89 protein-coding genes, 3 tRNA genes and 1 pseudogene (1 of these 93 running past the window's edge) are annotated in these 115343 nt (G+C 59.2%); 58 read left to right on the forward strand and 35 right to left on the reverse strand.

Annotated features, from left to right (window positions below; all coding sequences use genetic code 11):
* A partial coding sequence (locus BWR59_RS32660; protein ID WP_218191281.1) for a hypothetical protein occupies positions 1–226 on the forward strand: 226 nt, incomplete at its 5' end.
* A 597-nt stretch (positions 227–823) separates the two neighbouring features.
* Here the strand turns inward: BWR59_RS32660 and BWR59_RS26455 are convergent.
* Positions 824–2677: a sigma-54-dependent Fis family transcriptional regulator gene (locus BWR59_RS26455; protein WP_081568652.1), complete on the reverse strand. Its 1854-nt coding sequence runs from the start codon at positions 2675–2677 to the stop codon at positions 824–826.
* 354 nt (positions 2678–3031) lie between these two features.
* Between BWR59_RS26455 and BWR59_RS26460 the strand changes: the two genes are divergently transcribed.
* From BWR59_RS26460 to BWR59_RS26485, 6 genes are all read left to right on the forward strand, one after another.
* Complete coding sequence (locus BWR59_RS26460) at positions 3032–4126, forward strand: ABC transporter ATP-binding protein (RefSeq protein WP_081568653.1); 1095 nt, start codon at positions 3032–3034, stop codon at positions 4124–4126.
* On the forward strand, positions 4126–5256 hold the full coding sequence (locus BWR59_RS26465; RefSeq protein WP_081568654.1) for an ABC transporter ATP-binding protein: 1131 nt from the start codon (positions 4126–4128) through the stop codon (positions 5254–5256). The genes BWR59_RS26460 and BWR59_RS26465 overlap by 1 nt, the downstream gene beginning before the upstream one ends.
* Positions 5249–6115, forward strand: a complete 867-nt coding sequence (locus tag BWR59_RS26470) for a sugar ABC transporter permease (protein ID WP_081568655.1) — start codon at positions 5249–5251, stop codon at positions 6113–6115. The genes BWR59_RS26465 and BWR59_RS26470 overlap by 8 nt, the downstream gene beginning before the upstream one ends.
* 10 nt (positions 6116–6125) lie before the next feature.
* The gene (locus BWR59_RS26475) at positions 6126–6944 is read left to right on the forward strand and encodes a carbohydrate ABC transporter permease (protein ID WP_081568656.1); all 819 of its coding nucleotides are present in this window, start codon (positions 6126–6128) and stop codon (positions 6942–6944) included.
* A gap of 11 nt (positions 6945–6955) precedes the next feature.
* Positions 6956–7228 (forward strand): DUF2160 domain-containing protein, encoded by a 273-nt coding sequence (locus BWR59_RS26480; protein ID WP_081568657.1) that lies wholly within the window; start codon positions 6956–6958, stop codon positions 7226–7228.
* Between the two features lie 84 nt (positions 7229–7312).
* Positions 7313–9118, forward strand: coding sequence for an ABC transporter substrate-binding protein (locus BWR59_RS26485; protein WP_081568658.1), 1806 nt, complete (start codon positions 7313–7315; stop codon positions 9116–9118).
* A gap of 821 nt (positions 9119–9939) precedes the next feature.
* On the opposite strand, the gene folD is transcribed toward BWR59_RS26485, so the two are convergent.
* Positions 9940–10794, reverse strand: a complete 855-nt coding sequence (gene folD / locus BWR59_RS26490) for a bifunctional methylenetetrahydrofolate dehydrogenase/methenyltetrahydrofolate cyclohydrolase FolD (protein WP_081568659.1) — start codon at positions 10792–10794, stop codon at positions 9940–9942.
* A 309-nt stretch (positions 10795–11103) separates the two neighbouring features.
* Between folD and BWR59_RS26495 the strand changes: the two genes are divergently transcribed.
* From BWR59_RS26495 to BWR59_RS26535, 9 genes are all read left to right on the forward strand, one after another.
* Positions 11104–11180: transfer RNA gene (locus BWR59_RS26495), tRNA-Arg, on the forward strand.
* Between the two features lie 61 nt (positions 11181–11241).
* Positions 11242–11317 (forward strand) — tRNA-His (locus BWR59_RS26500).
* A gap of 56 nt (positions 11318–11373) precedes the next feature.
* Positions 11374–11458, forward strand: a tRNA-Leu gene (locus BWR59_RS26505).
* 373 nt (positions 11459–11831) lie between these two features.
* Positions 11832–13142, forward strand: coding sequence for a trigger factor (gene tig / locus BWR59_RS26510; protein WP_081568660.1), 1311 nt, complete (start codon positions 11832–11834; stop codon positions 13140–13142).
* A gap of 90 nt (positions 13143–13232) precedes the next feature.
* Entirely contained in the window at positions 13233–13874 is a 642-nt protein-coding gene (clpP, locus tag BWR59_RS26515) for an ATP-dependent Clp endopeptidase proteolytic subunit ClpP (RefSeq protein WP_081568661.1), read from the forward strand.
* A gap of 115 nt (positions 13875–13989) precedes the next feature.
* Entirely contained in the window at positions 13990–15273 is a 1284-nt protein-coding gene (gene clpX, locus BWR59_RS26520) for an ATP-dependent Clp protease ATP-binding subunit ClpX (protein WP_081568662.1), read from the forward strand.
* 182 nt (positions 15274–15455) lie between these two features.
* Positions 15456–17852 (forward strand): endopeptidase La, encoded by a 2397-nt coding sequence (gene lon, locus BWR59_RS26525; protein ID WP_074759351.1) that lies wholly within the window; start codon positions 15456–15458, stop codon positions 17850–17852.
* 139 nt (positions 17853–17991) lie between these two features.
* Entirely contained in the window at positions 17992–18264 is a 273-nt protein-coding gene (locus BWR59_RS26530; protein WP_003183171.1) for an HU family DNA-binding protein, read from the forward strand.
* Positions 18265–18516: 252 nt separating this feature from the next.
* The gene (locus BWR59_RS26535; protein WP_081568663.1) at positions 18517–20391 is read left to right on the forward strand and encodes a SurA N-terminal domain-containing protein; all 1875 of its coding nucleotides are present in this window, start codon (positions 18517–18519) and stop codon (positions 20389–20391) included.
* Positions 20392–21098: 707 nt separating this feature from the next.
* On the opposite strand, the gene fabI is transcribed toward BWR59_RS26535, so the two are convergent.
* The 8 genes and pseudogenes from fabI to gloB form a co-directional block, all read right to left on the reverse strand.
* Positions 21099–21893, reverse strand: a complete 795-nt coding sequence (gene fabI / locus BWR59_RS26540) for an enoyl-ACP reductase FabI (RefSeq protein ID WP_081568664.1) — start codon at positions 21891–21893, stop codon at positions 21099–21101.
* 18 nt (positions 21894–21911) lie between these two features.
* Positions 21912–23522: an ABC transporter ATP-binding protein gene (locus BWR59_RS26545; protein WP_081568665.1), complete on the reverse strand. Its 1611-nt coding sequence runs from the start codon at positions 23520–23522 to the stop codon at positions 21912–21914.
* Between the two features lies 1 nt (position 23523).
* Positions 23524–24543: an ABC transporter permease gene (locus BWR59_RS26550; protein WP_081568666.1), complete on the reverse strand. Its 1020-nt coding sequence runs from the start codon at positions 24541–24543 to the stop codon at positions 23524–23526.
* A 1-nt stretch (position 24544) separates the two neighbouring features.
* The gene (locus BWR59_RS26555) at positions 24545–25618 is read right to left on the reverse strand and encodes a microcin C ABC transporter permease YejB (protein ID WP_081568667.1); all 1074 of its coding nucleotides are present in this window, start codon (positions 25616–25618) and stop codon (positions 24545–24547) included.
* 1 nt (position 25619) lies between these two features.
* Complete coding sequence (locus tag BWR59_RS26560; protein WP_081568668.1) at positions 25620–27500, reverse strand: extracellular solute-binding protein; 1881 nt, start codon at positions 27498–27500, stop codon at positions 25620–25622.
* Complete coding sequence (locus BWR59_RS26565; protein WP_081568775.1) at positions 27497–29326, reverse strand: extracellular solute-binding protein; 1830 nt, start codon at positions 29324–29326, stop codon at positions 27497–27499. The genes BWR59_RS26560 and BWR59_RS26565 overlap by 4 nt, the downstream gene beginning before the upstream one ends.
* Positions 29327–29494: 168 nt before the next feature.
* A pseudogene (locus BWR59_RS26570) lies at positions 29495–31072 on the reverse strand (LysM peptidoglycan-binding domain-containing protein); the annotation flags it as partial.
* Positions 31073–31171: 99 nt separating this feature from the next.
* On the reverse strand, positions 31172–31951 hold the full coding sequence (gene gloB / locus BWR59_RS26575) for a hydroxyacylglutathione hydrolase (RefSeq protein WP_081568669.1): 780 nt from the start codon (positions 31949–31951) through the stop codon (positions 31172–31174).
* Positions 31952–32048: 97 nt separating this feature from the next.
* Between gloB and BWR59_RS26580 the strand changes: the two genes are divergently transcribed.
* The 4 genes from BWR59_RS26580 to BWR59_RS26595 all read left to right on the forward strand — a co-directional run bounded on the left by BWR59_RS26580 (position 32049) and on the right by BWR59_RS26595 (position 34785).
* Positions 32049–32807: a methyltransferase domain-containing protein gene (locus tag BWR59_RS26580; protein ID WP_081568670.1), complete on the forward strand. Its 759-nt coding sequence runs from the start codon at positions 32049–32051 to the stop codon at positions 32805–32807.
* A gap of 44 nt (positions 32808–32851) precedes the next feature.
* Positions 32852–33304 (forward strand): ribonuclease HI, encoded by a 453-nt coding sequence (rnhA, locus tag BWR59_RS26585; protein ID WP_074759157.1) that lies wholly within the window; start codon positions 32852–32854, stop codon positions 33302–33304.
* 105 nt (positions 33305–33409) lie between these two features.
* Positions 33410–34171 carry a DNA polymerase III subunit epsilon gene (dnaQ, locus tag BWR59_RS26590; protein ID WP_081568671.1) on the forward strand — a complete coding sequence of 254 codons (762 nt, stop codon included), beginning with the start codon at positions 33410–33412 and terminating at the stop codon, positions 34169–34171.
* Between the two features lie 47 nt (positions 34172–34218).
* Positions 34219–34785: a GNAT family N-acetyltransferase gene (locus tag BWR59_RS26595; RefSeq protein WP_081568776.1), complete on the forward strand. Its 567-nt coding sequence runs from the start codon at positions 34219–34221 to the stop codon at positions 34783–34785.
* On the opposite strand, the gene BWR59_RS26600 is transcribed toward BWR59_RS26595, so the two are convergent.
* Complete coding sequence (locus tag BWR59_RS26600; protein ID WP_081568672.1) at positions 34778–34990, reverse strand: hypothetical protein; 213 nt, start codon at positions 34988–34990, stop codon at positions 34778–34780. The two genes, BWR59_RS26595 and BWR59_RS26600, sit on opposite strands and share 8 nt — an antisense overlap.
* Positions 34991–35305: 315 nt before the next feature.
* Between BWR59_RS26600 and BWR59_RS26605 the strand changes: the two genes are divergently transcribed.
* Positions 35306–35869, forward strand: a complete 564-nt coding sequence (locus tag BWR59_RS26605) for an NAD(P)H-dependent oxidoreductase (protein ID WP_081568673.1) — start codon at positions 35306–35308, stop codon at positions 35867–35869.
* Between the two features lie 165 nt (positions 35870–36034).
* Here the strand turns inward: BWR59_RS26605 and phnX are convergent, their stop codons facing one another.
* Positions 36035–36862: a phosphonoacetaldehyde hydrolase gene (gene phnX, locus BWR59_RS26610; RefSeq protein WP_081568674.1), complete on the reverse strand. Its 828-nt coding sequence runs from the start codon at positions 36860–36862 to the stop codon at positions 36035–36037.
* Positions 36863–36928: 66 nt separating this feature from the next.
* On the reverse strand, positions 36929–38038 hold the full coding sequence (locus tag BWR59_RS26615) for a 2-aminoethylphosphonate--pyruvate transaminase (protein ID WP_081568675.1): 1110 nt from the start codon (positions 38036–38038) through the stop codon (positions 36929–36931).
* A gap of 113 nt (positions 38039–38151) precedes the next feature.
* Between BWR59_RS26615 and BWR59_RS26620 the strand changes: the two genes are divergently transcribed.
* Positions 38152–39009 carry a LysR substrate-binding domain-containing protein gene (locus tag BWR59_RS26620; RefSeq protein ID WP_081568676.1) on the forward strand — a complete coding sequence of 286 codons (858 nt, stop codon included), beginning with the start codon at positions 38152–38154 and terminating at the stop codon, positions 39007–39009.
* Between the two features lie 17 nt (positions 39010–39026).
* Here BWR59_RS26620 and BWR59_RS26625 read toward each other — a convergent pair whose 3' ends face one another.
* A complete protein-coding gene (locus BWR59_RS26625) occupies positions 39027–39902 on the reverse strand; it encodes a LysR substrate-binding domain-containing protein (RefSeq protein ID WP_081568677.1) in 876 nt (291 codons plus the stop codon).
* 292 nt (positions 39903–40194) lie between these two features.
* On the opposite strand from BWR59_RS26625, the gene BWR59_RS26630 reads away from it, so the two are divergent.
* The 5 genes from BWR59_RS26630 (at position 40195) to BWR59_RS26650 (ending at position 57931) form a co-directional block, all read left to right on the forward strand.
* The gene (locus BWR59_RS26630) at positions 40195–41514 is read left to right on the forward strand and encodes an MFS transporter (RefSeq protein ID WP_081568678.1); all 1320 of its coding nucleotides are present in this window, start codon (positions 40195–40197) and stop codon (positions 41512–41514) included.
* Positions 41515–41687: 173 nt separating this feature from the next.
* Complete coding sequence (locus BWR59_RS26635; RefSeq protein WP_081568679.1) at positions 41688–46994, forward strand: DUF6543 domain-containing protein; 5307 nt, start codon at positions 41688–41690, stop codon at positions 46992–46994.
* Between the two features lie 147 nt (positions 46995–47141).
* A complete protein-coding gene (locus BWR59_RS26640) occupies positions 47142–50306 on the forward strand; it encodes a DUF6543 domain-containing protein (protein WP_081568680.1) in 3165 nt (1054 codons plus the stop codon).
* Positions 50307–50358: 52 nt separating this feature from the next.
* On the forward strand, positions 50359–52461 hold the full coding sequence (locus BWR59_RS26645; RefSeq protein ID WP_143490959.1) for a DUF6543 domain-containing protein: 2103 nt from the start codon (positions 50359–50361) through the stop codon (positions 52459–52461).
* A gap of 169 nt (positions 52462–52630) precedes the next feature.
* Entirely contained in the window at positions 52631–57931 is a 5301-nt protein-coding gene (locus tag BWR59_RS26650) for a DUF6543 domain-containing protein (protein ID WP_081568682.1), read from the forward strand.
* A 21-nt stretch (positions 57932–57952) separates the two neighbouring features.
* Here BWR59_RS26650 and BWR59_RS26655 read toward each other — a convergent pair whose 3' ends face one another.
* The 5 genes from BWR59_RS26655 to BWR59_RS33165 all read right to left on the reverse strand — a co-directional run bounded on the left by BWR59_RS26655 (position 57953) and on the right by BWR59_RS33165 (position 64199).
* Positions 57953–59104 (reverse strand): acyl-CoA dehydrogenase family protein, encoded by a 1152-nt coding sequence (locus BWR59_RS26655; RefSeq protein WP_081568683.1) that lies wholly within the window; start codon positions 59102–59104, stop codon positions 57953–57955.
* A gap of 3 nt (positions 59105–59107) precedes the next feature.
* Entirely contained in the window at positions 59108–60205 is a 1098-nt protein-coding gene (locus BWR59_RS26660; RefSeq protein WP_081568684.1) for an enoyl-CoA hydratase/isomerase family protein, read from the reverse strand.
* Between the two features lie 174 nt (positions 60206–60379).
* Positions 60380–60958: a TetR/AcrR family transcriptional regulator gene (locus BWR59_RS26665; protein ID WP_081568685.1), complete on the reverse strand. Its 579-nt coding sequence runs from the start codon at positions 60956–60958 to the stop codon at positions 60380–60382.
* A 205-nt stretch (positions 60959–61163) separates the two neighbouring features.
* Positions 61164–63311, reverse strand: a complete 2148-nt coding sequence (gene egtB / locus BWR59_RS26670; RefSeq protein ID WP_081568686.1) for an ergothioneine biosynthesis protein EgtB — start codon at positions 63309–63311, stop codon at positions 61164–61166.
* Between the two features lie 159 nt (positions 63312–63470).
* The gene (locus BWR59_RS33165) at positions 63471–64199 is read right to left on the reverse strand and encodes a DUF427 domain-containing protein (protein WP_343287007.1); all 729 of its coding nucleotides are present in this window, start codon (positions 64197–64199) and stop codon (positions 63471–63473) included.
* Between BWR59_RS33165 and BWR59_RS26685 the strand changes: the two genes are divergently transcribed.
* From BWR59_RS26685 to BWR59_RS26705, 5 genes are all read left to right on the forward strand, one after another.
* The gene (locus BWR59_RS26685; protein ID WP_081568689.1) at positions 64198–65370 is read left to right on the forward strand and encodes an XdhC/CoxI family protein; all 1173 of its coding nucleotides are present in this window, start codon (positions 64198–64200) and stop codon (positions 65368–65370) included. The two genes, BWR59_RS33165 and BWR59_RS26685, sit on opposite strands and share 2 nt — an antisense overlap.
* 231 nt (positions 65371–65601) lie before the next feature.
* On the forward strand, positions 65602–67281 hold the full coding sequence (locus tag BWR59_RS26690; protein ID WP_081568690.1) for an MFS transporter: 1680 nt from the start codon (positions 65602–65604) through the stop codon (positions 67279–67281).
* 92 nt (positions 67282–67373) lie between these two features.
* Positions 67374–68483, forward strand: a complete 1110-nt coding sequence (locus BWR59_RS26695) for an HlyD family secretion protein (RefSeq protein ID WP_230982097.1) — start codon at positions 67374–67376, stop codon at positions 68481–68483.
* A gap of 252 nt (positions 68484–68735) precedes the next feature.
* A complete protein-coding gene (locus BWR59_RS26700) occupies positions 68736–68996 on the forward strand; it encodes a DUF2790 domain-containing protein (protein ID WP_081568692.1) in 261 nt (86 codons plus the stop codon).
* An 81-nt stretch (positions 68997–69077) separates the two neighbouring features.
* Positions 69078–70289, forward strand: coding sequence for a cytochrome c biogenesis protein DipZ (locus BWR59_RS26705; RefSeq protein WP_081568693.1), 1212 nt, complete (start codon positions 69078–69080; stop codon positions 70287–70289).
* 21 nt (positions 70290–70310) lie between these two features.
* Here the strand turns inward: BWR59_RS26705 and BWR59_RS26710 are convergent, their stop codons facing one another.
* On the reverse strand, positions 70311–70853 hold the full coding sequence (locus BWR59_RS26710) for a cytochrome b (protein ID WP_081568694.1): 543 nt from the start codon (positions 70851–70853) through the stop codon (positions 70311–70313).
* Between the two features lie 571 nt (positions 70854–71424).
* Between BWR59_RS26710 and BWR59_RS26715 the strand changes: the two genes are divergently transcribed.
* The 9 genes from BWR59_RS26715 to BWR59_RS26755 all read left to right on the forward strand — a co-directional run bounded on the left by BWR59_RS26715 (position 71425) and on the right by BWR59_RS26755 (position 79098).
* Positions 71425–71754 (forward strand): hypothetical protein, encoded by a 330-nt coding sequence (locus BWR59_RS26715; protein WP_081568695.1) that lies wholly within the window; start codon positions 71425–71427, stop codon positions 71752–71754.
* Positions 71751–72503, forward strand: a complete 753-nt coding sequence (locus BWR59_RS26720) for an SDR family oxidoreductase (protein WP_081568696.1) — start codon at positions 71751–71753, stop codon at positions 72501–72503. Before BWR59_RS26715 ends, BWR59_RS26720 begins: the two co-directional genes overlap by 4 nt.
* A gap of 33 nt (positions 72504–72536) precedes the next feature.
* A complete protein-coding gene (locus tag BWR59_RS26725; RefSeq protein ID WP_081568697.1) occupies positions 72537–73724 on the forward strand; it encodes a hypothetical protein in 1188 nt (395 codons plus the stop codon).
* Positions 73684–74466 (forward strand): class I SAM-dependent methyltransferase, encoded by a 783-nt coding sequence (locus BWR59_RS26730; protein ID WP_081568698.1) that lies wholly within the window; start codon positions 73684–73686, stop codon positions 74464–74466. The genes BWR59_RS26725 and BWR59_RS26730 overlap by 41 nt, the downstream gene beginning before the upstream one ends.
* Positions 74467–74824: 358 nt before the next feature.
* Entirely contained in the window at positions 74825–75052 is a 228-nt protein-coding gene (locus BWR59_RS26735; protein WP_081568699.1) for a hypothetical protein, read from the forward strand.
* A 107-nt stretch (positions 75053–75159) separates the two neighbouring features.
* Entirely contained in the window at positions 75160–76077 is a 918-nt protein-coding gene (locus tag BWR59_RS26740; protein WP_081568700.1) for a DUF72 domain-containing protein, read from the forward strand.
* A 77-nt stretch (positions 76078–76154) separates the two neighbouring features.
* Positions 76155–76868, forward strand: coding sequence for an endonuclease/exonuclease/phosphatase family protein (locus BWR59_RS26745; RefSeq protein ID WP_143490964.1), 714 nt, complete (start codon positions 76155–76157; stop codon positions 76866–76868).
* Positions 76865–78097: a cardiolipin synthase ClsB gene (gene clsB / locus BWR59_RS26750; RefSeq protein WP_081568702.1), complete on the forward strand. Its 1233-nt coding sequence runs from the start codon at positions 76865–76867 to the stop codon at positions 78095–78097. Before BWR59_RS26745 ends, clsB begins: the two co-directional genes overlap by 4 nt.
* Complete coding sequence (locus BWR59_RS26755; RefSeq protein ID WP_081568703.1) at positions 78094–79098, forward strand: lysylphosphatidylglycerol synthase domain-containing protein; 1005 nt, start codon at positions 78094–78096, stop codon at positions 79096–79098. Before clsB ends, BWR59_RS26755 begins: the two co-directional genes overlap by 4 nt.
* A 122-nt stretch (positions 79099–79220) precedes the next feature.
* On the opposite strand, the gene BWR59_RS26760 is transcribed toward BWR59_RS26755, so the two are convergent.
* Both BWR59_RS26760 and BWR59_RS26765 read right to left on the reverse strand, forming a co-directional pair.
* Positions 79221–80534: a PAS domain-containing methyl-accepting chemotaxis protein gene (locus BWR59_RS26760; RefSeq protein WP_081568704.1), complete on the reverse strand. Its 1314-nt coding sequence runs from the start codon at positions 80532–80534 to the stop codon at positions 79221–79223.
* Positions 80535–80752: 218 nt separating this feature from the next.
* Positions 80753–81679: a MurR/RpiR family transcriptional regulator gene (locus tag BWR59_RS26765; RefSeq protein WP_081568705.1), complete on the reverse strand. Its 927-nt coding sequence runs from the start codon at positions 81677–81679 to the stop codon at positions 80753–80755.
* Positions 81680–81906: 227 nt separating this feature from the next.
* On the opposite strand from BWR59_RS26765, the gene iolC reads away from it, so the two are divergent.
* The 12 genes from iolC (at position 81907) to BWR59_RS26820 (ending at position 97364) form a co-directional block, all read left to right on the forward strand.
* Positions 81907–83844, forward strand: a complete 1938-nt coding sequence (gene iolC / locus BWR59_RS26770) for a 5-dehydro-2-deoxygluconokinase (RefSeq protein WP_081568706.1) — start codon at positions 81907–81909, stop codon at positions 83842–83844.
* 55 nt (positions 83845–83899) lie between these two features.
* Positions 83900–84835: a myo-inosose-2 dehydratase gene (gene iolE, locus BWR59_RS26775; protein ID WP_081568707.1), complete on the forward strand. Its 936-nt coding sequence runs from the start codon at positions 83900–83902 to the stop codon at positions 84833–84835.
* Between the two features lie 2 nt (positions 84836–84837).
* A complete protein-coding gene (gene iolB / locus BWR59_RS26780; RefSeq protein WP_081568708.1) occupies positions 84838–85647 on the forward strand; it encodes a 5-deoxy-glucuronate isomerase in 810 nt (269 codons plus the stop codon).
* Between the two features lie 122 nt (positions 85648–85769).
* Positions 85770–87269, forward strand: a complete 1500-nt coding sequence (locus BWR59_RS26785) for a CoA-acylating methylmalonate-semialdehyde dehydrogenase (RefSeq protein ID WP_081568709.1) — start codon at positions 85770–85772, stop codon at positions 87267–87269.
* 169 nt (positions 87270–87438) lie between these two features.
* Positions 87439–89370: a 3D-(3,5/4)-trihydroxycyclohexane-1,2-dione acylhydrolase (decyclizing) gene (gene iolD / locus BWR59_RS26790; RefSeq protein WP_081568710.1), complete on the forward strand. Its 1932-nt coding sequence runs from the start codon at positions 87439–87441 to the stop codon at positions 89368–89370.
* Positions 89371–89381: 11 nt separating this feature from the next.
* Positions 89382–90401, forward strand: coding sequence for a Gfo/Idh/MocA family oxidoreductase (locus BWR59_RS26795; protein ID WP_081568711.1), 1020 nt, complete (start codon positions 89382–89384; stop codon positions 90399–90401).
* A 272-nt stretch (positions 90402–90673) separates the two neighbouring features.
* A complete protein-coding gene (locus BWR59_RS32175) occupies positions 90674–90913 on the forward strand; it encodes a hypothetical protein (RefSeq protein ID WP_143490960.1) in 240 nt (79 codons plus the stop codon).
* 58 nt (positions 90914–90971) lie between these two features.
* Complete coding sequence (locus BWR59_RS26800; RefSeq protein ID WP_081568712.1) at positions 90972–91901, forward strand: sugar ABC transporter substrate-binding protein; 930 nt, start codon at positions 90972–90974, stop codon at positions 91899–91901.
* A gap of 85 nt (positions 91902–91986) precedes the next feature.
* Positions 91987–93555 carry a sugar ABC transporter ATP-binding protein gene (locus BWR59_RS26805; RefSeq protein WP_081568713.1) on the forward strand — a complete coding sequence of 523 codons (1569 nt, stop codon included), beginning with the start codon at positions 91987–91989 and terminating at the stop codon, positions 93553–93555.
* A 59-nt stretch (positions 93556–93614) separates the two neighbouring features.
* Entirely contained in the window at positions 93615–94637 is a 1023-nt protein-coding gene (locus BWR59_RS26810; RefSeq protein WP_081568777.1) for an ABC transporter permease, read from the forward strand.
* A gap of 429 nt (positions 94638–95066) precedes the next feature.
* Positions 95067–95471: a TraR/DksA C4-type zinc finger protein gene (locus BWR59_RS26815; RefSeq protein ID WP_062390457.1), complete on the forward strand. Its 405-nt coding sequence runs from the start codon at positions 95067–95069 to the stop codon at positions 95469–95471.
* Positions 95472–95900: 429 nt separating this feature from the next.
* Positions 95901–97364 (forward strand): DUF2235 domain-containing protein, encoded by a 1464-nt coding sequence (locus tag BWR59_RS26820; RefSeq protein WP_081568714.1) that lies wholly within the window; start codon positions 95901–95903, stop codon positions 97362–97364.
* Positions 97365–97417: 53 nt separating this feature from the next.
* Here BWR59_RS26820 and BWR59_RS26825 read toward each other — a convergent pair whose 3' ends face one another.
* Positions 97418–97654 carry a DUF2789 domain-containing protein gene (locus BWR59_RS26825; protein WP_081568715.1) on the reverse strand — a complete coding sequence of 79 codons (237 nt, stop codon included), beginning with the start codon at positions 97652–97654 and terminating at the stop codon, positions 97418–97420.
* A gap of 338 nt (positions 97655–97992) precedes the next feature.
* On the opposite strand from BWR59_RS26825, the gene BWR59_RS26830 reads away from it, so the two are divergent.
* Entirely contained in the window at positions 97993–98460 is a 468-nt protein-coding gene (locus BWR59_RS26830) for a hypothetical protein (protein WP_081568716.1), read from the forward strand.
* A gap of 26 nt (positions 98461–98486) precedes the next feature.
* On the opposite strand, the gene BWR59_RS26835 is transcribed toward BWR59_RS26830, so the two are convergent.
* The 8 genes from BWR59_RS26835 to BWR59_RS26875 all read right to left on the reverse strand — a co-directional run bounded on the left by BWR59_RS26835 (position 98487) and on the right by BWR59_RS26875 (position 108432).
* A complete protein-coding gene (locus BWR59_RS26835) occupies positions 98487–100619 on the reverse strand; it encodes a TonB-dependent receptor (protein ID WP_081568717.1) in 2133 nt (710 codons plus the stop codon).
* A 271-nt stretch (positions 100620–100890) separates the two neighbouring features.
* A complete protein-coding gene (locus BWR59_RS26840; protein ID WP_081568778.1) occupies positions 100891–101277 on the reverse strand; it encodes a DUF2946 domain-containing protein in 387 nt (128 codons plus the stop codon).
* Between the two features lie 1073 nt (positions 101278–102350).
* Positions 102351–102719: a Na+/H+ antiporter subunit G gene (locus BWR59_RS26850; RefSeq protein WP_081568719.1), complete on the reverse strand. Its 369-nt coding sequence runs from the start codon at positions 102717–102719 to the stop codon at positions 102351–102353.
* Positions 102716–102994, reverse strand: a complete 279-nt coding sequence (locus BWR59_RS26855; RefSeq protein ID WP_081568720.1) for a K+/H+ antiporter subunit F — start codon at positions 102992–102994, stop codon at positions 102716–102718. Before BWR59_RS26855 ends, BWR59_RS26850 begins: the two co-directional genes overlap by 4 nt.
* Positions 102991–103479, reverse strand: coding sequence for a Na+/H+ antiporter subunit E (locus tag BWR59_RS26860; RefSeq protein WP_081568721.1), 489 nt, complete (start codon positions 103477–103479; stop codon positions 102991–102993). The genes BWR59_RS26855 and BWR59_RS26860 overlap by 4 nt, the downstream gene beginning before the upstream one ends.
* Positions 103476–105155, reverse strand: a complete 1680-nt coding sequence (locus tag BWR59_RS26865; RefSeq protein ID WP_081568722.1) for a monovalent cation/H+ antiporter subunit D — start codon at positions 105153–105155, stop codon at positions 103476–103478. Before BWR59_RS26865 ends, BWR59_RS26860 begins: the two co-directional genes overlap by 4 nt.
* A complete protein-coding gene (locus tag BWR59_RS26870) occupies positions 105152–105496 on the reverse strand; it encodes a Na+/H+ antiporter subunit C (RefSeq protein ID WP_081568723.1) in 345 nt (114 codons plus the stop codon). Before BWR59_RS26870 ends, BWR59_RS26865 begins: the two co-directional genes overlap by 4 nt.
* Positions 105496–108432 (reverse strand): monovalent cation/H+ antiporter subunit A, encoded by a 2937-nt coding sequence (locus BWR59_RS26875; protein ID WP_081568724.1) that lies wholly within the window; start codon positions 108430–108432, stop codon positions 105496–105498. Before BWR59_RS26875 ends, BWR59_RS26870 begins: the two co-directional genes overlap by 1 nt.
* 322 nt (positions 108433–108754) lie before the next feature.
* Between BWR59_RS26875 and tusA the strand changes: the two genes are divergently transcribed.
* Complete coding sequence (tusA, locus tag BWR59_RS26880; RefSeq protein ID WP_081568779.1) at positions 108755–109009, forward strand: sulfurtransferase TusA; 255 nt, start codon at positions 108755–108757, stop codon at positions 109007–109009.
* 88 nt (positions 109010–109097) lie between these two features.
* Entirely contained in the window at positions 109098–110240 is a 1143-nt protein-coding gene (gene pdxB, locus BWR59_RS26885) for a 4-phosphoerythronate dehydrogenase PdxB (protein ID WP_081568725.1), read from the forward strand.
* On the opposite strand, the gene BWR59_RS26890 is transcribed toward pdxB, so the two are convergent.
* Both BWR59_RS26890 and BWR59_RS32500 read right to left on the reverse strand, forming a co-directional pair.
* A complete protein-coding gene (locus tag BWR59_RS26890) occupies positions 110237–111220 on the reverse strand; it encodes a zeta toxin family protein (RefSeq protein WP_143490961.1) in 984 nt (327 codons plus the stop codon). The genes pdxB and BWR59_RS26890 overlap by 4 nt on opposite strands.
* A gap of 185 nt (positions 111221–111405) precedes the next feature.
* A complete protein-coding gene (locus tag BWR59_RS32500; RefSeq protein WP_168184536.1) occupies positions 111406–111582 on the reverse strand; it encodes a PA1571 family protein in 177 nt (58 codons plus the stop codon).
* Positions 111583–111880: 298 nt separating this feature from the next.
* Here BWR59_RS32500 and BWR59_RS26895 point away from each other — a divergent pair, with 298 nt between their 5' ends.
* Complete coding sequence (locus tag BWR59_RS26895) at positions 111881–113659, forward strand: ABC transporter transmembrane domain-containing protein (protein WP_081568727.1); 1779 nt, start codon at positions 111881–111883, stop codon at positions 113657–113659.
* A gap of 91 nt (positions 113660–113750) precedes the next feature.
* Here BWR59_RS26895 and BWR59_RS26900 read toward each other — a convergent pair whose 3' ends face one another.
* Both BWR59_RS26900 and BWR59_RS26905 read right to left on the reverse strand, forming a co-directional pair.
* On the reverse strand, positions 113751–114038 hold the full coding sequence (locus BWR59_RS26900; RefSeq protein WP_081568728.1) for a pyrimidine/purine nucleoside phosphorylase: 288 nt from the start codon (positions 114036–114038) through the stop codon (positions 113751–113753).
* Positions 114039–114127: 89 nt separating this feature from the next.
* Positions 114128–114670 (reverse strand): exonuclease domain-containing protein, encoded by a 543-nt coding sequence (locus BWR59_RS26905; protein WP_081568729.1) that lies wholly within the window; start codon positions 114668–114670, stop codon positions 114128–114130.
* A gap of 251 nt (positions 114671–114921) precedes the next feature.
* Here BWR59_RS26905 and BWR59_RS26910 point away from each other — a divergent pair, with 251 nt between their 5' ends.
* Positions 114922–115343: the 5' portion of a TetR/AcrR family transcriptional regulator gene (locus BWR59_RS26910; protein WP_081568730.1), read on the forward strand. Its footprint extends 211 nt past the window's final position; 422 of the gene's 633 nt are visible here — the first part of the coding sequence; it begins with the start codon at positions 114922–114924; its stop codon lies off the right edge, out of view.

Genomic DNA, 115343 nt, shown 5'->3' on the forward strand with positions numbered 1-115343 from the left:
TGTCAGGCAGACCGCTTTCGCTGCCGTCGTGACCTCCGGCGTCTCCCACAGTTATTGCGTCATGGCAGAGTTTGGGATCGACTGTTGCGCCATGGCAGAGTCTGGGATGGACATGTTGCGCCATGTCAGCATCATGAAGCCGACACAAACCCTGTGGGAGCTGCTGGAGCTGTGCGACAGCCGCGAWTGCGGTRYGTCAGGCAGATCGCTTTCGCTGCCGTCGTGACCTCCGGCGTCTCCCACAGGGAGCTGCTGGAGCTGTGCGACAGCCGCGAATGCGGTGCGTCAGGCAGATCGCTTTCGCTGCCGTCGTGACCTCCGGCGTCTCCCACAGTTATTGCGCCATGACAGGGTCTGGGATCGACTGTTGCGCCATGTCAGCATCTTTAAGTCGACACAAACCCTGTGGGAGCTGCTGGAGCTGTGCGACAGCCGCGATTGCGGTRTGTCAGGCAGACCGCTTTCGCTGCCGTCGTGACCTCCGGCGTCTCCCACAGTTATTGCGTCATGGCAGAGTTTGGGATCGACTGTTGCGCCATGGCAGAGGGAGCTGCTGGAGCTGTGCGACAGCCGCGAATGCGGTGCGTCAGGCAGATCGCTTTCGCTGCCGTCGTGACCTCCGGCGTCTCCCACAGTTATTGCGTCATGGCAGAGTTTGGGATCGACTATTGCGCGATGGCAGCGTTTGGGATCGACTGTTGTGCCATGTCAGCATCATGAAGCCGACACAAACCCTGTGGGAGCTGCTGGAGCTGTGCGACAGCCGCGATTGCGGTGTGTCAGGCAGACCGCTTTCGCTGCGGTCATGATCTGCGCGTCAAGCCTACTGATCCTGCTCTCGAAGCCGCTTGTACAAAGTATTCCGGCTAACCCCAAGCCGCTTGGCCAGCTGCGAAATATTCCCTCCGGCCGCCTGCAGTAACTCGTTCAGTTCCTCCGGCGTATCCAGCACGGCCCTGCGGTTGAGCGCGGTCTCTTCCGGCTCATTGTTCTCGCCTTCCATTTCCAGATCGGCAAAAAAGTCTTCGGGCAGGTGTTCGCTGGAAATGGGTTGATCGTCTGCCAACGCAAGAGCGACCTGGATCACATTACTCAATTGCCGCAAATTCCCCGGCCACGGGTGGCGTTCGAACAATTCGAGCACCAACGGCTCAAACCCTGCGGTCTGCTGCGGTTCGCGGTGCTGATCCCAGATCGCCCGCACCAGCTCGGCCTTGTCCGTGCGCTCGCGAAGTGGCGGCAGTTCGAGGTTCAAACCGCTGATGCGGTAATAAAGATCCTGCCGGAAACGCCCGCTCTGCACGTGTTGGCGCAATGAACAATGGGTGGCGGAAATGACCCGGATGTCCACGGGAAATAACTCGCTGCTGCCCAATGGCTGTACGCAGCGCTCCTGTAAAACCCGCAGTAGCCTGGCCTGAACGGGAAGGGGCATGTCACCGATCTCGTCCAGGAACAACGTGCCTTTGTCGGCCTTGCGAATAAGTCCGACGCTGCCTTTATGATGAGCTCCGGTAAATGCCCCTTTTTCATAACCGAAGAGTTCGGCCTCGACCAGCTCCGAAGGAATCGCCGCGCAGTTCACTGCAATCAATGGCTGATGGGCGCGCGAGCTGGCCTGATGCAGCGCTTTGACGAACACTTCTTTCCCCGCGCCCGTCTCGCCGAGAATCAGTAATGGCACGTTCTTCTCTAAAAGACGCTGAGCCTGACGGGCTGCCTTTGCCACCTTCTCGTCCCCGGACTCCAGCACACCAGGCCCTGTCTCGGTTTTGGATTCAGGTTTTTTCGGTGTCTGCACGGTTCTGAGTTTCAGCACCGGTGCTTTCGGCCTTTTGATCAGGCATTGAAAACGGTTGTGCCCGGAAGCCTGCAGCGCGAACGGCTGGCCTTCCTGCTGCGCGAGCAGATGCGCAATCGGCGCCTTGAACAAGTTTTCGATATTCACCTGTAAAAGACTCACGCCCAGCAAGCTGTCGGCGCGGCGGTTGCCGCAAAGGATTCGCCCGCTTTCATCGAATACCAGCAGCCCGGCCCATTGGCTGTCCAGGTTGTTCAGGCCGGTGTTGAAGGTCAATTGAAAGTGACTGTTCTGGAACTGGTCGAGGATCAGCCGGTTTTCGATGGTCTGACTCATCATCTTCACCATCCCCAAGGTGTGGGAGGGTGGCAGGAAGCTGTCGCTGGACACATCGAGTACCGCGATCATCCGCCGCGACGCATCGAAAATAGGCGCTGCAGACCCGGTCATGAAGCGGTTGGCCTTGAGAAAGTGTTCATCGTGCTCAATGTGAACAGCCTGTTCACAGGCCAGCGCCGTGCCAATGGCGTTGGTGCCCACCCCGCGCTCGAGCCAGCTGGCGCCCGCCACGAACCCCGCCTGTTGCGCAGGCTCGACAAAACGCTTGGTCCCCCATGAATTGAGTACTTGACCCTGTTGGTCGGCCAGCAGAATCAGACAATTGGAATTGCTCAGGATGTTTTCATAGAACGGCAGAACCTGCTGATGAGTGGTCTGCACCAACGAATGGTGGCGTTCCAGCAGTTGCGAAACCTGTTGTTCCGGCAAGCGGCCGAAGGCTGGACGAGACTGGTGGTCAAGGCCGAACTCGCGGCAACGGGCCCATGAGTCCTGAATGATGGTGTCGTGAGCAGCGGATGCGCCGGGTGTGGCCATGGGCATGAGTCCGTCCGAATACTTTTATTGTTTTTGGGATACGGCTTTTGGCAGAGCATCCGTGCTCGAAACGTTCACCCATTGTTGTTCAGGATTGTTCAAAGTCAATGTTCATTTTGTTCAGGTGTTCAGTATTTTCTGTTCATTGTTGTTCAGTAACGAATATTTACATACGGTCTTAAAATGCCAGATGGCTCTATTTCGGGGCTTTCACCAATGTGCGCGATAACGAACCTCGATTGGCACGATTGTCGCTATCCAACAAGCGGTCGACGAATGTCACGACCCGAGCACGCCACACCCTGAGCAACACCCCGAGCAACACCCTAATAAGAACAGATAAAAGGGCACGCCATGTCTCTCACGCTTGAGCACGTCAGTCGCGCAGTCGACGGTCAGATCTGGATCGACGATGCGTCGCTGAGCTTCGAACCCGGCTCATTCAACGTATTGCTGGGGCGCACCTTATCAGGCAAGACCAGCCTGATGCGCTTGATGGCCGGTCTGGACAAGCCAGACAGCGGCCGAGTACTGATGAATGGCAAAGATGTCACCCAGATTGCGGTGCGCCACCGCAACGTCTCCATGGTTTACCAGCAGTTCATCAACTACCCGAGCATGACCGTCTACGACAACATCGCCTCGCCCCTGCGCCAGGCGAAGATGTCCAAAGACGAGATCGAAAGCCGCGTGCGGGAAACCGCCAAAATGCTGCGGATTGAAAAATTCCTCACGCGCTACCCCCTCGAACTCTCCGGCGGCCAGCAACAGCGCACGGCCATGGCCCGTGCGCTGGTCAAGGATGCCGAGCTGATCCTGTTCGACGAGCCGCTGGTCAACCTCGACTACAAGCTGCGCGAAGAACTGCGACAGGAAATGCGCCAGCTGTTCGAGACCCGCAACACGATTGCAGTGTACGCCACCACCGAGCCCAACGAGGCATTGGCGCTGGGCGGTACCACGACAATCCTGCATGAGGGCCGGCTGATCCAGCACGGCAAGACCCCCGAGGTTTATCACCAGCCGAAGACCGTGCTGGCCGCCGAGCTGTTTTCCGAACCACCGATCAACCTGATGCCCGGTCGTATCGACGGCAATGAGGTGAGCTTCGCCAATTTCGTGCATTTCCCGCTCAACGTCGATCTGCGCAAGATCGGCGATGGCGAGTACGGTTTCGGCGTGCGTCCGAGTCACCTGAGTCTGGTCCCCTCCAACGACGACGATCTGGAGTTGGCAGTGACGGTCGAGCTTGCCGAGATCAGCGGCTCGGAAACCTTCCTGCATGTGCGCAATGAGCATTTCTCGCTGGTGCTGCACCTGCCGGGTGTCCATGAATACGACGTCGATACGCCGATTCGCGTGTACATCCCGACTCATAAACTGTTCGTATTCGATCAGCAGGGCGGCCTTATCCAGGCACCGGGCCTGCGCATGGCGAGGGTTGCCTGATGGCCGAGATCCGCTTGCAACAACTCGCGCACAGCTACAGCGCCACGCCCAGTGGCCCTGAAGACTATGCCATCCGGGAAATGACCCACATCTGGGAGCAGGGCGGGGCCTATGCTTTGCTCGGCCCGTCGGGCTGCGGCAAATCGACGTTGCTCAACATCATCTCCGGCCTGCTCAGCCCGTCGGAAGGCAAGGTGATGTTCGACTCCACCGTGGTCAACGACATGTCGCCGGAGCAGCGCAACATTGCGCAGGTTTTCCAGTTTCCGGTGGTCTACGACACCATGACGGTGTACGACAATCTTGCCTTCCCCTTGCGCAATCAGGGCATGGCGGAAGCGAAGATTCAGATCAAGGTGCAGGAAATCGCCGACGTACTGGACTTGCAACCGCTGCTGAAAAAGAAGGCCAAGGGCCTGACCGCCGATGAGAAGCAAAAGGTGTCGATGGGCCGCGGGCTGGTGCGTGATGACGTGTCGGCGATTCTCTTCGACGAACCACTGACCGTGATCGACCCGCACCTGAAGTGGAAGCTGCGGCGCAAGCTCAAGCAGATCCACGAGCAGTTCAACATCACCATGGTCTACGTCACCCACGATCAGTTGGAGGCCTCGACCTTCGCCGACAAGATCGCGGTGATGTACGGCGGCCAGATCGTGCAGTTCGGCACGCCTCGCGAGCTGTTCGAAAAACCCCATCACACGTTTGTCGGCTACTTCATTGGCAGCCCTGGCATGAACCTGATCGAGGTCAAGCCCGAGGCGGGTGGTGTCGGTTTCGGAGGGATTCATCTGCCATTGCCGGATGCGCTGCAACAGCGTCTGGCTTCGACGCAGTGGACCACCCTCAAGGTCGGAATCCGTCCGGAGTTCGTGCATGTCTGGGACGGGCCATTCGATGACGCCATGTGTGCCGATGTGACCTACGTCGAAGACCTGGGTACCTACAAAATCCTCACCCTGGACCTGGCCGGGCAGTCGCTCAAGGTCCGCCTGCAGGAAGACAAGCCGGTGCCGCAAGGCCAGGCCTGGATCAGTTTTCCGGCCCAGTGGCTGATGCTCTACGCCGACGAATTTCTGCTTGAAGCGGCTGTGAACCAATTGCCGGCCAGCGAGGTGCCCCATGAGTAAGGTGCAGAACAACAAGGCCTGGTGGCTGGTGCTGCCGGTGTTTCTGCTGGTAGCGTTCAGCGCCATCATTCCGATGATGACCGTGGTCAACTACTCGGTGCAGGACATTTTCGACCAGTCCAGCCGTTATTTCGTCGGTGCCGACTGGTTCAGGCAGGTGCTGCAGGATCCGCGTCTGCACGACTCGTTGCTCCGCCAGTTCATCTATTCGTTCTGCGTGTTGTTGATCGAAATCCCGCTGGGTATCGCCATCGCGCTGACCATGCCGACCAAGGGCCGCTGGTCCTCGTTGTGCCTGATCGTGATGACCATTCCGCTGCTGATTCCGTGGAACGTGGTCGGGACCATCTGGCAGATCTTCGGCCGGGGAGACATTGGTCTACTGGGCTGGTTTCTCAACAACGTGCTGCACATCAGCTACAACTACGCGGCCAACGCGTCCGACGCCTGGGTGACGGTGCTGGTTATCGACGTATGGCACTGGACCTCTCTGGTGGCGTTGCTCTGCTACTCGGGGCTGCGTGCGATTCCGGACGTGTACTACCAGGCCGCGCGGATCGACCGTGCATCCAACTGGGCGGTGTTCCGACACATCCAGTTGCCGAAGATGAAGAGCGTGCTGCTGATCGCCGTGATGCTGCGCTTCATGGACAGCTTCATGATCTACACCGAGCCGTTCGTGCTCACCGGTGGCGGGCCTGGCAACTCGACGACCTTCCTCAGCCAGACCCTGACCACCATGGCGCTGGGGCAATTCGACCTGGGCCCGGCGGCGGCATTCTCGCTGGTGTATTTCCTGATCATTCTGTTGGTCTCGTGGGTGTTCTACACCGCGATGACCCACGGCGAAAAGAACTGAGGAACGGCTCATGAAGAAGCGCGAAACGTCGCCGTGGAAAAAGATCGTACCGCTGTGGATCTACCTGCTGTTTCTGCTGGTACCGATCTACTGGCTGGTGAACATGTCGTTCAAGACCAACACCGAAATCCTCGGCGGTCTGACGTTGTTTCCACAGGATTTCACCCTTGCCAACTACAAGGTCATCTTCACCGACGAGAGCTGGTACAGCGGGTACATCAACTCGCTGTACTACGTTTGCCTGAATACCGTGATATCGCTGAGCGTCGCATTGCCTGCCGCTTACGCATTTTCACGCTATCGTTTCCTCGGCGACAAACACCTGTTCTTCTGGCTGCTGACCAACCGCATGGCGCCGCCCGCGGTGTTCCTGTTGCCGTTCTTCCAGCTGTACTCGTCCATCGGCCTGTTCGATACCCACATTGCTGTCGCACTGGCTCACTGCCTGTTCAACGTGCCACTGGCGGTGTGGATTCTCGAAGGGTTCATGTCCGGCGTGCCGAAGGAGATCGACGAAACGGCCTACATCGACGGTTATAGCTTTCCCAAGTTCTTCGGCAAGATTTTTATTCCGCTGATTGGCTCCGGTATCGGTGTGACGGCGTTCTTCTGCTTCATGTTTTCCTGGGTCGAGCTGTTGCTGGCTCGGACCCTGACATCGGTCAACGCCAAGCCCATCGCGGCGGTCATGACGCGCACGGTGTCGGCATCGGGGATCGACTGGGGTGTGCTGGCGGCAGCGGGGGTGTTGACCATCCTGCCGGGCATGCTAGTGATCTGGTTCGTTCGCAATCACGTGGTCAAGGGCTTTGCTCTTGGTCGTGTCTGAGGAGTCGAAAAATGGAGTGGATGTCCTGGACACTGCCAACCGCCATCTTCTTTGCGTCCATCGCCGCCATTCTGGTTGCGATGACCGTCTGGGAGCTGCGCTCGGCGAGCATTGAACGTCGCGGTTTCCTGCCGATTGCCACCACACGTGGCGACCGGCTGTTCATCGGTCTGCTCGGTAGCGCCTACCTGCATCTGCTGGTGATCGGCGCGACCGACTGGAATATCTGGGTCGCCTCCGGGCTGTCCCTTGTTTGGCTGTTGGTGGTAATGCGTTGGGGTTGAAGGCCGGGCGGGCTGCTGCCAATGCAGCCGGGCTGGCGGGATTTGCAAAGCGGGACTACATAAGAATCAATACTGGAGGTGTCTATGTTCAATAAGAAAAACAAGCTGCGACATAGTGTGACGGTAGCAACGATGGTGATGCTCAGCGGATTGAGCGTTTCGGCATGGGCCGATCAGTACGAAGATGCGGCGAAGAAGTGGGCGGCCAGCGAGTTCAAGCCGACTACTCTGTCCGACGCCGACCAGCTCAAGGAACTGGAGTGGTTCATCAAGGCTGCCGAACCGTTCCGCGGCATGGACATCAAGGTGGTTTCCGAAACCTTGACCACCCATGAGTACGAATCGAAAACCCTGGCCAAGGCCTTCACCGAAATCACAGGCATCAAAGTGACTCACGACCTGCTGCAGGAAGGTGACGTCATCGAGAAACTGCAGACCGCCATGCAGTCGGACAAGAGCATTTATGACGGCTGGGTCAACGACTCCGACCTCATCGGTACACACTTTCGCTATGGCAAGGCGTTGTCTCTGACCGACCTGATGGCCAGCCCGGAAGGTGCCAAAGTCACTTCTCCTACTCTGGATATCAAGGACTTCATCGGCACCTCGTTCACCACCTCGCCTGAAGTCAAAGACGCATCCGGCAAGGTCGTCACCCCGGCCAAGCTTTACCAACTGCCCGACCAGCAATTCGCCAACCTGTACTGGTTCCGTGCCGACTGGTTTGAGCGTCCTGACTTGAAAGAGAAATTCAAGGCCAAATACGGCTATGAGCTGGGCGTTCCGGTGAACTGGTCGGCTTATGAAGATATCGCCAAGTTCTTCAGCGAAGACGTCAAGGAAATCGACGGCAAGAAAGTCTACGGCCACATGGACTACGGCAAGAAAGACCCGTCCCTGGGCTGGCGCTTCACCGATGCCTGGTTCTCCATGGCAGGCAGCGGTGACAAGGGGCTGCCAAACGGTCTGCCGGTTGACGAGTGGGGTATTCGCGTAGAGGACTGCCATCCGGTTGGTTCGAGCATCACTCGCGGTGGCGACACCAACGGCCCGGCCGCCGTGTACGCAACCCAGAAATATATCGACTGGCTGAAGGCCTATGCGCCGCCGGAAGCGGCGGGCATGACTTTCTCGGAGTCGGGCCCGGTTCCGTCGCAGGGTAACGTTGCTCAGCAGATTTTCTGGTACACCGCCTTTACCGCCGACATGACCAAGCCGGGCCTGCCGGTGATGAATGCCGACGGCACGCCGAAATGGCGTATGGCGCCTTCGCCGAAAGGCCCTTATTGGAAAGAGGGCATGAAGCTGGGCTATCAGGACGTGGGTTCGTGGACCTTCCTCAAGTCGTCCGACGAGAAGAAGCGTCTCGCTGCCTGGCTCTACGCGCAGTTCGTGACCTCCAAGTCGGTATCGCTGAAGAAAACCATCGTCGGCCTGACGCCGATTCGGGAGTCGGACATCAACTCCAAAGAGATGACCGCGCTGGCGCCGAAACTCGGTGGTCTGGTTGAGTTCTATCGCAGTCCGGCCCGCGTTCAATGGTCGCCGACCGGCACCAACGTTCCTGATTACCCGAAACTGGCTCAGTTGTGGTGGAGTCACGTAGCGGAGGCGGTGACCGGAGAGAAAACTGCGCAAGCAGCGCTGGACGGTCTGGCCAAGGATCAGGATGCGATCATGACCCGCATCGAACGCTCCAAGGTTCAGGATGCCAGTGGTTGCGCACCGAAGATGAACCCGGAAACATCGGCTGAAGAGTGGTACACCAAAGCCGAGAAGAGCAACGGTGCTTTCCTCGCGCCGCAACGCAAACTGGCCAACGAGAAACCGAAGGGCGAAACCATCGCGTACTCGGATCTGTTGAAGAGCTGGGAAGCGGCCAAGAAGTAAGGGTGAGAGATGAAGAGGGACGGCGCCTATGGGCGCCGTTTTTTTGTGTTCGACGGGGCATGGAGGTGTCAGGCCTGACGCGTTTGTTCTGGCTAACGCCAGACCTGTTTCGACTTCGTCGAGTTACTTTGTTTTGGCAGAGTAACCAAACCATTTCGCTCCACTGTCCGGCCCCTCCTTCGTCGGGGTTCCCTCGCTCCGGCATTGCTCCGTGGGCCCGCCGCAAACGGGCCATCCATGGCCCAATGCGGCTCTCGCGGCATCCATGCCGCTCGGCCCACTCCGCAATACCTCCACTCGGCCTCCCAAAGTCGCAATCTGTGGCGTCAGTAAGATTTGCGCTCAAGAACTCCACACCTTCCCGTAGCAGTCCGGCTTGCCGGCGGCAGCGATCACAAGGACCCCACCGCCGGTAAGCCGGACCGCTACGGGATCGGTGTCGTGCTTTTGATTTGCTTTTGATCTTAATGCGCGACAGCCCAGACACCACCAAACGCGACTTGGGTGCAGGCCGAACGCAGGTCTCGTGGAGTGGGTCGAGCCGCATGGATGCGGCGAGAGGCGTGTGGCCCATGGATGGGCCATTCACGCCGGGCCGACGGAGCGAGACCGGAGTGAGGGAAGTCTGACGAAGTCAGACCCCAACCAAGAGAAAAAGCCCTTGGTTACTTGGGGCTTTTCCAAGTAACTCGACGAAGTCGAAACAGGTCTGGCGTTAGCCAGAACAACAGCGTCAGCCAAGCACCTCACTACCTCAAAAAAACGCCGGGCAAAAAAAACGGCACCGCCCGGATGCCGTTCTCTTACGCATACAATGCCAATCAGCTATGCAGTGTTTCCGCTGCGTACAGGGTGTTCTCCAGCAGACAGGCGCGGGTCATCGGGCCTACGCCGCCTGGCACTGGAGTGATCCAGCCGGCGCGGGGCAGGGCGGTCTCGTAGACCACGTCACCGACCAGCTTGCCGTCGTCCTGACGATTGATGCCAACGTCGATAACGATGGCGCCTTCCTTGATCCACTCACCCTTGACCAGGCCCGGCTTGCCGGCGGCCACGACCACCAGGTCGGCACGGCCCACATGGCCTGCCAGATCCTGAGTGAAGCGGTGAGTGACGGTCACGGTGCAGCCGGCCAGCAGCAGCTCCATCGCCATCGGGCGACCTACGATGTTGGAAGCGCCGACCACCACAGCATCCTTGCCGTACAGATCCACACCGGTGCTTTCCAGCAGGGTCATGATGCCTTTCGGTGTGCAAGGGCGCAGCAGCGGAATACGCTGGGCGAGACGGCCTACGTTATAGGGATGGAAACCGTCGACGTCCTTGTCCGGACGAATGCGCTCCAGCAGGCTGGACGAATCCAGATGCTCGGGCAGTGGCAGTTGCAGCAGGATGCCGTCGATGGCCGGATCGTCATTGAGGCTGTCGATCAGATCGGTCAGTTCGGTCTGAGTGGTTTCGCTGGGCAGGTCGTAGGCCCGGGAGATGAAGCCGACCTCTTCACAGTCTTTGCGTTTGTGCGAGACGTAAACCTGAGAGGCGGGGTCGCTGCCGACCAGAATCACCGCGAGGCCCGGCGTGCGCAGCCCTTGCTCGCGACGTTCGGCGACTCGTTGGGCGATCTGCTGGCGCAGGTTGGCTGCGATCGCTTTGCCGTCTATTAGTTTTGCAGTCATTACGCGTGATTAACCATCGGAAGGGAGGGAAAAAGAGCGCGCATTCTCGCATGACCTGAGGCAAGGGCAAAGGCGGTTGGTCTGCTTAATAAGCTAACCCCTTTAATTAACTGAATTTTTTAGAAAAAAGTGTTGACGACCTTTGGGACCGTCTATAAGATTCGTCGCACTTGTCGGGCACAACCCCACACAGGATTGGCCGGAAGCGGTGGATCAGGTCGAAAGGTTGATTAAGTCAGGTAGAGTTCAGATCGGCTCAGCGTGATTGAAAGCTCTTAATTTGTAATCGTAAGAAAGCAAATTAAATAAGCGCCCGTAGCTCAGCTGGATAGAGCATCCGCCTTCTAAGCGGATGGTCGCAGGTTCGAGTCCTGCCGGGTGCGCCATTACAGGCAGCTTTGGCACAAGTAGCATTCAAGTTGAATGCGTCGGTTACAACGCAATATGGTGGGCGTAGCTCAGTTGGTAGAGCACGGGATTGTGACTCCCGTTGTCGAGGGTTCGATCCCCTTCGTCCACCCCATATTCGAAAAGGCGCCAGATTCATAATCTGGCGCCTTTGCTTTAAGCGCATCAAACGCGGATGTGGTGGAATTGGTAGACACACTGGATTTAGGTTCCAGCGCCGCAAGGTGTGAGAGTTCGAGTCTCTCCGTCCGCACCAGCTACAAACCTCGATGAATGCCAAGGTGTTCAAGAGGATCGAAAAGCCGCCCAGTGCGGCTTTTTTTGTTTCAGCGTATTGGTTTCATGCTGGTTCGAGCCTGTCACGCCGTCATCGACGGGCTTTTCCGGAGTGTTTCCAGGGATTGGATCGACATTCGGTCGTGCCTTCGCTTCCTTTATATAGAGGCGCGCAAGGTGCGTTCCAGACCGCTCGCGAAGGTCTTGATCTTCGTCCTTTCTTTCCCGATTGCACTCCACTGTGTTTACCCTCGTTCAGTAGGGTGACTTCTTGAGTTTGACCCACTAGAATGCTTGCCCTTGATTCTGGGGTCGGAAACGGCCGGCTAACGTCTGTGCAACGAGGAATATCCATGCAAGTTTCTGTTGAAAACACTTCCGCTCTCGAGCGCCGCATGACCATTGGCGTGCCAGCTGAGCGCATCGAGACTGAAGTCAACAAGCGTCTGCAGCAGACCGCACGTAAAGCCAAGATCCCGGGCTTCCGCCCTGGCAAAGTGCCTATGAGCGTGATCCGCCAGCGTTACGAAGACGGTGCTCGTCAGGAAGCACTGGGCGACCTGATCCAGGCGACCTTCTACGAAGCAGTCGTCGAACAAAAGCTGAACCCGGCCGGCGCACCTTCCGTCGAGCCTAAAACCTTCGAAAAGGGCAAGGACCTCGAGTACATCGCTACTTTCGAAGTGTTCCCTGAGTTCTCCGTTGCCGGCTTCGAGTCCGTGAACGTCGAGCGTCTGTCCGCTGACGTCGCTGATTCCGATCTGGACAACATGCTGGAAATCCTGCGCAAGCAGAACGTCAGCTTCGAAGTGGCCGATCGCGCCGCTGCGAACGAAGACCAGCTGAACATCGACTTCGTGGGCAAGATCGACGGCGAAGCATTCGCTGGCGGCTCGGCTACCGGCACTCAGCTGGTACTGGGCTCAGGTCGCATGATCCCTGGCTTCGAAGATGGCCTGGTTGGCGCCAAGGCGGGTGAAGAGCGCGTTCTGAATCTGACTTTCCCAGAGGACTATCAGAATCTGGAACTGGCTGGCAAAACCGCCGAGTTCACCGTCACCGTCAACACCGTATCGGCACCGACCCTGCCAGAACTGAACGAAACCTTCTTCAATCAGTTCGGCATCAAGGAAACCGGTATCGAAGGCTTCCGCACCGAAGTTCGCAAGAACATGGAGCGCGAGCTGCGTCAGGCGATCAAGTCCAAGGTCAAGAACCAGGTAATGGACGGTCTGCTGGCCGCCAACCCGATCGAAGTGCCAAAAGCGCTGCTGGAAAACGAAGTGAACCGTCTGCGCGTTCAGGCCGTTCAACAGTTCGGCGGCAACATCAAGCCTGACCAACTGCCAGCCGAGCTGTTCGAAGAGCAGGCCAAGCGCCGCGTCGAGCTGGGCCTGATCGTTGCTGAAGTCGTCAAGCAGTTCGACCTCAAGCCTGACGAAGCCCGCGTTCGCGAGCTGATCCAGGAAATGGCTTCCGCTTATCAAGAGCCTGAGCAGGTCGTAGCCTGGTACTACAAGAACGAACAGCAAATGAACGAAGTGCGTTCGGTTGTGCTTGAAGAACAAGTTGTGGATACTGTTTTGCAGAAAGCGAGCGTGACCGATAAAGCGGTCTCGTACGAAGAAGCAGTCAAGCCGGTAGAAGCTCCACAAGCCGACTGATTTCCTCTCTCGTTCGAAAACACCATAAGCCAGCCTTCGCGCTGGCTTATGCGTATTCAAGACATGACTATTTGGGAGTGAATGCGAGACATGTCCCGCAATTCTTATATTCAGCAGAACTCTGACATCCAGGCCGCTGGCGGCCTGGTCCCGATGGTTATCGAGCAGTCCGCCCGTGGCGAACGCGCCTATGACATCTACTCCCGCCTGCTCAAGGAACGCGTCATCTTCCTGGTAGGACCGGTTGAAGACTACATGGCCAACCTGATCTCGGCGCAATTGCTGTTCCTTGAAGCGGAAAACCCGGACAAGGACATCCATCTTTACATCAACTCCCCAGGTGGTTCGGTGACCGCTGGCATGGCGATCTACGACACCATGCAGTTCATCAAACCGGACGTTTCCACGACTGTCATGGGTCAGGCCTGCAGCATGGGTGCATTCCTGCTGGCTGGCGGCGCCAAGGGCAAGCGTTTCGCCCTGCCGAATTCCCGCGTGATGATTCACCAGCCACTGGGCGGTTTCCAGGGGCAGGCGTCGGACATCGACATTCACGCCAAGGAAATCCTGTACATTCGCCAGCGTCTGAACGAGCTGCTGGCGCACCATACTGGCCAGTCGCTGGAAAACATCGAGCGCGACACCAACCGCGACAACTTCATGAGCGCAGAACGCGCTGCTGAATACGGTCTGGTGGATTCGGTGCTCGACAAACGTCAAATGATCAAATGATTGCTTGATAGGCAGTAATCCCGGGTGGTCGGCACGTCCGTGCCACCTGCGGACTTGAAAAAGCCCGCAATTGCCTTCATCTTGTGTTGCAAGCCTACCGGATTGGATCGATCGAATGACTGACACCCGCAACGGCGAGGACAACGGCAAACTGCTTTATTGCTCCTTCTGCGGCAAAAGCCAGCATGAAGTGCGCAAGTTGATTGCCGGCCCCTCGGTATTTATCTGTGACGAGTGCGTCGACCTGTGCAATGACATCATCCGCGAGGAGGTGCAGGAAGCACAGGCAGAAAGCAGCGCGCATAAATTGCCATCGCCGAAAGAAATCAGCGGCATCCTTGACCAATACGTCATCGGTCAGGAGCGTGCCAAGAAGGTTCTCGCAGTAGCGGTGTACAACCACTACAAGCGCCTGAACCAGCGTGACAAGAAAAACGACGACGTTGAACTGGGCAAGAGCAACATCCTGCTGATCGGCCCTACGGGCTCCGGCAAGACCCTGCTGGCGGAAACGCTGGCGCGTTTGCTCAACGTACCGTTCACCATCGCCGACGCCACCACCCTGACCGAAGCCGGTTATGTGGGTGAGGACGTGGAAAACATCATCCAGAAGCTGTTGCAGAAATGCGATTACGATGTCGAGAAGGCCCAGATGGGTATTGTCTACATCGATGAAATCGACAAGATTTCGCGCAAATCCGACAACCCTTCGATTACTCGTGACGTGTCCGGCGAAGGCGTGCAGCAAGCCCTGCTGAAACTGATCGAGGGTACTGTGGCTTCCGTTCCGCCGCAGGGCGGTCGCAAGCATCCGCAGCAGGAATTCCTGCAAGTGGACACGCGTAACATCCTGTTTATCTGTGGCGGTGCATTCTCGGGGCTTGAAAAGGTCATCCAGAATCGTTCCACCAAAGGCGGCATCGGTTTCAACGCCGAAGTCCGCAGCAAGGAAGAAGGCAAGAAGGTTGGCGAGTCCCTGCGTGAAGTCGAGCCTGACGATCTGGTCAAGTTCGGTCTGATCCCGGAATTCGTGGGCCGTCTGCCGGTACTGGCAACTCTGGACGAGCTGGACGAAGCTGCACTGATGCAGATTCTGACCGAGCCGAAGAATGCGTTGACCAAGCAATACGCCAAGCTGTTCGAAATGGAAGGTGTGGACCTCGAGTTCCGCACTGACGCACTCAAGTCGGTTGCCCGTCGCGCGCTGGAGCGCAAGACCGGTGCCCGTGGCCTGCGCTCCATCCTCGAAGGCGTGTTGCTCGACACCATGTATGAAATCCCGTCGCAAACCGACGTGAGCAAGGTGGTGATCGACGAAAGCGTGATCGAAGGTACGTCCAAGCCGCTGTTGATCTACGAAAACAGCGAGCCACCTGCCAAGGCGGCTCCCGACGCGTAAGCCTTGCGGCTTCGCACCGGGCGACTGGATAGAAAAGGGCCCCTCGGGGCCCTTTTCGCATTTCACCGTCTCTTTCGCATTAACTCAATGTGGCGCTTGTTTTTTAGGGAAGCTACCCCCATCTTGGTTTTCAGCTCATTTCTATCTGTCCATGGCCTTAAGGCCGCCCTAGAGGCGAAATCATGAAGACGACCATTGAATTGCCTCTTTTGCCATTGCGCGATGTCGTGGTGTATCCGCATATGGTTATCCCGCTGTTCGTGGGGCGCGAGAAGTCCATTGAGGCCCTCGAGGCTGCGATGACCGGTGACAAGCAGATTCTGCTGCTCGCGCAAAGAAACCCTGCAGACGATGATCCCGGTGAAGACGCTCTTTATAGCGTGGGTACGATTGCAACCGTATTGCAGTTGCTGAAGCTGCCGGACGGTACTGTCAAAGTGCTGGTCGAAGGCGAGCAGCGTGGTTCCGTCGAGCGCTTCATCGAGGTGGACGGCCATTGCCGTGCCGAAGTGGCGCTGATCGACGAAGTCGACGCTCCCGACCGTGAATCCGAAGTGTTCGTGCGCAGCCTCCTGGCTCAGTTCGAACAATACGTGCAGCTGGGCAAGAAAGTCCCGGCCGAAGTTCTGTCGTCGCTCAACAGCATCGATGAGCCGGGTCGTCTGGTCGACACCATGGCGGCGCACATGGCGCTGAAGATCGAACAGAAGCAGGAAATTCTCGAAATCATCGATCTGCCAGCCCGTGTCGAGCACGTGCTGGCGCTGCTGGACGCCGAAATCGATCTGCTGCAGGTCGAGAAGCGCATCCGTGGTCGTGTGAAGAAGCAAATGGAGCGCAGTCAGCGCGAGTACTACCTGAATGAGCAGATGAAGGCCATTCAGAAGGAGCTCGGCGACAGCGACGAAGGCCACAACGAAATCGAAGAGCTGAAAAAGCGTATCGATGCCGCCGGTCTGCCAAAAGATGCCATGACCAAGGCCACCGCCGAGTTGAACAAGCTCAAGCAGATGTCGCCGATGTCGGCTGAGGCCACTGTCGTGCGTTCCTACATCGATTGGTTGGTGCAGGTGCCGTGGAAGGCTCAGAGCAAGGTGCGTCTGGACCTGGCGCGCGCCGAAGATATCCTCGATGCAGACCACTACGGTCTGGAGGAAGTCAAAGAGCGGATTCTCGAATACCTCGCCGTGCAGAAACGCGTGAAGAAGATTCGCGGGCCGGTGCTGTGTCTGGTCGGTCCTCCTGGCGTCGGTAAAACCTCGCTGGCCGAGTCGATCGCTCACGCCACCAACCGCAAGTTCGTGCGCATGGCGCTGGGCGGCGTGCGTGACGAGGCCGAGATTCGTGGCCACCGTCGTACTTACATTGGCTCGATGCCGGGTCGTCTGATCCAGAAGATGACCAAGGTCGGCGTGCGCAATCCGCTGTTCTTGCTCGACGAGATCGACAAGATGGGCAGCGACATGCGCGGCGATCCGGCGTCGGCTTTGCTCGAGGTGCTCGATCCTGAGCAGAACCACAACTTCAACGATCACTATCTGGAAGTCGATTACGACCTGTCCGATGTGATGTTCCTCTGCACCGCCAACTCCATGAACATTCCTGCGGCCCTGCTGGACCGTATGGAAGTGATTCGTCTGCCGGGTTACACCGAAGACGAGAAGATCAACATCGCCACCAAGTACCTTTCGCCCAAGCAGATCGCTGCCAACGGCCTGAAAAAAGGTGAAATCGAGTTCGAAGAAGAGGCCATACGCGACATTATCCGGTACTACACGCGTGAAGCCGGTGTTCGTAGCCTCGAGCGTCAGATCGCCAAAGTCTGCCGCAAGGCGGTAAAGGAGCACGCTCACGAGAAACGTTTCGCTGTCGTGGTCACCGCTGCGATGCTGGAAAACTTCCTCGGTGTGCGCAAATTCCGTTACGGCCTGGCTGAACAGCAGGATCAGATCGGGCAGGTGACCGGGCTGGCGTGGACTCAGGTGGGTGGCGAATTGCTGACCATCGAAGCCGCCGTGGTTCCAGGCAAGGGACAGCTGATCAAGACCGGTTCGCTGGGTGACGTGATGGTCGAATCCATCACTGCCGCGTTGACCGTCGTCCGCAGCCGTGCCAAAAGCCTGGGCATCCCTCTGGACTTCCACGAGAAGCGCGACACCCACATCCATATGCCGGAAGGGGCGACGCCCAAAGATGGCCCTAGCGCGGGCGTAGGCATGTGTACGGCGCTGGTTTCAGCGCTGACGCAGATACCGGTGCGTGCGGACGTCGCAATGACTGGCGAAATTACCCTGCGGGGTCAGGTGCTGGCGATCGGTGGTTTGAAGGAAAAACTGCTGGCCGCTCATCGCGGTGGAATTAAAACCGTGATCATTCCAGAAGAGAACGTGCGCGATTTGAAAGAAATTCCTGACAACATCAAGCAGGATCTGCAAATCAAACCGGTTAAATGGATTGACGAAGTCCTGCAAATTGCGCTGCAATACGCGCCGGAGCCCTTGCCGGATGTGGCTCCCGAGATGGTTGCGAAGGATGAAAAACGCGAGTCTGATTCGAAGGAAAGAATTAGCACGCATTAGTCTGGGGGCCCTTCCTTGACAGCTTTTTAGAGCCCTTGTTATAAAGCGGCTCTTCAAGCCTCATCAGGCCATACAGTGTTCGTTTGGCAACACCAAAAAACTTAGAAATATACTCAATATAGATATAAGGGGACTTAGAGTGAACAAGTCGGAACTGATTGATGCTATCGCCGCATCCGCTGACATCCCGAAAGCTGCTGCTGGCCGTGCGCTGGACGCAGTAATCGAATCCGTCACTGGCGCTCTTAAGGCTGGCGACTCTGTTGTACTGGTTGGCTTCGGCACTTTCTCCGTGACCGATCGTCCTGCTCGTACCGGCCGTAACCCACAGACCGGTAAGACTCTGGAAATCCCGGCTGCCAAGAAACCAGGCTTCAAAGCCGGTAAAGCTCTGAAAGAAGCGGTCAACTAAGTTTCTTTTTTACCTTTGCCCATCAGGACAGCGCTATCGCTGTTCTGGTCGTGAAGCGGCAAGTGCGGTTGGTCAAGCGCTGGCCTGTCACCTCAGGGGACGCTAATCCAAACCCTGTCCGCTTCACCTGTTACAAATGTTACGACGAGAAGGCGCATCCTCGGATGCGCCTTTCTTCTATCCGGAATCTACCCACGCTCCGCTCCGTGTGTCGCAGCTTTGAGAGTCGAGTACAAACCCTCTGGGGGACGCATGCTGCAGAATATCAGGGATAATTCACAAGGCTGGATTGCCAAGACCATCATCGGGGTCATCATCGCTTTGATGGCGCTGACCGGTTTCGATGCCATTTTCAGGGCCACCAGCCACAGTCAGGACGCGGCGAAGGTCAACGGTGAAGAGATCACTCAAACCGACCTGAGCCAGGCGGTTGAAATGCAACGCCGTCAGCTCATGCAGCAACTGGGCAAGGATTTCGATCCTGCAATGCTCAACGAACAGATGCTTCGTGAATCAGCCCTCAAGGGCCTGATCGACCGCAAACTGCTGCTGCAAGGCGCGGCCGACGCCAAGTTCGGTTTCTCCGAAGCGGCGCTGGATCAGCAGATTCTGATGACGCCTGAGTTCCAGGTTGACGGCAAATTCAACGCCGACCGTTTCGACCAGGTGGTTCGTCAGCTGGGTTACAGCCGTATGCAATTTCGCCAGATCCTCGGTCAGGAAATGCTGATCGGCCAGATCCGTGCCGGCGTTGCAGGCAGTGCTTTCATCACCGACGCACAGGTTGACGCGTTCGCTCGTCTGGAGAAGCAGACCCGCGATTTCGCGACGCTGACACTGCCGGCCGACCCTTCGAACGTGAAAGTCACGGACGACGAGATCAAAGCGCACTACGACCAGCACGCCAAAGAGTTCCTGAGCCCTGAGCAAGTGGTACTGGACTACATCGAACTGAAGAAATCTTCGTTCTTCGACAAAGTGACGGTCAAAGACGAAGACCTGCAGGCCGCCTACCAGAAAGAAATCGCCAATCTGGCTGAACAGCGTCGCGCTGCCCACATCCTGATCGAAGTCAACGACAAGACCACCGATGCCCAGGCCAAGGCCAAGCTGGAAGAGGTTCAGGCGCGTCTGGCCAAGGGTGAAGACTTCGCGGCATTGGCCAAGGAGTTCTCGCAGGACCCTGGCTCATCAAGCAAGGGCGGTGACCTAGGTTACGCGGGCAAGGGTGTTTACGACCCGGCCTTCGAAGACGCGCTGTATGCGTTGAACAAGGATCAGGTATCGGCGCCGGTGCGCAGCCAGTTCGGCTGGCATTTGATCAAGCTGTTGGGCGTCGAGGCTCCATCGGTTCCGACGTTAGCCAGTCTGAAAGAGAAACTGACCCACGATCTGAAATCGCAGCAGGTCGAGCAAAAATACGTCGACGCCAGTAAGAAACTGCAGGATGCCGCGTATGAAGCGTCCGATCTGGTTCAGCCTGCGGCGGATTTGGGTCTGAAGGTGCAGACCACTGCGCCGTTCGGTCGTGAGGGCGGCGAAGGTATTGCGGCCAACCGTGCCGTGATCCAGGCTGCGTTCAGCCAGGAAGTGATGGAAGAGGGTTCCAACAGCTCGGCTCTGGAACTTGATCCGGAAACCACGATTGTGGTGCATGTGAAGGAACACCGTCAGCCAGAGCAGTTGCCTCTGGAAGCGGTATCCAGTGCAATCCGCGCTCAGTTGACCAAAGAACACGCCAGCGATGCCGTCAAAGGCAAGGGCGAGCAGCTGTTGGCCGGTCTGCGTGACGGCAAGGTTCCTTACTCTGCCACCAAGCAGGAAGGCCAGAGCTGGAAGGTCGTGGAAGCGGCTTCCCGTAGCCAGGATGGAGTTGATCCTCAGGTGCTGCAGGCGCTGTTCCGTATGCCCAAGCCTGAGGGCAAGGACAAGCCGGTTTACAGCAGTCTGACGGCGGCTGACGGCAGCTTTGTGGTTGTGCGCCTCAATGGCGTGAATCAGGCGGCTCCGGCGACCGATGCAGAGAAGTCGCAGTATCGTCGTTTCCTGGCGTCTCGTGAGGGGCAGCAGGACTTCGCGGCGTACCGTGCTCAGCTGGAGGCGGCGGCGAAGATCGAGAAGTATTGATCCTCGTTAAACGCTGAAAAACAAAAAGCCCCGGCTCGTGAAAGTTGGGGCTTTTTGGTTTTTGGTTTTTGTTGGGGGTGGCGTTGCTATGGTGTGTATATCCGTTATCTGTGGGGGCGCGGATTATGGTTCCGCCCTTACGGCGGGTCACTTTTTCCAAGAGCCGAAAAAGTAACCAAAAAGGCCCTGCTCCTGGTTGGGTCCCTCCTTCGTCGGGATACCCGCACTCCGACGACGCTCCGTGGGCCCGCGCCGAACGGGCATCCATGCCCTGGCGGCGCTCTCGCGGCATCCATGCCGCTCGGCCCACTCCGCGTCGCCTGCGTTTGGCCTGCACCCAAGTCGCGATTGGCGGTGTCTGGGCTTTTTCTGATCGTCCCCACGCTCTGCGTGGTGACGCAGCGTATGACGCTCCGCGTCATTGAGACGCGGAGCGTCCCGTGAGGCATTCCCACGCAGAGCGTGGGGACGATCGGAATGCTCACCGCGAAGCGCGTTAGCGCCAGCCGATCAGGTGCAGAGCGCTGATTGTGTGAGCGACACGAATCGCGACTTTGGGAGGCCGAGCGCAGGCGTTGCGTAGGGGGCAGCGCGACATGGATGTCGCGCTAGCCGCCGTTCGGCCAGGGATGGCCGGTCGGCGGCGTGCCCCCGGAGCTACCCGCTACCCACCTCAAACAAACGAGCCGCCGAAGGCGGCCCGAGGATCAACCTTCCAGATCACCCATCGCGGTGGTGTTGAAACCGCCGTCGACGTACATGATCTCGCCGCTGACACCGGAAGCCAGGTCAGAGCAGAGGAAGGCGCCGGCGTTGCCGACTTCTTCAATGGTCACGTTGCGACGCAGCGGCGTCTGGGCTTCGTTGGCAGCCAGCATTTTACGGAAGTTCGAAATACCCGACGCCGCCAGCGTGCGGATCGGACCCGCCGATACCGCGTTGACGCGGGTGCCTTCTGGACCGAGGCTGCGTGCCAGGTAACGAACACCGGCTTCAAGGCTCGCCTTGGCCATACCCATCACGTTGTAGTTCGGCATGGTGCGCTCGGCACCCAGGTACGACAGGGTCAGCAGGCTGCCATTGCGGCCTTTCATCAGTTCGCGACCGGCTTTGGCCAGGGCCACGAAACTGTAGGCGCTGATATCGTGCGCGATGCGGAAACCTTCACGGGTGGTGGCTTGGGTGAAGTCGCCGTCCAGTTGGTCGCCCGGGGCGAAGCCAACGGAGTGCACGATGCAGTCCAGGCCGTCCCATTTCTTGCTCAGTTCTTCGAAGACCTTGGCGATTTCTTCATCGCTGGCTACGTCGCAAGGGAAGCACAGGTCGGCGTTCGAACCCCAGCTTGCTGCGAATTCTTCGACGCGGCCTTTGAGTTTTTCGTTCTGGTAGGTGAAGGCAAGCTCAGCGCCCTCGCGATGCATGGCGGCAGCGATGCCGGATGCGATGGACAGTTTGCTTGCGACACCGACGATCAGGACGCGCTTACCGGCGAGAAAACCCATGGTTTGTTCCTCTTCAGGTTAATCGACAGCTGCTGGTGCCAAAAACGCGGCTTCCAGCAACTGCTGTGTATAAGGATGTTGCGGTGCGGCGAAGATATCCTCTGCCACACCCTGTTCGACCACTTGGCCTTGCTTGACCACCATCAGTTGGTGGCTCAGCGCTTTGACTACCGCCAGGTCATGGCTGATAAACAAATACGTCAGGTTGTACTTGGTTTGCAGGGAGCGTAAAAGCTCCACCACTTGACGCTGAACGGTCCGGTCGAGCGCCGAAGTCGGCTCGTCCAGTAAAATCAGCGCCGGTTTTAACACTAATGCCCGGGCAATGGCGATCCTTTGCCGCTGTCCGCCAGAAAACTCATGGGGGTAGCGGTGCCGGGTATCCGGGTCCAGACCTACTTCCTTGAGCGCTTCGATCACCGCCGCTTCCTGCTCGACGGGCGTACCGATTTTGTGAATCCGCAGACCCTCGCCAACGATGTCGCACACCGACATGCGCGGACTGAGGCTGCCGAACGGGTCCTGAAACACCACTTGCATCTGGCGTCTTAACGGACGCACCTGATCCTGCTTGAGACACGCCAGAGATTCGCCTTGAAAGCGTATCTCGCCTTCGCTGCGAATCAACCTGAGAATTGCCAGGCCCAACGTCGACTTGCCCGAGCCGCTTTCGCCGACGATCCCCAGCGTCTGGCCCTTGGGTAGACTGAAGTGGATGCCGTCCACGGCCTTGACGTGATCGACGGTGCGCTTGAACACGCCTTTCTTGATCGGGAACCAGACTTTCAGGTCGTCGACTTCCAGCATCGGCGCGCCGGGAGCGTTGTTCGCCGGCCCGCCTTTGGGCTCGGCACTGAGCAGTTCTCGGGTGTACGGATGCTGCGGCGCGGTGAACAGCTCTTCGCACGATGCCTGTTCGACGATGCAACCGCGCTGCATGACACATACGCGGTTGGCAATTTGTCGAACCACATTCAAGTCGTGGCTGATCAACAGCAGTGCCATGCCAAGACGGCCCTGCAATTCTTTCAACAGTTTGAGGATTTTCAACTGCACCGTGACGTCGAGCGCCGTGGTCGGTTCGTCAGCGATCAACAGCTCCGGCTCGTTGGCCAAGGCCATGGCGATCATCACGCGTTGGCGCTGGCCGCCTGAGAGCTCGTGTGGCAGCGCTTTCAGACGCTTCAGCGGCTCGGGGATGCCGACCATCTCCAGCAGCTCCAGCGTGCGCCGTGTGGCGGCCTTGCCGGTCAGGCCCTTGTGCAGGCCGAGGACTTCGTTGATCTGCTTTTCGATCGATTGCAGCGGGTTCAGCGAGGTCATCGGCTCCTGAAAGATCATCGCGATGCGGTTGCCACGAATGGCGCGCATGCGTTTCTCGCTGACTGTCAGCAGCTCATTGCCCGCGTACTGGATCGTGCCGGTCGGGTGTCGGGCAAGAGGGTAGGGCAGAAGACGCAGGATCGAATGGGCGGTGACTGACTTGCCCGAACCGCTTTCACCTACGAGCGCCAGGGTTTCGCCCTTGGGGATATCGAAACTGATGCCTTCGACCACGCGCTGGACTTTGTCGCCCGTGACGAACTCGACGGACAGGTTGCGGATCTCGATCAGATTGTCCTGGGTCATGTCATTTCCTCGGGTCGAATGCGTCACGGGCGGATTCGCCGATGAACACCAGCAAACTCAACATGATCGCCAGCACGGCAAAGGCACTGATGCCCAGCCACGGCGCCTGCAGGTTGGATTTGCCCTGAGCCACCAGTTCACCCAGCGATGGGGAGCCAGCGGGCAGGCCGAAGCCAAGGAAGTCCAGCGCGGTCAGGGTGCCGATCGCGCCGGTGAGGATGAACGGCATGAAGGTCATGGTCGAGACCATGGCGTTGGGCAGGATGTGGCGGAACATGATCGCCCCGTTCTGCATGCCCAGCGCGCGTGCGGCACGAACATATTCCAGGTTGCGGCCGCGCAGAAACTCGGCCCGCACCACGTCCACCAGGCTCATCCACGAGAACAACAGCATGATGCCCAGCAACCACCAGAAGTTGGGCTGAACGAAGCTCGCCAGGATGATCAACAGATAGAGCACGGGCAGGCCTGACCAGATTTCCAGAAACCGCTGACCGACCAGATCCACCCAGCCGCCATAGAAACCCTGCAAGGCGCCGGCAATGACGCCGATGACCGAACTGAGCACCGTCAACGTCAACGCGAACAGCACCGAAACGCGGAAGCCATAAATCACCCGCGCCAGCACATCCCGGCCTTGATCATCGGTGCCGAGCAGGTTCTCTCGGGAGGGCGGGGCGGGCGCCGGGACTTTCAGGTCGTAGTTGATGCTCTGGTAGCTGAACGGAATCGGTGCCCACAGCGTCCAGCCACCCTTGGCGGCCAGCAGCTCCTTGATGTACGGGCTCTTGTAGTTGGCTTCCAGCGGGAATTCGCCGCCGAAGGTGGTTTCCGGGTAACGCTTGAACACCGGGAAATACCATTCGCCGTCGTAGCGCACGGCCAGTGGTTTGTCGTTGGCGATCAGCTCTGCGCCAAGGCTTGCCCCGAACAGGATTAGGAACAGCCACAGTGACCACCAGCCACGCTTGTTGGCCTTGAAGCGTTCGAAACGGCGTCGATTGAGAGGGGACAACGTCATATCAATGATCCCTGCGGTCGAAGTCGATACGTGGGTCAACCAGCGTGTAGGTCAGGTCGCCGATCAGTTTCACCACCAGCCCCAGCAGGGTGAAGATGAACAGGGTGCCGAACACTACCGGGTAGTCGCGGTTGATCGCGGCTTCGAAGCTCATCAGGCCGAGGCCGTCGAGGGAAAAGATCACTTCCACCAGCAGGGACCCGGTGAAGAAGATGCCAATGAACGCCGACGGGAAGCCGGCGATCACCAGCAGCATCGCGTTACGGAACACATGTCCATAGAGCACGCGACGCTGGGTCAGCCCCTTGGCCTTGGCGGTGATCACGTATTGCTTGCCGATTTCATCGAGGAAGCTGTTTTTGGTGAGCAGGGTCATGGTGGCGAAGTTACCGATCACCAGTGCCGTGATCGGCAGCACCAGGTGCCAGAAGTAATCACCGATCTTGCCCAGCCAGCTCAGTTCGTCGAAATTGCTGGAGGTCAGCCCGCGCAACGGGAACCAGTCGAAATAACTGCCCCCGGCAAACACCACGATCAACAGAATGGCGAACAGGAACGCCGGAATCGCATAGCCGACGATGATTGCCGAACTGGTCCAGACGTCGAAATGACTGCCATGTCGCGTGGCCTTGGCGATCCCCAGCGGGATCGACACCAAGTACATGATCAGCGTGCTCCACAAACCCAGGGAGATCGACACCGGCATCTTCTCGACGATCAGGTCGATGACCTTGGCGTCGCGGAAGAAGCTGTCGCCGAAGTCCAGCCGGGCGTAGTTCTTGACCATGATCCACAAGCGTTCCGGCGCCGACTTGTCGAAGCCGTACATGTGCTCGATTTCCTTGATCAGCGCCGGGTCAAGACCCTGGGCGCCGCGGTAGGTCGAGCCCGCCACGGACACCTCGGCACCGCCGCCGGCGATCCGGCTGGTGGCGCCTTCGAAGCCTTCGAGCTTGGCGATCATCTGTTCCACCGGGCCGCCGGGCGCGGCCTGGATGATCACGAAGTTGATCAACAAAATGCCGAACAGGGTCGGCACGATCAGCAGCAAGCGCCGCAGCATGTACGCCAGCATGTTATTGCTCCGTGTCCGTGGAGGGTGCCTCGGGTTCGGCAAGGTCCGGCGCGGTCTGCAACGGAATTGCCGGCGTCGCGTCAGGTTTGACCCACCAGGTCATGGTGCCGATGTCGTACAGCGGCGTTTTGTTCGGGTGGCCCAGGTGATCCCAGTACGCCAGGCGCCAGGTCTTGATGTGCCAGTTGGGGATCACGTAGTACCCCCACAGCAGGGCACGGTCCAGGGCCCGGGTGTGATCGATCAGGCTTTGCCGTGAGTCGGCATTGATCAGGCCGCTGACCAGCGCGTCGACGGCTGGATCTTTCAAGCCGATCAGGTTGTAGCTTCCCGGTTTGTCGGCGGCCGACGAGTCCCAGTATTCGCGCTGTTCGTTACCCGGCGAGCTGGACTGCGGGAAGCTGCCGACGATCATGTCGTAGTCTCGCGAGCGGCGGCGGGTGATGTATTGCGAGACGTCGACCCGGCGAATTTCCAGGTTGATGCCGATGTCGGCAAGATTGCGTTTGAACGGCAGTAAAACCCGTTCGAACTCGGTCTGGGCCAGCAGAAACTCGATGGTGACGGGTTTGCCTTCGGTGTCGACCATCTTGTCGCCGACGATTTTCCAGCCCGCGTCCTTGAGCAACTGAAACGCCTTGCGCTGCTGTTCGCGAATGATGCCGCTGCCATCGGTGACCGGCAGCTTGAACTCATCGGTGAAAAGTTGAGCAGGCAGTTTGTCGCGCAGCGGTTCAAGAATCTTCAATTCAGCCTCGGTCGGCAGCCCGCGCGAGCCCATGTCCGAGTTGTCGAAATAGCTCTTGGTGCGGGTGTACGTGCCGAAGAACAGCTGCTTGTTGGTCCATTCGAAATCCAGCAGCAGGCTCAGCGCCTGACGCACGCGGGCATCCTGGAACATCGGCTTGCGCAGGTTGAAGATGAAGCCCTGCATGCCCTGCGGGTTGCCGTTGGGGATTTCTTCCTTGATCAGACGACCTTCGCGCACGGCGGGGACGTCATAGGCGGTGGCCCAGTTCTTGGCGGTCATTTCCTGCCAGAAGTCGAAGGCACCGGCTTTCAAGGCTTCAAGGGCGACGGTGTTGTCGCGGTAGTAGTCGGTCGAGAGTTTGTCGAAGTTATAGAAGCCCTTGTTGACCGGCAAATCCTTGCCCCAGTAATCCTTGACTCGCTCATAGCGCACCGAGCGCCCAGGCTTGACCTCGACCACCTTATACGGCCCGCTGCCCAGCGGAATCTCCAGGTTGCCCTTGCTGAAATCGCGGGTGGCCCACCAGTGTTTCGGCAGCACCGGCAGTTGGCCGATGATCAGCGGCAGCTCGCGGTTGTTGTTGTGTTTGAACTTGAACAGGACTGTCAGCGGGTTTTCCGCGACCACCTGATCAACGTCGGCGTAGTAGCTGCGGTAGAGCGGCGAGCCATCCTTTATCAGGGTGTCGAAGCTGAACACCACGTCTTCGGCGCGCACCGGGTGGCCATCATTGAATTTGGCTTCGGGGCGCAGATAGAAACGCACCCAGCTGTTGTCCGGGGCTTTCTCGATCTTGCCTGCGATCAGGCCATATTCGGTGAACGGCTCGTCCAGGCCCTGACGCGCGAGGGTGTCGTAAATCAGGCCGATGTCGTCGGCAGGCACGCCCTTGCTGATGAACGGGTTGAGACTGTCGAAACCGCCAAAACCTGCGCTGCGCAGGATCCCGCCCTTGGGCGCATCGGGGTTTACGTAATCGAAGTGCTTGAAGTCTGCAGGGTATTTAGGTGCTTCGTTGTACAGCGTGATGGCGTGTTGCGGGGCTGCCTGGGATGAGCAGGCCATCCCCATAAACAAAGGGCCCAGCAGGAACAGGCCGCCAACCCGCGTCAGGGAGCGCAGTGCGGTCATTGAGTTTTCTCCGAAGGCTTGAGCCACCACGCACGCAGGCCCAGGGTGTAGGGCGGGGTGGTGACGAAGGCGAACCGGTTGCGGTACGCCAGACGATGTGAGTTGAGGTACCAGTTGGGAATCATGTAGTGCTGCCAGAGCAGAACGCGGTCCAGTGCTTTGGTCGCCGCGACCTGATCGTCTCGGGTTTTCGCGGCCAGTAACTGGTTGAGGAGGTTGTCCACCACCGGGTTGGCGATGCCCGCGTAATTCTTGCTGCCCCTGATGTTGGCCTGGCTGGAGTGGAAGTACTGCCACTGCTCAAGGCCGGGGCTCAGGGTCTGGTTCAGGGTCATCAGGATCATGTCGAAATCGAACTGGTCCAGGCGCTGTTTGTATTGGGCGCGATCTACCGTGCGCAGCCGTGCGTCGATGCCGATACGCGTCAGGTCTTCGATGTAAGGTTGCAGGATTCGTTCGAGATTGGGGTTGACCAGAAGTATTTCGAAACGCAGTGGCTGACCGGCATTGTTAGTCAGGCCACGATCGGTGAATTTCCAGCCCGCCTCGGCAAGCAGGCCCAGCGCTTTGCGAATGGTGTCGCGGGGCACGCCGCCGCCGTCGGTTTTCGAAACGGTAAAAGGCTGGGTGAACAGCTTGGCCGGCAACTGATCGCGGTAGGGTGAGAGCGCCAGAAACTCGCGACCCGCCGGAAGATCCGTGGCCGAAAACTCACTGTTGGGGTAATAGCTGGTCGAGCGGACGTAGGCGTTGTTGAACAGCGTACGGTTGGTCCACTCGAAGTTGAACATGAGGCCCAGCGCCTCGCGCACCTTGATGTCGGCAAAGGTGTTGCGGCGCGTGTTCATGAACAGGCCCTGAGTCTGGGTCGGGATCTGATGGGGAATCTGCGCCTTGACCACGCTCCCGTTCGCGACCGCCGGGAAGTCATAGCCGGTGAACCAGTTCTTGGCCTGATGCTCGATGTAGATGTCGAACTCGCCGGCCTTGAACGCTTCGAAGGCCACGTCGGCGTCGCGATAGAATTCGACTTCGACACGATTGAAATTGTACTTGCCGCGATTGACCGGCAAGTCTTTGCCCCAGTAATCCTTGACCCGTTCGAACACAAGGCTGCGGCCCGGGCGTACTTGCATGATGCGATAAGGCCCGCTGCCCAATGGCGCTTCGAAGGTTGTGGCCTTGAAGTCGCGATTCTTCCAGTAATGCTGCGGCAGCACCGGCAATTCCCCCAGGCGCAGGATCAGTAATGGATTGCCGGATCGCTTGAACACGAAACGAATGCGGTGACGATTGAGGATGTCCACGCGCTGGACTTCCTGCAAGGCGGTTCGGTACTGCGGGTGGCCGTCTTTGAGCAGCGTTCGGTAGGAGAACGCCACGTCATACGCGGTGATCGGCTTGCCATCGTGAAAGCGCGCTTCCGGGCGCAGGTTGAACACCACCCAGCTGCGGTCTTCGCTGTACTCGACGGTCTTGGCGATCAGGCCGTAACTGGACGTGGGTTCATCACCGGAAGGGTCGTACTGGCCGGTGCCGACCATCAGCGGTTCGTTCAGCTCACTGACGCCGTATTGGCCGAAATTGGGCGTGGAAATCGGGCTGCTGCCCTTGAAGGTGTACGGGTTGAGCGTGTCGAACGTGCCGTTGGCCATGATTCGCAAGGTGCCAGCCTTCGGCGCCTCGGGATTGACCCAGTCGAAATGGGTGAAGCTGGCCGGATACTTGAGGACGCCGAACTGTGCGTAACCATGGCTTTCGCTGATGGTCGCGGCGGCTGTCGTGCTCAAGACCAGGCTGAAAATCAGCAGCAATGGGCGTATCAAATCGGCGTTCGATCCAGGCAGCGGTCGGTCACAGTAACAGCTTGTATGGGCTGGAAAAAGGGGAGTCGTGGAGGGCGCTGCCGGACACCCGTAGCGAGTCTGAATCCTGTAGCAGCACGGCTTGCCGGCGGTAGCGATTCTTTGGACGCCACCGCCGGTCAACGTCTGGCCCGGCTTCAACGCCTGACCACTGCGTGGGTTCCAGCGCTTGAGGTGCTGCATCTCGACGTTGAAACGTTTGGCAACCAGATACATCGAGTCGCCTTTCTGGATCTTGTACTGCATCGGCTTGCCGTCGGCGCCTTTGGGGACAGTGTCGGCCTTGGCCACTGCGCGGGAACTGCTCTTGGTCGGTTTGCTGTTGTCCTGCATGACCAGGGTCTGGCCGACTTTCAGGTTATAGCCCGAGAGCTTGTTCCAGTGCTGCAGATCCTTCACTTCAACCTTGTTGATGCGGGCGATCTGCCCCAGGTTGTCGCCTTTTTTCACCTTATAGGTGCGAGTGCGCGCCGGTTTGTCATCAACTTCGGCCACTTCCTCGAACACCGGCATCGCGGTCTTCATGCCCGGCTGGACCGGAATGGTCAGCGCCTGCCCACGTTTGAGGTGATTGCTGGACAGCCTGTTCAGGTCCTTGATCGTACTGGTCGAGACCTTGTAGCGGCTGGCGATGCTCGCCAGGCTATCCCCCGGACGTACGCGGTATTGCTGCCAATCCACCAGTTCTTCCGGCTTCATGTTCGACAGACTGGCGGTCAACAGTTGCGACTTTGAGGTCGGTACCAGCAGGTGCTGGGGGCCGTCGATGGTCAGGCGCTTCTTGAAGGCGGGGTTGAGTTGCATCAACTCGTCTTCGTCGATGTTCGCCATTTCGGCGACCTTGGACAGGTCCATGCGCTGATTGAGCTCGACGACCTGGAAATACGGCTTGTTGTCGATCGGGTTCAGGTTGACGCCATAAGCTTCCGGCGACATGACCACCTGCGACAGCGCCAGCAATTTAGGCACGTAGTCGCGGGTTTCCTGCGGCAGCGGCAGGTTCCAGTAGTCGGTTGGCAGGTTGAGCTTTTCGTTGCGCTCGATGGCGCGGCTGACAGTGCCTTCGCCTGCGTTGTACGCAGCAAGGGCCAGCAGCCAGTCGCCGTTGAACATGTCGTGAAGCTTGGTCAGGTAGTCCAGCGCTGCAGTGGTGGACGCCGTGATGTCGCGGCGGCCATCGTAGAAATTGGTCTGACGCAGGTTGAAGTAGCGGCCGGTGGACGGAATGAACTGCCAGATACCGGCGGCGTCGCTGCGAGAAAGGGCCATTGGGTTGTAGGCGCTTTCGATCACTGGCAGCAAGGCCAGCTCCAGCGGCATGTTGCGCTCTTCCAGACGCTCGACGATGTAGTGCATGTACAGGCTGCCACGCTCGCCGGCCGTTTCGAGGAACGATGGGTTGTTGGCGAACCACAGACGCTGTTGGTCGATACGTGGATTGAGGTCGTTGCCGTCCTGCAACTGGAAGCCTTGGCGCATGCGCTCCCAGACATCGTGCGGCGGTGCCAGCGGCGCCGGTTTGCGTGCGACGAAAACCGGTTTTGGCTTAACGGCGGCGGGGGAATGCGAGGCGTTGGTCGAGCCGCCAGGCTCCAGGCTGCTGGTGGTCTGGCAGCCTGCCAACGTAGCGCTCGCGACCACCGCAATTGCCTGAGCTAACCGAGTCAATGCGTCGGAATTAAAGGTTCTGCGTATAGATGACGACATTGGCTGGGGGATAGTTCCAGTCGAAAATGTCGGGCGATTCTAGAAAGCGTCTTGAGAACGGTCAACCTTTCAGAATTTCTGTGCTGATCCGGCGGCGGTTTAGAACTTATCTTTCCATGCCCTCAAGGCCGCAAAAACCGCCACGGGCGAGGCATTGTCTGTACCGGTCCGTTCGTCTGCTTTTTGTTTCACGGCAGGCTGTGAAACACGTAGAAAAGGATTGGTCCTATGTTCCAGCGCCAGATTGGAAGGCAGGCTCATGCGGTTTTCTTCGCGCCAGCGCGTGACCTGCTCGAAGCGGGCAGTGACGTCAGGATTATTCGGCTCCACGGCCACGGCAAAACGCAGGTTGCTCAGGGTGTATTCGTGGGTGCAGTAGACCAGCGTGCTGTCAGGCAGCGCAGCCAGGGTCGAAAGCGATTGATGCATCTGCTCGGGAGTGCCTTCGAACAGGCGACCGCAGCCAGCGGCGAACAGTGTGTCGCCACAGAACAGCAGCGGTTTTTGTGGGTCAGCGTGGTAGAAGGCGATGTGACCCAGGGTGTGGCCCGGAACCGCATGGACGGCGAACGTCAGGCCGAGTACGGTGATCTCATCCGAGTCGGACAACGCGACATCCCTGGCCGGGATCTTCTCGTTGGCCGGGCCGTAGACCTTGGCGCCCGTGAGGTTTTTCAGCTCGGCGACGCCACCGGTATGATCGGCATGGTGGTGGGTGACGAGAATGTCGCTCAGTTGCCAGCCGGGATTGTTGTCGAGCCAGGCGCGTACCGGCGCTGCATCGCCCGGATCCACGACGGCGCAACGTTTGCTGGCATTGTCTTGTAACAACCAGATGTAGTTGTCAGAGAAAGCGGGCAGGGCATCGATCTGTATCATGGCGCGGTTCGCTGCTTTGGAAACAAAGGAACATCTTAGAGTCTGAACAGGTTCCACGCGAGCCACTCGCGCACGGGAACACTCATGGAGACCGGAAATGACCGATGAAGCGTTCGCCCAGGCCGACCCCGAATGGCTTGAGTTGATCAGCTCTGCCCGTGAATGGTTGTCCGGGCCGCTGGGGCAATTGCTGCTGGAAGAAGAGCGTCGCGTGCTCGAAGAAGAGCTCGAACGGTTCTTCGGCGGCTATCTAGTGCATTACGGCCCGTCGGCGCAAACCCCGCCCGCGGCCAAGCAAGTGCAGCGCAATGTGCGACTCGGCGCGCCCTTGCCCGGCGTCGAGATCGTCTGCGAAGAACAGGCCTGGCCGTTGAGCGAGCACGCCGCCGACGTGGTGGTCATGCAACATGGCCTGGATTTTTGCCTGTCACCCCACGGTCTGTTGCGCGAAGCCGCGAGCAGCGTGCGCCCTGGTGGCCACTTGCTGATTGTCGGCATCAACCCCTGGAGCACTTGGGGCATTCGCCATTTCTTCACCAACGATGCGCTGCGCCGCGCACGCTGCATCTCGCCTTCGCGAGTCGGCGACTGGCTCAATCTGCTGGGCTTCGCGCTGGAGAAACGCCGGTTCGGGTGCTATCGTCCGCCGCTTGCTTCGCCCAAGTGGCAGACCCGACTGGCCGGGCTCGAGCGCCTTGGCGATGGCTGGCAGAGCCCCGGTGGCGGCTTCTACTTATTAGTGGCGCGCAAAATGGTGGTCGGGCTTCGGCCTGTGCGCATGCCGCGTCGCGAACCCATGGGCAAATTGCTGCCGCTGCCGATGGCCAAGGTTAATCGGCGCAGCCCCGAGCCTTGATCTTCAGGTTGCATCAAGCCTTTCAAATTCTGGAATAAGTCGTAATGAGCGATACCGTAGAACTCTTCTCCGATGGCGCCTGCAAGGGCAATCCCGGCCCGGGCGGCTGGGGCGCATTGCTGGTGTGCAAAGGTGTGGAAAAGGAACTTTGGGGTGGTGAAGCCAATACCACCAACAACCGCATGGAGCTGCTGGGCGCCATTCGTGGCCTTGAAGAGTTGAAGCGCCCCTGCGATGTGATCCTGGTGACCGACTCGCAATACGTGATGAAGGGCATCACCGAGTGGATGGTCAACTGGAAGAAACGCGGCTGGAAAACGGCGGCCAAGGAGCCGGTAAAGAATGCCGACCTGTGGAAACAGCTGGATGAGCAGGTCAGCCGCCATAACGTCACCTGGAAGTGGGTGCGCGGACACATCGGTCACCACGGCAACGAACGCGCTGACCAATTGGCGAACCGGGGTGTGGATGAGGTGCGGGGGATCAAGCACGGCTGATCAGCCTCAGGTGATCTCTATTGTGGGACCGTCGCCCGACGGTCATGCGCCCATCCCGAAAACTCCCATGCTAATATCCGCGCCTGAAGCTGAGGCGGTAGGGCAATGACTATACAGAACATCATCACTGAACGAAGGGTCGTCCTCGACACCGAAACCACGGGTATGCCCGTCACCGACGGCCACCGGGTGATCGAGATCGGTTGTGTGGAGTTGATCGGTCGGCGTCTGACCGGGCGGCACTTTCACGTTTACCTGCAACCGGATCGCGACAGTGACGAGGGCGCTATTGGCGTCCACGGCATCACGGATCAGTTCCTGATCGGCAAGCCGCGTTTTGCCGAAGTCGCCGATGAGTTTTTCGAATTCATCAAAGGCGCTCAGCTGATCATCCACAACGCCGCGTTCGACGTCGGCTTCCTCAACAACGAATTCACTCTGATCGGTCAGAAGGACCGGGCCGACATCAGCACCTACTGCTCGGTGCTCGATACCCTGGCCATGGCCCGTGAGCGTCATCCAGGTCAGCGCAACAGCCTCGACGCTTTGTGCAAACGCTATGACGTCGACAACTCCGGCCGTGAGTTGCACGGCGCCTTGCTCGACTCCGAGATTTTGGCAGACGTCTATCTGGCGATGACCGGCGGCCAGACCACCCTGTCGCTGGCGGGCAACAACGATGGCGAAGGCGGGGCGGACCGTCCAAGCGAAGTGCGCAAAATCACCAATCGCACGCCGGGGCGGATCATCGTCGCCAGCGAAAGCGAACTGGCCGATCACCAGGCTCGCCTGGCGGTGATTGCCAAGTCCGCCGGTGCTCCGGCACTGTGGACACAGCTGCTCGAGGCTCAGGCCGAAAACGCCTGATTCGCGGCAGGATGTAGTCTTCCCATCGGTGGCGCAGGAGGCCCATGGTGACAATGGTGACCCCGACCCTGAACATTCGAGTCGCTGACGAATGTTTCGAAGATTACATCCTCAACAGCGAATTCACCTTCACCGTCACAGGCTTCGCTCAGGTGCAGATCGGTACGCCGGTCGCCCAATGGCGGATCGAGGCTGTCGAGCCGTACCTCAAGAACTACAACATCGATTCAGACGAGTTCTGCAACTACCGGGATGGTGGCGATGGCACTGTGCTTGTCGCCTGGCTCGATGAAGACCCGGTGGGGCACATCGTTATCAGCAAACACTGGAACGGGTTCGCTCATATCGACGAACTGGCGGTGGACACCTTCGCCCGGCGCAGCGGTATCGCCCGCAAGTTGCTGGACGTGGCGCAGTTCTGGAGTCGCAAGCACCACCTGCCGGGCATCATGCTGGAAACCCAGAACAACAACCTGGCGGCATGCAGACTGTACGAAAGCTATGGGTTTGTGGTTGGCGGGGTCGATTATCTGCGTTATCGCGCCATCGACCCAGCGACTCAGGAAGCGGCGATTTTCTGGTATCTCATGCTTGATGATGGGGGCATCAGATGACCCGTGTCAGTTTGATGCCGGACTGGCGCAGTTCGAACTCATTACCGCCCAGGTGATTCACACGGTCGCCAATGGCCAGGCGATAAGTGGACACAGGCTCTTTGCCATCTGCCTGGTCGGGCTGTGATTCGCGGAATTCATGCACCGGGTAGATACGGCCTTCCGCATCCCTGGCATGAAATTGCCCAACTAGAACTGAAGCCATTTGCTTTGTAACCTCTGGAAATAACTGCTCGTTTTCGCTCGCATCGTAACACTGCGAGCCGTGAATCCGTGTCCGCTCGTAAGGCAATTCTGTAGGTTGCATCGGTGCCTTGCTCGCTCAAGCCTTTCAGACCGCCGTTTTCAAGGGGAGTTTTCCAGTGCGGAAAAAATAGTCGCGACCAACGGTACCGCCCAAAGCCCGGATCGGGAGGCTAACTATCATTCGTTTCGATTGGTTGGAGCAAAAAAACAGCACTGAACAATTCGCGTCTTTCATCTATAACTGTCTCTCCTCCATCAGAAGAAGGTCAGTTTCATGAGCCAGGTTCATTCGATTGCAGTGGTCGTCGGCAGCTTGAGAAAAGACTCCCTCAACCGCAAAGTGGCCCGCGCACTCGCCGAGCTGGCACCGCCTAGCCTCAAACTGAGCATCGTCGAAATTGGCGATTTGCCGCTGTACAACGAAGACATCGATCTGGATTCCCCTCCCGCGGCCTACACCACGTTCCGTCAGGCGCTGCAAGGTGCCGATGGTTTTCTGTTCGTGACCCCTGAATACAACCGCTCGGTACCCGGCGTGCTGAAAAACGCCATCGACGTGGGCTCGCGCCCGTATGGCAAGAGTTCGTGGGGCAAGGCCAAGCCTGCGGCGGTGGTCAGTGTGTCGCCGGGCGCCATCGGTGGTTTCGGTGCCAACCAGCACCTGCGCCAGAGTTTCGTGTTCCTCGACGTGCTCTGCATGCAGCAGCCAGAAGCTTATTTGGGCAATGCCGGGAGTTTCTTCGATGAGCAAGGCAAGTTGAGCGAGAAGACAAGGCCGTTCCTGCAGAGCATCATTGATGCGTTTGCGGCTCATGTGGCGCGGACGGTCACGGCCTGACTGCAAGTTTTCAAACACTGCAAAACCTTGGGGGAGGGAGCTTGCTCGCGAAACTGGCATCCCAGACGATGAAGTACTGTTGCCCGGCCTGGCCTCATCGCGAGCAAGCCCCCTCCCGCAGGTCTCAGTGGATCGCCCGAATGCGGTTTGCGTGAGGTACCGGAATCAAACGCCCTGCGGCATCTCACCCTTGGCCAGGCGCCGGTTGATGTCGGCGATCACTTCTGGCAAATCGTTGATGGTGTCCACCAGGTAGTGCGGGCGTGAGCCTTCGAACTGGGCGTGGATGCGTTTGCGTTCCGCGTCCAGCTTCTCCGGCGCCAGCGCCTGATATTGCTCGTAGGTCAGGCCCAGCGCGTTGCCCGAACAGACCAGTGCCACGGTCCACATCCCCGCGCGACGCCCCTCCAGAATGCCCGGCACGGTGTCGTCCACCTTGACGCATGCCGCCACATCATCGATGCCCAGCGCGATCACGTTGGCCAGTGCCTGAGCAGGCCATGGGCGGCCGTTTGGCACTTCATCGGTGGCAACGACGTGATCGGCGACATAACCGTTTGTCGCTGCCAGTTCCACGACCTTCTTCATCACTACTGCCGGATAGCCTGAACAGGAACCGATCTTCAGGCCTTCCTGACGCAGACCGGTGAGGGTATCCAGCGCACCGGGAATCAACGCTGAATGGGTGGCGATCTTCTCGATCTGCAGCGGCATGAAGCGCTCGTAGATGGCAGTGACGTCGTCGTCGGTCGGCGTACGGCCGAAGGCCTTGCGATAGCGCTCGGCGATCTGCGGCTGGTCACACAGGGTACGAATGTGGTCCCACTTGCCCATGCCCATCGGGCCACGGGCCTCTTCGATGGAGACCTGCACGTCGAACTCACCGAAGGCTTCGACGAAGATCTGGGTCGGGGCGAAGGAGCCGAAGTCGACGACGGTGCCGGCCCAGTCGAGAATCGCGGCTTGCAGTCGGGTTGGGTTGTTGTAATTCATGAATGAGTCCTCAGGGGCTGTGCGGATGCAAGGTTGCAAGTTCGGGTTTCAAACGGTTGATGACGATCAGATTTCCAGCACTTCCATTTCCTGCAGCACTTCGCCGATGGCATCGACTGCCGCCTGCATGCCCGCGCGATCAACGTGACCGATGCAGCCGACGCGGAAGGTTTCGACCTGAGTCAGCTTGCCGGGATAGAGGATGAAGCCCTTGGCCTTGACCCGCTCGTAGAAGTCCTTGAACTGGTATCGAGCATCTCGCGGCGCATGGAAGGTCACAATGATCGGCGCCTGAATGTCCGCAGGCAGGAAACTGCGCAGACCCAGTTCGGCCATGCCGTCGATCAAGGCCTTGCAGTTGTCGGCGTAACGCACGTTGCGAGCGGGCAGGCCGCCTTCTTCCCTGTATTGCAGCAGTGCTTCGTGCAGCGCTGCGACCACGTGGGTCGGCGGGGTGAAACGCCATTGGCCGGTCTTGGCCATGTAGGTGTACTGGTCGTGCAGGTCCATCGCCAGCGAGTGGGAATTACCCGCTGCGGCGTCCAGCGCCTCTTTGCGCGCGAAGACAAAGCCCATGCCCGGCACGCCCTCAAGGCACTTGCCGGACGCGGCGATCAAGGCGTCGAAAGGGATTTTCGCGGCGTCCACTGGCAGCGCGCCGAACGAGCTCATGGCGTCGATGATCAAGCGCTTGCCGAAACGGGCGATGACCTCGGCGATTTCCGGCAGCGGGTTGAGGATCCCGGTGCTGGTTTCGCAGTGAATCAACGCCACGTGAGTGATGCGCGGGTCGGTCTGCAGCATGGTTTCGACATCGGCGGCGGTGGTGGGCTGGTCTTCAGCGGTTTCGAAGGTACAGAAATCGCGCCCCAGTACTTCACAGATCTTCGCCAGGCGTTTGCCATAAGCACCGTTGATCAGCACCAGCACCTTGCCGTCGCGAGGAACAAGGGTGCCGATGGCCGCTTCCACCGCGAAGGTGCCACTGCCCTGCAAGGGCACGCAGCGGTGGGTTTCGTGGCCATTGATGATGTCCAGCAGTTGCCAGCAGAGGCTGGCGGTGAGTTGGTTGAAGCGGTCATCCCACGAGCCCCAGTCCACCATCATCGCCTGGCGGGTACGGGCGGAAGTGGTCAGCGGGCCGGGAGTCAGCAGGATCGGTTGGGCGATGCTCATGGGGGTGTCCTCGAAGCGTCAGGGGATCGGAAGCGACGGGGATACGTTGACCTTCGGCCAGCCATCAATCAAATTGCTTGTTGTTATCCGAACTATAAGTCAGGCCGATAGCCATGAACCTGTTTCAACTCCGTGCGTTCGACGCCGTTGCCCGCGAAGGCAGCTTCACCAGAGCCGCTGCCCGCCTGTTTATCAGCCAGCCGGCCGTGACCGGGCACGTCAAGGCGCTGGAGGATCACTATCAGATCACCTTGCTGCGGCGCACCGCACGACGGGTGGAACTGACAGAGGAGGGGATCAAGCTGGCGGCGATCACCCGAGCAATGTTCGGCATGGCCGAGGAGGCTCAGGCGTTGCTGGAGGCCAATCGGCAATTGCTGACCGGGCGTCTGGAAGTGGCGGCGGACGGACCGCACATGGTCATGCCGATGCTGGCGCGGCTGCGGGCAAAGTTTCCGGGCATCACGGTCAACCTGCGGCTGGGCAACGCGCAGGAAACCCTGGCCGCACTGGTGTCCGAGCACGCCGACGTGGCGGTGCTGACCGAGGTCGACCCGCGCAAGGGGATGTACCTGCAAAACCTGGCGCAGTCGCGGATCTGCGCGCTGCTTCCGGCCCGGCATGCATGGGCAGACGAACAGGACATTGCGGTTGAGCGCCTGCATCTGCAGATCATGGTGCTGCGCGAACCGACGTCGATCACCCGGCGCACCTTTGATGAAGCCTGTGTATTGACGGCGATTCAGCCTCGGGTGCTGCTGGAGCTCGACAGCCGCGAAGCGGTGACCGAGGCGGTGGCGGCAGATCTGGGGATCGGCATCGTTTCCTCTGTGGAAGTCGGCCATGATCCGAGAATTGTCGCGGTACCGCTGACCGGCGAAGGTCTGCTCAATCAGCATTTCATCGGTTGCCTGGAGCGACGGCGGGAGTTGCGATTGATCAAGGCGTTTTTTGAGCTGGCTGTGATTTGAACCGCGGCGCAAGGATTTCAGTGCGTCAGCGCTTCATTCACCATCTCCAGAAACGTCGCCACCACCCGCCGCGAACTCTGCTCGGGCAGGCACACCAGGGTTTCGGTCATGCGCCGGGTGCAGTCCAGAATCGGCAGGGCGATGACCCGTGAATCCGAGCCGAACTCGGCAGCCGAGACCACCCCGACACCTATCCCCACTACCACCGCCTCCCGCGCCGCCTCACGTCCTTCCACCTGAATCGCCGGGCGAATCTTCAAGCCCAGGCGGTTCATTTCTTCCTCCATGACCTGTCGTGTCACCGAGCCGGGTTCGCGCAACACCAGCGGCGTGTCATGCAGGTCCGCCCAGTTGATGGAGTCCCTTGTCGCCCAAGGATGACTCAACGCCACGAAGGCCACGAACGGATCGCTGCGCAGGGGGATTGAAAGCAACCGGTCGTCGCTGACGTCCCGTCCGAGCAATGCGAGATCCGCCTGATAGTTGAACAGCCGATGCAGCGATTCGTCGGTGTTGCCGGTTTCTATTTTCACCGTGATGCCTGGGTAGCGTTCGCAGAATCGTGCGATCTGCGGCAACACGTGGACTGGCGCATCCACTGCCAGTGTCAGGCTGCCGCTCTGCAGCGAGCGTGAATCCTGGAGCAATTCTTCGGCTTCCATTTCCACCGCGAACAGTCGCTGAGTGATCCCCAGCAAGCGCTCGCCGAGGTCTGTGAGCTTCACCGAACGTTTGTTGCGATGGAACAACATCACGCCGTAGCGCTCTTCGAGCTTGCGCACCTGGTCGGAAATCGCCGGCTGAGTGAGGAACAGCCGCTGGGCGGCGACTGTGAAGCTGCCGTGCTGGGCAACCGCGTGGAAGGCCTTCAACTGGGCATGGGATACCGACATGCATTCACCTCTTACAAGCTGAGCTTATATTTGAAATACGATAAATCGATTTCACTTATTAGTCTGCACTTGCTTTTATCCCCTCCAGCCCGAACGACAGTTGTGACCCGACTCACCGGTCGAGGCCATGAGCGACCGCGCAGGCGTTGTGTGCACGCTTCACCTGCGCGGCGACTCATCTGACCATTCGTAGCCCTTCAAAAAGGCTGCGGATGCAGTGCTTACACCAATAAGAACACAGGCGTTATTTCCTTGATTTCTGCCGGCACACTCAAACCCGAGGTCAGATCCAATGAGCAATTCCATTGCAACCATCAAGCGTTGGCGCGTGCAGATTTTCGCCATTACCTGGCTAGCCTACGCTGCGTTCTACTTCACCCGTAAAGCGTTCTCGGTCGCCAAATTGGGCATCGCCGAAGACCCGAGCTTTCATCTGGACAAGATGGCCATGGCCAACATGGACGCCATCTATCTGGCGGCCTATGCGGTCGGCCAGTTCACCTGGGGCATGCTCGCCGACCGCTTCGGCCCGCGAGTGGTGGTGCTGGGTGGCTTGCTGATTTCCGCCGGCGCGGCGGTGGTCATGGGCAGTTTCGCCACGTTGCCGATTTTCGCCACCTGCATGTTGATTCAAGGCTTGGCGCAGTCCACCGGTTGGTCGGGGCTGTGCAAGAACATCGGTGCGTTCTTTCCGGCGATCCAGCGGGGCAGGGTGCTCGGGCTGTGGAGTTCGTGCTACGCCTTCGGTGGGCTGGTGGCCTCGCCATTCGCGGGTTGGTGGGCGTACGACCTGATCGGCACCTGGCACGCGGCGTTCTTCTCCAGTGCCGCGGTGGTGGCGCTGGTTGCCGTGCTGTTCTTCATCTTTCAGCGCAACACGCCGGAGGATGTCGGGTTGCCTGCGGTGGAGCCGGAACCCGAACTCAGCGCGGCAGAAATCGACGCTCAGAAGGGCATGAGCATCTGGACCCCACTGAAGGAAATCCTGCGTAATCGCACGGTGCTGACGCTGGGGCTGGCGTACTTTCTGCTCAAGCCTGCGCGTTACGCGATTCTGCTGTGGGGGCCGGTGATCGTTTTCGAACAGATGCCCAGCGTCGGCAAGATCGGCGCAGCCATTGTGCCGACGTCTTTTGAATTGGCAGGCTTGCTGGGGCCGGTCCTCATCGGTCTGGCCTCGGACAAACTGTTCGGCGCCCGCCGCATGCCGGCCTGTGTGCTGAGTCTGGTGGCGCTGACCGTTGCCTTGGGTTTTTTCATGGGGGCGATGCACACCGGCAGTGTGCTGTTGGTGGTCGCTTTGCTGTTTGTCATGGGGCTCACTCTGTACGGACCGGACTCGATGATCAGCAGCACCGCCGCCATCGATTTCGGCACCGCGAAGGCTGCTGCGACCGCATCGGGTTTCGTCAATGGCTGTGGTTCGGTCGGCGCAATACTGGGTGGTTTGCTGCCGGGTTATTTCGACACCGTTACGGTGTTCATCGTGTTTGCCGGCTGCGCGATGTTCTCTGCCGTGGTGCTGTTGCCGCACTGGAACAGCCGACCCGCAGTCATCGAGTCATCCGAAGAGCAAACGCCGGTGCAGGACTTGAAAGCCTTGCGCACCTGATTGGCGGCACCCGTTCGCGGCGTTGTAACGACCCCAGTAAAACCGAAAAATCGCGCTGCATGTGCTGCGTTATGTAGCGCAACCGGTGCGGTTTTTCTGCATACGCTCCTTGGCATTGGTGCCCGGAAACGACGAACCGTCGGCCCCGGGCAATTCATGCAAAAGGAGCTTTCATGCCCACCACTGATCCTGTTTATTTCCATCCGGCGTCGCTCAGGTTGCGCTACATAGCGGCCGTTAAGGATGCCCTTCGCGACAAGCGTATTGATGGCGAAGAACGAACCTGGCTGTTATCGCTCATTCGCTCGACGGCCGCTGACGACCCTGATCCCGTCAGGGTTGACCGACTGACCGCAGATATTGGGCCGTTGAGACCGTTCGAGCTTTCGGCAAGTCTGGTGCTCAGTCATGACCATCCCGGCAACGGCCGAGTGTTTCTGTTGTCTCTGGAACACGGTATCGAAGCCTTCGCGGATCGTGAGCTGCTTCGGCGTTCGCTATGCGCGCGCTTCGCAGGCGATGACGACAGCACGGTGTTCGAGGCTGAGAAGGTTGAGGGTGACCCGTTCAAGGCTCAGATGTACGCAATCATCGATCAGCAGGTCGATCAGCTCAGCCAGTTGACCGATCAGTTGCGCTCGACGCCAACCTTGTACGACGCCGCGACCACATCGATGGCTCGTCAATTGCGCGAGCGCTTCCCGAAAGCGTCCATCGATCCAGAGGTGCATTTGTTGCAGGTGGTGGCTGATTCGAATACCGATGACGACCTGTTTCCTGTCACTCAGACCCTGGCGCAGACCGCGTTCGACGAGTGCTGCAATGTGCAGATGACGGAGGGCTACAAGCGACGGTTTCTCGATGTTCAGGGCCAGCTCGCCAGCGTTGCGGACAGCGCATTGTTTTCCCGGGCACTGACCGACGCCACCGACGGGGTAGACGAGCAATACGCGAACCTGCTCGAAGCGTTCTGGAAGGGCTCCTGGGATGGGAAACTCAGCCGCCGCGATCTGGCGGTCGACGCATTTTCAGGCAGCGTGCGACGTGAACTCTATCGTCTCTGGCACGACGGTGATCTGGACCCGAACAGCGCCCGGACCTTATTGCCGTTGTTGCCGTCGGCACCGGGAAATCAAACAACGAACACGCTCTGGCGTTGCAGTCAGATGCTGTTGAAGATCGGTGCCAGTGCCCATTTTCCGCTGGCAGGGTCTTTCGTGATTCAGCCAACGGATGGCAGCGATCAATCGCTGCTCTGGTTTTCTCCGGAGCACAAGCTGCTCAGTTTCACCAACCTCGCTGTCTTTACCACTTTTCTTGAATCGGTTGAGGGCCGCGAACAGCTGAAGCCTGCGCTGGCCTTGCAAAATCAGTGGGATTTGCTGGCCGAAGGGCAATGGCACATCAAGCTCAGGGAAGTCCGCGGTTCGGCGGCAGGCGATTGTGTCGATTCAATCATTGCGCTGCAGGCACGCAATTTGTTGTACGTGACGGGATTGCCCTGCGCGCCTGAAGAAACCATGGCCATGATCGATGATGCGCTGGACGTGCGTCAGCTTCTTGATCCGCGACAGGCACAGTTCAGTGCCGGGCGCTGGCGCAAGCAGACGGCGTTCGATTTCAAAGAGGTCTGGAGCCGCCCCGAAGTCCAGGATTCGAATCCGCCTCGAAGGCCGGACTCGCCGAGCGAGAGTACCCCGACAAGCCTGAGCGAATCGGACAGCGATGCCGATATCCAGGAACCACTGGATACTCAGTGGATGGAATATGCGCAAGCGTTCGATGACCGCGCCGAACGCTTGCGAGCGCTCGACAACGTTTTGTTCGATTACGCCGAGCAGTCGCTGCAGCAGTATGTCTGTGTGCTGGCCAGCGACCCGGTGCCCGTGGGTGAAATTCAAGTCCAATGGCTCGAATCGGCCCCCGTAGATACCTCCGACGTGGAGACGTCTGTGGTTCCCGTGAGCGAGGGGCAGCGACTGGTCTCCATTGGCCTGGTTGCCTTGCTGCTGGAGTGTGTCAGTGGCCATCGCTCTCAGGTCCTTGGAGCCAGCGCGCGCGTGCTGGTTGATTCGGCGGTGATGCCGGGGCACGTCGGGGTCGAACTGATCAATCACATGCTCGACAAGCTCGTGCCGACGTTCATCGAGCGCTATGTGCAGCGGTTCGCGGCCTCACAAGGCCAATGTCAGCGCCTGGGCAAGTTGAATCTGCATCCGGCAAGAGATTCACAAAGCCTGCGCGAGGAGGCTATTTGCCTCGATCTGGCGTTGGCGATCCGACAGGGGAAGATCGGCAGCGTGGCCATCGAGATGGCCCGCCAGGTCATGAACCGGCCTGAGCGTACTCTGCGCACAGCATTGGGCGTACCGCTGATTGAAGCGTTTTGCGTGTCGCTTTCCTACGACGGGCGTTCGCAAGCCATGCTTTGCGATGTGCTGGTCCTTGGGCAACCTCTGGACCAGAACGAGCCGTTGATGCTGTGGCAGGGTGCGGTGGGCTGGCGCTCATTCTCCTCGATCGAGCAACTGCAAGACACCTTGCAGCGTGAGCTCCATCGAACGGAGGCTGACCGTTGGCTGAACCTTTTGAGCACTGGTGATCGCATCCTCTTGCACAGCCATTTGATCAAGGCGTCTGGCAATGAGGTGACAGTACAACTGACGAAAATCGAGGGGCATGCGATCAAGGCCCTTGAGCAGAATGCCTTGTATCGCAAGCAACAGGATCTGCGGCAGCTTTGCCTGCAAGCCCGGCGTTGCCGTTTCGAGGCCGGTCTGTTCAGACGCCTTGCCACTCAAGGCGAATTCGACGTGCTGCTCGCCAATCTGCTCGACGGGTTGTCGGTACGAATTGAGAACACTGTCTTTGAAGCCATGTTGCCGGAATGGGTCGAGCTGGCATCGGTCGCCGACCTGAAGCGTTACTACGAGATTTTCACTCGGTTGTACCTGAGCCCCGACGGTACCAGGGATTTTCTGTTCGATATTCCGTCGATGCGCGATTACGCACGCGAACGGTTGGTCAATCAGTTGAGCAAGGATTTTCCGACGCAGGCGTTGAATATCAATCAGATCAAGGTGATCGCTCGCCGTTATGTGACGGGTTTTCCGGTACCGGAGAATTCTCTGACTTTTATCCCGGCTGCAACCGACAAACGCAGCCAATCGCTGGTCGACTACGCGATCAATCGTTTCGTCGATATGCAGGATGCCGCCCTGAGTATCGAGTCGGCCCGGCAGCCTCAGGCTGTACGTTTGCTCACCCCTGACTACTTGCGAGAGTTGGTCAAAAAACTGGATGTCGGCGCCGGTTATGTCGCGTTGCTGCGTAAGGCATTGAGGCCGGGTGAAGCGGATTACACCACACGTAAACGCCTGTTCATCCAGCAATTGCCTGCGACGCAACTGGCTCTGGCCTTGCCGGATAAGGTCAAGGGCAGGATCAGTGCGCAGGGTTACGACTTCATCGCCAGCGTGTTCGACATGCCTGATGGTATCGCCCGGGAATCGGTGGGCGGCGTCAAGGTCATTCTGAGCCCGCTGAAAATGGTGTTCGATGAGGGGGTGACTCCGGATCTGGTCGCTGGCGTTTATCTGATTTGCCCGGCCGACCCCGACACCGGTCCGGTGCTGTTGTATGCGATCAACCATCCGCCGTTCACGTTTCGCGAGTACAAAAATCAGGCAACGTTGCTGGACGCTATCTGCATGGATCGATCGTTGCAGAGCTTGTTGTTCGAGCGCCTGGATCCGGAGGTGCGAGCGCGCTATGTCCATCGTGCAAGCATGGAGTCGCATGTGCCGTTTTCACTCGGGCTTTACTACTTGCCGATCCGTGCCCCGGGACCGGTTACCGTCGAGATCGAGGAGATCACCGGCAACTCCTTGCTCTATCTGTTCAGCGGTACCGTCAAGTTACTGCTGGACATGGGGATTTCCAACTCGGTGACCAACGAACAGTCTGATCACGCGGGGAGGGTGTTTCTGGCAAAGCTGGTTCTGGGCCAGGCGCTGACACTTTTACCCAGAAGACTGGCCGCGTTGGTTTCGCTCTGGCAGACCCGCACGTTGTTTCAAGCATCGGCTGTTTCGGTTTCCGGACACCGCTGGGGCGAGGCGCTCTCGGAATTCACTGCGGCATTGGGCGTCATGGCGACGGCCCGCGAGCAAGCGATCGAAGATGAGCAAGTCAGCAGCGAATCCGGCCCCACCATCGACGAGCGGGAACGCGTGCCGTTGACCTATTCCTGGCGCGGTACCGCGTTGACCGTCGAGCAACGGATCAGGCTGCAGCAACTGGAGGCGCAAAACGTCGCCTTGACGGAGATGCACCATGACGCTGCCCTCAACGTCTATAGGGGAAAACAGAACGACACACCTTATGCGGTGGTCGACGGCAAGGTTTATCAAATCAAACGCCCGGAACGGGACGGCAAGTGGATGATCGTGGGCCCTGATGGTTCGAGCGGCCCTCGAGTCTCACTCGACCACAGTCAGCGCTGGCAACTGGATCTGCAGATGGGACTCAGAGGCGGGGGAGGGGTGATCAGTACTGCCAAGGCTTCGGTAGCGTTATCCGTGGCTGAGCAGGAACTGTTGGTAGAAGCCAGCGGTATGCTCGAGATCCGCCAATTGTATCGCCCGAGGGCCAGATGCATCAGGCAGGCACATTCACAGGCCAAGCGATACCTTAAAACCGGTCTGGATAACCTGCATGCCTATGGGCCGAACGCTGCTCTGGACCCCCAGGTGAACCGCATCATCGGCGATTTTTTCGGTACCTCCAGTCCGTCCGTGGCGCTTCTGACAGAAATCCAGCGGGCGATAACGAATTTGCTAGGCGCCCTCACGGATGCTTCGCTCTCGCCGTGGTCATCGCCGCGCTTCGTGGTTGGTACCATTCGACCAGGCCGTGATCGTCCGGTCGCATTCGTGATGCCGTCGGATCCAAGACAGCGCATATTTCTCACGGATCTGTTCTTCAACATCCGTCGATTTCGTGTGACGCCTGCTGCGGCCGCGCAGGGATTCGATCAAGCCGTCCATTACCGGGCAGGCACATTGATCCATGAGCTGTCACACCTGGTGCTCGATACCAAGGACATCGCTTATCTCGATGCGCCGGCGCCGTATCCGGACCTGCTGCGGAACAATACGGCTGCGAATCTCGGCAATCGAATCGCGATCGAGCGCCTTCATAACGAGGGGCTATCGCATCAGACACCCGCAAATGAGCTGTTCACCGTTGTGGAAAATCACGTCACGCGTGATCTCGAACCCAAGGACAAGATGGGGTTTCGTGCCATTTTGCGCATCACCGGCACCAGTACCCTGGCCGAGGCGCGGGCCGTATTCTTCTCCGATACCGTCAAGCGCAGCGAAGTGATGCTTAAGAACGCGGACTCTTTGACACTGTTGATCCTGCGCCTGGGAAGACAGAGTTTTGTGACGCCCGGTCCGTTAACGACAGGAGGCTGAGGGCCCGCGAGTGAATCCGAAATTCTGCTCTTGATGTGCAGCGTTATGTAGTGCAACACCGGCAGCAGTTCTCCATACGCTCCTTGTTTATCGAAGCCCAGAACCGGTCGTGTGCCGGTAGGGGCAATTCATGAACAAGGAGTTTCCATGTCGACTTCTGCGGTTGCCTATTTCCATTCTCTTTCTCTGAAACATCGCTATCTCGACGAACTTGGCTATGCGTCGCGAAGCAAGCGTCTTGCAGCTCACGAGTCGTCCTGGCTGCAGACTCTGATTTATCCGCCCGAACCCGGCGATCCCGATCCGGTACGGGTCGATCGTATTACCCTTGAAGAGGGGGCGATCAGACCCTTCGAACTGGCGGGCGCGTTGTTACTCAGCCACACCCTGACCGATGACGCGACGGTCTACCTGTATTCGCTGACCAACGGCTTCGAGGTCTTCGAGAATCGTCATGCGTTATTGGCGCAGTTGCAGAGTCGGTTCGCCGACGGGGGCAACAACGGCGTGTTCGAAGACGAAAAAATCGATGGCGATCCGTTCCAGGCGCAAATGTTCGAGATCATCGATCAGCAAGTTGACCTAGTGACTCAGTTGACTGCGCAACTCAAGCTGACCCCGACGTTGGCAGATGTGGCGACTGCGTCGATCACCGCCGAGCTGCGCACGGCCCTTCCCTATATGCCGGTCGACCCTCGGAGCCATTTGCTGCAGATCGTTCCTCAATCCGACGTCGATGCCTCCTCGATTCTGCTCACTCAGACCCTGGCACAAGCCGCGTTCGACGACGCGTGCAAGTTGCCGAAGGCAACAGGTTTCAGGCGAAGGTTTCTCGACGCTCAGGGTGCGCAGGTCAAGGCTAGCGATGCTGCATCGTTCACCCAGGCGTTCGACTATGCCGTTGCGGGTTTTCCTGAGCTCTACATCGATCTGCTTGGAGCGTTCTGGGACGGCGCATGGAGCGATCGTCGAACGCGTCGTGATCTGGCGGTCGAGACGTTCAATAGTAGCGTCAGGCGCGAGCTCTACGGTATGCGCAGTGACGACTCGGTGAGAATGAGCAGGCTCAAGACATTGTTGTCACCGCTGCAACCGACATCCCGCCATGTGCCAGATGACAGTCCCGCGCGCTGCGCAAGGCTGGAGGTCAAGGTCGGTGACAGCGCTGGCTGTTCGCTGGCGGGAACGTTCGTCATACAACCTGGAATGGGCGACGATCGCTCGTTGCTGTGGTTTTCACCGTCACATCGATTCGTAGGTTTTGACGATCTGGCGTCATTGACTGCGTACCTGACAACGGCTCAGGGCCGCGAGCAATTGCGGCCTGCATTGGCGATCGAGGACCAGCCGCTGCTGCGCAGGCAAGGTCCGCTGCGGGTTGAACTGCGGCACGTGACCACGCCGTTGTGCGCCGATCGTGTCGATTCGATCCTGGCGTTGCAGGCGCGAAATCTGAGCTATGTACTGGGGCTCAGCTGTGCCCCGGAAAACAGGATGGCGCTGGTCGACGATGGCCTGGACATTCGTCTGTTGTTGGATCCGCGACAATTGCAGTTCAGCAGCAGGCGCTGGCATCCAGAGGCGTCCTTCGATTTCGCAGATGCCTGGCTGGCGCCGCCTGTCGCCACGCAACCGGGTACGTCTGCGGATGGAAGTGAAGTCGCCAGCCCGGTGACGTCAGACGCCGTCACTGGCAAGACGAGGAAAATGCCCGCGTCATGGAAAGAATGGGTCAATGTTCTCGAGTCACGTGCCGAGAGCCTACGCGGGCTGGACAATGTGCTGCTCGACCAGATTGAGCAGGTGCTGCTGGGCTATCTGTGCGTATTGGTGGATGGCACGGTATCGGCCAGGAACATCAAGGCGCAGTGGTTAGGACCGGTTCCCGTCGAAGCGACCGGCGCTGCCGTCGATTCCCCCCATGAGAGCGCGTCGAGGCCAGAGATTTCAAGGGACCTGGTGTCACTGCTGTTCGAAGCCGTCAGTGGTCATGGTCCGAGGATCCTGCCGGACGATGCTCACGTGCTGATCGGCGATGAGAGGCCGCGAGGGCGCATCAAGACTGAGCTGATCAATCACATGCTCGCCAAGGCTGTGATGAACTTTGAAGACCGTTATTTTGAAAGATTCAGGCAGTCACGCAGTGAACTTCAGCGTCAGGGCAAGCAGTATCTGCGGCCGGATGAGGAGTCGATCAGCTTGAGGGAGGACGCACTACGCCTGGATCTGTGGCTGGCGCAGCGGCTCAAACGTATCGATCACAATATGAACGCTATGGTCCGGCAAGTGCTGGACCGTCCTGTGCGTTCGCTGCGCACGGCATTGCCGGGACTCGCTGTCGAGGCCTATTCAGTGGTGGTGTCCTATGACGATGTTTCCCCGATCACCCTGACTGATGCCCTGATGGTGATGCGACCCTTCAATCCGGATAGCCGCGTAATGCTTTGGTGCGGCGGATTTGGCTGGCGCAGCTTTGCCTCACTTGAGCATCTGCAGACTTTTCTGAAGTGCCAGTTTCACACCGCTCAGCAGGAACATTGGCTGGAGCTGATGAGTGAGAATGATCGCCGTATGCTGCGCAAGCACCTGTGCAAAGAGTCCGATAACCAGGTGACGATTCTGCTGGACAGAATCGACGGGCATCTGGTCACTGCCTTGCAGCAATCGGTGGTCGACCGCCGCGCACAGGATCTGCGGCAGCTGATCTTGCGCGCTGAACGATACCGAATGGATGCCAGGCTGCTGACGCAGGTCGCACACACGACCGAACCCGACACGCAACTGGATACCCTGCTGGATGCGCTATGGGTAAGAATCGATGCCGCTCTGTTCGAGGCGCGACTCCCTTCATGGGTACACTCGGCGACGATTGCCGATCTCAATCTTTACAACGATATCTGGCGGCGATACTACCTGGCGAGCGAGGACGGCAAGGATTATCTGTTCGGCATTGCGTCCCTGGAGGACTATTCACGCCAAGGGCTGTTGAAACGGCTGAGCCAGGATTTCCCCGGACACCAGTTCGACCCGGACAAGATCATTGTGACGTCCAGGAGTTACACGCCTGCCCCGGTGCCAACCGGCAATACGCCTGGCTTGGTAGCTGCTGGAGCCAGTATTCATCGTGAGTCGCTGACTGCGTTTGCCGTCAACCGCTTTATCCAGTATCAGGGGGCGGTGGAGAGTGTCGAACCGCAGGGCCAGCCTCACGCGGCCGCACTACTGACCGATGACTACTTGAGGGCGCTGGTCAAAAGTCTGGATGTCGGGGCTGGCTACATGACCTTGCTGCGTAAGGCACTGTCGCCCTGATGACCCAAGTTACGCGTTGCGCAATCGGCTTTTCGTCGAGCAGTTGCCACCCTTGCTGCTCGCAGTGGCGCTGCCGCAAAGAATCAAAGACAAAGACAGGGACAAATACAAGAAAGACGAGGAGGGCCCTCTGAGCGCCAAGGCGTTCGAGTTCATTTCCCAAGTGGTCGATATGCCGGACAGCGCCGCCCGGGAACCGATTGATGGCACCCATGTAATCCTCAGCCCACTGCAACTGGTGGCCGATGCGGGCATGGCACCGGACAGGGTAACGGGGGTGCACCTGATTTGCCCGTCTGATTGCGCAGCGGGACCCGTGGTGCTCTACGCGATGTATCACCCGGAATTCACGTTCCGTGAATACGAAAATGAGCAAGCGCTGATGGACGGGATCCGCGGCGACGAGTCCTTGCAGCGAATGCTTTTGCAGCGCCTTGAACCGCAAGCGCGCCGACGCTACGCCTACGGCGGATTCAACGAGCCGCACGTGCCATTTTATACCCAGGGTTTCGCGGTAACCCGACGCAAGCCGGGGCCGGTCACCGTAGCGCTTGCAGAGGTCACGGGCGATGCGCTGCAGTTTCTGTTCCAGGACACCCTCAGATTGCTGCTCGACATGGGTGTTGACAATACGGTGACCAATGATCAGGTCGATTGGGCAGGGCGCGCTTTTCTGGCGACATTGGGCGTTCAGCAGGCGTTGACTCTGTTGCCGGGCAAACTGGCAACGCTGATGACCCTATGGCAGAGCGAGTCTCTGTTCAGTGCCTCGGTAGCGTCGGTCTCGCACCATCGCTGGGGGGAGGGACTTTCCGAGTTCTCCGCAGCGCTGGGGGTCCTGATCACGGCCCGGCAGCAGACCATTGAGGAGCCGGTGTCGGGTGAGCCGGAAGGCGCGGGACCGGGTGACTTCGGAAATGAAGATGAAGAGCCATCGGCAACTTTTTCCTGGCGCAATACAACCCTGAATGCCGAACAGCGCTCCAGACTACAGCGCCTTGAGGCAAAAGGCGTCGCCATCGCCGAGATGCACCACGACGGTTTTCTCAACCAATACGTGGATCAGGCTGGCGTACGCTACGCAGTGGTGGAGGGCAAGGTCTACCAGGTCAGCGAAGATAAAGAGAACGGATTCTGGAGCATTGTCGGTGCGCACGGAGCGCCAGGTCCCAAGCTTGTGGCCGATGAGAAGCAGCGTTGGCGAATGGATCTGTCCCTGCGATTAAGGGGCGGGGGCCCTGTCGCCAGCAAATACCATGCAGTGCGCGCCGAATACAGTGCAGATGATGTGATGATTATCGAAGCCAGCGGTATGCCAGCCATTCGGCCGAAGTATCCCGACAAGGCAAGGCGCATAGCTGAGGCTCATCGTCAGGCCGAGCATTACCTTCAAAACTGTCTGGATAACCTCAACGTCCACCAGCGGGGCAAGGCCCTTGACGCACGGGTGACAGGGATCATTGGAGACTTCTTCGGCACTGCGCGGCCACGTCGAGATTTGCTGGTCAAAACCGAACGAACCATACGGACTTTGTACGATGCGATCTCGGATATTTCGCTGAAGCCTTTTACATCTCCCCGTTTCGTCGTTGGCATCAATAAGGCAGCGTATAGCGATGTGACGGCGTTCGTGATCAAGGCAGATCCGAAAAAACGCATATTTCTGACGGACCTGTTCTTCAAAGCGCCGAATTATCAGCTCACCCCCAAGGCAGTTAGCAGCGGATTCGTAGCCCCAAGGCACTTTCGCGCTGCGAACCTGATCCACGAGTTGTCGCATCTGGTCCTCGATACCCATGACATCGCGTATCTGGAGTCGATGGCGCCGTATCCGGATCTGCTGCGGGCGGATACCCCCTCCAACGCCTCGGTGCAGAGTCACATCCAGCTATTGCATCGTGCGCGGTTGTCCCCTCACGGCCCCCGACGTGAGCTTTTTACCCTTACGGAAAACGGCGTGCGAAGAGATATCACCCACGCCGACGAGCGTGGCCTCGAGACGATCTTTCGCATCACCCAGACGAGTGACCTGAGAGACGCGCGAGACGAGTTCATGACCGACGTCAAGAAACGCAGCGAGGTCATGCTCAGCAATGCCGACTCTGTTGCCTTGCTCGCCGTACGCCTGGGACGATACAACTACTCAGTGCCATAACCCGAGATCTTTGACGTCGCTGCAGAGCGGCAGCGGCGTCAGTGAATCCGAAATTCAAGTGTATGTGGGCAGCGTTATGTAACGCAGACGACAGACCGCTTGGCTCTACGCTCCTTGTCAACATTGCCCTGCCTGTCGGGGCCGGGCAGACCATGACCAAGGAGCTCTCATGTCCATTGCAACCCTTTCATACTTTCACAGCGGCCAACTCAGGCAGCGCTATATCAATGAACTCGATGCAGCGCGACAGGAGGGGCGTGTTCACGCCGATGATGACCTGTGGCTGAAACGCGTCACCCTCTTGTCGAGTGCTGCCGACCCGGATTCTGTAAGGGTTGAGCACCTTACCGGCAATGAGTCCCTCCAGCCTTCAGAGCTCGCGGCAGCGCTGGCTGTCAGCCGTCCGCTGGTCGAGGGCTCGCGGTCTTACCTGTTCACGCTGGCCAACGGGTTCGAGATGTTCTCGGATCGGCAGGCACTGACAGCATCAGTTCGGGCAAGGTTTGGCGAGGGAAACGCCACTGTGTCGTTTGAAGAAAAACAGATCGAAGGTGACCCATTCCAGTCGCAGATGCTGGCGATCATCGACCAGCAGGTTCAGCTCGTGGGGACGCTGACTGACCAACTGAAACGGATCCCGTCGCTGTTCGAGGCCTCCACTGCTTCCCTCGCGAGGCAGATGCGCAAGACCTTGCCGGAGTATCGGGTGGATCCCGGAACTCATTTGCTGCAGATCGTCGGTGAGGCAAAAGGCGACGTCGAATCCGCATTGGTGACTCAAACCCTGGCGTCGGCCGCTCTAGACGAATTTTGCAACGTGCAGATCGAGGAGGGCTTCGAGCGGCGTTTTCTGGATAACGAAGGCAATCCGGTCAGTGCTGACGACGCACGATTGTTTGCGCGGGCACTACGCAAGGCGGCAGAGGGAGTCGCAGGACGCTACGCAGAGTTGCTCGCCGACTTCTGGGGTTCCAGCGGGGGCGGTGAATTATCGCGCCGTGACCTCGCCGTCAAGACGCTGCTCAACGGGCTGCGCAGCGATATCTATTGCCACCGTGACAGTGGCAAATTCGATTCGCAGTGGCTAAAACGGCTACTGACGTTGGTGCAAGCGGATTCGGATGATCTGGCGCAGGGCAGCCGGCCGCGTTGCGAAAGCCTGAGCATCATGATCGGCGATAGCGACTGGTATCCACTGGCGGCAACGTTCGTGGTGCGAACCGGAGCCGACGACGATCATTCGTTGCTCTGGTTTTCCCCGAACCACACCCTGACCCTGTTCAAGGATGCCTCCACGCTGAGCGCGCTTTTCGCAACCGAGGCAGGCAAGAATCAGATTCGTCCGCTGCTGGCGCTGGAAGATCAGGCCGTGCTGCAGCAAGAAGGGGTGATGCGGGTCAGTCTGAAGCCGATCGACGGACCTCTGTTCGCCAACCGGGTCGACTCCATCATCGAATTGCAACAAAGCAATCTTGCCTATGTGATGGGCTTGTCGCCTGTTCCTCGAGAGGCGAGCGCGAGGATCGACGATGCGCTCGACATTCGTCAGCTTCTCGACCCTCGGCAGCTGCAACTCACGGCTGGACGCTGGCGCCGGGATGCGCCGTTCGAATTTCATGAGGTGTGGCTCAAGTCTCCCGCGGGCGAAGCGGTTCGGTCGGCGACAGCGAGCGAGGAGGGCCAGCAGGACGACGCGGCTCGTCACGTCCCCTTGAAGATGACGTTGTCCGCTGCCTGGAAGGACCTGGCGCAAGACTTCTATTCCAGATTCGACCGTTTGCAAGGGCTGGACAATGCGCTGCTCGATCATGCACAGCAAGCGTTGCAACGATACATCTGTGTATGGCCGGGTGGTGCGGCAAGAACCAGCGACATCGAGGTGAGTTGGGTCGAGTCTGTTTCGGACGATCTTTTCAGCGTTGAGACCTACGCCGTACCGACGGCTCCGGGGCAGGCGAGGGTTACGATGAAACTGACCTCATTCCTGCTTGAGGCCCTCAGTGGCCATCGGTCGAGGCACCTGGCAGCAGATGCGCAGATTCTGTACCAGTCCTGGACAGTCCGGGGAGATATATCCCTCAGCGTTTTCAACCATATGCTGGACAAGGTCGGCAGGTCTTTCACCGATCATTACATCGAACACTTTCGGCAATCGAGGGGCGGTGTTCAACGGCAGGGCGACAGACAGGTAAAACCGCACGCAGAAGCATTTGAGTTGCGACAGGATGCGATGCGTCTGTTCCTGACTCTGGCGAAAAGGCATGCCAGTACTGATGCACCGGCCGTCATGCTGGTTGAGCAGGTGTTGGATCGCCCCGTACGCGCATTGAGGGCGAACTTCGGTTTGTCCATGACTGAAGCATCCCTGGTTTCGGTGTTGTGGAACGACAATGCGTCAGCCGTGTTCTGCGACACCCTGGCAGTGACGCAGCCCCACGATCAGAACAGCCCTGTGGTGCTCTGGAACGGTGAGAGGGGCTGGCGACAGTTTGCGTCCCAGGAGCAGATGAAACAGGTGTTGCTGCGCGAGCTGCAACACACTCACCCCGAGCGCTGGCTCAAACGGTTGGGGGAGCGAGACAGCAGGTTGCTGCGTGCTCGCCTGCTGGAAGCGTCTGGCAATGAAATACGGATCGAGCTGGAAAGGATCGATGGTCACGCCATCGAAAGGCTCCAGGAGATTATTTTCGAACGCCGCGAACAGGATCTGCGGCAACTCGCCAGCTTCGCCTCGCGTTGTCGTCTCGAGGCGGGTCTTTTTCAGCGACTGGCAGGTGAATTCGAAGCTGATCGGCAGCTCTCGGGTGTGATCGGCAGATTGTCCGTGAGGATTTCGAATCGGCTCTTCGAAGAAAAAATGCCGGCATGGATAAAAACTGCAAGCGTTCCCGACCTGAAGCGTTTTTATCAGATCCTTCGACGTCTCTACCTGGCACATGAAGATGGCAAGAACTTTTTGTTCGGTCTCCCCACATTAAAGGCCTATGCGCGCGAGCAACTGATGAGAAAACTGGAGGAGGATCACAGCGGTCAGTTGCTTGATCCCGACCAGATACACGTTCATCTACGCCACGACCTGACGTCACCCCCACCGGGTCCCGGTGCTCTGGGCCTGGGCAGCACGGGGGAGTACTACACTGAGTCATTGACTGACTATGCGATCAATCGGTTTTCGGATAAACCATTCGGGACCCTGGGATTTTCCTCGATAGATTACCCGCAAGTGGCGACCGAATTGACCGAAAACGGTGTTGTGTCCCTGGTCAGAGGTCTGGATGTGGCAGCGGCTCACGCCTCGATGCTGCGGGAGGCATTTTCACCGCAAGCTGCCAATTATGGGGAGAGAGTCCGACTTTTCAGCGCCCAATTGCCGCCGAGACTATTGGTGGAAGCCTTGCCGAAACGACTTCAGAACGAGTTGACCGAGCAGGCGTACGACTTTATTTCAGCAATAGTCGAGATGCCCGATGCCACTGCCCGCCGTCCGGTAAAGGGTGTTCAGGTGATGCTTAGCCCGTTGCAACTTCGTATCGGCGGTCGACCCGAACTGCATGCGATCCCAGGGGTTCACCTGATTTGCCCCGCGGTTGAGGAAGGGCCGATTGTTGTGTTGGTGATGTACCACCCCGACCTGATATTTCTCGAGTACTCCAGTCGACGAGAGCTGCTGAAGGACCTTCGCAACAATCGTGCATTGCAGAAAATGCTCGCGGCACGGCTGGAAACGCATGTTCGTGCGCACAGCATCCCACCGCCGGGCGATATTGGCGAGACAGTCGAGGGGCTCATGCATATCTCGCAAGCGTTATTCAATACGCCCAAACCGGTGACCTTTGAGATCAAGGAAGTCAAAGGTAATGCGCTGTCGTTTCTGCTACAGGACACCGTCGACATTTTGCTGCATGTCGAGGCGTCCAGCGTAACGACTAACGAGCAGGATGATCAGGCAAGCCACGGCTTTTTGATGTCCCTCTTCCAGCAGCAGTTGCTGGCCCTCGCGCCAGGTCGGCTTGGAGTTTCGGTAGGGGCCTGGCAGGCCCGCTACCAGATCAGTGACGGCGTGGACGCGACGATCGGGCATAAGTGGGGTGAGGCACTGGCAGACTTCACTGCGGCGCTGGGTCTTCTAACGACCTTTGGGCCGCTGGGAAACGCAAACCACTCGCTCAAACAAGAGTCGGTTGAAAAGTCGGGTGGCGACTTGTCTTCGTCTCCTTTGAGTGCGGATTCTGTCCTCCAGGCGTTCTCGCCCCCTCCCTTTTCCTGGCGCAATGCCTCTCTGAGTCCCGAGCAACGTATGCGTTTGCAAGCACTGGAGGCGCAGGGTGTGGCGTTGAGCGAGATGCGATATGACGACGAGCTCAAGCTATACATCGGCAACGACAGTTCAAAATACGCGATGGTAGATGGAAAGGTATATCAGGTCCGGGAATCGGGTGATGGCACTCGGATTATCGTCGGGCCGGGAGGCACCAAAGGCCCGAAACTGAGGTATGACAGTCAAGGGAAATGGGAGCTCGACCTGAGTCTGCGTCTCAAAGGCGGGGTGGGTGCAGACTTGCTTGCCGCGGAGGAAGTTGAATCTCAAAGCAGGGCCGCGAAACAGCTGATCGTTGAAGTCAGCGGCATGAAAGATATCCGTCTCAGATATCCCGCACATGCCGAGGAGATCGAGGCGGCGCACCATAATGCCACCCTTTGTTTGAGAAACAGTTTGAGCAACCTTAATGCGCATCAACGCGGGCGCGTTGTGGACCCTGGCGTCATGGATATCATTGGCAGCTTCTTCGGTACCTCCATTCCTGACCAAGAGCTGCTGAAGGAAATTCGTGTATCGATTGAACGCTTGCTCGACGCTTTGCTGGATGATTCGCTGAATCCCGCAAATTCGACGCGCTTCATAGTGGCGACGAATCGGCTGGGGAGTGATGCGGTTGCTCTGGTCGATCCGAAGGACCCGTTGGACCGTATATACCTGACGGAAAAATTTTTTAACCCACGGCCCTATACTCTCAAGCCGCAAGCCGAGGGGTTTGATCAGCACACGCATTTCCGGGCTGCAACGCTGATCCACGAACTGTCGCACCTTGTGCTGAAAACCGAAGATATGGCTTATGTGGAGAGCGCAGCGCCTTATCCGGATCTGTTGCCGACGACCCCTGCCTACAAGCTGAGAATCAAGGACGCGCTCATGCGCACGCAGAATGGCGGATTGTCTCACCTGACTCCCAGAGACGAACTGTTCATGGTCCCTGATGAAAACGGGCATCCCCGTGATGCTGTGGACGAGGACGAGGTTGGCGTCAGTGAGTTTCTGAAGCTCACCCGAACGACGAGCCTGGCCGAAGCCCGCCGAGTATTCCTCTCCGACCCGCACCTGCGCAGCAGCGTCATGCTCAAGAATGCCGACTCGCTGACATTGCTGATCATGAAACTGGGACGAAATGACAATGCGCCGCCGAACCCATGACGAGCCCGGCGTCGTGGCTTTTTACAGCGCGTAATGCCGCAATTCGCGGGCGATCAGCAGACGCTGGATTTCGCTGGAGCCTTCGTAGATCTGGGTGATGCGCGCGTCCCGGTAATATTTTTCCACCGGGTAGTCTTCCAGATAGCCGTAGCCGCCGTGGATCTGCACCGCCTTGGAACAGACCCACTCGGCCATCTCCGAAGCGAACAGCTTGGCCTGCGAGGCCTCCGACAGACAGGGCCTGCCCGCCGTGCGCAGTCGCGCGGCGTGCAGCACCATCAGCCGTGATGCGTTGATGCGGGTGTGCATGTCGGCCAGCAGATTGGAGACGCTTTGATGCTCGATGATCGGCTTGTCGAACTGCACCCGCTCCCGCGCATAAACCAGTGCGGCTTCGAACGCGGCGCGAGCGATGCCCAAGGCCTGGGCGGCGATGCCGATGCGACCGCCTTCCAGGCCCGAGAGGGCGATCGACAGGCCCTTGCCGCGCTCGCCCAACAGGCTGGACTCGGGGATGCGGCAGTCGCTCAGGGTCACCGCGCAGGTGTCCGAGGCGCGAATGCCCATCTTGTGTTCCATGCGATCAACCGTGTAGCCGGGGTTGTCGGTGGGCACGAGAAAAGCCGAAATGCCTTTCTTGCCTAGCTCAGGGTCGGTCACCGCAAAGACGATCGCCAGTTGCGCGCGTTTGCCGTTGCTGACGAACTGCTTGGCGCCGTTGAGCACCCATTCGCCGTTCTTCAATTCGGCGCGGGTGCGCAGATTATGGGCTTCGGAACCGGCCTGGGGCTCGGTCAGGCAGAAGCAGCCGATAGCCTTGCCGCTGGCGAGTTTTTCCAGCCATTGGGCTTTTTGTTCGTCGCTGCCGTAATTGAGTATCGGCCCGCAACCCACTGAGCTGTGTACGCTCATCAGCGTGCCGGTGGCGGCGTCACCGGCGGAGATTTCTTCCACCGCCAGCGCGTAGGCGACGTAGTCGATGTAGGTGCCGCCCCATTGTTCCGGGACGATCATCCCCAAGAGGCCGAGTTCGCCAAGCTTGTCGACGAGGGCATCATCGATCCATCCGGCCTTTTCCCAGGCTTGCGCGTGGGGGGCAATTTCGTTGCGGGCGAATTCGCGAGCCATGTCGCGAATCATGATCTGTTCTTCGGTCAGTTCAAGGTCTTGCATGGGTCACGCCTCATGACCGCTGAAAAAACTCGCCACATGCTCGGTGCTCAGGGCCTGCACGCTGGACGGGTTCCATTGCGGTTTCTTGTCTTTGTCTACGATCAAGGCGCGCACGCCTTCGATCAGGTCGCCCCGTTCGAACCATTGCCGATCCAGATGCAACTCCAGGTCGAAACAGGCCTCAAGCGGCAGGTGGCGACCACGGCGCAGCATCTCCAGGGTCACGGCCATCGCAAGGGGTGAACGGGTTTTCATCAGGTTGGCAGTGTCGACGGCCCAGCGATGGGTATCGATGACGGTCACTTCCAACAGCTGTTCGATGATGCTCGGAATGTCCGGCAGGCCAAAGAAATGATCGATGGCCGGACGCAGTTTTTCCAGCGGTGGATCGGGGAGCTTCTGCACGCCAATCTTGGCCAGCACGCCTTGAATGTCCTTCAGCGGGGTCAGCGTCCACTTCAGGTGGTCGAGCTGGCGATCGAGATCGTCGAATCGCGCGCTTTGCAGGTACCAGTCGGCAAGGCCGCAATACAGCGCGTCGGCGGCCTGAATCTGCACACCGGTCACCCCGAGATAGACGCCCAGCTCACCCTGCACCCTGGGCAGGAAGTAGCTGCCGCCGACATCCGGGAAATAGCCGATGGCCACTTCCGGCATGGCCAAGCGACTGCGTTCAGTCACCACGCGCAGATCCACGCCTTGCGCCAGGCCCATGCCGCCACCCAGCACAAAGCCGTCCATCAAGGCCATGACCGGTTTGCGGTAGTGATGCAGGGTAAGGTCCAGAGCGTATTCTTCGACGAAGAAGTCCTGGTGCTCGGTCTGGCCGCTTTTGAAGCTGTCGTACAGCGAACGGATATCGCCGCCGGCGCAGAAGGCCTTTTCCCCGGCGCCACGCAGGACCACGGCATAGACCTTGTCGTCTGTGGCCCATTCGTCCAGTTGCTGTTGCAGTTGGCGGACCATTTCCAGATCGATGGCATTGAGCCCTTGCGGGCGGTTGAGGGTGATGTGGCCGATGTGATTGCGTACTTCGGACAGAACGGTGTCGCAGGCCGGTTCCTGACCTGAAGACTGGGCCGATACTACCTGTGCCGTCATCGCTGACTCCCTGTGGCTTTTTTTATTGCTCGTTCAGGCGACCGCGAGAGCCGCACTCCATGAGGTTCACCAGGGATGCTAACAGTGCAATTTTGCAAATGACAATGAAGAATCGTGCATCACCGGTGTGCATCTTTGCATGGGCGCGGAGTGTGCCCATGCGCGCTGAACGTCTTAGCGCAGAACGCTGTCAGCGAGAATCGCGGAGAAGCTTTCCAGCGCTGCCAGGTTGCGTTGCGCCTTGGCCAGCAACACGGCGCCTTGCAGGGAAGAAACGACGAACAGCGCCACCTGACGACTGTTGAAGTCACTTGGCAAATCGCCAGCGCTGATCGCCTCGTCTAGACAACTGCAGATGAGGCCGCAAAGCCAGCCATAGATTTCCACCAACCGCAGGCGAATCGGTTCGCTGTGCTCGGTGCTTTCAGCCGTAAAGTTGCCGAACAGGCAACCCTTGTTGAGGCCGCATTCCAGCGCGCCCTTGTGATAGTCGACATAGGCAAGCACTCGTGCAATGGGTGGCAGCGACGCATTGAGCAAGGTCTGTTCGACCATCTGTCGGGCGCTGTCTAAATAGAGATCGATGATCTCGAGGCCGAAGGCTTCCTTGGACACGAAATGGTTGGTGAACGAGCCCTGAGGCACGCCGGCCGCCTGCACGATATCGCGCACACTGGCGCCCGCGAAGCCGCGCTCATGCACGACCTTCAGGCCTTCAGTCAGTATTTTTTCACGATGCGATGGTTTAGCCATGGATGATCAACATGCCTGTATATATCCGGATCTGCCTTGAAGCGCAGGGACGTTAACAGCTGTGAATATCGGCGTCGATAAGCTCCCTAAGGGTCATTCAAAGTCTGCGCGATCTCGCTTCTGGCCGAGGGATATTTCAGCCACCGAGGCTCTGTAGCAGTCCGGCCGGACTGCTACAGATCACCGAACATTCACGGCATCGCTCCTACGCCTGCAAGCTGAACAGGCCCATTTCGGGCGCATCACTGACCCAGTACTCGCTGACCGACCATCCCGCCCGCCCCGCGAGTTCGGTGAACGATTCGACCGTGAACTTGTGCGAGTTCTCGGTGTGCAGCCGTTCTCCCGCCGCGAAATGGAAGCTGTGCCCAGCGACTTTCACCACCTGCTCGACCTCGCTCACCAAATGCATTTCCATCCTTGCCTGCTCGGCATTCCACAGCGCCAGATGATGGAATGCATCGACATTGAAGTTGGCGCCCAGATCACGGTTGATGCGCGTCAGCAGGTTCTTGTTGAAGCGAGCCGTCACGCCTTCGGCATCGTCGTAGGCCGCTACCAGGGTGTCAGCGTCCTTGACCATGTCGACGCCGACTATAAAGTGCGCGTTCTTGCCCAAAACATCATGAGCGGAATGCAGGAAGTCCACGGCTTCTTCGTGGGTGAAGTTGCCAATGGTCGAGCCTGGGAAGAAGCCGACGCGGGTGTGACCGTTGGCTTCCTTGGGCAGGGTCAGGACGCGAGTGAAGTCATCCACCTGTGGCGCGACGATCAGCTTTGGGTACTTCTTGCGCAGGAATTGCGCGGCTTTGTTCAACGCCGTCGCACTGATATCGATGGGCACGTACACCGCGATGTGCGGCGCTGCGTCCAGCACCAGGCGGGTTTTCTCGCTGGCGCCGCTGCCGAATTCCACCAAGGCAGCGCCTTCGGGAATGGTCCCGGCGATCTGCCCGGCAATGCTTTTCAGCAGCCCGGTTTCGGCGCGGGTGGGGTAGTACTCGGCGGTTTCACAGATGGCCTCGAACAAGTCCGAACCCGCTGCGTCGTAAAAATATTTGGGCGATAGAGTTTTGGTCGGCGCCGACAACCCGGCCACCACGTCACGGGCGAATTCACTGTCCAGCGGATTGACCACCCCAGGTTGGCGGCTGTCCCGCGCAAGACGCAGGCCGGAGACCATCCAGCGTTTTTCAGCGTGGAAGAAGTTGCGGTACGTCACTCGACAGTGATCGGGCGATGTCACGCTAGCGCCGCCGCGCAACACCATCTGATTGACCATGAACTTGCCGTTGTATTCACCCACGGCACCGGTCGACGGTTTGAAGCCGGGGAAGGCGCTGTAGGCGCTTTGCGTCCATTGCCAGGCCACATCATCGACCTGTTCCAGCAGCCCGGCTCGCGCCGCCGCTTCCCATTCCGCTTCGGTGGGCAGACGCGCATCGGCCCAGTTGGCGAAAGCGACCGCCTCGTAATAGCTGATGTGGGTGACAGGCCCTGCAGGGTCGATATCTTCCAGACCGCGCAGGCTCATGCGCTTCCAGCCATTCTCATCGTGGTGCCAGTACAGCGGCGCGTTCCAGCCTTGCTCCTGCACCAGCGTCCAGCCTTCAGACAGCCACAGCGCAGCGGTGTGATAACCGCCGTCGGCGATGAAACTCAGCCACTCGCCATTGGTGACCAGTCGATCACTGATTTCGAAGGATTGCAGGTAGGTGGTGTGGCGTGGGCCTTCATTGTCGAAAGCGAACGTCTTGGCGCCATGGCCGATTTGCGTCAGGCCTGCACTCAGCGGCTTGAACTGCCCGCGACGGCCCGACGCATCTTTGGGCCAGGCCTTGTCGTAGGCTGGCTTGAGCGATGAGAGGCTGAACAGGTGCAGGATGTCCATCAGCAACAGTTCCTGATGCTGCTCTTCGTGAGCCAGACCCAGTTCGATCAGGTTCGAGACCTCGTCCGGCAGGTGAGTCATCAGCAACGCGGACATGTGTTCGTCCACATGTTTGCGATAGGCGATGACTTGATCGACCCCAGGGCGGGTCATCAAGCCCCGTTGCGGCCTCGGATGACGCGGCCCGACGGCTTCGTAATAGGAGTTGAAGAGGTAACAGAAGGTGGGGTCGAACACGGTGTAACCGGGGATGTTCGGTTGCAGCAGAAAGGTTTCGAAAAACCAGGTGGTGTGCGCCATGTGCCACTTGGCCGGGCTGGCGTCGGGCATCGATTGCACCACCATGTCCTCGGCGCTGAGGGGCGCTACCAGTTGTGCAGTGCGGTTGCGCACGCTTTGATAGCGCTTGCACAGGGGGTTGCTGGCGGGTGTCTCGCGAAGCTGGCGTGAGTGGCGCGTCATCGGGTCTTCTCCGGATCTTGCCGACGCCCGGTTGGCGGGTGCGATGCAGCCAGGCGGTACGGCTTCTCATGACCGGGGCGCAACAATGGTGTTGCGCCCCGGGCGTCATTTGGCGAAAGCAATCGAACGATGCAGCGTGGTTCATGGGCCAGGGGCGGATCAGTGAACCTTGAGGGTTACCTTGTCCGGATAAAAAGCGACGTGCCCCTCGATTTCCTTGACCGAGGGGTAGGCCTCTTCATAGGTCCATACGGCGTTTTCAGCCGACTGGCCATCGGCGGTCAGGCTGAAATAGCTGGCATCGCCCTTGTAGGGGCAATGGGTTCGATGTTCGGTTCGAACGTAATGTTCAATCGAAATATCCGAGCGGGGCACATAGATGACCGCCGGATACTGAGCTTCTTTCAGCTCCAGTGCCTTGTCGCTCTGCGCGACCTGCACGCCTTTGAATTGAACCGTCACCCGGCCCTTGAGCGGAGAAATAGTGATGGGGTGATCGGGACCTGGAATTTTCATGGCGATAAATCCTGTGTGGGCAAAGCAAACCGACAAGCCAAGCGCCTGCATCGGGCAGTCAGGCTGCCGAAAGAGGAAAACCAGTGTAGTTGCCGAGAATATGGATGACCGTATTTTTTTGCCGCTGAATCCTGTTTGGGTGCTGAACGGCGGTTTGCAGCGCGCTCCCGGCCCCCTGTATAACCTCTTCCTCGCGAGCGAATCCGCAAAGCGCCTGCTGATCCGCTGATGCTGAAAGCCTGAACCAGTGGCGTCACCGATAGTCAGCAATAACCGATAGTCAGGAATAAAGGCACCGATGTTCAAGGCAGTGGTGCCTTGTATGTCAATCTTGGTGTTGAGTTGAAACGAACGGGTTCCGGGGGCATGCATGAATGATCTGTCCAGTCTGCTCGACGCACTCGACAGTGCGCAGGCCGAGCAACAGGAAACGGTGATCGCCACGGTAGTCAAGGTCGAGGGCTCGGCCTATCGCCGCCCGGGTGCGCGCATGGTGATTGCGCAAATGGGTGATGCCACGGGAACGGTCAGCGGCGGTTGCCTTGAAAGCGATGTCAGTAAAAAGGCCTGGTGGCTGACTGCCAATGGCAAGCCGACGATGCGCAGCTACACCACTGGCGAAGATGATGACGAGCTGGAAGAGGCCGAACTGAGTTTTGGTCTGGGCTGCAACGGCACGGTGCATATTCTCTTCGAGCGGGTTAAGCCACAGGCCGCGAATCTGGTGGTGGAGGTCTTGCGCACGGTTCGGTCCAGCGGCGTCCCGGCGGCGCTGGCCACGGTGATCGGTACGCATGACGAACGCCATACCGCCATTGGCGAGCGAGTGTCGCTGGTTTCGGGCGCAGAATTGCAGCTGCAGATGCGCGAGCGATGGCTGGCGCAGATGATCGCTGAGGATCTGCAGTCGGTGCTCGATGCTCGTCGGTCCGCTACGCGTACCTATGAGGGGCAGGGCGGTGAGGTCGAAGTGTTGCTCGAATACATTCCGGCGCCACGGCGTCTGGTGATTTTCGGCGCCGGTCACGACGCCTCACCGCTGGTGAGCATGGCGCGTTTGCAGGGGTGGCACATTTCGGTGATTGATGCGCGCCCGCATTTTGCCCGCGCCCAACGTTTTCTCGACGCTGATCGCGTGCTTGCGTTGCCGCTTGAACCGCTGCCTGACATGACGGCGCTAGTTGCGGATGCAGCCGTCGTGGTGATGACCCACAGCCTGACTCAGGATCGGCATTGGCTCGGCCAGGTGCTCGAATGCGCGCCGCGCTACATCGGTCAGCTCGGCCCGCGCAGCCGTACCGAGCGAATGCTGGACGAGTTGCCAGAGCATCTGCGTCAGGCTTCGGCGTTCGCTGACTTGCATTACCCGGTCGGGCTGGACGTGGGCGGCGATACCCCTGACAGCGTGGCGTTGTCGATCCTGGCCGAGATCAACGCCGTGTTCAACGGCCGCAACGGCGGCATGCTCAAACACCGTGAAGCCAGCATTCACGCGGTGGATGTGAAGCTTGAACATGAAGCGGGGTTGCGGATGATCGGATGATTCGCCCGCAAACTGCTTGTGCCGAAGCCGAGCGTGTGGGGTCAGCCTCTCACGCGCTCGGCAGAATCAAATCTGGTCAGCGCAACCACGCAGACCCGGCCAACAACTAGACTCCCCCTCACGCACACCCACTTCAACCGCCAACACGCCGAATCGTCATACTGCACGGGCGGCCGGTGAGTAATATCGTTCTGGTCACGGTCTCAGGACAGAATCCATCAGGTCAGCTCGATGAACGACAAGTACACACCCCATGACTGGGCTCCCCACGAGCGGCCGACGATACCGGGTTCGCCCTCAACGCCGCTGCACTCGACGCCCAAGCGGCTGGCGTTTGCCATTGTCGGGGTGATCGTGGCGCTGACCGGCGGGTTGGGTAATGCGCTGGTGGTCGCGAACCTGCAATACCTGCAAGGCGCACTGGGCGCGACTCAGGCTGAGATCGCCTGGCTGCCCGCTGCCTATGTGATGACCAACGTCTCGATCAACCTGCTGCTGGTGAAGTTTCGCCAGCAATTCGGTTTGCGCGCCTTTACTGAAGTCTTTCTGGTGCTCTATGCGCTGGTGACCTTCGCCCATCTGTTCGTCAACGACATCAACTCGGCCATCGCCGTGCGTGCGGCCCATGGCATGGTCGGTGCCGCGCTCAGCTCCCTGGGGCTGTATTACATGATCCAGGCCTTCCCGCAGAAGTGGCGGACCAAAGCGCTGGTTCTGGGGCTTGGCACCGCGCAGCTGGCCACGCCGCTGGCGCGCCTGGTCTCCGAGGACTTGCTGCAGATTGCCGAATGGCGCGGGTTGTACCTGTTCGAGTTGGGGATGTGCCTGCTGTCGCTGGGCTGCGTGTTGATCCTCAAGCTGCCGCCCGGTGATCGCTTCAAGGCGTTCGAAAAACTCGACTTTCTAACCTTCGCCTTGCTGGCCTCAGGCTTTGCCGCGCTGTGCGCGGCTCTGTCGCTGGGGCGTATCGAGTGGTGGCTGGAAGAACCCTGGATCGGCCTCGCGCTGGCGTTCTCCATCGCGACGATCTGCGCGGGCCTTGCCATCGAACACAACCGCACCCGACCGCTGCTGATTACTCGCTGGCTGGGCAGCGGGCGCATGTTGAGATTTGGCCTGAGCGTCTTGCTGACGCGCATTGTGCTGTCGGAACAGGCCACGGGCGCGGTGGGTTTTCTACAAGGCCTGAATCAGGGCACCGAGCAGCTGCATACGCTGTATTTCTTCATGCTGCTGGGCAGTGTCGCCGGCCTGCTGGTCAGCGCGTTGACGATCAATGCGCAGCACCTGTTCAAGCCGCTGATCATCTCGCTGGCGCTGATGGCCATCGGCTCGAGCATGGACAGCTTTTCCACCAGCCTGACCCGTGCGCCGCAAATGTATTTCAGCCAGTTCCTGCTGGCTTTCGGCGGCACCTTCTTCCTCGGGCCAACGCTGGTGCTGGGCATGAGCGGGGTGATCAGCAATCCACGTAACATGGTCAGTTTTTCGGTGATGTTCGGGATCACTCAGAACGTCGGCAGCCTTATCGGCTCGGCGCTGCTGGGCACGTTCGAAGTCTGGCGCGAGAAATTCCATTCGGCGCATATCGTCGAGAACGTGACTCTTCTCAACCCACAGGTCCAGTTGCGCCTGCAAAGCTCCAGCGGCTCGCTGCTGTCTGCGATTGCCGATCCGTCCTCGCGCACCAGCCAAGGCATCCGCACGCTGGCGACCGCAGCCACGCGCGAGGCCAACACCCTGGCTTATAACGATGTGTTCATGCTGATCGCACTGATTGCAGTGCTGACCATGATCTGGATCACCATCCGTGCGACCTGGCTGTGGATCACCACCGAGCCCGTGGCGCCTTTCACCCCGGCCACCGCTTCGCCATCTCCTGTTCAACCTTCTGGCGTTCATTCTTCATGACAGAAACCGGCAAAACACCTGGCAGCGCTCCTGACGTTCAGCCTGCCTCGCAACCCTCACCGAGTCCTGGGCCCGCACCCGCACCGGCGGCCATGCCGGCCACCACCCAGCCGCGCTCGGCACGCATTCGCCTGGTCTCATCGATCCTGTTCGGCGGGGTCGCATTGGCGGGCGTATTGATCGTGCTTTATGCCTGGCAACTGCCGCCGTTCAGCAGCCCCATCGAAAGTACCGAGAACGCCAACGTCAGGGGACAAACCACAATCATCTCGCCGCAGCTCAGCGGCTATGTCTATGAGGTGCCGGTGCAGGATTTCCAGTGGGTCAAGGCGGGCGACCTGCTGGTGCGAATCGATGACCGGATCTATCAGCAGCATCTCGATCAGGGGCTTGCGCAACTGGGTATTCAAAAGGCCGCGCTGGACAACAACCTGCAACAACGCCGCAGTGCCGAGGCGACCATCGTGCAGCGTCAGGCGACCGTGGCGAACGCCGAAGCGCAGAGCCAGAAAGCGTCGGCCGACCTGCGCCGCAGCAATGCTTTGGTCACCGATGGCTCGGTGTCGAAGAGTGAGCTGGACGTGACCCGTGCCGCCGATGCTCAGGCACGCGCGGCGCTCGCCGAGGCCAAGGCGTCGCTGGAGATTGCCCGCCAGGACCTGCAGACCGTAATCGTCAACCGCGGCTCGCTGGAGGCGTCGGTGAAAAACGCCGAGGCCGCCATCGAGCTGGCACGCATCGATCTGAGCAACACCCGCATTACCGCGCCGCGTGACGGCCAGCTGGGCCAGATCGGCACGCGACTGGGGGCGTATGTCAATTCCGGGGCGCAGTTGATGGGGCTGGTGCCGCACCCCCGCTGGATCATCGCCAACATGAAGGAAACCCAGATGGCCAATGTGCGTCTGGGCCAGCCGGTGACTTTTACCGTCGATGCACTGCAAAACCGCAAGATGCGCGGCAGGGTGCAACGCATTTCTCCGGCGGCGGGCTCGGAGTTCAGCCTGTTGCCGGCGGACAACGCCACCGGCAACTTCGTAAAGATCGCCCAACGGATTCCGGTGCGCATTACCGTCGACAACGATCAGGACGAGATCGAGCGCCTGCGTCCGGGGATGTCGGTGGTGGTCAGCATCGACACCAGCCAGGATGGGCCGATACCGCCGGATCCGGTGGATGGATCGGTGGAGCAGCAGCATTGACCGCCGCAGTGCACTGATGCTGTAGCAGTCCAGCATCCCGGCGGTCGGCGATCTCAAAAACGCCACCGCCGGCAAGCCATGCTGCCAGAGACCTGCCTCTGATTTGTATCGCAGTGTATCTACAGTCCTCCCGGACACTTACCGATTCCATTGACCGCTTTGCCGACACATCCGCGATACCTCCAGATCGTTCAATAGGCTCCATCGAGACACAACGTCCCGGCCGAACCTAACGAACCTCTGGAGATCGCCATGAACTGGAAAAACCTCTCAATCGCTACCCTGTTCGCCGCCCTGAGCCTGGGCGCTCTGTCTGCGCAAGCCCAGGACGTGGTCAAGCCTGAAACCTACATGTACGGCACTCACCTGGACATCAAGCAGGTGATCTCTTCCAGGGAGGGCACCACCCCGGCCTGCGGCGTCGTGACTTCTCGCCTGACCTATCTGGATTCGATGGACCAGACCCGCGTGCTCGACTATCAGAGCTTCTCCGGCGGCTGCCACGACAACTGATCAACCGCGCTTCATGACTCTCGAACTCTTGGAGTGGCGCTGCATTCACTGCCACTCCTTTTCTGATCGCAGGTAGCCCCTATGTTGCTCATTGCCTTTCTCGGCGGGATTGTCACGGTTCTGAGCCCGTGCATTCTCCCCGTCGTTCCCTTTCTGTTTGCGCGCGCCGACCGCTCGGCCTCGTCGGTATTGCTGACGCTGCTGGGGCTTACCCTGACTTTCGCATTGGTGTCGAGCCTGGCGGTCGTCAGCAGCGACTGGGTGGTGACGGCCAACGGCATCGGTCGTGAAGTCGCGCTGGTGGTGCTGGTGTTGTTCGCCTTGTCATTGTTGTCGGCGAAAGTCGGCAGTTGGTTGACGTGGCCGCTGGTGGCCTTGGGCAATCGGCTTGATCCTGCGACCCGTCGCTTGTCCGGGCCGTCGGCTTCGCTGCTGATCGGTGTCGCCACTGGTCTGTTATGGGCGCCGTGTGCGGGGCCGATTCTGGGGATTATTCTGACCGGCGCCATGCTGCAGGGCCCCAGCGCGCAGACCAGCCTGTTGCTGTTGGCGTATGGCCTGGGTAGCGCGGTATCGCTGGGTACGTTGATTTTCGCCGGCCGTGGTTTGCTGTCGCGGCTCAAGCTGTCGTTGCCGGTGACTGCCTGGTTGCGGCGCGGTGCCGGGTGCGCCGCATTGCTGGTGGCGGTGGTGATTGCCAGCGGATCGCAGAGTCAGCTGCTGGCCGGCACTTCGTCACAGGGTGCCGCGGCGGTCGAGCAGCATCTGCTGACCGGTGTGCCGAAAGTCATCGATTTTCTGGTCGACAGCGTGAAGGCGGCGACTGCACCTGATGTGAGCGACAAGGGCGAGATGCCGTCGTTGTCCGGTGCCGTCGAATGGCTGAACTCTCCCGCGCTGAGCAAGGAGTCGTTGAAGGGCAAGGTGGTGCTGGTGGATTTCTGGACCTTCGACTGCATCAACTGCCAGCGCAGCATTCCGTACGTGAACGAGTGGGCGAAGAAGTACGAGAAGGCCGGCCTGGTGGTGATCGGCGTGCACACCCCCGAATACCCCTATGAGCGGGTCATCGACAATGTGCGCAAAAACGTGGAGAAGCTGGGCCTGAACTACCCGATCGCCATCGACAACAACTATGTGATCTGGCGCGCCTTCGGCAATCAGTACTGGCCTGCGCACTACATCATCGATGCGCAGGGCCAGATCCGTTACACCCACTTCGGCGAAGGCAGTTACGACACCCAGGAGCAGGTGATTCAGCAACTGCTCGAAGAAGCCAAGGCCAAAGGCTGATCAAGCCAGCAGGGACGACACCTAGACCATGCGTCTGACGGTGTTGTCCTTGCGCACGAAGTGATGCCAGATGGCGGCGACCACGTGCAGGCCGATGACGTAATAAAAGATCGTACCCAGCAACACATGCAAGTGTTCGAGGTTTTCGGCGGTGTCCTTGGAGATGTCGAACGGCGCCGGAATGCTAAGCGATGTCAGCGGGATCGGTAGTGCTCCACGTTCCAGCAACACCGTGAACAACCCCAGCAAAGGCTGCACGAAAAGAAACGCATACAGCGCGTAATGCGAGAGTGTTGCTGCCGGACGCAAGACCCTCTCAAGTGGCGGTGTGATGCCCGGTGGCGTATGGCGGCGACGCTCCGCCACGCGGAAAAACGCCATGATCAGCACCACGATTCCCATCCAGAAATGCGTCTGCACCACCAGCGTTCGCAAATCCGTGCCTTTGGCGAACTGGCTGCGGCTAAGAATCAGGATGTAGGCCAGCACGATCAGGCCCGCCATGACCCAGTGAAACCAGCGGGCTTTATAGCTGTAGCGCTCGGTAGTGGAAGGTGTACTCATGGTCGGATCCCTCATTTTTTGATTTTTTCGCCCAGGCCTGGCGATGGTTCTGATTTGTCATGAGTACGATCATTACCTCGCGTGCGGAAAACCTCAACATCGCTCTCCAATATCACTCCGCGGGCATAACCACTACCGAATTGCCTCGCTCAGAAGGCGACGGACATTATTGAAATTACCGTTGAACACGTGTTCATTAATAACGGTTCAAGAAAGGCACTCAATTGAATATAGGTCGTGCGAGTAATAACGGATGCGATGAACAGACTTCTTATTTCCTTCAGCGTCGAGCCCATTGTTGTTTTTATATTCGCCCTCGTTTGAGTTGCCTCGAATGAGGGTAAAAATTGATGTTAAATCCGCTTGGCTTAAGTCGTATTAAAAGTTAGCTGGTTATAATCATTCGTGATTGGTTAACTCTCGAAACAGGTTTGACAGGTCATCCGATTGGATCCATCTTTACCTCCGATGGTTCGGCGCTGCTCACCATCGGTTTGAATTTGATGGCATTTTGCTTATCTGCTTGCAGCGCGCACTTTTATTTATGGAAGTATTGAGAAGGACTCTCGTCATGGATGTCCCCGGGTTCGTTCGCTTGTTAAAACGTCAAATTATGAGTGGCGCAGACTGTTGGAATTATGTACCTGCTGAGCGTGAGGAATTGACACCTCATATGATTGCGAAACATTCTAAAATCATTGTTCTTTCAAATGACTTCCTTCCGCAGAAGTTTTCCGCTATCGCGCCCGTTATCGGTGTCTGCGCTACCCAGCTCCAGTGGATTGCTCAAACAGTCTTAAAACATGGCGCGAAGCGGCGTGAGCAGGCGGATTGTCTGCCCGACTCGTTGTCTGCCTCTGACGCGGCGTGTCGGCCTGGTGACCAACAGGTGTTCTCATGAAGAAGGTTGTCATTACCGGCGCCGCGGACGGGATCGGCAAGGCGACCGCGATTGCCTGTGTGGAAGCGGGCTTTTTTGTCATAGCTGCTGACAAGGACCGGCTGGGATTACAACATTTGCAGAAAATTCTCCCTTTCCATCGGCTCGAAACCCATCTTGCCGACTTTTCCTGCGCGAGTGTGTATCAGTCGTTCATCGGCGCTTTGTACGACAAGTTCAACCACCGCACGTTGCATGCGCTGGTCAACAACCCCGGGCTGTACCACGGCAAAAGCGTTTACGAGTACCGCGACGGTGAGATGGAGAAAGACTGGGCGATCAATCTCAAGTCGCTGGTTTCTCTGTCCAGGGATTTCGCCCGGCGTGAAAGATCGTCAGCTTCCCTTAACGAATCCGGAAGGGCCTTGCGCAGCATCGTCAACCTGACTTCCGTCGTCGCAGAGCCTGCCAGCATGGATGCTCTTTACGCCGCCGCCAAGGCGGGGGTCATCGGCACGACCAAAGCCAATGCCTGGAATTTCGCGCCCTATGTTCGCGTCAACGCGGTCGCCCCGGGGCTGGTTCGAAATATTTCGGTCGATGACCGCATTCCTGACTGTCGAGGCGCGGAATACGCAAGGCAGGAAATCCCTCGAGAACCGATCACCCCTGACGGGATAGCGGATGTGGTCATGTTCCTTCTGTCTGATCAGAGCCGCCATCTCAACGGGAGAGTCATAGCTGTGGATAACGGAGCCTGCCCTCGCTAGTCACATCGGACGACGCACATCAGGAAGATAATCATGCAACGCAAAAAGCTTCTCATCGTTGGCGGGGGAAATCTGTGCCTGCAGATCCTGCAGATTCTCGCCCCACGCAATCAGTTCGAGTTTCACGTCGCCAGCCGCCACCTGGAGCAGACCGTGAAGGTATGCAATCTGGTTCGTCTGGGGGCCTTGCAGCACGGGGTCCAGACCCGGATTCACAGCTGGGAAATGGATCTGACCGAAGCACGAATCGAACGCAACGCTGAAACCCTCTCAAGGATCAAACCGGACATCATTCTCAACTGCGCTTCGTTGCAGTCGTGGCGCGTTATCTCGCAGCTGCCCAAGGCTACGTTCGAAGCACTCGATCAGGCGCAATTGGGTCCCTGGTTGCCGATGCACCTGGCACCCGCTTACGCATTGATGCGCGCCATCAAGCAGTCTGGGACCAGAGCGTTGGTGGTCAATGCTGCCTATCCCGACGCAGTCAACGCGGTGCTGTTCAAAGTCGGTATGGCCCCGGACGTCGGCGTGGGGAGTATCGCCAATCTGGTTCCCGCCACCCGGTGCGCCATTGCGCTGCTGGCGAACTGTGAGCCTGCCCAGGTCAGAGTCAAACTCATCGGCCAACATTATTTCAGTCATGGCGTACCCCGCCACGGGCTGCTCCCCAACAGCCAATTCAGTTTGTGTTACTGGATCGACGAGAGGGAGTACACCGGCGAGTTTTGTGCTGAGAGGATTTTCGGCCTGGTCGCCGATGACTTCCGCCGTCTGGGTGGTGTGGATGGTCAGTATCTGACGGCCATGTCCGCTATTTCTGTGGTGGAGAACCTGTTCGCGGCTAATGAAGTCGAGGTGCATGCGCCGGGCCCTCACGGGTTACCGGGTGGCTACCCGGTCAAGGTTGGTGGGGGCAAGGTGCTTCTCGGGTTGCCTTACGGGATCAAGCGCGAGGTCGCGATCGATATCAACGAGGCGGGTCAGCGTCAGGACGGCATCGATTCGATACGGGCGGACGGTACGGTCCGTTTCGGGTTCGAGCAAATGACGGTCATGGAAAGGATGCTGGAGTACTGCATGCCCACTATGGCAGTGCGTGACGCGGCCTACGCGGCGGGGGAGCTGGGCATCAAGTATCGGGAATTCACCCGGAAAATCTGTCAGCAGGGAGTCAGCGACCATGTTCCTCAAAGACCAGCTCGTATCCGTTATTTCGGGTGACCCGAGTGATCAACACTACGCCCATCAGTACAACACCGATTTTGTCAGCCGCTGGGACGAGCTCATCGACTGGGATAAACGCGCGGCCGGGGAAGGGACGTTTTTTTCCGATCTGCTACTGAAGGTGGGCGCCTGTCGCGTGTTTGATGCCTCCACCGGCAGTGGCTTTCATGCCGTACAACTGCACAAGGCCGGTTTTGATGTGACGGCGTGCGATGGCAGCCCGACCATGGTCAAACGCGCCAGACTCAATTTCGCCAGCCGGGGCCTGCGGATCCCCATCCACGGCCTTGACTGGCGGAAACTTGAGCCTCGTCAGCTGGGCACCTTTGATGCTGTGCTGTGCCTGGGCAGTTCGTTGTGTCACATCTTCGATAAGGATGAGCGCATCGACGTGCTGAAGCGCTTTCGCAGTCTGCTCAGGCCAGGCGGGTTGCTGCTGATTGATCAGCGAAATTTTCATGCAATTCTGGCTGGAAAATTCTCCTCGCCTGGACGTTATTACTACTGCGGCAGGACAGTAAAGGTCACGCTGGGCGAGGTGCATGAGTCGCTCTGCGAGTTCGTCTACACCTTCGCCGACGAGGTGTCCTACCGTCTGCGCGTATACCCGATCCTGCCTGAGCAGTTGCGCAACGAAATGAGGCTTGCCGGATTCGACGATCGAAAACGATTTGGCGATTTCAAGTATGTCTACGACCCGATGCGCGCCGATTTCATCATCCATCAGGCACGGGCCTGAGTATTGAAAAACAAACGCTACCAACGTTTAGCCTGCACCCAAGTCGCGATCGGTGTCGCTTGGACTGTCGCGCGCTTTGAAGCATGAGCGAACCGACAAAACCCTGTAGCAGTCCGGCTTGCCGGCGGCAGCGATCTTCCGTACGCCACCGCTGGCAAGCCGGACTGCTACAAGTGTTTGTGGCGTCTCGAGATGTAGAGCTACACACCGAACCCTATTGGAGGAGCTGGAGCTGAGCGACAGCCGCGATGATCCCCAAGCCCGATAAACGGCCGCCGCATTTTCTGAACCGCTCCCTCACATCCTTTTCAAATCTTTCATGACCGGCCCACGAACCGCCAACCCCAAGAGGTGCGCCATGAAAAGGAATCTGCTGGATCAGCCCGGCTTGCAAAACCCACTCTCGCAAAACCCCGGCACCGACTACGACGAACTGCTCGACCCGGTCTTCACCGAAGGCGCAACTGTGCTCGAAGGCGAAGACGTCAGGCGGCCAGGCGCGGATCCAGCCAAGCCCGAAACCCCGGCCAGAGGGTCCGATGTGATCGACCCCGCCAACCCGGACCCACAAAAACGCGGCACCTGACGCAGTGCCAGCAAAAACCAGGGAACCTGCCCACGTCTCAAGCTTCATATCTCTTGTTCAAGGCTGCCGCGACACCCGTCGGGGCGGGAAGCACAGAGAGCACTTGCATGAGCGATATCCGTATCGGCATCTCGGGCTGGCGCTATGTGCCGTGGCGTGGTGATTTTTACCCGGAAGGTCTGGCCCAGAAAAACGAATTGAAATTCGCCTCCAGAGCGGTGAACAGCATTGAGATCAATGGCTCGTTCTACTCTTTGCAGTCGCCGGATCTCTACGCCCGCTGGTATGCCGATACGCCCAAGGGCTTTGTGTTCAGCCTCAAGGGCCCGCGCTACATCACCCACGTAAGACGTCTCAAAGAGATTGACGAACCCATCGCCAACTTCTTCGCCTCAGGCATTTTCAAGCTACGGGACAAAACGGGCCCGATCCTCTGGCAGTTTCCGCCAAACTTCATATTTGATGCCGAGAAATTCGAAGCCTTTCTGCAATTGCTGCCCTTCGACGGCAAGTCCGCCAAGGCCTGCGCCAAACGGTGCGCTGCGCGAATGGAAAAGCCCGGCTATCTGGATATCCCGGCCAGGGCGCGACTGCGTCACGCCGTTGAAATTCGTCATGAAAGCTTTGCCGTGGCCGAATTCATCACCCTGTTACGCAAGTACAAGGTGGCGTTGGTGGTCGCCGATACTGCCGGCAAATGGCCGTATCTGGAAGACCTGACCAGCGATTTCGTTTACCTGCGCTTGCATGGCGACGAAGCGCTGTACGCCAGCGGCTACACCCCCAAAGCGCTCAAACGGTGGGGCGACCGGATCGATGCATGGCGTCACGGCAGCCAACCGAAAGATGCGCACCTGACCGACGCCAAATCGCCGCGAGCCCGCAAGTCGAGGGACGTTTACTGCTATTTCGACAACGACATCAAGGTGCGGGCGCCCTATGACGCGCGCACCTTGCTGGAGCGTTTCGACCTGACCGCCGACCTGGAAGTCGCCCCGGGCGATCTGCAAGGAGTGAAGTTTTGACCAGTGCCCTGATTCCCGAAGACCTCGCCAGTCGACGACAGAATGCCTCGACCGACATCACGCTCCACCTGCTGACCATGAACATGCACATGGGATTCGGCTTTCTGAACCGGCGCTTCATCCTGCCTGAGTTGCGCGATGCAGTGCGCAGCGTTTCGGCGGATGTGGTGTTTCTGCAGGAAGTCCACGGCGAGCATCAGAACCACGCGCAGAACGTGAAGAACTGGCCGACCACGTCGCAATACGAGTTTCTCGCCGACAGCATGTGGAACGACTTCGCCTACGGGCGTAATGCGGTCTATCCCCATGGCCATCACGGCAATGCGTTGCTGTCGAAGTACCCGATTGTCAGGCATGAAAACCTCGACATTTCGATCCTCGGCACCGAGGAGCGCGGCCTGCTGCATTGCGTGTTGCAGGTGCCGGGCTTCGGCGAGGTTCACGCGATCTGCGTGCATCTGGGGCTCAAGGAAATTCATCGGCAGCAACAGTTGTCGCTACTGGCCGATCTGGTCACGCGTTTGCCGCAGGAGGCGCCGGTGATCATCGCCGGGGATTTCAACGACTGGCGGCAGAAAGCCGACGCAGCACTGACGCCGACGGGGTTGCGCGAGGTGTTCGTCGAGTCGTTCGGTGCTCCGGCCAAGAGTTTTCCGGCGCGTTTCCCACTGCTGCGTCTGGACCGAATTTACGTGCGAAATGCCCGGATTCGAAGCCCGAAAGTGCTGTCGAACCGGCCCTGGTCACACCTTTCAGATCACGCGCCGCTGGCGGTGGAGGTTTCGTTATGAAGGCCCATGGTGCGCAATGCGGCATCTGGCAGGACGGCAATTCGGTGGAGTTGCTGATCAACGGAGAAGACTTTTTCAGCGAGGTTTTCCGTTGCATTCGCGCGGCGCGCAAAGAGGTGTTGCTGGAAACCTTCATCATCTTCGAAGACCGCATCGGCGAAGGCTTGCAGCAGGCCGTGATCGACGCCGCCAGCCGGGGCGTGCGGGTCGTGATCACGGTGGATGATTACGGCACCAGCGATCTGAGTTCTGCGTTCGTCGCGCAGATGATCGACGCCGGTGTGCAGATTCAGTTGTTCGATCCGCGTCCGAAATTCATGGGCATGCGCACCAACCTGTTTCGCCGCCTGCATCGCAAGGTGGTGGTGATCGACGCCGAACTCGCATTCATGGGCGGCATCAATTACAGCGTCGATCACATGTCCGACACCGGCATCACGGCCAAGCAAGACTACGCGGTAATGGTGCGCGGCCCCATCGTCGCCGACATTTATCGCTCGACCCTGGGCATGCTCGGCCCGACGTTGCGCGGCTCGTTCGCGCCGCTCAAGCCGGTGACGCGTCAGGCCGGCGGCGCGCGCATGTTGTTGGCAGAACGGGATAACCGCCAGCACACCACCGACATCGAAGAGCAATACCTGTTGGCGATGCGCGCGGCCACCCAGCGCATCACTATCGCCAATGCGTATTTCTTCCCCAGCTATCGGTTCCTGCGTGAATTGCGCAACGCGGCGCGGCGCGGGGTAAAGGTCACGCTGATTCTGCAAGGCCAGCCGGACATGCCTTTCGTGCGCGTGTGTTCGCGTCTGACCTACACCTGGCTGCTGCGTGAAGGCGTGGTGATCCACGAATACAAACAGCGCGCGTTGCACGGCAAGGTCGCGTTGATCGATCAGGAATGGTCGACGGTGGGTTCGAGCAATCTGGACCCGCTGAGTCTGGCGCTGAATCTGGAAGCCAACCTGTTCATTCGCGATCATGCGCTCAATCAGCATCTGCACGAGCACCTGCGGGAGCTGGCAGCGGCCCACAGTAAACAGGTCAATCTCAAGGGCCTGGCGAAAGGGCAGTGGTGGCGGGCGCCGATGATCTTTTTCAGCTTTCACTTTCTGCGCCACTTCCCGGCGATTGCCGGGCTGTTTCCGGTGCATGGCCCGCGTCTGAAACCGGTGCGGGCGCCGGATGTGATGCCCGAAGCTCAGGAACTCAAGCAGGAGAAGTCGTTATGAGCGGGGCATCGCAGGCTTCCACGGGTCCGGATAAGTCGTCCACTTCGGGTAAACACAACCCTTGGCTGACCTGGGCCAAACGCGGCTTTACCCTGTTTTTCTTCATCGCGGTGCCGGTGCTGTTGTTCCTGCTGGTGCGCAATCTGGACTGGAACGAGGTGGCCCACGCGCTGGAGTCGTATAAGGCCAGTACGCTGGCCCTCGGCTTTCTGGTCGCCGTCGGCAGCTACCTGACCTATTGCTGCTTCGACGTGCTGGCGCGACGTTACACCGAACATAAATTGTCGGTGATGCAGATCATTCCGGTGACCTTCGTCTGTTACGCCTTCAACCTCAACTTGAGTTCGTGGGTCGGCGGCATTGCCTTGCGCTATCGGCTGTATTCGCGGTTGGGGCTGGATGTGCCAACCATCACCCGGATTTTGAGCTTGAGCCTGATCACTAATTGGCTGGGTTACATGCTGCTCGCCGGTTTCGTCTTCGCCGGTGGCTTCATTGATTTGCCAGAAGGCTGGAAAATCGGCGACACCACGCTGCAACTGATCGGCTTCGTGTTGCTGGCGGTGTGCTTCGGGTATTTCCTCGCCTGCCGTTTTTCCAAGCGCCGTACCTGGACGATCCGCAAGCAGAAACTGGTGCTGCCGTCGCTCAATCAGGCGCTGCGTCAGGCATTGCTGGGGGCATTGAACTGGGGGCTGATGGCGCTTCTGATCTTCGTACTGTTGCCAGAAAAAGCCTTCTACCCGGCCGTGCTGGGCATTCTGCTGATCAGCAGCATCGCCGGGGTCATCGCGCACATTCCGGCCGGGCTCGGCGTGCTGGAGACGGTGTTCATCACCCTGATGCAGCACCAGTTCAGCAAGGGCCAATTGTTGGCGGCGCTCATCGGCTATCGGGTGATCTACTTTCTGATACCGCTGATGCTGGCGGTGGTGGTGTATCTGGTGCTGGAAAAGCGAGCCAAGGCGATGCGCAGCAAGAATGAGGCGCGCAAGGTGTAGCCTCTTTCCTGCTGGATTAAACGTGGACCCCCTAAATGCGAGGGAGCTAGCTCGCGCGGCGCCGGAGCAGACCAATTGAAGTGGTAAGACACACCGCTCATGGGTTGCCGGAGCTTCGTTGCTCAATCCTTACCCGCAAACATCCTGACCGCATCCACTGCCTCGTTGGTGCCGTTGCTGATCTGCACGATGGCCGAACCTGCCTGGTCCGCGAGGTCAACGCCCTTCGCGGCGTTGTTGCGGGTGTTGTCCATGCTGACGATGGCCTGGCGGGTTTCGTTCTGGATCAGCTGGATCATCTCGGAGATCTCCTGGGTCGAGCGGCTGGTGCGCCCGGCCAGTTGCCGCACTTCGTCGGCGACCACCGCGAAGCCTCGTCCCTGATCCCCCGCCCGCGCTGCTTCGATCGCCGCATTGAGCGCCAGCAGGTTGGTCTGGTCGGCGATGCTGTGGATGGTGTTGACGATGGCGGTGATCTGTTCGGAACGCTCGCCCAGCTGGCCGATGATGCGCGACGAGTCGTCGATGTTGCGCGAAATCTGGCGCATCTCGCTGGCCGCCTGCTGAATCACCTGCGTGCCTTGCTCCGCGACTTTCTGGGTCTGCACTGAGATGTGGTAGGCCTGGGCGGCGCTGTGTGAATCCTGTTCGTGTTTCTCGATGCGTGCGGTCACGTCGGACGCGAACTTGACCACCTTGCACAGCTTGCCGCACGCGTCGTAGACCGGGTTGTAAGAGGCTTCAAGCCACAGCGTCTGGCCGTGCTTGCCAACGCGCTTGAACTGGCCGCTGAAGAACTCGCCCTTGTTCAGGCGGCGCCAGAAGTCCTGGTACTCATTGCCGTTGGCCAGTTCGGTGGGGCACAGCATTTTGTGATTCTTGCCCAGCAGTTCCTGGCGGCTGTAACCCATCAGGCGCAGCAGGTTGTCGTTGGCGGCGATGATGCGGCCATCCAGATCGAACTCTATCACCGCCATGGCGCGGTCGATGGCCTGCAGTTTGTTGCGGGTCTCGTTTTCTTCGCGCAGTTTCTCGGTGACATCAATGGCGTATTTGACGACCTTGACCACTTTGCCGCTGGCGTCCCGCACCGGGTTGTAGCTTGCTTCCAGCCACACTGTGCTGCCGTCACCGGCGAGCCGTTGGAAGGTCTGAGACACGAACTCGCCATTGCGCAGGCGCGACCACAGCTGCGAGTACTCAGGACTGCGCGCATGGTCTGGCGTGCAGAACATGCGGTGCTCCTTGCCGATCACCTGTTCGGGGCGATAGCGCATGGCTTTGAAGAAGTTGTCATTGGCACTGAGCACGACGCCGTTGAGGTCGAATTCGATGCTGGCCATCGAGCGGTTGATGGCTTCCAGCAGACTGGCCTGATGGGCGACGGTCAGTTGCAGATCCTGGATGGCTTTATTCTTGGACGAGTCGAAAAACATGATGGCGGCTCAGGCAAGTGGAACGACAGGGGATTCCCGTTCCATGGCCTGGAGAGCAGTAGTCAATGCTCAGCTGCGGTTTCCGTTTGCAGTGCAGAGATCATCACAAACGTGATATCAAAAAGCTACATCAATCTTGTACAGCTCGTCGGTTTTGTACAGGTTTTTGCGAGATTAACTAGAAGTCAGGCTTGGCGCTGATCCTGTGTGAGGGGGCGTCAATCGTCAAAGCCGACTTGTTCCGATATCTCGTCCACCTTCAGCTCGAGCCGATATGCCACGGCAATGAACAGCGCCTGGCACAAGCACAGCGTCGCACTCAGGGAACGGAAGGCGAAGGAGCTGCCTTCGTTGACCAGCAGCACCGAGTTGGCGCGTTTGGCCAAGGGGGAAAGGTTGCTGTCGGTGATGATCAGGGTCTTGGCCTGATGATGCTGGGCGATGCGCAGGCAGTGCTGGGTTTCCTTGCCGTACGGGGTGAAGCTGATGGCGATCACCAGATCGTTGGCCCGCACGCTGCGCATCTGTTCGCGATAACTGCCGCCAAGCCCCGAGATGAGGTGAATGCGCTTGTTGGTGTGCTGCAGGTTGTAGACCAGATAATCCGCCACGGCGAAGGAGCGACGAACACCGACCACGTAGATGTTGTCGGCATTGACCACCAGATCAACGGCCTTCTCGAAGGCTTCGTCGTCCAGTTCCAGGGCCAGGCGTTCAAGCCCGGACAGCGTGGCATTCACGCATTCGCGCGCCAGATCGCCGCCGCTGGCCTTCTGCGACTTGTTGGCGATCATGCTGCGAATGCGTTGCTGGTAGTTCTGCACCGGCGTGGCTTTGTGAGTGTAGGCCTCGCGAAACAGCGCCTGCATTTCACTGAAACCACTGAAGCCGAAGCGCTGGGAAAAACGCACGATGGCAGACGGGTGGACTTCGCATTCACGGGAGATGTCGCTGATGCGGTCGACCATGATCCGGTCGCTCTGCTGGCTCATATAACTGGCGATGCGCTTGAGCTGGCGTGGCAGGCTTTCGTATTCGGCGGTGATCAGCTTGAGCAGGGCCTCGGCACTGTCCGGCGCGCTGACTGGCGCGGATGCGGTTTCGGCGCCGGTATCTGGCGAGGCTGGCTGATCGGTGCTGGACATACGGTCGAATTCCTCAAGCTTTTCTTATGGCGTGCAGTTTACAGCGCTTCACATTTATATCTTGCCTGTTTAGCACGAAGTGCCAGCATTTGCGCAAAGTGGAAAAAATATTCTACTTGAAAAAAATTTAGAAAAAATCATTGCTCCCGGCTCTGGAGCGTTCTAGTCTGCATCCACGAACAGGGCTTCTCGCGAGCCCAGGCTTAATAAAAATAAGAGGAGCCGGCATGGGCCAGACTCGTTTTGCCAGTGGGCGTCCGTTGGACGTGGTGTGTCTTGGGCGTCTTGGCGTCGATCTTTACGCGCAGCAGATCGGGGCGCGTCTGGAGGACGTCAGCAGCTTCGCCAAATACCTGGGCGGGTCCTCCGCCAATATCGCATTCGGCACTGCGCGGCTGGGCGTCAAGTCGGCCATGCTGACCCGCGTCGGCAACGACCACATGGGGCGCTTTCTGGTCGAATCCCTGGCCCGCGAAGGTTGCGATGTCAGCGGCATCAAGATCGATGCCGAACGCCTGACGGCGATGGTCCTGCTCGGTATCAAAGACCGCGAAACCTTCCCGCTGGTGTTCTATCGCGAAAACTGCGCCGACATGGCCCTGCAGGCCGAAGACATCGATGAAGCGCAGATCGCCTCCAGCAAGGCGTTGTTGATCACGGGTACCCATTTCTCCACCGATCAGGTGTACAAGGCCAGCAGCCAGGCGCTGGACTATGCCGAGAAGCACAACGTCAAACGCGTGCTCGACATCGACTATCGCCCGGTGCTCTGGGGGCTGACCGGCAAAGCCGACGGCGAGACCCGCTTCGTCGCCAACCAGAATGTCAGCCAGCACGTGCAGCGAATCCTGCCGCGCTTCGACCTGATCGTCGGCACCGAAGAAGAATTCCTCATCGCAGGCGGCTCGACCGACTTGCTCAGCGCCTTGCGCAACGTACGCGAACTGACCGCCGCGACCCTGGTGGTCAAGCTAGGCCCTCAAGGCTGCACGGTGATTCATGGTGCGATTCCGGCACGGCTGGAGGAGGGCGCGATTTACCCAGGCGTGCGCGTTGAAGTGCTCAACGTCCTGGGCGCGGGGGATGCGTTCATGTCCGGCTTTCTCAAAGGCTGGCTGAACGACGAAAGTGACGAACGCTGCTGCCAACTGGCCAATGCCTGCGGCGGCCTGGTGGTGTCGCGACACGCCTGCGCCCCTGCGATGCCGACGCTGGTCGAACTCGAATACCTGTTCAACAGCCCGGTGCCGATTACCCGTCCCGATCAGGACGCGGTGCTGCAACGCCTGCATCAGGTCAGCGTGCCGCGCAGGGACTGGAAGCAATTGTTCATCTTCGCCTTCGACCATCGCGGGCAGTTGGTCGAACTCGCGCACAAAGCCGGTCGCGATCTGGCGTGCATCGGCCAGCTCAAACAGCTGTTCATCACGGCGGTGGAGCGGGTCGAGGCGGATCTGCAGAAACGTGGAATCGAAGCGGACGTCGGGCTGCTGGCCGATCAGCGTTTCGGTCAGGACTCGCTCAATGCAGCCACTGGTCGCAACTGGTGGATTGCCCGCCCGGTCGAAGTGCAAGGCTCTCGGCCACTGGCGTTCGAACACGGACGTTCCATCGGCAGCAACCTGGTGACCTGGCCCAAGGAGCAGATCATCAAGTGCCTGGTGCAATACCACCCGGATGACGAACCGATGCTGCGTCTGGAGCAGGAAGCGCAGTTGATGGGGCTGTATCAGGCGTCCCAGGCCAGCGGTCATGAACTGCTGCTGGAAGTCATCCCGCCGAAGGATCATCCGTCGCCCCATCCGGACGTGATTTTGCGGTCGCTCAAGCGCCTCTACAACCTGGGCATCTACCCGGCGTGGTGGAAGATCGAAACGCAGTCGGCCAAGGTCTGGGAACAGCTCGATGCACTGATTCAGGAGCGCGATCCGTATTGCCGTGGCGTTGTGCTGCTGGGGCTCAATGCGCCGGCCGAAACCCTCGCCGCCGGTTTCCGCGAAGCCAGCAAAAGCACTACCTGCCGCGGCTTTGCCGTGGGCCGGACCATCTTTCACGAGCCGAGTCGTGCGTGGCTGGAAGGCGAAATCGATGACGCCGGGTTGATCAGCCGCGTGCAGAGCACCTTCGGTTTCCTGATCGAGTCCTGGCGTGACGCCCGGGCGTAAAACGGTCAGAACCGTGAATACATTTCAGAGCGACAAAAACAATAAAGGTGCAGCCATGCCCGCTTCCGCAATCCGAATTGGCATCAACCCGATCTCCTGGAGCAACGACGACCTGCCGGCTCTGGGCGGCGAAACACCGCTGAGCACCGCGCTCAGTGAAGGCAAGGAAATCGGTTACGAAGGTTTCGAGCTCAACGGCAAGTTCCCGAAGGACGCCGAGGGCGTCGCCGACGTGCTCAAACCCTACGACCTAGCATTGGTCTCGGGCTGGTATTCCAGCCGTCTGGCCAGCCGCTCGGTGGCCCAAGAGATCGAGGCCATTGCCGGCCACGTCGAACTGTTGAAACACAACGGCGCCAATGTATTGGTATACGGCGAAGTCGCCGACTCGATTCAGGGCCAGCGTATTCGTCTGGTCGAGCGTCCACGTTTTCACAGCGACTGCGTTTGGCAGGAATACGCGGACAAGCTCACGGAGCTGGCGCGCTTTACCCTGTCCCAAGGCGTGCGTCTGGCGTACCACCATCACATGGGCGCCTACGTCGAATCCCCGGAAGACATTGATCAACTGATGGCGCGCACGGGAAGTGAGGTTGGCCTGTTGTTCGATTCGGGCCATTGCTACATGGGCGGCGGCGATCCGTTGCAGGTGCTGCGCAAACACATTGGTCGCGTGTGCCACGTGCATTTCAAGGATGTGCGCAAGCCGGTGGTGCAACTGGCGCGCAATAACCTGTGGAGCTTTCCGGACTGCATCGTGAATGGCACGTTCACTGTGCCGGGCGATGGCGACATCGATTTCGCGGCATTGCTGGATGTGTTGATCGAAGCGGGTTACCAAGGCTGGCTGGTGGTCGAGGCCGAGCAGGACCCGGCCGTCGCGCCAAGTTATGTCTACGCCAAGAAGGGCTATGAAACGCTGCGCAACCTGCTGGCAGCCGCCCAAGAAAACAACACGGGTTTACATCAGCCTGCACAAAGGAGCTTGTGAACATGAATCTCCTGGTCAAGAGCAAGGCCGAGGGCCGCGATGTCGTGGCGCTGGGCGAAGGGGTACTGGAATACGTGGGATTTGCCGCGCACCGCCTGACCGTCGGCGACCGTCTGCCGGTCAACTCGGGTGATAAGGAACTGTGCCTGGTGTTGCTCAGCGGTCGGGTCAGCGTCAGTGGCGAAGCACCGGGGCAGGGCGCGTTCAACTGGGAAAACATCGGCGATCGGCAATCGGTATTCGAAGACAAATCGCCGTTCGCGGTGTATTTGCCACCCAACAGCCAGGCCCAGGTCACGGCCTTGAGCGCGGTGCAAATCGCCGTCTGCGCCGCGCCCGGTGATGCGTCCAAAGACCTGCCGGCGAGGTTGATCAAACCTGAGTCGATGAAACGCAGCGTGCGCGGCAAGGCGGCCAATACCCGTTACGTCTGCGACATCCTGCCGGATTCCGAGCCTGCGCATTCGTTGCTGGTAGTGGAAGTCCGCACGCCTTCGGGGCACTCCTCCAGTTATCCGCCGCACAAGCACGACAAGGACGATCTGCCCCACGAAAGCTTCCTGGAAGAGACCTATTACCATCAGGTCAATCCGCCTCAGGGGTTCGTGTTTCAGCGGGTCTACACGGATGATCGGAGTATCGATCAGGCCATGGCCGTGGAGAACAACGATCTGGTGACCGTGCCCAAGGGCTACCACCCGGTCAGCGTGCCTTACGGCTACGAATCCTATTATTTGAACGTGATGGCCGGGCCGAAACGCGCCTGGCAATTTCACAATGATCCGCAACATCAGTGGCTGCTGGATCTGTAGCAAGCGCCCGGGCCTACGCAGATCCTGTAGCAGCCCGGCTTGCCGGCGGTGGCGGACTTGATGTCGAACCGCCGGCAAGCCGTGTGCTACAGGCGCATAACTATTTCGCAAGGAGTCTTGTAATGAGCAACGCCCCGATTATCGGCCATTACATCAACGGCCAGCAGCAGGACGCCAGCGAGCGTTTCAGCGATGTGTTCAACCCTGCCACTGGCGAGGTTCAGGGCCGTGTGGCGCTGGCGGAACTGAAGACCGTCGATGAAGCAGTGGCCGCTGCCCAGGCTGCCTTCCCGGCATGGGCCGACCAGTCGTCCCTGCGCCGCGCGCGGGTGATGTTCAAGTTCAAGGAACTGCTCGATCAGCATCACGACGAGTTGGCGGAAATCATCTGCCGCGAACACGGCAAGGTGTTTTCCGATGCCAAGGGCGAAGTGGTGCGCGGCATCGAAATCGTCGAGTTCGCCTGTGGCGCGCCAAGCCTGTTGAAAAGCGACTTCAGCGACAACATCGGCGGTGGCATCGACAACTGGAACCTGCGCCAGCCATTGGGCGTGTGTGCTGGCGTCACCCCGTTCAACTTTCCGGTGATGGTGCCGCTGTGGATGATTCCCATGGCGCTGGTCACTGGTAACTGCTTCATCCTCAAACCGTCCGAGCGTGACCCTTCCGCCAGCCTGTTGATGGCGCGCCTGTTGAAGCAGGCAGGTCTGCCGGATGGCGTGTTCAACGTGGTGCAGGGCGACAAGGTGGCAGTCGACGCGTTGCTGCAACACAAGGGCATTGAAGCGATTTCCTTCGTCGGTTCGACGCCGATTGCCGAGTACATCCACCAGCAGGGCACGGCACACGGCAAGCGCGTCCAGGCATTGGGCGGGGCGAAGAACCACATGATGGTCATGCCCGACGCCGATCTGGATCAGGCTGCCGACGCATTGATTGGCGCCGCATACGGTTCGGCGGGCGAGCGCTGCATGGCGATTTCGATTGCCGTGGTGGTGGGCGACGTCGGCCAGAAACTCATCGACAAACTGCTGCCGCGCATCGATTCGCTCAAGGTCGGCAACGGCATGAACGCGGACTCTGACATGGGCCCTTTGGTGACCGCCGTGCACAAGGCCAAGGTCGAGGGTTATATCGATCAGGGCGTGAAAGAGGGCGCGAAGCTCATCGTCGACGGTCGCAACTTCAAGGTGCCGGGCGCGGAGCAGGGCTTCTTCGTCGGCGCCACGCTGTTCGATGATGTGACGCCAGAAATGACCATCTATAAAGAAGAGATTTTCGGCCCGGTGTTGGGCATCGTTCATGTACCTGACTTCGCGGCGGCGGTGGAGCTGATCAACGCTCACGAGTTCGGCAACGGCGTGTCCTGCTTCACCAGCGATGGCGGCATTGCCAGAGCCTTTGCGCGCAACATCAAAGTGGGGATGGTTGGCATCAACGTGCCGATTCCGGTGCCGATGGCCTGGCATTCGTTCGGTGGCTGGAAGCGCTCGCTGTTCGGCGATCATCACGCCTATGGCGAAGAAGGCCTGCGCTTCTATAGCCGCTACAAGAGCGTGATGCAGCGCTGGCCGGACAGCATCGCCAAGGGCGCGGAGTTCAGCATGCCGACGGCGAAGTAAATTCCAACTTGATCGTTCTCACGCTCTGCGTGGGAATGCCGTTCTGGCGCTCTGCGTCATGCGGGGACGCAGAGCGTCCTGGGATGCGTTACCACGCGGAGCGTGGGAACGATCATGATCATGAAATCGAGTTGACCACAGACACCTCCAATAAAAACAAGGTGCAAGCATGACCACGACACGATTGACCATGGCGCAGGCCCTGGTGAAGTTTCTCGATAATCAGTACGTCGAAGTCGACGGCGTGCAGAGCAAATTCGTCGCCGGGGTATTCACCATTTTCGGCCACGGCAACGTTCTGGGCCTGGGCCAGGCGCTGGAGCAGGACAGCGGCGATTTGGTCGTGCACCAGGGCCGCAACGAACAAGGCATGTGTCACGCGGCAATGGGCTTCGCCAAGCAGCATCTGCGGCGCAAAATCTACGCGTGTACCTCTTCTGTCGGGCCGGGCGCGGCGAACATGATCACCGCCGCCGCCACCGCGTCCGCCAACCGCATTCCGCTGTTGCTGCTACCGGGCGACGTCTACGCCAGCCGCCAGCCCGACCCGGTGTTGCAGCAGATCGAACAATTCCACGACCTGAGCATCAGCACCAACGATGGGTTCAAGGCTGTGAGCAAATACTGGGACCGGATCAATCGCCCCGAGCAATTGATGAGCGCCGCGCTGAACGCCATGCGCGTACTCACCGACCCTGCCGAAACCGGAGCCGTGACCCTCGCATTACCGCAAGATGTGCAGGGCGAGGCCTACGACTACCCGGATTCCTTCCTGCAAAAACGCGTGCATCGCATCGACCGACGCCCGCCTACCCAGGCCATGCTCAAGGACGCGTTGGCGCTGCTCAAGGGCAAGCGCAAGCCGTTGTTGATCTGTGGCGGCGGGGTGCGATATTCCGGCGCGGCGGCCGAACTTCAGGCCTTCGCCGAGCGTTACGACATCCCGTTCACTGAAACTCAGGCGGGCAAGAGCGCGATCGTCTCAGCGCATCCGCTGAACATGGGCGGTATCGGTGAGACCGGCTCGCTGGCGGCCAACACCCTGGCTCGCGAGGCGGACCTGATCATCGGCGTCGGCACCCGCTACAGCGACTTCACCACCGGCTCGAAATCGCTGTTCCAGAACCCCGATGTGCAGTTCCTCAACCTCAACGTCGGCGCGTTCGACGTGCGAAAGCTCGATGGCGTGCAAGTGCTGGCGGATGCTCAGCTGGCGCTGCAATCGTTGAACGATGCGCTGGGCGACTACAAAACGAGTTGGGACGATGCCCCGAAGCAGGCGAGAGCGGCGCTGGATGCAGAAGTCGATCGGCTGTACGCCGTCGACTATCAGACTCAGGATTTCGAGCCCGAAGTCAGTGGCCATCTGGACCCTCAAGTGCTGCGCGACTTCATCGAGATGACCGGTTCCTGCCTCACCCAAAGCCGAGTGCTCGGCATCCTTAATCAGCAGTTGCCCAGCGACGCGGTGATCGTCGCCGCAGCGGGCAGTTTGCCGGGGGATCTGCAACGGGCGTGGCGCAGTACCAGTGTCGACAGTTACCACGTCGAGTACGGTTATTCCTGCATGGGCTACGAGGTCAATGCCGCGCTCGGGGCCAAGATGGCCGCCCCTGAGCGCGAGGTCTATGCGCTGGTCGGTGATGGCTCGTACATGATGTTGCACTCCGAGCTGGCGACCTCGATTCAGGAGCGGCGCAAGATCAACGTGGTGTTGCTGGACAACATGGCCTTCGGTTGCATCAACAACCTGCAGATGGGTAACGGCATGGGCAGTTTCGGCACCGAGTTCCGCTTCCGCAACCCAGAGAGCGGGCAACTCGACGGCGACTTCGTGCCGGTGGACTTCGCCATGAGCGCGGCGGCCTATGGCTGCAAGACCTACAAGGTGAAAACCGTCGAAGAGCTGGAAGCGGCGTTGATCGATGCACGCACACAGACCGTTTCGACGTTGATCGACATCAAGGTCCTGCCCAAGACCATGATCCACGGCTATCTGTCGTGGTGGCGTGTGGGCGTGGCCGAGGTGTCCACTACAGGCACCACCGCCGACGCCTATGAGCGGCAGAAAGCGATGCTGGCCAAGGCCCGTAAATATTGAAGGAGAACGTCATGAAAATCGGACTCATCGGCTACGGCAAGGGCGGGCGTTTCTTTCATGCGCCGCTGCTGGCCAGCATGAATGGCGCAACGTTCGCCGGTGTGGTGACGCGCTCACCCGAACGACGCGCGGAACTGAGCAAGGATTACCCCAGGGTTCCGGCGTTCGACAGTCTGGCGGACATGGTCCAAGCGGGGATCGATGCTGTGGTGATCTCCACACCATTGGCGTCCCGTCGTGCACTGATTCTGGAGGCCATCGAACTCGGCATTCCGGTGGTCAGCGACAAGCCCTTTGCTCTCGACGCGAAACAGGCTCAGGAACTGGTGGACGCCGCCGAGCGCCGTGGCGTGTTGTTGGGGGTGTACCAGAACCGTCGCTGGGATTCGGATTTCCTCACGGTGCGCAAACTGATCGATCAGGGTGTGCTGGGCGAGATCAGCCGTTTCGAATCCCGCGTCGAGCGCTATTCGCCTTCTTCGGTGGGTAAAGAAAGTGGCGGAGGAATATTACGTGATCTGGGCAGCCATCTGGTGGACCAGGCATTGCAGTTATTCGGGCCGGTACAGCGGGTGTACGCCGAACTCGAGTTCGCCACGCCCGATAAAAAAGTCGATCACGGCTTTTTCGTTTCGTTGATCCACACCAGTGGCGTGACCTCGCATTTGTGGGGCAACTGCCTGCAAAACGCTCAAGGTCCACGCTTTCGGGTCAATGGCTCTCAGGGCTGCTATACCGTTGATGGCCTCGACGGGCAGGAAGCTGCGGCGCTGGCAGGGTTGTCGCCTAAATCAGAAGGCGAGCGCTGGGGCGTCGAAGAACATCGTCGATGGGGCTGGTTCGAACAAGGCGAGCATCGCGAACGCGTGCCGTCCGAGCGCGGCAGCTGGCCTGAGTTCTATCGCCAGTTGCAGGAAGCGGTGATCAATCAGGGGCGCAACCCGGTGGATGCGCGAGACGCGGTGGCATCGGCGAAGGTGCTGGACGCAGCCAGGATCAGTGCGCTGGAAGGGCGGGTGGTGGTGTTGTAATCGCTGGTTACCCTCTGTAGCAGCACGGCTTGCCGGCGATAGCGATTTCGAAGCCGACACCGCCGCCAAACTGTGCTGCTGCCGCGTGAATGTTTGCATTGAAAAGTAAAATAGAAATTAATTCTAAAATCGGTTGAAGTAGAAATTATTTTCCAATAGAGTCATTTCCAGGTTGCCGACTATCGACGTCCAGACCTGATGCCAGGCTACCCTGGCTTCAGCTCCGAACGAGCGATGCCAAAACAAGAAAGCCAAAAAGACAGGTACCGTCGATGAACATTTTCAACAAAGCCGCCAAGGTTTGCCGTTCACTATCACGCACTCTTCTCGCTGCTTCCCGCGCCGTCTCGCACGCCAAGTGCGCCGTTGTCCCTGCCCTCGAACGATCCCTTGAAACCGTTGCTCGCGTGCTGTGCGTAGAAAGCCACGGCGTGATGGTCTGCGGCTCATCGGCGGCGTCGGTCGCACACTTCACGAATCCGCATTTTTCAAGTCAACCCAAAGCTCTGTGAACACCAGCAGTCGTTAGCCAATTCACTACAACAACAAGAATTTGGAGAAAGACCGTTCATGAATACCAAAGCCCGTTTTACCTCCCTGGCACTGGCCCTGATGCTCAGCAGCGGCGCGGTCATGGCCGCCGACCTGAAAATTGGCGTCGCCATGTCGCAGTTCGATGACACCTACCTGACCTACATGCGCGAAGACATGGGCAAGAAAGCCAAGGACATGGGCGGCGTCGACCTGCAGTTCGTCGATGGCCGCAACGATGTGAACAAACAGCTCGACCAGGTGCAGGAGCTGATCGGCAAGAAGGTCGACGCGCTGATCGTCAACCCGGTCGATACCGCCGCCACCGGGCGCATCACCAAGGCCGCCACCGCCGCAGGCATTCCGCTGGTGTACGTCAACCGCCGCCCTGACGATCCGAAACTGCCAGCAGGCGTTGCGTCGGTCACCTCCGACGACAAGGAAGCAGGCCGGATGCAGATGGAATACATCGCCAACAAACTGAACGGCAAAGGCACCGTGGTGATCCTGCTGGGCGAACTGTCGAACAACTCGACTCGCGACCGCACCGAAGGCGTCAAAGAAGTCCTGAAAAAATACCCTGACATCAAGATCGCCGAAGAACAGGAAGGCGCATGGGGACGCCAGAAAGGCATGGATATCACCAACAATTGGCTGACCCAGGGGCGTGATTTCAGTGCGGTACTTTCCAACAACGATGAAATGGCCATTGGCGCGTCCATGGCCTTGAAGCAAGCAGGCAAAAAGCAGGGTGACGTACTCGTGGCAGGGGTAGACGGCACGCCGGACGGTCTGGCCGCGGTCAAGAAAGGCGACCTGACGGTATCAGTGTTCCAGGACGCGAAAGGGCAGGGCGAAGGCTCCATCGACGCCGCCGTGAAACTGGCGAAGAAGGAAGCGTTGCCGCAACAGGCGATCGTGATTCCCTTCAAGCTGATCACGCCCGAAAACGTCAGCACCTTCAAATAACCGTTCACAAAACAACAACTGACAGGATGCAGAGGGCGGCGCGGCCGTGCCTCTGCCACCGATGTCACTTGAGGAGCCTGTGACCATGTTCGCTTCAGCTACCCCATCGCCCGCAGCCATGACCGATCCAACGCCTGATCTGGCGGCAACCACGGCCGACCATCCTTACCTGCTGGAAATCACCAACATCAGCAAGGGTTTTCCTGGCGTGGTGGCGCTGGATAACGTCGAACTGCGCGTGCGGCCCGGCAGTGTGCTGGCGCTGATGGGCGAGAACGGAGCGGGCAAGTCCACCCTGATGAAGATCATCGCGGGAATCTACCAGCCCGACACTGGCGAGATCCGTCTGCGCGGCAAACCAGTGGTGTTCGAAACGCCACTGGCGGCGCTGCAATCGGGCATCGCGATGATTCACCAGGAACTCAACCTGATGCCACACATGAGCATCGCCGAGAACATCTGGATCGGTCGTGAGCAGCTCAACGGTCTTCACATGGTCGATCACCGCGCCATGCATCGCTGCACGGCAGAATTGCTGGAGCGCTTGCGCATCAATCTGGATCCGGAGGAGCTGGTCGGTAACCTCAGCATCGCGGAACGGCAGATGGTCGAGATCGCCAAGGCCGTGTCTTATGACTCCGACGTGCTGATCATGGATGAGCCGACTTCGGCCATTACCGAGAAGGAAGTCGCCCACCTGTTTTCGATCATCGCCGACCTGCGTGCGCAGGGTAAAGGCATCATCTACATCACCCACAAGATGAACGAAGTGTTCGCCATCGCTGACGAAGTGGCAGTGTTTCGCGACGGTGCCTACATCGGTCTGCAACGCGCCGACAGCATGGACGGTGACAGCCTGATCTCGATGATGGTGGGTCGTGAATTGACTCAGCTGTTCCCCGAGCGGGACCAGCCTGTCGGCAAACTCCTGCTGTCCGTGCGCGACCTGTCACTGGAGGGCGTGTTCGACGGCGTGTCCTTCGACCTGCATGCCGGCGAAGTGCTGGGAATTGCCGGGCTGATGGGCTCGGGCCGCACCAATGTCGCGGAGACCATCTTCGGCGTGACGCCGTGCACTCGCGGCGAGATCCACCTCGACGGCGTGCCAATCAAAGTCAGCGATCCGCATTTCGCCATCGAAAAAGGCTTCGCGCTGCTGACCGAGGATCGCAAGCTCAGCGGCTTGTTTCCGTGCCTTTCGGTGCTGGAAAACATGGAAATGGCGGTATTGCCGCATTTCGTCGGCAACGGTTTCGTGCATCAGAAAGCCTTGCGCGCCCTGTGTGAAGACATGTGCAAGAAGCTGCGGGTCAAGACCCCGTCACTGGAGCAATGCATCGACACGCTGTCTGGCGGCAATCAGCAGAAGGCCTTACTGGCGCGCTGGCTGATGACCAACCCTCGGGTGCTGATTCTCGACGAGCCGACTCGCGGTATCGACGTCGGCGCCAAGGCTGAAATTTATCGCCTGATCTCGCTGCTCGCCAGCGAAGGCATGGCGGTGATCATGATTTCTTCGGAACTGCCCGAAGTGCTGGGCATGAGCGACCGCGTCATGGTCATGCACGAAGGCGAGATGATGGGCACCCTCGACCGTGCCGATGCGACTCAGGAGCGGGTCATGCACCTGGCTTCGGGAAACTCGATTCACTGAACCCGGGCTGCCAATGGCCCCATTGCGGGTCGGAACAAGAATAAGAGGCACACATGAAGATGAACGCGATACTGGAAAACAAACCCGCCTTGGCACCGAGCAAGCACAAGCGTCGTCTGCCCACAGAACTGAGCATTTTCCTGGTGCTGATCGGCATCGCCCTGATCTTCGAAGTGTTCGGCTGGGTCGTGCGCGATCAGAGCTTTCTGATGAACTCCCAGCGCCTGGTGTTGATGATTCTGCAAGTGTCGATCATTGGCATGATCGCCATCGGGGTGACCCAAGTGATCATCACCACCGGGATCGACCTGTCCTCGGGCTCGGTCCTGGCGCTGACGGCGATGATCGCCGCCAGTCTCGCGCAGTCTTCCGAGTACACCCGCGCAGTGTTCCCATCGCTGACCGACCTGCCAGTGTGGATACCGGTCATCGCAGGGCTTGGGGTCGGGTTGCTGGCGGGTGCCATCAACGGGAGCATCATCGCGATCACCGGGATCCCGCCGTTCATCGCCACGCTGGGCATGATGGTCTCGGCTCGCGGCCTGGCGCGGTACTACACGGGCGGTCAGCCGGTGAGCATGCTCAATGATTCCTACACCGCCATCGGTCAGGGCGCGATGCCGGTGATCATCTTTCTGGTGGTGGCGGTGATCTTCCACATCGCCCTGCGCTACACCAAGTACGGTAAATACACCTACGCCATCGGCGGCAACATGCAGGCGGCGCGGACCTCCGGGATCAACGTCAAGCGCCATCTGATCATCGTCTACAGCATCGCGGGCCTGCTGGCAGGTCTGGCAGGTGTGGTCGCATCGGCAAGGGCGGCCACTGGTCAGGCGGGGATGGGCGTGTCCTACGAACTGGATGCCATCGCGGCGGCAGTGATCGGCGGCACCAGCCTGGCCGGCGGCGTCGGGCGCATCACCGGCACCGTGATCGGCGCGCTGATTCTGGGGGTCATGGCCAGCGGATTTACCTTCGTTGGCGTTGATGCCTATGTACAAGACATCATCAAAGGGTTGATCATCGTGGTCGCGGTGGTCATCGACCAATACCGCAACAAGCGCAAGCTCAAGCGCTGAGCGTTTGAAGAATGTGAAAAAGGGCCTGGTTACAGGCCCTTTTTGTTTTTGTATCGATTTGAACCGGAGCGTGAATGGCCGGTCAGAGACCATCCGGTTCTCATAGGCTGACCGCCAGACTGTCGCTGCCCTGCTTGCCCTATTGTGTTTTTTTGCTATCGATACCGCCGGCAAGCAGGGCTGCTTCAGGAAACCCATCGACACTGTGGCAATGAATTGAAACACCCGTTTGGCTCAATGCCAGCGGGGATTTGGGGGCTTGTTGAGCGAATCTTGTTCAATTATGTTGCCGAGTACGAAACCCGGCCTTAGACTGCCGCCCCTCGTAAATTGAGTGCCAGGTGGCGCTTGGAGACTGGGGCGCGTTTACAGTTGGGCCAAGGCGCTCCCTTGATTCGCCTTAATGCACGTTTTTTTATAGAGAAATCAATGACCAAGGAAAAGTTGCTGGCGATGCCGGCCGATGACTACATGAACGCGGAGCAGCACGCATTTTTCGTCAAGCTGCTGCAGGACATGAAGGTGGAAATCCACGAGCGCATCGAGCAGAGCCGTATCGCTATCGAAAGCCTGGACACCCCGGCTGATCCCGCTGACGCCGCTTCCGTCGAAGAAGAGCGCCACTGGCTGGTCAACGTCATCGACCGCGATCAGCGCATGCTGCCTCAGCTGGAAATGGCCCTGACCCGTATCGCCGAAGACACCTTTGGCTGGTGCGATGACAGCGGTGAGCCAATCGGCCTGAAGCGTCTGCTGATCAGCCCGACCACCAAGTACTGCATCGAAGCCCAGGAACGTCACGAACAGATCGACCGCCACCAGCGCCAGGCCTGATCTCTCTGACATGACTGCCGGCCCGACTGCCTTTCTCCAGGCAGTCGGGCTTTTTGTCGTCTGCAGTTTGTGCAAACTCTCGAGCAAAAGTCTCCTCCGACCGACCGACGCCAATGACTGCATCTTGCCGGGGTTGACGGACGTATTGCCCTGAATTGCTTGCGAAGCCAGTTTGTTCAATGGGTGATATTTAATTATTGTTTATCTGCTGACTTTTTGTATAAGTTTTGTTGGGGATGTCGGAAGTAAGTAAATTTGATGTGGGAGTTAGTTGCTGGGCGCGCGTAATGTTCCGAGATTTAAGTGGGATTTTTCTGAAGCTGTACTTTGGCTGTTGACGTTGAAGTAGAGTCGAGCATTCTGTGGATGTATGTCCGGATATGTAAATAGCGTTTCCGGCTTTAGTCATTGTCTACAGGTAGTTTGAATATGATTAGTTGCTCTGCTTCTTCTAAAAACAGTGCCTCGTTCGCTCCCCTGAACGTAACGGTACGCATCGGGGTATTCTTCGACGGGACCGGCAACAACCGTGTTAATAGCCAGGTGGGTGCTGATTGCCAGGCCATGGCGGAAATTTATAATTTCACTCATATCAAGGAGTGCGGTGGGCGGCACTCCGATCCCAATAGCAGTTACAGCAATGATTTGACCAATATTGCCCGGCTCGCGGAGCTCTATCTTCACCGGCCGAAGGCCAGTAACGGGGGGGAGGGGTTCAAGGTTTATCACTCGGTTTATGTCAGCGGCGTCGGCACCACCTCAGGTGGCCGAGACTCGTTGCCGGGGCAAGGTTTTGGCCGGGGAAGTACCGGTGTAGTTGCAAAAGCCTTCAATGGGATAAAAAAAATAAACCGCGTGCTGGACGAATTCGACGCTCACAATCCGGGTTGCGTCATTGCGGCCCTGGAACTGGATATCTTTGGTTTCAGCCGAGGTGCTGCTTCGGCTCGTCATATGGCGAACGAAGTGCTCAAGCAAAACCGCGGGGCTCTGGGGCCGGTTCTTAATCATTACAAGTTGCCGTTGGCCCCGGATTTTTCCTGGAGCAACAACTCTGTGCGTCTGAAGGTGATCGGGCTGTTCGATACCGTAGCGGCGGTTGGCGGAGTTTCCGACTTTGGCAATGTTCGTGACGCGGTCAACAGAAAGGTTAATCTGTTCTTGCCCCCAGGATGCGCGGAACAGGTGATTCATCTGGTGGCGGGTGATGAACACCGACGCAACTTTGCATTGAACAGCGTGACTCCAGACTGGGCAAGGGAGATTGTTCTTCCGGGGAGCCATTCGGATATTGGCGGAGGTTATCATCCGCAGAGTATTGAAAAAGTTGCATTGACCCGGCCCCGACGCAGTCGGGTCCCTGCCCATATTCCATACGAAAACACAGATGCCTGGTTACAGACGCAGGCTGAGATGGAGGAATTGAACGTACACCGCTGGCTTGATCCACAGGATCAAACCGCGACCGTGGGGCTTGAGTGTGTCGAGCGACGAAGCCAATACAGCTTCGGAATGAAGACCGTTCTGGCATCGGTGCGGCTTGTACGTCGGGTATTCGGCTATTTGTCACGCGTCTACTTGCGGGTCATGCATGTGTTGGCGTGTGAGGAAGGCGTCCCGTTTCGACCGATTCCCGATACGCCAGACTTCTGTCTGCCGCCGGAGCTGCGAGGAATCGCCACTAAACTGGTTGACTATGCACGGGGAGAGGGCAGTTCCCTGAGCAAGGATGAGTTGCAGGTTTTGTATCAGCGTTACATCCATTGCTCGGCGCACTGGAACCGTCCTTTGAGCACGCGCGGCGTGTTCGCAGACTCTTTATTCGTGCACGCACCGGCTACGGGTGGGCGTTCGCGTTATCCCAATGCCAGCCAGCCAGGCTACCCGCACTGATCAATGGCGGCCGGACTGAGGCCGCCATTGTTTTCCTGACAAAAACGCACGGGTCATTTTTGCGGGTGCAAAAGCTCATTCAGTTCATCGACCACCGGCGCCCACTCAGCGTCTACCCGCAGTTCCTCCTTTAGAAAGCGCGCTTGCTGCGGGGTCCAGAACGGCGCGTCGATCAGTTTCACGTCATCGGGTAAAGAGTGTTTGCTGACGAACGCGTCGATACTGCCCTGATCAGAATCCAGGCCCAGTTGCTCGAACAATGTCGCAAGTGTCGGTGTGGTGAGTTCCATAGTGTCTCCCTGGCAGGTCGAAGACCCGGATTGGCGTGGACGTGATTAAGCCTCTGTTGCATGTGAGTCTGTACGGCCAACAGAGTTCTGCGCATTTGCCTTAACGATTCAGCCCTTCTCGTTCGGGTCCTGCAGCCGATTGCACACACCTGTACCTGGCCATTCGTGTACAAAAACAGCTACATAACGGACGAAAGGCATATATCGCGTATAGACTCTCACCCGGTAGAATCCAGGCTCGCCCGAGCGTCTGGCCTGCGGGGCGGAACATTTTCTTGTCTTTTCCTTGCCTGACCCATCTGGTCGGGCGAGTTCATATCAGGTTGGGAGTTTGTACATTGGCAGTAAGTAATCTGGATACCCATGCGTTATTCGTGCTTGGAGATTTGCGCGCGAAGTTGGTGAAGCAATTCCAGGCACGTTTCGTTTATGTCATCGAGCAGTCCCCTGAAGGCATCTATATGTCGGAAATCGACACCGAAACCTCACTGGTGGTCGATGACAAGCCGCGTCTTGAGTTGAAGGTCGGCGATCACTTTCGCGCCGCCGTCCTGCCCAGCCGCGAAGGCGGCAAGTTCGAAATCAAGTTCCGTGACATCAAGATGACCGTCTACGGTCTGGGCGAATACGCATTCGTCGACGTGCCAGAGGGCCACGGCATCGTCTTCAAGGAATCCCACAGCGTGTTCATGGTGTTCGCCGCTCACGAACAGATTCAGCTGGGTCTGAGCAAGATACTCAAAGCTGCAACCGGCAAGGCCGCAAAATGGCGCAAGGGCGAACTGGTGTTCAAGGCCAGCGAGTGAATCGCCAGCCCTGTTGATGCCTCAGGTCAGAAGCGTGTCTGCACCGCCAGCTCGAACGTGCGCGGCTCGCCCAGATAATACGCCGGTGAAACATGCGCGAAGCGCGCATAGACCTCGTCAGTCAGATTGCGCACGCGCCCAGTGATCGAGGTGTGCTGGTCCACTTTGAAGGTGAGAAAACTGCCGTAGAGCGTGTACGAAGGCACGGTCTGGGTGTTGGCATTGTCGGCATACACCGACGCCACGTAGCGCGCGTCGACACCGCCTTGCCAAGCGGCATTGAAATCGTAGGTCAGCCACAGATTCCCGACTCGATCCGGCACATTGGTCGGCGTATTGCCCCTGCGTGAGACCACGACCCCGGTGGCGTTCTTTTCACTGAACTCGTCGTACTGGGCGTCGACCCAGGCGAAATTGCCTTCCAGCAGCAGACTCGGTGTGACTCGCAATGAGCTGGCGAGCTCGATGCCGTTCGATGACTGTTGGCCTACTGGAATCGTGTTGGTCGGGTCCAGCGGATCGGTCACAGCGAAGTCTTTGCGCTCGATGGCGTAGGCGGCAATGGTCGCCGACCCCCTCCCTTGCAGGTAATCGAACTTGCTGCCGATCTCCCACTGCTTGCCGGTGGAAACGTCGAAATTCTGCGTGCCGCTGGGTTGCTCCGCCGCACTGCTGTACTGCACATAGACGTTGGCGCTGGGCAGAAACTGCCAGGTCAGCCCGGCGCGACCGGTGACCGGTTGCCAGTCTCGCCGCAGGTGACGGGGGTTGCTGGCAGTCACGGCGTGATGATTGGTCACGTCCAGATCGATATCGTCGTAGCGCAAACCCGTGACCAGCGACCATTGCTCGTTCAGCGCCAGACGATTCTCGACGAACACTGCCTGGGTGGTGACTTCGTTGGTCTTGTCTTTGACGAATCCCTGGCGGGTGCCCGGCAGGTCGTAGAAGTTTCCGGGGTCGAAGTGGTCGGGATCCATGGAGTTGTTCGCCGGCACATTCCACGGATTGTTTGTGGTGCTGTTGACCTTGTACTCGAATCCACCCGCCCAGGTCGTGGCCATTCCCAGCAGCGTGCTTTCGTGGCGCAGCTCGAACTGGTTGCCGCTCTGGGTGCCTTCATGGCGCACCAGATACGCGGTCGAACGGTTGATGGCGCTGTTGTCGGCGTTGTACTGGTAGGTCTCCAGGTTGCGGTAATCGCGCTGGCTGTCCAGGTGATAGAGCGTATTGCGCAGGCTGGTGGCGTCATCGATGCGGTAGTCGATGACCGAACGCACCCAGCGCGTGCGTTGTTCGTACAGGCCGTCTTCAACGTTGTAATTGCGAAAGCGATCATGTTTGTCGATTTTCAGCTCTCCAGCCTTGGGGTTGAGCACCGGGGTGCCCCAGTACGGGCTGTCTTCGTGTTCGTCCTGGTACTCCAGCGCCAGGGTGTGTGACAGGTTCGGCGTGAGGTCGCTGAGCAAGGAAAACGCCGCGCTCCAGGCATCGTTTTCCTGTCGGTCTATGTAGCCGTTGCCGGTGGTGTGGCTGACGTCCAGGCGCGCGTAATGCTGCACATCTGAAGTGGGATCGCTCAGCCTGTGATTGACGCCGAATGCGGTTTGAGCGGTGTCGAAACTGCCATAGCTGACGCGTCCTTCGGCGGCCTGTTCGTCCCGAGTCGCCAGCTTGGTGACGTAGTTCAGCGAGCCGCCTACCGAGCCCGCTCCATTCATCAAGGACGACGGGCCACCCAACAATTCCACCCGATCGTAGATCCAGCTGTTGACCGGCCTTGCGAGACCTGTGGCGACATTGATCCCGTTGAACATCTGCGTTACCTGACTGCTGGTGAAACCTCGGTACGAGATGAACCCGCCGAACCCCGGTGGCGCGCTGGCGTTGACCCCCGGAAGGGCATTGGCGGCGTCCTGAAAATTCTGCGCACCGTGGCGTTCGATATCCGAGCGATTGGCGACTGCGATGGAGGCGGGGGTCTGGCGCAGGCTCAAACCAAGGCGAGTGGCGCTGGCCGCCTGTTGTTCCAGATCGAGTCCGGCGTTGGGCTGCTCTTCGCCGGTGACGGTGACCGGGGCCAGATCGATGGGCGTTTGTGCGTGGGCGAACGGGGAAATGCTGCCGATCAAACCGGCGAGCAGGGGGATACGTTTCATGGTGAAAACCTGAAAGGAATGCGAGCGAGACCCGAACCCTGCATGAGCCTGTCCACCGTCTTCGCGAGCAAGCTCCCTCCCACAGGTTCAGTGTCGACCCCATTAATGGAGTCAGTCACACACGCTGTGTCGGCCACATGACCTGTTTCTGGCCGAAGGCCGTGGGAGGGAGCTTGCTCGCGAAGACAATGGACCAGACACTCGAGGACCGTCGGAGAGCCACAATGGGCTGCCGTATGAGCAACGGGGTCAGTTGAATGTCGACGTCAGATCAGGCAAAAGGCGGCGCGCGCGGATTGGCCGTGGGCCAATGGAAAGCAGGAGGGATTTCATAAGAGGCGACCACCGCAGGCGGCGGGCTGTGTTGTTCGGGGAGGATTGCCAGGGTCAGGCTGGAGTTCAGCGCCGGGCCCATGCCGCCGGTTGAGCACAGAGGGCAGCCGAATGCGGCGCAGAGCGTGGGGAGTTTCTGTTCGCCGGGCTTGAACTGATCCACGACCAGCGCACGGCCATCGGTGGAGCAGAACTCGCCGCCGATGCCGTTGAGCTGCATCCCGACCATCTGGCCATGACCGATGCTGCAGGCGAACACGTTGAACAGGACGCAGCAATAAAGCATCCATGCGATCAGGTGTCGGTCAGAGCGGGCCAGTTTCATGGCCGGGGAATGTATCAGATGTGTTGCGATGGGCGGGGTGCGACAAATTGGCGCTGGGTTTTCAGGGGGGTGATAGAGGCGGTCTGTGAGATCGATTTTGTTGTTGTTGTTGTTGTTGTTGTTGTTGTTGTTGTTGTGTTTGTCCTGGCTAACGCCAGGCCTGTTTCGCCTTCGGCGAGTTACTTGAAAAGACACCAAGTAACCAAGTGTCCTGGCTCATGGTTGGGTTCCTCCTTCGTCGGAATWCCCTCACTYCGGCGACGCTCCGTGGGCCCGCGCCGAACGGACATCCATGTCCTGACGGCGCTCTCGCGGCATCCATGCCGCTCGGCCCACTCCACGTCACCTGCGTTCAGCCTGCACCCAAGTCGCGATTTGCGTCGTCTGAACTGTGGCGCGCATAGAAGCAAGATCAAGATCAAGATCAAGATCACAAGCGAACAGTGACCTGTCGTCCGGATACGATCCCTGTGGGAGAAGCCGGAGCTGTGCGACGGCAGCGAAGCGGTGGGTCTGGTGGCTCATCTGCTAATTGATCCACCGCTATCGTCCGAATCGCGGCCCGTACCGTCGCACAGCTCCGGCGTCTCCCACAGAGATTGGTGTCCAACTTTGAGACTTCGGCTCTACACACAAGCCGGACTGCTACGGGTTCGTGTTCGCTGTTGCTGTTGCTGTTGCTGTTGCTGTTGCTGTTGCTGTTGCTGTTGCTGTTGCTGTTGCTGTGCTGTTGCCGTTGATCTTGATCTTGCTTCTAAGCGCGCGATTTCCCGGACGACACCAATCGCGACTTGGGTGCAGGCTGAACGCAGGTGGCGTGGAGTGGGCCGAGCGGCATGGATGCCGCGACAGCCGCCCCCCGCCATGGATGGCGGATGGCGGCGGGCCCACGGAGCGTCGCCGGAGTGAAGGAACCCGAGGAACGAGGGCCCAACCAGGAGCCAGGACCCTTGGTTACTTGGTGTCTTTTCAAGTAACTCGCCGAAGGCGAAACAGGTCTGGCGTTAGCCAGAGCAGAAGAATCAGCATCACCGCTAATCCCGGATCAACCCAAAAAAACCAAAAACCGAAAATCACCGCCCCTCATGCCCTCCCTCAGAAACCTCCGGCGGCACATCCCCGTCTCCCGCCATCCGCTTGCGAAACAACCCCGTCCGCGCCAGCAACAGAGTCGTCACCGGCACCGTGATCGCCAGCAGAATCGGAATCAGCCAGGCATGCAACACCGGCCCTTCCTTCATCGCCGAGAAATAAATGATCGACGCCAACGCCACACACCACGCGCCAATGGTCGAGGCCAATGCAGGCGGATGCATGCGCTGAAAAAAATCCTTCATACGCAACAGCCCTATCGCACCGATCAGCGCGAAAAGACTGCTCAGCACCAGCAACACAGCCGTCACCACTTCCACCCAGAACGGCAACACATAAAGCGAATTCATTCGATCACCTCGCCGCGCAGCAGAAACTTGGCCAAGGCGAACGAGCCGACAAAGCCGAACAACGCGATCAACAGAGCCGCTTCGAAATACGTGTCACTGGCATAACGAATCCCCAGCACCAGCATCATCAGCATCGCCAGGATGTACAGATAATCCAGCGCCAGAACCCGGTCCTGCGCCGAAGGCCCCTTGAACAGCCGGATCAGGGTGAGAACCATGGCAACGGTGAACAGCGACAGGCTGAGCAAGATCGCGTTGGCGAGCAGCGGGCTCATTGGAAAATCTCCATCAACGGGCGTTCGTAGGAAGTCTTGAAGTGCTCGATGAAGCGCGCTTCGTCATCCAGATCGAACACATGGATCAGCAACACGCTGCGATCCAGCGCCAGTTCCGACCACACGGTCCCTGGCACCACAGTGCAGATCATCGACAGCGCTGCCAGCCCGTGAGCGTCGTGCAGGTCCAGCGGGATCTTGATGAACGCCGAACGTGGCGGCTTTCGACCGGCGTGCAACACGCCCCAGGCCACCTGCAGGTTCGACGTCACCACATCACGCCCTACCAGTAAGAACAGCTTGAGCGCCACACCGGGCTTGCGGATTCGCGCAGGTTGCGGACGCAACGAAGCGAACATGAGCGGTGCAAGGAACCCCAGCAGCGCGCCGAACAGCAGGTTGCCTGCGCTCAGCGACAGGTTCAGCAGCAGCCACAGCGCCCACAGCGCCAGCGACAGCAACGGCGCAGGAAATACGCGATTCATGGCTGCACCTCCGTGTTCGCGGTGGTCGGCCCGGGAATGGGTCTGGCGGCCTTGACCGACAACACATATTGCTGCGGGTCGTGCAGGGCCTGAGCGGTGTCCTGGGTGTAGCGCAGCAGCGCCTGTGCCTTGAAGGTCAGCACGACGCAGGCGCACAGGAGCAGGGCGATGGGGATGCATTCGTTACGACGCAATGCGGGCGACGGACGATCCTGCGCGGTCCAGAAACGCTTGATGCCGACGCGCACGAAGGCAAACAGCGACGCCAGCCCGGAGACGATCAGCAACGCCACCAGCGTCCAGCTGTCGGCGCGGATGGCTTCGTCCTTGGCCACGTCCAGACCCAGCGGGTTGAGCAGTGCGCTGATCAACGTCAGCTTGCCGAGGAAGCCCGAGAGCGGTGGCATGCCGATGATCAACAGGGCGCAGGCGATGAAGCTCAGGCCCAGAAAGGCCATGGTCCAGGGAATCACCTGACCGACCACGGCTTTCTGCTCGTCATCCAGATTTGTACCCGGCAGCGGGTGCAGCGACTCCAGCGCTTTGGGCAGTCGATCGGCGTCGTCTTCCAGCGGGATCTCGTTGGCCGAACGCGAGCGCTCCACCAATTCTGCCAGCAAAAACAGCGCGCTCAAGGCCAGGGTCGAACTGACCAGATAGAACAGCGCACCTGCGGTGAGGCTCGGCTGGCCGAAACCGATGGCCGACAGCAGAATGCCCGCCGACACCAGAATGCTCAGGCTCGCCATGCGTTCCAGACGTTGCGCGGTGACAAGGGAAATCGCCGCTACTGCCAGCGTCGCCATCCCGCCCCAGATCAGCCAGTTGCCACCGAAGAATGCCGACGCGCCCGCTTGCCCGGAGAACAGCAAGGTCCACAAGCGCAGCAGGGTATAGGCGCCGACTTTGGTCATCAGCGCAAACAGTGCCGCCACTGGCGCGCTGGCGGAGGAGTAGGCCGGCACCAGCCAGAAGTTCAGCGGCCACATCCCGGCCTTGGCCAGAAACGCCACAGCAAGAATGGCTGCGCCTGCGTGCAAGAGCCCCAGATCGGCCTCGGAAACCTGCGGAATCTTCACTGCAAGATCCGCCAGATTCAACGTGCCGGTGACGCCATAGATCAACGCCGCGCCGATCAGGAACAGCGACGAGGCGAGCAGATTGATGGTGATGTAATGCAGACCGGACGACACCCGCGCACGTCCCGAACCATGCAGCATCAGGCCGTAGGACGCCGCCAGCAGGACTTCGAAGAACACGAACAGATTGAACAGATCTGCTGTCAGGAAGGCGCCATAAAGCCCCATCAGCTGGATCTGGAACAACGCATGAAAGCTCGCGCCCGCTCGGTCCCAACGGGCCAGTGCGAACAGCAGGGCGCAGAAGGCGACGATGCCGGTCAGCACCAGCATCAGCGCCGCAAGATGATCGACCACCAGCACGATGCCAAACGGCGATTCCCAGTTGCCTGGCAGGTACACGCCGATCGAGCCGGTGGTCCCGGTCTTTTGTACCCACATCATCAGGGTGATGGCGATGCCAAGGCCGAGCGCGGTGGACAGCAGGTTGATCCGGGCTTTCAACGGACGGTGCTTTTCGCCGAGCCAGAGCATCAGTGCGGCGGTCAGCACCGGCAGCAGAATCGGCGCGACGATCAGTTGGTTCATCATACTCATTCACTGCTCTCCCGACCGTCGACGTGGTCGTTTCCGGTCAGGCCACGGGACGCCAGCAGCACCACCAGAAACAGCGCGGTCATGGCGAAACTGATGACGATGGCCGTCAGTACCAGCGCCTGGGGCAGGGGGTCGGTGTAGTTGAGCAGGTCCTGGGGCACGCCGTCCTTGATGATCGGCTCCTTGCCGATGAACAGGCTGCCCATGCTGAAGATGAACAGATTGACGCCGTAGGACAGCAGGCACAGCCCCATGACCACCTGAAAGGTCCGGGGGCGCAGGATCAGCCAGACGCCGGAAGCGGCGAGCACGCCGATGGCAATGGCAATGACTTCTTCCATCAGATGGCTCCTTGTGAAGTGGGTGGAGGGGCCGGCTCGATGGGCTGCGGCAAGGACGTCGGACGGTGGCTGCGGACCGACTGGTGAGCCAGTGCAGTGAGAATCAGCAGCGTCGAGCCGACCACCACGGCGTACACGCCGATGTCGAAAAACAGCGCACTCGCCACATGCACATCGCCCAGCAGCGGCAGATGCAAATGTGCGGTGTGCGTGGTCATGAACGGATAACCCAGCGCCATGGAACCCAGGCCCGTGGCAAGGGCGAAGAACAGGCCAGTGCCCATCCAGCGCAGCGGCCGCAGGCTCATGTTGGCCTCGACCCATTGAGTGCCTGCGACCATGTACTGAAGGATGAAGGCCACCGACATCACCAGCCCCGCGACGAAGCCGCCGCCCGGCTGGTTGTGGCCGCGCATGAACAGGTACATCGACACCACGAACGCCACCGGCAGCAACAGACGCACCAGCACCGCCGGGACCATCATGAAGCCCAGTGCGGTGTCGAGGGCGTGTCGAGGGTTGACCAGGTCGGTGACCACATCGCGTGCCAGCAGCCGTTGTTGCGCTGGCAGCAGGATGCTTTCTTTCGGTGGACGGAAGCGTCGCAGCAGGGCGAATACCGTGAGGGCAACCACTGCCAGAACGGTGATCTCGCCGAAGGTGTCGAAACCGCGGAAGTCCACCAGCATCACGTTGACGGTGTTGGTGCCGCCGCCCTGGGTCAAGGCGCGGCTGAGGTAGAACTCCGAGATCGCATTCGGCGTCGGGCGGGTGAGCATGGCGTAGGAGAGCAGCGCCATGCCGCCGCCCACGCCCACGGCGAGGACGAAGTCGCGCACCCGGCGAACCCGTGCGCGATTGCGCGAGCGGGTTGGCGGGGCGACGTTTTCGTTACGTCGGGGCAGCCAGCGCAGACCCAGCAGGATCAGCACGGTGGTGACCACTTCGACCGCCAGTTGAGTCAGGGCCAGGTCCGGCGCAGAGAACCAGACGAAGGTCACGCAGGTCATCAGGCCACAGACGCCGACCATGGTCACTGCGGCCAGTCGATGGTACTTGGCTTGCCACGCAGCGCCGATGGCACAGGCGATGGCGATCAACCAGAGCATGACGAACACACCCGACCCCGGAATCTTCGGCCGGTCGCCCCAGCTCAGGCCGCTGTCGTACATCGGCACGAAGCCTGCGATCAGTGCGACGAACACCATCAAAAACAGCTGCGCCTGGAGTCGGCGCGTCGTCAGCAGGCCTTCGAGCGAGCGCGCGGTGAGCATCTTGATCACCAGCACGCGTTCGAACAGACGCTTGCCATTGAGGCGCCAGATCAGTGGCGGCCCTTTGAATCGGTCGCGTTTGAAACGTGGGCGCAGCAGCAGATAAAGCACGATGCCGGCGGCCATGGCGATCAGGCTCATGATCATTGGCGCGTTCAGGCCGTGCCAGATCGCCAGGCTGTATTCAGGCAGCGTCGCGCCCACCACCGGTTGTGCCGCAGCGGCGAGCAGCGGGCCCACCGATTGCGCCGGGAAGATTCCGACAATCAGGCAGGCCAGCACCAGCAACTCGACGGGAACACGCATCCAGCGTGGCGGCTCGTGAGGGGTATGGGGTAGGTCGGTGGCCTTCGGGCCGAAGAACACATCCACGGTAAACCGCAGCGAATAGGCAACGCTGAACGTCCCGGCGATGGTGGCGATGACCGGCAACGCCGCCTCGACCCAGGCTGTGGACGTGATGAACACCGTCTCGGCGAAGAACATTTCCTTGGACAGGAAACCGTTGAGCAGCGGCACACCAGCCATTGCCGCACTGGCGACCATGGCCAGGGTCGCGGTGTAGGGCATCAGCCTGACCAGGCCGCTGAGTTTGCGGATGTCGCGGGTGCCGCTTTCGTGATCGATGATCCCTGCGGCCATGAAGAGCGAGGCCTTGAACGTGGCGTGGTTGAGAATGTGAAACACCGCCGCCACCGCCGCAAGCGGGCTGTTGAGGCCCAGCAGCAGCGTGATCAGCCCCAGGTGGCTGATGGTGGAGTAGGCCAGCAGGCCTTTGAGGTCGGTCTGGAAAATCGCCGAGTAAGCGCCGATCACCAAGGTACAGGCCCCGGCGCCGCCGACGATCCAGAACCATTGCTCGCTGCCGGACAGTGCGGGCCATAGCCGCGCCAACAGGAACACGCCGGCCTTGACCATGGTCGCCGAGTGCAGATACGCCGACACTGGCGTCGGCGCGGCCATGGCGTGGGGCAGCCAGAAGTGGAAAGGGAATTGCGCGCTTTTGCTCAAGGCGCCGATCAGGATCAGGGTCAACAGAACCGGGTACAACGCGTGGGCGCGGATTGCATCGCCTGAGGCCAGCACTCGGTCCAGGTCGTAGCTGCCGACTACGTGGCCAAGCAGCATGACACCGACCAGGAGCGCGAGACCTCCGGCGCCAGTGACCATCAGCGCCATGTAGGCGCCGCGTCGGGCATCGGCGCGATGGTGCCAGTAACCGATCAACAGGAAGGAAAAAACGCTGGTCAGCTCCCAGAAGAACACGATCTGAATCAGGTTGCCGGACATTACCAGGCCGAGCATCGCGCCCATGAACGCCAGGAAAAAGGAGAAGAATCGCGGCACTGGGTCGTCCGGCGACATGTAGTAGCGCGCGTAAAGCGAGACCAGCGCGCCGATGCCCAGCACCAGCATCGAGAACAGCCAGGCAAAGCCATCCAGACGCAGAACGAAGTTCAGACCCAGGCTTGGCAGCCAGAAGAATTCTTCACGAATGACGCCGCCATGGGCGATCTGCGGGTACCAGAATGCCACCTGTATCGCGCCGATCAGGGCGATCAGGCCAGCCAGAAGGGATTCGCTGTTACGAGCATTGTGCGGCAAAAGCGCCGCCAGACAGCTGCCGATGAAAGGCAGAAGCAGTAGAACTATCAGGGACATAGGCTTCTAATCTGCGAATAAATGTCAAGGATCATACGTGCACGGGCCGTGCATCACCAACCGCCAAGATGTCGCAGAATCCTACAAACTTTGTAGGCAGCAGCGTAGTTGACCTGTGTGAACAGCGAGTTTGCATCCGTTTATTCCCTCTAGCAGTCCGGCTTGCTGGCACTGGCGTTCTTGAGTCCGCCACCGCCGGCAAACCGTGCTGCTTCAGGTGTTTGCAGCCGGATTTCTGACCTCGGCCAGACTGATGGACGAAGCGCGGATTGGCGCTTGTGTTCATTTAAGCGACAATGCCCGCCAGTTTCTGGAGCGCCCCATGTCTGATTCCATCGAAAGCCTTGCCGTTGACGCCGTTCTCGACGCGACCGGCCTCAATTGTCCTGAGCCTGTGATGATGCTGCACCAGAAGGTGCGCGATCTGCCGGCCGGCGGGTTGCTCAAGGTCATCGCCACCGACCCTTCGACCCAGCGCGACATTCCCAAGTTCTGCGTGTTTCTCGATCACCAACTGGTAGAAAAGCAGGCAGCCGACGGCGTGTACCTGTACTGGATTCGCAAGAAGCTCGGCTGAGAGACGCCGATCCCTGGTGGCGGCATCGCGCCGCGCTGGCCCGTCCGCGCGCCAGCGCCTACACTGCCGCCACTCCAGGGAGCCCACCATGCGCATAGTTGCTGACGAAAACATTCCACTGCTCGACGCCTTCTTTTCAGGTTTTGGCGACATCTGCCGTTATCCCGGGCGCACCCTCGACCGCACCGCCGTGGCCGATGCCGACATCCTGCTGGTGCGCTCGGTGACCAAAGTCACCCGCGAATTGCTCGAAGGCACGCCGGTCCGCTTCGTCGGCACCTGCACCATTGGCACCGATCACCTGGACCTCGATTACTTCAATGAAGCCGGCATTCAGTGGTCCAGCGCGCCCGGCTGCAATGCACGCGGCGTGGTGGATTACGTGCTGGGCAGTCTGCTGACCCTGGCGGAAATCGAAGGTGCCGACCTCACTCAACGCACCTATGGCGTAGTGGGGGCGGGGCAGGTGGGTGGTCGTCTGGTCGAGGTGTTGCGCGGGTTGGGCTGGAATGTGCTGGTGTGTGATCCGCCGCGACAGGCAGAAGAAGGCGGGAACTACGTCAGCCTTGAAGAAATCATCGCCCGTTGCGACGTCATCAGCCTGCACACGCCCCTGACCAAGTCAGGAGCGCTGTCGACCTGGCATCTGCTAGATCGCCCCCGTCTGCAACAACTCAAGCACGGCGCCTGGCTGATCAATGCCGCACGCGGGCCCATCGTGGACAACAGCGCGCTGCGTGAAGTCCTGCTTGAGCGCGAGGACCTGCAAGCAGTTTTGGACGTCTGGGAGCAGGAACCGCTGGTGGACGTGGCGCTGGCCGAGCTGTGTGTGATCGGCACCCCGCACATCGCAGGTTACAGCCTCGATGGTCGCCAGCGCGGCACTGCGCAGATCTATCAAGCGCTATGCGCGCATCTGGGGCAGACACCGACCATCAGCCTCGACGATCTGCTGCCCAGACCCTGGCTGGCGCAAATGACCCTCGACGCCGGGACCGATCCGGCGTGGGCGCTGAATACCCTGTGCCGAGGCGTCTACGATCCGCGTCGCGACGACGCCGATTTTCGCCGTAGCCTGATCGGTGACTCCGCCGAGCAGCGACTGGCCTTCGATGCACTGCGCAAGCACTATCCGCCGCGCCGTGAAATCGAAGGGCTGAAAGTCGCCATCAACGGAGATTCAGGCGTACTGCGCCAGATGGTCGCGGCGCTCGGTGCCGCCCTGGTTTAGCGGAAAACGTATTTCACGATGTAGGCTGAAAGATCATTGAAGACGCGGTGCGGCACTGGCTCCTCGCATCGCTCAGCCTTTGCCAGTGCGAGGTGAGCAGCCTTCACCGTTTCGCATCGCTCGTCCAGTGACACGATCGGCGCATTGACCAGTCTGACGTAATTGTCGAATGCACAAGGCTTGTTCGCTTCCGGGTTGCGTACGATTGTCATCGCGTGGCGCTCGGGCTGAATGGACGCTCCACTTTCATCAGTGATGGGTTGTGCCACCAACTCACTGGGCTTTGTGCAAAGGCTGCTGCACACCACGCGGCGGTCTCGCAACACACCGAATCCGCGTTCGTACAGGGTGATCCTTGAACCCACCGACGTTGCGCAGGCATTTTCGACCTCGCTCAGGATCGATTGGGCGTTTGCCATGCTGCCGTCAATGTTCGAGATGCCTACGAAGCGCTCCATTTCCCGGCCTTCGATGCTTTTCAAGGCGCGCTCGATGGTCGAGAGGTGGGCGAACTCACGCTTGCAGCCAATGAGATGAACGTCGAACTGATAGCCCTTGCTGGCGGCATCCGCGGGCAACCCGGCGAAGTCGATGTTGTCCAGCGCTGATTCGATGATGATGTTGTAATTCTTGCTGAACGCGTCTTTAAAAATTTTCTTGCCCAAGTCCCAGATAAATCGCTCTGTGTGCTCATAAGCATGCAATACGCCGTGCCCGATCATCTGTGCGTATTGTGGGTGGTGGGTGCGGTACTCAGGAATGTAAGGCCTGATGAAGTCCTTGTAGCTGCCGCCGGGCAGAAGCGATTTCTCCAGCAGATAGGTTTTTCCCGATCCCTGGACGCCCGCGACAATGAGCATTCTGGGAGCATCAGTATCTTTGTTCGCTTCAGCGACGGAGTCGAAGAGTTGCGGTGCAATTTCGCTGTAGGCCTTGGCGAGGTCGGCTTCGGTATAGCTGTAAAGGCTGTCATGGGGCATTTGCAGTGTTCCTGATGAGTTGAAGGGTTGATCCATCAGGAACGGACGTAATTATGTTGGCTGGTGCTAGTCAATGGGCTCGGTAGTAGGGCTTTTCTTCATCTTCTGTGGGCAATTTTAGAAGAGGTTTTTCAGCGCACATAAAAAACCCGGCATCGAGGCCGGGTTTCAAGGAGGTAAGCTCATCAGTCTTGTTTTTCAGGTTTGACCCAGTACTTTTCGCATTCCTGACATGCGGCCTGAACCATCTCTTCAGTAATCAGGATCTGGTTTCCGTCCTTGTCGAAAATCGCGCCACCCAGTTGTGCCTCGGGTTGCGGCCGTACGACGGGTTCTTGATTGCTGCTGTTCTGCAAGCTCATGGCCTGTCTCCTCATCAGGTTGTGCGCTTCACGTTATCCACGCTTGATGACTGCGCCATGACATCCCTGGACGCTTCAAGCGTCCTTTCAGTGCAACAGATGAATGGCAAAATCGCCACCCCACCGTTAGACCGATCCACTCTAAACGTCCTCGGTTGCCGTCATAACACGCCATCGGCTTTGCGCGGACACCCTTACCCAGACTGGTTCAATTGACCTGAGTTCAGCGAAAGTCGACGAGCGTGCACAGGAGCGCCGGTGTAGGCTCTGCGCTCGAGTCGTCTTCCAGGTGTATTTCATGCCATCAGTGTTTTCTGGCCGTCAGCGCCACGCCCTCCGTCTGGCGATGCGCATGGTCGCGCCTTACCGCAAGCAGGCCCTCGGTGCGCTGGTGGCGTTGATTGCTACCGCCGGTATAACCCTGTCCCTGGGGCAGGGCATCCGGCTTATGGTCGATCAGGGTTTTCTGACCCGCTCAGTGACCCAGCTCAACGAAACCATCGCCCTGTTCATGCTGCTGATTCTGGCGCTGGCGGTCGGCACTTTTACCCGTTTCTATCTGGTGTCCTGGATCGGCGAACGGGTCGTGGCCGACCTGCGCAAGCAGGTGTTCGATCATCTGGTCAGCCTGCATCCCGGCTTCTACGAGAACAACCGCAGCTCGGAAATCCAGTCGCGGCTGACCGCCGATACCACCTTGCTGCAATCGGTGATCGGCTCCTCGCTGTCGATGTTTCTGCGCAATGCGCTGATGGTGATCGGCGGGGTGATTCTGCTGTTTTTCACCAATCCCAAGTTGACCAGTATCGTCGTCGTGGCGTTACCGCTGGTGGTGGCGCCGATCCTGATTTTCGGGCGTCGGGTGCGCAGTCTGTCCCGGGAAAGCCAGGACCGGGTGGCCGACGTGGGCAGCTATGTCTCCGAAGCGTTGGGGCAGATCAAGACGGTGCAGGCCTACAACCATCAAGAGCAGGATCGGCAGCGCTTTTCGCAGACCGCCGAAGGCGCTTTCGAGACCGCGCGCAAACGGATTCTGCAGCGCTCATGGCTGATCACTCTGGTTATCGTGCTGGTGCTCGGGGCGGTGGCGGTCATGCTCTGGGTCGGCGGCATGGACGTGATCGCGGGTCGTATTTCCGGCGGGGAACTGGCCGCGTTCGTGTTCTATAGCCTGATCGTTGGCAGCGCCTTCGGCACCCTCAGCGAGGTGATCGGCGAGTTACAACGCGCCGCCGGTGCCGCCGAGCGCATCACCGAGTTGTTGCAGGCGCGCAGTGAGATCACGCCTCCGCAAAGCGACCTGTTGGTGTTGCCCGAGCAGGTCACTGGTCGTCTGGCGCTGGAAAACATCAGCTTTGCCTACCCGTCGCGGCCTGAACGTAACGCGGTCGAAGGTTTGAGTCTGAGCATCGAAGCAGGCGAGACACTGGCATTGGTCGGGCCGTCCGGGGCAGGTAAGTCGACACTGTTTGACCTGCTGCTGCGCTTCTACGACCCGCAACAAGGGCAGATCCTGATCGAAGGTTTGCCCGCGCAACGTCTGGACCCATTGGATCTGCGCCGCTGTTTCGCCTGGGTTTCGCAGACCCCGGCGCTGTTTTTCGGCAGCGTTGAGGACAACATTCGTTATGGCAATCCCGAGGCGACCATGGAGCAAGTCGAGGCCGCCGCACGCATCGCTCATGCCCATGAGTTCATCCAGTTGCTGCCGCAGGGCTATCAGACGCATCTGGGGGATGGCGGAATGGGCCTGTCGGGCGGACAGCGTCAGCGTCTGGCGATTGCCCGCGCGCTATTGGCCGATGCGCCGGTGCTGCTGCTCGATGAAGCGACCAGCGCACTGGATGCGCAAAGTGAACATCTGATTCAACAGGCGCTGCCGACGTTGATGCTGGGCCGGACCACGCTGGTGATCGCCCACCGTCTGGCCACGGTGCAGAACGCCGATCGGATTGCGGTGATGGATCAGGGGAAACTGGTGGCAGTGGGAACCCATCGTGAGCTGATTGCCAATAACCCACTGTATGCGCGGCTGGCGGCGTTGCAGTTCAATCAAGGAGCGGAGAGCCAGGTCTGACTTCAGTAGCAGCACGGCTTGCCGGCGCTGGCGATTTGAAAGCGCTACGCCGGCAAGCCGTGCTGCTACAGATCCTTCAAACAGGAAAACTTCAGTCCTTGCGGTATTCGCAGAGGTAAGCGGTTTCGACGCTGACTTCCAGGTCGAACTTGCTGTTGGCCGGCACGCGGAACTGGTTGCCCGCCTCGAAGGTTTCCCATGTGTCGCTGCCCGGCAGCTTGACCTTCAGCGCGCCGGAGACCACGTGCATGATTTCCCGGTCAGCGGTACCGAAGTTGTATTTTCCTGGAGCCATGACGCCGATGGTGGCTGCGCCGTCGGCTTGCTGGAAGGCGATGGACTTGACGGTACCGTCGAAATACTCGTTGACCTTGAACATGGCTGAATTCCTTGGAAAGGGCGGAAAAAGGTCGAACAGTATGCCCAACGTATAAAAGGACGTCATCCGCTTTGCGAAATGCGTCACTTTTATCCAGGGATCACCAGCGGCAGCAGCCTGGCGGTATTGCGCGCGTCGCTCAGCGCCCGATGTTGCTGACCGTTGAAATGCATGCCAGCGAGTTGCAATGCGGTATTGAGCCCGCAGGGTTTCTGCAACTGCCGCGCCTGGGCGAAACGCTGTTTCAGGTTGATATGCGCCAGGCTGCTTAATTCGCTGCTCAGTTGATGCTGTTGCCACTGCACCTCGAACTGCTGGCGATCGTAATCGCCCCAACTGACCCAGCCCACCAGCCGCGTACGGTGATGGCTCAACCAGCGCTCGAACTGCGGCCAGATGGTCGCCAGCGGCGATGCACTGTCGATCTGCGCCTGTTGAATGTGGGTCAATTGTCTGCAGAAGGGCGTCAGCTGCGGTCTGCGTGCCGGGCGCACGAGGCGTTCGAAATGATCGATTTCCCGACCATCGGCATTGACCACGCAGGCACCGATTTCAATGATTTCCATTTCTGCCACTGGCCATCCGCCCTCTTCGGTGGTGGCCTCCAGATCTATCACCAACCAGTGGGGCATATCGAACTCCAGTTTCCTAACCCGTAGTGCCGCCATGGAGCGTAGTCACAATCCTGCGACCGCGTCCAACCTGGCAATAGAACCGTGATCCATGACTGGGACTCGCAAGACCCACGATGGTTTGCCATCGGCCACTGTTTTTCCCGAACGGGTGATGCAAATGTTCGGCCGAGCGCTTGCTTGGTCGCACTGCTCGGCATAAATTGCGGCGCGACCAATCGTTTTGTAACCGATATTTTCGGGGGCCTGCTGTGGACGAACACAAGGACTGGGCAGTGATGCGCGAACTGGTCGCCCGTGGCTTGATGACCGACCCGGACAGTGCCCGAGGCAAAGTGCTGCAAGTCGCGGCGCATCTGTTTCGGCACAAGGGCTATGAGCGCACCACGGTGCGTGATCTGGCCGCTGCGGCAGGGATTCAGTCGGGCAGCCTGTTTCATCACTTTCGCAGCAAGGACGAGATCCTCAGCTCGGTGATGGAGCAGACCGCGATTTACAACACCGAACTGATGCGTGTCGCGTTGGCGCGCACTCAGGATGTGCGCGAGCGTGTGTTGGCCCTGATACGGTGCGAGTTGCAGTCGATCATGGGCGGTACCGGCGAAGCGATGGCGGTGATGATCTACGAATGGCGTTCCTTGTCGCCGCAAGAACAGGCGAAGATCCTGGTACT

Source organism: Pseudomonas sp. Bc-h (genome assembly GCF_002080045.1).
Taxonomy (GTDB): domain Bacteria; phylum Pseudomonadota; class Gammaproteobacteria; order Pseudomonadales; family Pseudomonadaceae; genus Aquipseudomonas.

Coding starts and splice junctions, on each gene's coding strand:
- BWR59_RS26555 (WP_081568667.1), bottom strand. CDS start 25,618: ATGCTGGCGTACATGCTGCGGCGCTTGCTGCTGATCGTGCCGACCCTG.
- BWR59_RS26665 (WP_081568685.1), bottom strand. CDS start 60,958: ATGGCTAAACCATCGCATCGTGAAAAAATACTGACTGAAGGCCTGAAG.
- BWR59_RS26870 (WP_081568723.1), bottom strand. CDS start 105,496: ATGGAAGAAGTCATTGCCATTGCCATCGGCGTGCTCGCCGCTTCCGGC.
- clpX (WP_081568662.1), top strand. CDS start 13,990: ATGACTGACACCCGCAACGGCGAGGACAACGGCAAACTGCTTTATTGC.
- BWR59_RS26865 (WP_081568722.1), bottom strand. CDS start 105,155: ATGAGTATGATGAACCAACTGATCGTCGCGCCGATTCTGCTGCCGGTG.
- BWR59_RS26705 (WP_081568693.1), top strand. CDS start 69,078: ATGTTGCTCATTGCCTTTCTCGGCGGGATTGTCACGGTTCTGAGCCCG.
- BWR59_RS26550 (WP_081568666.1), bottom strand. CDS start 24,543: ATGACGTTGTCCCCTCTCAATCGACGCCGTTTCGAACGCTTCAAGGCC.
- tusA (WP_081568779.1), top strand. CDS start 108,755: ATGTCTGATTCCATCGAAAGCCTTGCCGTTGACGCCGTTCTCGACGCG.
- BWR59_RS26835 (WP_081568717.1), bottom strand. CDS start 100,619: ATGAAACGTATCCCCCTGCTCGCCGGTTTGATCGGCAGCATTTCCCCG.
- BWR59_RS26875 (WP_081568724.1), bottom strand. CDS start 108,432: ATGTCCCTGATAGTTCTACTGCTTCTGCCTTTCATCGGCAGCTGTCTG.
- gloB (WP_081568669.1), bottom strand. CDS start 31,951: ATGATACAGATCGATGCCCTGCCCGCTTTCTCTGACAACTACATCTGG.
- BWR59_RS26485 (WP_081568658.1), top strand. CDS start 7,313: ATGTTCAATAAGAAAAACAAGCTGCGACATAGTGTGACGGTAGCAACG.
- dnaQ (WP_081568671.1), top strand. CDS start 33,410: ATGACTATACAGAACATCATCACTGAACGAAGGGTCGTCCTCGACACC.
- BWR59_RS26900 (WP_081568728.1), bottom strand. CDS start 114,038: ATGTTCAAGGTCAACGAGTATTTCGACGGTACCGTCAAGTCCATCGCC.
- BWR59_RS26890 (WP_143490961.1), bottom strand. CDS start 111,220: ATGCCCCATGACAGCCTTTACAGCTATACCGAAGCCGACCTCGCCAAG.
- BWR59_RS26785 (WP_081568709.1), top strand. CDS start 85,770: ATGAGCAACGCCCCGATTATCGGCCATTACATCAACGGCCAGCAGCAG.
- BWR59_RS26905 (WP_081568729.1), bottom strand. CDS start 114,670: ATGCCCCACTGGTTGGTGATAGATCTGGAGGCCACCACCGAAGAGGGC.
- BWR59_RS26740 (WP_081568700.1), top strand. CDS start 75,160: ATGAGCGATATCCGTATCGGCATCTCGGGCTGGCGCTATGTGCCGTGG.
- BWR59_RS26480 (WP_081568657.1), top strand. CDS start 6,956: ATGGAGTGGATGTCCTGGACACTGCCAACCGCCATCTTCTTTGCGTCC.
- BWR59_RS26850 (WP_081568719.1), bottom strand. CDS start 102,719: ATGAATTCGCTTTATGTGTTGCCGTTCTGGGTGGAAGTGGTGACGGCT.
- BWR59_RS26735 (WP_081568699.1), top strand. CDS start 74,825: ATGAAAAGGAATCTGCTGGATCAGCCCGGCTTGCAAAACCCACTCTCG.
- folD (WP_081568659.1), bottom strand. CDS start 10,794: ATGACTGCAAAACTAATAGACGGCAAAGCGATCGCAGCCAACCTGCGC.
- BWR59_RS26695 (WP_230982097.1), top strand. CDS start 67,374: ATGCCGGCCACCACCCAGCCGCGCTCGGCACGCATTCGCCTGGTCTCA.
- BWR59_RS26745 (WP_143490964.1), top strand. CDS start 76,155: ATGAACATGCACATGGGATTCGGCTTTCTGAACCGGCGCTTCATCCTG.
- iolD (WP_081568710.1), top strand. CDS start 87,439: ATGACCACGACACGATTGACCATGGCGCAGGCCCTGGTGAAGTTTCTC.
- BWR59_RS26760 (WP_081568704.1), bottom strand. CDS start 80,534: ATGTTTTTCGACTCGTCCAAGAATAAAGCCATCCAGGATCTGCAACTG.
- BWR59_RS26710 (WP_081568694.1), bottom strand. CDS start 70,853: ATGAGTACACCTTCCACTACCGAGCGCTACAGCTATAAAGCCCGCTGG.
- phnX (WP_081568674.1), bottom strand. CDS start 36,862: ATGAATTACAACAACCCAACCCGACTGCAAGCCGCGATTCTCGACTGG.
- fabI (WP_081568664.1), bottom strand. CDS start 21,893: ATGGGTTTTCTCGCCGGTAAGCGCGTCCTGATCGTCGGTGTCGCAAGC.
- BWR59_RS26635 (WP_081568679.1), top strand. CDS start 41,688: ATGCCCACCACTGATCCTGTTTATTTCCATCCGGCGTCGCTCAGGTTG.
- rnhA (WP_074759157.1), top strand. CDS start 32,852: ATGAGCGATACCGTAGAACTCTTCTCCGATGGCGCCTGCAAGGGCAAT.
- BWR59_RS26470 (WP_081568655.1), top strand. CDS start 5,249: ATGAGTAAGGTGCAGAACAACAAGGCCTGGTGGCTGGTGCTGCCGGTG.
- BWR59_RS33165 (WP_343287007.1), bottom strand. CDS start 64,199: ATGCATGCCCCCGGAACCCGTTCGTTTCAACTCAACACCAAGATTGAC.
- BWR59_RS26855 (WP_081568720.1), bottom strand. CDS start 102,994: ATGAGCCCGCTGCTCGCCAACGCGATCTTGCTCAGCCTGTCGCTGTTC.
- BWR59_RS26560 (WP_081568668.1), bottom strand. CDS start 27,500: ATGACCGCACTGCGCTCCCTGACGCGGGTTGGCGGCCTGTTCCTGCTG.
- BWR59_RS26600 (WP_081568672.1), bottom strand. CDS start 34,990: ATGGCTTCAGTTCTAGTTGGGCAATTTCATGCCAGGGATGCGGAAGGC.
- BWR59_RS26460 (WP_081568653.1), top strand. CDS start 3,032: ATGTCTCTCACGCTTGAGCACGTCAGTCGCGCAGTCGACGGTCAGATC.
- BWR59_RS26620 (WP_081568676.1), top strand. CDS start 38,152: ATGAACCTGTTTCAACTCCGTGCGTTCGACGCCGTTGCCCGCGAAGGC.
- BWR59_RS26810 (WP_081568777.1), top strand. CDS start 93,615: ATGAACGCGATACTGGAAAACAAACCCGCCTTGGCACCGAGCAAGCAC.
- iolC (WP_081568706.1), top strand. CDS start 81,907: ATGGGCCAGACTCGTTTTGCCAGTGGGCGTCCGTTGGACGTGGTGTGT.
- BWR59_RS26625 (WP_081568677.1), bottom strand. CDS start 39,902: ATGTCGGTATCCCATGCCCAGTTGAAGGCCTTCCACGCGGTTGCCCAG.
- BWR59_RS26545 (WP_081568665.1), bottom strand. CDS start 23,522: ATGACCCAGGACAATCTGATCGAGATCCGCAACCTGTCCGTCGAGTTC.
- BWR59_RS26715 (WP_081568695.1), top strand. CDS start 71,425: ATGGATGTCCCCGGGTTCGTTCGCTTGTTAAAACGTCAAATTATGAGT.
- BWR59_RS26690 (WP_081568690.1), top strand. CDS start 65,602: ATGAACGACAAGTACACACCCCATGACTGGGCTCCCCACGAGCGGCCG.
- BWR59_RS26640 (WP_081568680.1), top strand. CDS start 47,142: ATGTCGACTTCTGCGGTTGCCTATTTCCATTCTCTTTCTCTGAAACAT.
- BWR59_RS26795 (WP_081568711.1), top strand. CDS start 89,382: ATGAAAATCGGACTCATCGGCTACGGCAAGGGCGGGCGTTTCTTTCAT.
- BWR59_RS26805 (WP_081568713.1), top strand. CDS start 91,987: ATGTTCGCTTCAGCTACCCCATCGCCCGCAGCCATGACCGATCCAACG.
- BWR59_RS26700 (WP_081568692.1), top strand. CDS start 68,736: ATGAACTGGAAAAACCTCTCAATCGCTACCCTGTTCGCCGCCCTGAGC.
- lon (WP_074759351.1), top strand. CDS start 15,456: ATGAAGACGACCATTGAATTGCCTCTTTTGCCATTGCGCGATGTCGTG.
- egtB (WP_081568686.1), bottom strand. CDS start 63,311: ATGACGCGCCACTCACGCCAGCTTCGCGAGACACCCGCCAGCAACCCC.
- BWR59_RS26455 (WP_081568652.1), bottom strand. CDS start 2,677: ATGGCCACACCCGGCGCATCCGCTGCTCACGACACCATCATTCAGGAC.
- BWR59_RS26825 (WP_081568715.1), bottom strand. CDS start 97,654: ATGGAACTCACCACACCGACACTTGCGACATTGTTCGAGCAACTGGGC.
- BWR59_RS26615 (WP_081568675.1), bottom strand. CDS start 38,038: ATGAGCATCGCCCAACCGATCCTGCTGACTCCCGGCCCGCTGACCACT.
- pdxB (WP_081568725.1), top strand. CDS start 109,098: ATGCGCATAGTTGCTGACGAAAACATTCCACTGCTCGACGCCTTCTTT.
- BWR59_RS26475 (WP_081568656.1), top strand. CDS start 6,126: ATGAAGAAGCGCGAAACGTCGCCGTGGAAAAAGATCGTACCGCTGTGG.
- clpP (WP_081568661.1), top strand. CDS start 13,233: ATGTCCCGCAATTCTTATATTCAGCAGAACTCTGACATCCAGGCCGCT.
- tig (WP_081568660.1), top strand. CDS start 11,832: ATGCAAGTTTCTGTTGAAAACACTTCCGCTCTCGAGCGCCGCATGACC.
- BWR59_RS26580 (WP_081568670.1), top strand. CDS start 32,049: ATGACCGATGAAGCGTTCGCCCAGGCCGACCCCGAATGGCTTGAGTTG.
- iolB (WP_081568708.1), top strand. CDS start 84,838: ATGAATCTCCTGGTCAAGAGCAAGGCCGAGGGCCGCGATGTCGTGGCG.
- BWR59_RS26685 (WP_081568689.1), top strand. CDS start 64,198: ATGAATGATCTGTCCAGTCTGCTCGACGCACTCGACAGTGCGCAGGCC.
- BWR59_RS26720 (WP_081568696.1), top strand. CDS start 71,751: ATGAAGAAGGTTGTCATTACCGGCGCCGCGGACGGGATCGGCAAGGCG.
- BWR59_RS26465 (WP_081568654.1), top strand. CDS start 4,126: ATGGCCGAGATCCGCTTGCAACAACTCGCGCACAGCTACAGCGCCACG.
- BWR59_RS26840 (WP_081568778.1), bottom strand. CDS start 101,277: ATGAAACTGGCCCGCTCTGACCGACACCTGATCGCATGGATGCTTTAT.
- BWR59_RS32500 (WP_168184536.1), bottom strand. CDS start 111,582: ATGAGCTTGCAGAACAGCAGCAATCAAGAACCCGTCGTACGGCCGCAA.
- BWR59_RS26820 (WP_081568714.1), top strand. CDS start 95,901: ATGATTAGTTGCTCTGCTTCTTCTAAAAACAGTGCCTCGTTCGCTCCC.
- iolE (WP_081568707.1), top strand. CDS start 83,900: ATGCCCGCTTCCGCAATCCGAATTGGCATCAACCCGATCTCCTGGAGC.
- BWR59_RS26605 (WP_081568673.1), top strand. CDS start 35,306: ATGAGCCAGGTTCATTCGATTGCAGTGGTCGTCGGCAGCTTGAGAAAA.
- clsB (WP_081568702.1), top strand. CDS start 76,865: ATGAAGGCCCATGGTGCGCAATGCGGCATCTGGCAGGACGGCAATTCG.
- BWR59_RS26660 (WP_081568684.1), bottom strand. CDS start 60,205: ATGACGGCACAGGTAGTATCGGCCCAGTCTTCAGGTCAGGAACCGGCC.
- BWR59_RS26815 (WP_062390457.1), top strand. CDS start 95,067: ATGACCAAGGAAAAGTTGCTGGCGATGCCGGCCGATGACTACATGAAC.
- BWR59_RS26630 (WP_081568678.1), top strand. CDS start 40,195: ATGAGCAATTCCATTGCAACCATCAAGCGTTGGCGCGTGCAGATTTTC.
- BWR59_RS26650 (WP_081568682.1), top strand. CDS start 52,631: ATGTCCATTGCAACCCTTTCATACTTTCACAGCGGCCAACTCAGGCAG.
- BWR59_RS26800 (WP_081568712.1), top strand. CDS start 90,972: ATGAATACCAAAGCCCGTTTTACCTCCCTGGCACTGGCCCTGATGCTC.
- BWR59_RS26535 (WP_081568663.1), top strand. CDS start 18,517: ATGCTGCAGAATATCAGGGATAATTCACAAGGCTGGATTGCCAAGACC.
- BWR59_RS26730 (WP_081568698.1), top strand. CDS start 73,684: ATGTTCCTCAAAGACCAGCTCGTATCCGTTATTTCGGGTGACCCGAGT.
- BWR59_RS26755 (WP_081568703.1), top strand. CDS start 78,094: ATGAGCGGGGCATCGCAGGCTTCCACGGGTCCGGATAAGTCGTCCACT.
- BWR59_RS32175 (WP_143490960.1), top strand. CDS start 90,674: ATGAACATTTTCAACAAAGCCGCCAAGGTTTGCCGTTCACTATCACGC.
- BWR59_RS26895 (WP_081568727.1), top strand. CDS start 111,881: ATGCCATCAGTGTTTTCTGGCCGTCAGCGCCACGCCCTCCGTCTGGCG.
- BWR59_RS26765 (WP_081568705.1), bottom strand. CDS start 81,679: ATGTCCAGCACCGATCAGCCAGCCTCGCCAGATACCGGCGCCGAAACC.
- BWR59_RS26725 (WP_081568697.1), top strand. CDS start 72,537: ATGCAACGCAAAAAGCTTCTCATCGTTGGCGGGGGAAATCTGTGCCTG.
- BWR59_RS26860 (WP_081568721.1), bottom strand. CDS start 103,479: ATGAATCGCGTATTTCCTGCGCCGTTGCTGTCGCTGGCGCTGTGGGCG.
- BWR59_RS26655 (WP_081568683.1), bottom strand. CDS start 59,104: ATGCAAGACCTTGAACTGACCGAAGAACAGATCATGATTCGCGACATG.